Genomic DNA, 113351 nt, shown 5'->3' on the forward strand with positions numbered 1-113351 from the left:
TCGGACCGGTGGAGGCCGCCGCCGGGGCGGGTGACGCGGGGCGGACGGGCCTATTCCGGGGGACCTTCACCATCGAGGGGGCCACGGGCGATTCAGCCGCTCCAGCCGCCTCCGGCGCGACAGCCGCTTCCGGCGCTTCCGGCGCTTCCGGCGCTTCCGGCGCTTCCGGCGTCGATCACGCGGGGCTCGAACTGCCGGGCTGGACGCGCGGGTTCGTCTGGGTGAACGGGTTCTGCCTGGGCCGGTACTGGGCGGTGGGCCCGCAGCGGATTCTGTACGTGCCGGGCCCGGTGCTCCGCGACGGCGCCAACGAGGTGTGGGTGCTGGAGCTGGAGGACGCGGGCGAGCCGTGTGTGGAGCTGGGTCCGGGGGCGCCCGCCGACGCGGGCGCCCCCGGGGTGGTTCAGCCGTGATCACCGGCCGGACGTGCGGTGATCCGGTGGCCGGCCCGGACCGAGGTCCGGGCGGAAGCCGAGGTCCGGGCTCGGACCGGGGTCAGAGCGAGCCGGCCGCGGAGGCGATGTCGCCCGCGAAGTGCGAGACCTCGGTGTAGACGCCCGGGTAGTTCGGGCGGGCACAACCCTGGCCCCAGCTGACGATGCCGACCTGGATCCACTCGTCGGCGTCGTCCTTGCGGAACATCGGGCCGCCGGAGTCGCCCTGGCAGCTGTCGACGCCGCCGGTGTCGAGGAGGCCGGCGCACAGCTCCTCACCGGGGACGAGGTCGCGGTAGGCGCTCTGGCAGTCGGCGTCGGAGACGAACGGGACGTCGGCCTTGAGCAGGTGGCGCTGCTGGCTGCCGCCCTCACGGTCGGCGCCCCAGCCGGCGACGGTGAAGGTGCCCTCGTCGTAGGTGCTGTCGGTGGCGATCTTCAGGGTGGGCTGGTCGATGGGCTGGGCGAGCTTGATCAGCGCCCAGTCCTTGCCGGTGCCGTTGTAGCCGGGGGCCTGGAGGACCTTGGTGGACTGGACCTCGACGGCGTCGGGGGACTGGAGGTCGGCGACGCCGCCGGTGACGGTGATCGAGGTGTCGTTGCCCGAACCGTCCACGCAGTGGGCGGCGGTGAGGACGATGTCCTGGGCGTAGAGCGCACCGCCGCAGCCCATGGAGAGCCGGACCATGAACGGGAACTCGCCCTGTGCGGCGCGTTCCCCGCCGACGATCGGCTGGGGGGCCGCGGAGGCGGGCTGGAGACTGACGGTCGCGAGGGCGACGGCGGCTATGGCGACGGAACACCTTTTCAGCGCGCTCAGAAGCTTCACGGAGGCCTACTTTCGTGGGGGGATTTCGTGTGGGGGGTTGCTGTGGGAGGTTGCCGTGCCGCGTTGCGGTACAGGAGTCCCCGTATGAAGCGCTGGGCGGTGGCTTCCGCACAGCGGTGCCGTGTGGGGTCCTGCGGAAGTGCAGGCGTACGGAAATACGGGTGTACGGAAGAGCGGGCGTACGGCAGTACGGAAGTGCTGGGGGGGGTCGCGCGGTCCGGCACGCGAGTCCCGGCCGGGTGACGACCGCCGGCGCCGAAGCCGACTAGTCATGTACCCGACAAGAACGATCCGATTATCGGTGCCGAGTGACCGCTGCCACAAGGTGTACTTTCCGGCCAAGATCGTCAGGGCGCATTCACGACCCCCTCCCCGGCCCGGCATACAGTGGAGGTCCGTCGACCGTCACGGATGGGGGGTTCCGACGTGGCGAACGGCCCTCCGGGCGCGCCCGTCGTCCATGGCTTTCCGCATCTGGACACGGTCCGCTCCGCCATCACCGCGCTCTACCGGAGGCTCTCCGCGGACGGCGTCCGCGCCTATGCCACCAGCCTCCCTCCCGTCGACGCCGCGTTCGCGGACCACGACGATCTGCATCTGGGGGCCCAGCGGGTGGCGCGCTCCCTGGTCCACCACCTCCATCTGCCCGAGGCCCGCATGATCGTCGGCTTCCGGGCGATGGAGCACGCGGCGAGCGTGGAACTGACCGCCGGCCCCGAGTACTTCATCGAGCTCAACGACCGCTTCCGCACCCACCGCAGGGACATCGGGGCGGCGCTCGCGCACGAGGTCACCCATGTGCTGCTGCACCGGCTCGGCCTGGAGTTCCCCGGCACCCGCGCCAACGAGATCCTGACCGACACGACGACGGCCTACCTCGGTGCGGGCTGGCTGCTGCTGGACGCGTTCCGGGAGGACGCCACGTCCCGCCAGAAGCTCGGCTATCTCACCCCCGAGGAGTTCGGATACGTCCTGGCCAAGCGGGCGTTCGCCTTCGGTGAGGACCCCTCTCCGTGGTTCACCAGCCCCCAGGCGTACACCGCGTACACCAAGGGGCGGGAGCGGGCACTGCACGACCTGCGCAGGCCCCCGCTGACCGCCGCGGGCTGGGCGGGCCGCCGCCGCTACGCCAAGGACCGGCGGTACGCCCAGGACCACCCCGGCACGAGCCCGGACCCGGACGTCCCGTACGCCTTCGAGACCGGCGACCGGGGACTGCGCGTCTCGTTCCCCTGCCCCACCTGCCACCAGCGCATCCGGGTCCCCGTCCGGGGCCGGTTCACCGCGCGCTGCGGACTGTGCCGGACCACCCTGGAATGCGACACCTGAGCACCGTTTCGGCCACCGTAGGATCGAAGCATGACGAACGAGCCGATCAGGGACGAACTACACCTGTTCGACGCGCTGTACGAGGACGAGAACGCGGTCGTACGGGCGCTGCGCTCGGGCGCGCCGGCCGAGTCGAGCGACGAGGAGGGCACGACGGCGCTCTATCTGGCGTCGGTGCAGGACCTCCTGGGGGCGGTGCGCCTGCTGCTCGCCGCCGGAGCCGACCCGAACCGGGCGAGCGGCCCGGAGGCGGGCGATCTGCCGCTGTGCGGGGCGGCGTGCGGCGGGCACACCGAGGTGGTGGAGGCGCTGCTGTCCGCCGGGGCCCGGCCGGACCTGCGCGAGGAGTTCGGTTTCACCGCGCTGCGGTGGGCGGTCGGTCTGGGGCAGGCCCCGACGGTGGAGGCGCTCCTCGCCCATGGCGCGGACCCGCTGCTGCCGGGCCCCCAGGGCGAGGCGATGCTGGTACTGGCGGCGCAGCGCGGATCCTTGCGGACGGTACGGGCGCTGCTCGCGCACGGCGCGGGGGCGGCGGGGCAGGAGTCCGTGGTCACCCTCGCGCTGGCCGAGGCGCGGCGCGTCGCCGCCCTCGATCCGGAACGGGAGTTGCGGCGGCGGCTGGAGGAGTCGTACGGCTCCGGCATCGAGACGGTGACGCGCCACGACCGCAGGGACGGCGAGGAGACGATGGCCGTGGAGCTGCTCCGGGACGGGGTGCCGTCGGCGGGCACGGACCAGCACATGGGCCACGGGGAGATCGCGGTCCTGCTGGGCGGACCGTCGTAGCGGCTACCGGGCTGCCCGCCGGCCGCGCTCCCAGACCTCACGGGTGAGCACGTACTCGACCTCGCCGCGCTCGGAGCCTTCGATGGCCTCCGGCCAGTCCTCGGTGTAGGCCCGCAGGAAGGTCAGCCCGGTCTTCTCCATCACGCGCCGGGATCCCGTGTTCACCGCCATGGTGTTGGCGGTGACCCGCTGGATCCCGAGGTCGGTGAACCCCTTGTCGACCAGGGCCCGCGCGCCCTCGGTGGCGTAACCGCGGCCCCAGGCGGCCCGGTTCAGCCGGTAGCCGAGCTCGGCGACGGCGGGGTCGTGGTCGTCCAGCGGCCGGAGTTCGAACCAGCCCAGAAAGGCCCCGGCGTCCTTCTCCCGCGCGGCCCAGAAGCCGCGGGTTCCGGTGCACGGGTGGTCGTGGAGGAGCCTCGGCAGGGTCCGGTCCCGGATGTCCTCGGGGCTCGTCGGCCGGCCGCCGTTGATGTACCGCATGACGGCGGGGTCGTTGTCGAGGGCGAGCAGGTCGGGGGCGTCGGCGTGCGTGACCGGGCACAGGACGAGCCGGTCGGTCTCCAGGAAGGTGCGCATACGGTGATCCTCACAGCCTCCGGCCGGGTCGCGCCACCCGATTCGCGCGGGCGTCAGCGGTCCGCTCCCGAACCCTGGTTGCGGGCCTGGATCAGGAACGTCAGCCCTTCCGGGCTGCGCAGCCGCACGACGCGGCGACGGCCCTCCCCGGCGAGGGTGACGAGATCCGGACCGTGGGCGCGGGCCCGGCGGATCACGGCGTCCGGATCGTCCACGGCGAGGGCCAGTTCCCACTGCGGCGCGGAGCCGGCGGCGGGGCCCGCGCCTGTGCCGGCCGGAGCGGGGCCGGCTTCCAGGAAGGCGGCCCGGCCCAGGGGCGCCCCCGTCGTCCTGGCATAGAACTCCCGGGCCCGCTCGGGGTCTTCGCAGGCCAGGACCGCGTGGTGGGGTGTGCCCTCCGCGGTGGCCGACACCGGCCAACCGGCGAATCCCCGCGGCCGCCAGAGGGAGAGGACGGCGCCCACCGGGTCGATCAGCGTGGCGATCCGGCCCTGGTCCCCCGCGTCGAACGGTGCGACGACGACCCGCGCCCCGTTCGCCACCGCCAGATCCGTACGGTGGTCCACGTCGTCGACCGCGAGGTAGGAGGCGATGTGGGGCGGCGTGCCGGGCGGGTAGACCGGCTGGGCCAGGTCGCTCACCCCGCCGATCCGGTCGGCCCCTGCGGAGATCTTGACGGCCCGCCGCCAGTCCTCCTCGTCCACGGCGAAGTCCCAACCCAGCACCGAGGAGAAGAAGGCGGCGGTGCCGGACGGGTCGCGGGTCTTGAGGTCCATCCAGCAGAACTCGTTCATCGGGCCGTGCCGCGTCATCGTGCGCTCCTCAGGTGCCCTTCGCTGGATACTGAATACCGGGCGCCCGCACGGGTGCGCAAGCGGGTTTCCCGCGACGTTACGGGATCGGCGGGGCGCGGTGCCGGGGCACGGGCGCCCCGGCGTGATCGGCCAGGCGCCCCCGGGGCCAGGCCTCGCCCGGTTTGCGGCAGGTCGACGACACTCCCTAGGACGCCCCGTAGACCTGCCCCGGCTCCTGCGCGTCCGCCAGCAGCCGGCGCACCGTTTCGCCCACGTCGGCCGGGGACCTGCGCGCGCCCCGGTCGTCGGTGGGGCCGGGGCGCCAGCCCTCCATGACGGTGATGCGGCCCGCCTCGGCCTCGAAGACACGGCCCGTCACCCCGTCGCTCGCGGCGGAGCCGAGCCAGACGACGAGGGGCGAGACGTTCGCGGGGGCCATGGCGTCGAACTCCCCCTCCCCCGGGGCCGCCATCGCCGCGGCGAAGGTCCGCTCGGTCATCCGGGTCCGGGCGGCCGGGGCGAGGGCGTTGACGTGGACCCCGTACCGGCCCAGCTCGGCGGCCGCGACCAGGGTCAGGGCGACGATTCCGGCCTTGGCCGCCGCGTAGTTGCCCTGGCCGACACTGCCGAGGAGTCCGGCGCCGGAGCTGGTGTTGATCACCCGGGCGACCGGCGCCCGGCCCGCCTTCGCCTCGGTCCGCCAGTGGGCGGCGGCGTGCTTCAGGGGCAGGAAATGGCCTCTGAGGTGGACCCGCATCACCGCGTCCCAGTCGTCCTCGTCGAGGTTGACGAGCATCCGGTCGCGCAGGAAGCCCGCGTTGTTGACCAGGGTGTCGAGGCGGCCGAAGGCATCCACGGCGGTGGCGACCAGGGAGGCCGCACCTCCGGCCGTGGCGATGTCGCCGCCGTGGACGACGGCTTCGCCGCCCGCCGCCACGATCTCGTCGACGACCTCCCGGGCCGGGCCGGCGGAACCCCCGCCCCCGTCGGGCCCGACGCCGAGGTCGTTGACGACGACCCGCGCCCCTTCGGCGGCGAAGGCCAGGGCGTGGGCCCGGCCGAGCCCCCGTCCGGCGCCCGTGACGGCGACGACCCGGTCCGCGCAGAGTCCGGCACGGCGTTCGGTGGGTGCGGTCATCTCATCTCCCCGTGATGGACGGCTGGTTGACGGCTGACGGCTGACGGCCGGTTGGCGGCCGGGGGCGCGACTGCTACCGTCCACCTAACAAATGTTTGGTGGAAAGGTAGCTGATCCTCCGATGAGTGTCTCCACCGCCCGCCCCTCGGACGGCGTCCGCGTCGTCACCGTGGACCGTCCCCCCGTCAACGCGCTCCCCGTGCAGGGCTGGTACGACCTGGCGGACGCCGTCCGGACGGCGGGCCGCGACCCCGAGGTCCGCTGCGTCGTCCTGGCCGCCGCCGGGCGCGGCTTCAACGCGGGCGTCGACATCAAGGAGTTGCGGCGCGATTCGGGGCACGAGGCCCTGATCGGCGCCAACCGGGGCTGCGCCGAGGCGTTCGCCGCGGTGTACACGTGCGAGGTCCCGGTCGTCGCGGCGGTGCGGGGCTTCTGCCTGGGCGGCGGGGTCGGACTCGTCGGGAACGCCGACGCGATCGTCGCGAGCGAGGACGCGGTCTTCGGCCTGCCGGAGCTGGACCGGGGCGCGCTCGGCGCCGCGACCCACCTGGCCCGACTGGTCCCGCAGCACCTGATGCGCACGCTGTACTACACCTCCCGCACGGTCACCGCGGCGGAACTGCGTGCCCACGGATCGGTCTGGCGAGTGGTCCCGCGCCTCGAACTGATGAACGCCGCGCTGGAGTTGGCGGATGAGATCGCCGCAAAGGACGGCCATCTGCTGCGCCTCGCGAAGGCCGCCCTGAACGGCATCGACCCCGTCGACGTCCAGCGCAGCTACCGCTTCGAGCAGGGGTTCACCTTCGAGGCGAACCTCGCCGGGACCGCCGCCCGGGTCCGCGACACCTTCGGCGAGGAGGCCTGAACCATGAGCACTCCCCCTCATGCGCGCGACAAGACGATGACGCCCGAGGAGGTCGTCGACCGGCTGAGCAGCGGCATGACGATCGGGATAGGCGGCTGGGGGTCGCGCCGCAAGCCGATGGCCCTGGTCAGGGCGGTGCTCAGGTCACCCGTCACCGATCTCACGGTGATCTCCTACGGCGGCCCTGACGTGGGGCTGCTGGCCGCGGCGGGCCGGATCGCCCGCCTGGTCACGGCGTTCGTGACGCTCGACTCCATCCCGCTGGAGCCGCACTACCGAACGGCCCGGCAACGCGGGGCGTTCGCGTTGACGGAGATCGACGAGGCGATGTTCATGTGGGGACTGCACGCGGCGGCGAACCGGCTGCCCTTCCTGCCGGTCCGCGCGGGCATCGGTTCGGATGTGATGCGGGTCAACCCCGAGCTGTGCACGGTGACGTCACCGTACGAGGACGGCGAGGAGTTCGTGGCGATGCCGGCGCTGCGGATGGACGCGGCGCTGGTCCACCTCAACCGGGCGGACCGGCTCGGCAACGGCCAGTACCTGGGCCCCGACCCGTACTTCGACGACCTGTTCTGCGCGGCGGCCGACGCGGCGTACGTCTCCTGCGAACGCATCGTGGAGACCCGGGAGCTGACCGAGGACTCCTCCGCCCCGCAGACCCTCCTCGTCCAACGGCACTCCGTCACCGGTGTCGTGGAGACGCCGGGCGGAGCGCACTTCACCTCCTGCGTACCCGAGCACCCGCGCGACGAGCCGTTTCAGAAGGCGTACGCGGCCGCGGCGGCGGACCCGGCCGCCTGGGCGGCGTTCGCGGCCCGCTTCCTGCCGTCGGACGGCGACGAGAAGGGCTACCGGCAGGCCGTCCGCACCTGGCACGAGGAGCAGAAGTGAACGCGTCGGCGACCGGAGGCATCACCCGTGCCGAGTACTGCGTGATCGCGTGCGCGGAGGCCTGGCGCGGCGACGGTGAGATCCTGGCCAGCCCGATGGGCGCGGTGCCGTCGGCCGGGGCGCGGCTGGCCCGGCTGACCTTCGCCCCCGACCTGCTGCTCACGGACGGCGAGGCGACGCTCGTCGGCCCTGACGGTGAGGCGGAGGGCTGGCTGCCCTACCGCAGGCACCTTGCCCTGGTGACCGGCGGGCGGCGGCACGTGATGATGGGCGCGAGCCAGATCGACCGCTTCGGCAACCAGAACATCTCCTGCATCGGCGACTGGGAACAGCCCTCCCGCCAGCTGCTCGGGGTCCGTGGCGCACCCGTCAACACGCTGAACAACCGCGTGAGTTACTGGGTCCCCCGGCACTCCCCACGGGTCTTCGTCGAACGCGTCGACATGATCTGCGGGGTCGGCCACGACAGCGCGCGGGCGGCGGGCCCGTCGGCCACCCGCTACCACCGCATCCCCCGGGTCGTCAGCGATCTCGGGGTCTTCGACTTCACGACGCCCGACCGCTCGATGCGGCTCGCCTCGGTCCACCCCGGCGTCACGGTGGACCAGGTCCGCGAGGCGACGGGCTTCGCGCTCACGGTCCCCGCCGACGTCCCGTACACCCGCGCCCCCTCCCCCGCCGAACTCGCCCTGATCCGTGAGGTCGTCGATCCGGCCCGCGCCCGGGACCGCGAGGTGCGGTCCTGATGCGCACCGCCCTGACCGACCTCGTCGGTGTCCGGCACCCGATCGTGCAGACCGGGATGGGCTGGGTGGCGGGCCCCCGCCTGGTCACCTCGACCGCACGGGCCGGGGCGCTCGGCATCCTCGCGTCGGCGACCATGACGCCGGATCAACTGCGTTCCGCCGTACGGGAGGTGAAGTCACGGACGGACGCGCCGTTCGGGGTGAATCTGCGGGCGGACGCGGGGGACGCCCGGGAGCGGGTCCGGATCATCGTCGAGGAGGGCGTACGGGTGGCGTCGTTCGCGCTCGCCCCGTCGAGGGAGCTGATCGCGGAGTTGAAGGACGCGGGCGTGGTCGTCGTCCCGTCGGTGGGGGCCCGGCGGCACGCGGAGAAGGTCGCGGCGTGGGGCGCGGACGCGGTGATCGTGCAGGGCGGCGAGGGCGGCGGCCACACCGGCGAGGTCGCCACCACGGTGCTGCTGCCGCAGGTCGTGGACGCGGTGGACATCCCGGTGGTCGCGGCGGGCGGCTTCCACGACGGCCGTGGCCTGGTGGCGGCGCTGGCGTACGGGGCGTCGGGCGTCGCGATGGGCACCCGGTTCCTGCTGACCTCGGACTCGACGGTCCCGGACGCGGTGAAGGCCCGCTATCTGGCGGCGACCGCGCAGGACATCACCCTGACGAGGGCGGTGGACGGCCTCCCGCACCGGATGCTCCGTACGGAGATGGTGGCGGAGTTGGAGGGTGCGGGCCCGCTGCGTTCCCTGTACCGGGCGCTGCGCCGGGCGTCCGGCTTCCGCCGGATCTCCGGCCTGAGCTGGCCGGGCATGGTCCGCGACGGCCTGGCGATGCGGCACGGCAAGGAGCTGAGCTGGAGCCAGGTGCTGCTGGCGGCGAACACCCCGATGCTGCTGAGGGCGTCGATGGTCGACGGCCGCACGGACCTCGGCATCATGGCCTCGGGCCAGGTCGCGGCCCTGATCGAGGACCTGCCGAGCGTGGCGGAGCTGGTGGGCCGGATCATGGTCGAGGCGGAGACGGCTCGCGCGACCCTGGGCACCGAATTCGGCCCGGCCGGCGCGTGAGGCAGGCCCTGGCCCACATCGGCGCGCGGCAGGGCTCTCCGCCGACGCCAACGGCCGGGCGGGCGTTTCCAGCCCGTCCGCGACACCCAGCCCGTCCGGGGCTTGAGGACAGCCCCGGCCCCCGTCGGCCCGAGGCCGGGCTCCGGCCGACACCAACAGCCCGTCCGGTGCTTGACGGCCCTGTCCAGCCCGTCCGGCGCTTGAGGACAAAGCCCCGCGCCCGGGGCTTTCGGGGCTCTGCCCCGGACCCCGGTCCTCAATCGCCGGACGGCTTGAGGTGACCCGGCCCTCAGCCGCCGGACGGCTTGAGATGACCCGTCCTCCGCCACCGGACGGCTCGGGGCGGCCCCGGTCCTCGATCACCGGACGGCTCGGGGTGGGCCCTACGCGGCCCGACGTCCCCGCGCAGGCGCGCCGGAGCGCCCGGCGCCACGGGACTCGCCGCCCGATCGCGCCCCGCCGCCGGAACGCGCAGCCCCGCCACCGGAACGCGCCGCGCCGCCACCCGTGCCACCGAGCCCGGCACCCGTACCGGCCCCTCGCCGCCCACGTCCCCGGCTCCCGGAGCGCACCGCTCCCCCGCCGGAGCCGGTTCCGGTGCCGGAACCGCCCGACCGGGTCCGCTGCTTCGGCGCAGTCGGCTGCGGTACCTCGATCACGATCGCGACGCCCGAGGGCTCGCGGGCCCCCGTGATCCGGCTCAGTTCCGCGTCGCTGGAGGTGACCCGCGTGGTGCGCGGCGCGATGCCGGCGTCCTGCATCAGCCGGGTCATCTCGCGCTTCTCCTCGGGCAGCACCAGCGTGACGACGCTGCCGGACTCACCGGCGCGCGCCGTGCGCCCGCCGCGGTGGAGGTAGTCCTTGTGGTCGGTCGGCGGGTCCACGTTGACGACCAGGTCGAGGTCGTCGACGTGGATCCCGCGGGCCGCGACGTTCGTCGCGACGAGCGCGGTGACCTGCCCGTTCTTGAACTGGTCGAGGGTCCGGTTGCGCTGCGGCTGCGAACGTCCGCCGTGCAGGGCGGCAGCCCGTACACCGCTGGCGAGCAGTCGCTTGGCGAAGCGGTCGGCGGCGCGCTTGGTGTCGACGAACATGATCACCCGGCCCTCGCGGGCGGCGATCTTCGTGGCGACGGCCTTCTTGTCGGTCTCGTCCAGGACGTGGAGCACGTGGTGCTCCATCGTGGTGACCGCACCGGCGGACGGGTCGACCGAGTGCACGACCGGGTCCGTGAGGAACATCTTCACGAGCCGGTCGATGTTCTTGTCGAGGGTCGCGGAGAACAGCATCCGCTGCCCGTCCGTCTCGACCTGCTTGAGCAGGGCGACGACCTGCGGCATGAAGCCCATGTCGGCCATCTGGTCGGCCTCGTCGAGGACGGTGATGGAGACCTCGTCCAGTCGGCAGTCGCCGCGCTCGATGAGGTCCTTGAGCCGGCCCGGGGTGGCGACGAGCACTTCGGCGCCGCGCCGCAGGGTGGCGGACTGCTTGGTGATCGACATGCCGCCGACGACCGTGGCCATCCGCAGGTTCACGGCGGTCGCGTACGGGGTCAGCGCGTCGGTGACCTGCTGCGCCAGCTCGCGCGTCGGCACGAGGACCATGGCGAGCGGAGCGCGCGGCTCGCTGCGGCGTCCGGCGGTGCGGGCCAGCAGCGCCAGGCCGAAGGCGAGCGTCTTGCCGGAGCCGGTGCGCCCGCGGCCGAGGATGTCGCGGCCGGCCAACGAGTTCGGCAGGGTCGCGCCCTGGATCGGGAACGGCTCGGTAACGCCCTGCGCGGTGAGGGTCTTCAGCAGCCCGGCGGGCATGTCCAGGTCGGCGAAGGCGTCCACGGACGGCAGTGCGGGCGTCACCATCTCCGGCAGGGCGAACTCGCCCTGCGGCGGGGTGGCGCGGCGGCGGGCCGGGGGCTTGGAGCCGCCCTGGGCCTTGGAGCGGGGTGCGCCGCCCCGGCCGTTCGCGGGAGCCTGGGCGCCGGCGCCCTGGCCGCGGCCCCGGCCACGGGCCGGTCGCGAGCGGGGGGTGCGGTCCTGGCGTTCGGAGCTGGTCATACGGAATTGCCCTCCTGGGGGATTCCTGGGCAACTGCCGAGTGGGTTTACTGCGATGTGCCGGCCCGACCGTCTGTGATGCGCCCCCAGGATGTGCGCACGAAACGGGTTTTCTCTCGGACAGCACAAACCGGGGCCCGCACCTTCACGGTGCGGGCCCCGGTCAGCGAGGTACGCGTCCGGCAATTAGGCCGGGACGATGTTCTCCGCCTGCGGGCCCTTCTGGCCCTGCGTGACGTCGAAGGAGACCTTCTGGCCCTCCTGGAGCTCACGGAAGCCCTGGGTGGCGATGTTGGAGTAGTGGGCGAAGACGTCGGCGCCGCCGCCGTCCTGCTCGATGAAGCCGAAGCCCTTTTCCGAGTTGAACCACTTCACGGTTCCAGTAGCCATGTCATTCTCCTAAAAGAGGTGCAGTGCCGAGAACCCGCACTTTACGGATTCCAAGTCGCCGCATTGAGCCCCACCCGGAGAAAGCCGGAAAACAATAAAGCGCCTGAGGAAGCATTCCCGTCAGGCGCACATAAAGTTCATGGGTACCAAAACTGCAACGGGAAACACCCTAGCACGTCCTCTCCTCCGGCGGCGGAGCGCGCCGCGCCGCCGGAGGGAAAACTTGGCTGACCAGAAGGTGTACGGGCGGGGCCACCGGGGTCCGCCGGCGGGGCGGGGCCGGGTTCTCAGAGTCGCTCGACGATGGTGACGTTGGCCTGTCCGCCGCCCTCGCACATGGTCTGGAGCCCGTAGCGGCCGCCGGTGCGTTCCAGTTCGTGGAGCAGGGTCGTCATCAGCCGGGCCCCGGTCGCGCCGAGCGGGTGGCCCAGCGCGATGGCTCCGCCGTTGACGTTGACCCGCTCGGGGTCGGCGCCGGTCTCTTTCAGCCAGGCGAGGACGACCGGGGCGAACGCCTCGTTGATCTCGACGAGGTCGATGGCGTCGAGGGCGAGGCCGGTCTTCTTCAGCGCGTACGCGGTGGCCGGGATCGGGGCCGAGAGCATCCGGATCGGGTCCTCGCCCCGTACGGACAGGTGGTGGACCCGGGCCCGCGGGGTGAGCCCGTGTGCGGCGACGGCCCGTTCCGAGGCGATGAGCAGGGCCGCGGCCCCGTCGGAAACTTGGGAGGAGCAGGCCGCGGTGATGGTGCCGCCCTCCACGACGGGTCGCAGACCGGCCATTTTCTCCAGGGTGGTGTCGCGGCGCGGCCCCTCGTCCGCGGTGACGTCCCCGTACGCGACGGTCTCGCGGGCGAAGCGGCCCTCGTCGATGGCGCGGAGTGATCGGTGGTGGGAGGTGAGGGCGAACTCCTCCATGTCCCGGCGGCTGACGCCCCACTTCTCGGCGATCAGCTGGGCGCCGTGGAACTGGTTGACGGGGGCGTCGCCGTAGCGGGCGCGCCAGCCCTCGCTGCCGGCGTACGGGCCCTGGGTGAGGCCGAGGGGTTCGGCGGCCTGCCGGGAGGCGAAGGCGATCGGGATCTGGGTCATGTTCTGGGTGCCGCCCGCGACGACGAGGTCCTGGGTGCCGGAGAGGACGCCCTGGGCCGCGAAGTGGAGGGCCTGCTGGGAGGAGCCGCACTGCCGGTCGATCGTGACGCCGGGGACCTCCTCGGGGAGTCCGGCGGCGAGCCAGGACGTACGGGCGATGTCACCGGCCTGGGGTCCGACGGTGTCGAGGCAGCCGAAGACGACGTCCTCGACGGCCGCCGGGTCGACTCCGGAGCGGGCGATCAGCTCTTTCAGCACGTGCGCGCCGAGGTCGGCGGGGTGGGCGGCCCCGAGGCCGCCCCCGCGCCGCCCGACGGGGGTGCGTACCGCTTCGACGATGTAGGCCTCGGCCATGGCTGCTGCTCCTCGGTGCGCTGGGGATGGACCGGTTGCCGGTTACGTACGCAGGGCGATTCCGTCGAGCACCATCGAGAGGTACTGACGGGCGATCTCCTCGGGGCTGTGGTGTCCGCCGGGCCGGTACCAGGAGGCCGCGACCCAGACGGTGTCGCGGACGAAGCGGTAGGTGAGGCGGATGTCGAGGTCGTCGCGGAAGGCGCCTTCGGCGACGCCGCGTTCCAGGGTGCCGAGCCAGGCCTTCTCGAACTTGGTCTGCGAGTCGACGAGGTAGGCGAAGCGCGGCTGGGTGGCGAGGTGCTTGGACTCCTTCTGGTAGATCGCGACGGCGGGGCGGTGCCGGTCGATCTCCCGGAAGGACTCGGTGACCAGGGCCTCGATGGTCTCGCGGGGGCCGAGGCCGGCCTCCAGGACCGTGTCGTAGCCCTGCCAGAGCTCGTCGAGGAAGGTGGAGAGGATCTCGTCGATCATCGATTCCTTGGAATCGAAGTGGTAGTAGAGGCTGCCCGCGAGCATCCCGGCCTCGTCCGCGATCCGGCGGACGGTGGTGGCGTTGTATCCCTGGGCGGCGAAGACCTCGGCGGCGGTGGCGAGCAGTTCACGGCGTCGCTCCGGCGTGGGGGTCACCTGGGGCTTCTTCTTGGTAGGCACCCGGCCATTGTCCGCCCGCGGCCCGTGTGTTCACGCATGCTGGCTGCTGACGGGGACGACCTCGCCGGTCATGTACGAGGAGTAGCCGCTGGCGAGGAAGACGATCACGTTGGCGACCTCCCAGGGTTCGGCGTACCGGCCCAAGGCCTCCTTCGCGGTGAGTTCGGCGAGGAGTTCGGGGGAGGTGACCTTGGCGAGATGCGGGTGCATGGCGAGGCTGGGGGCGACGGCGTTGACGCGTACGCCGTAGTCGGCGGCCTCGACGGCGGCGCAGCGGGTGAGGGCCATGACGCCGGCCTTGGCGGCGGCGTAGTGGGCCTGGCCGCGCTGGGCACGCCAGCCGACGACGGAGGCGTTGTTGACGAGGACTCCCCCGGCGCCGGCGGCCTTGAGGGAGCGCAGGGCGGCGCGGGTGCAGCGGAAGGTGCCGTTCAGGGTGACGTCGAGGATCTTCGTCCACTGGTCGTCGGTCATCTCCGTGAGTTCGGCGGTGCCGCCGAGGCCCGCGTTGTTGACGACGATGTCCAGGCCGCCGTGGGTGCGTTCGGCGTGTGCGAAGAGGGCCCCGACCTGGTCCTCTTCGGTGACGTCGCAGGTCAGGTGGGTGACGCGGTCGGGTCCGAACGTGGCGGCGAGGGCGTGCGCGCTCTCCTTCAGCCGGCGGGCGTGGGCGTCGCCGATGACGATGCGGGCGCCCTCCTCCAGGAAGCGGCGGGCGGTCGCGCCGCCGATACCCGCTCCGGCGGCGGCGGTGATCACGGCGGTGCGGCCGGCCAGCAGTCCGTGTCCCGGCAGGTACGACGGTGTGTCCATGGCCCGGTCCCCCGACTTCTCGACGGTCTGTGGGTCGTACGTTAACCTACCAAACACTTGTTAGGGAACGGGACGCCTCGGCGACGGCGCCGACCGGTCGGAAGGCGGGCACCTCATGGATCTGGCGCAGACGGCACGGACAGCAGCCCTGCGGGCCGAGGCCCGGGCCTGGCTCCGGAACCACGTACCGGCCCGGCCGCTGCCCTCCCTGGAGACCGAGGAGGGGTTCGCGGCGCACCGGGAGTGGGAGGCGCTGCTGGGCGCCGGCCAGTGGTCGGCGGTCTCCTGGCCCAAGGAGTACGGGGGCCGGGGCGCGGATCTCTTCGGGTGGCTGGCGTTCGAGGAGGAGTACTGGGCGGCGGGCGCGCCGGGCCGGGTCTCGCAGAACGGGATCAGCCTCCTCGCCCCGACCCTCCTCGCCCACGGCACGGCGGAGCAGCGGGCCCGCGTGCTGCCCCCGATGGCGAGCGGCGAGGTCATCTGGGCGCAGGCCTGGTCGGAGCCGGAGGCCGGGTCGGACCTGGCGGCGCTGCGGTCGCGGGCGGTGCGCACGGACGGCGGCTGGCTCCTGTCGGGGCAGAAGACCTGGTCCTCACGGGCGGCGTTCGCGGACCGGGCCTTCGGTGTCTTCCGTACGGACCCCGGGGCGTCGAAGCCGCATCACGGGCTCACGTATCTGATGTTCGGGCTCGCCGAGCCGGGGGTCACCGTGCGCCCGATCGGGCGGCTGGACGGGAAGCCCGCGTTCGCCGAGATCTTCCTCGACGAGGTCTTCGTACCGGACGCGGACGTCATCGGGGAGCCGGGGCAGGGCTGGCGCATCGCCATGTCGGCCACCGGCGACGAGCGCGGCCTCACCCTCCGCTCCCCCGGCCGCTTCCTGGCCGCCGCCGACCGGTTGCGGGCCTTGTGGCGGGAGGCGGGCGACCCGGCGGACACGGCGCTGCGGGACCGGGTGGCGGACGCGGTGATCGGGGCGCGGGCGTATCAGCTGTTCACCGCCGCCTCGGCGGCCCGGTTCGCGGCGGGGGCCTCGCTGGGGCCCGAGTCCAGCCTGAACAAGGTGTTCTGGTCGCGTTACGACATCGCGCTGCACGAGACGGCGCTCGATCTGCTGGGCCCGGACGCGGAGCTGGCGGACACGGCATGGGCGGAGGGGTACCTCTTCGCGCTCGCGGGCCCCGTGTACGCCGGGACCAACGAGATCCAGCGGGACATCATCGCCGAGCGGCTGCTCGGCCTGCCGAAGGGACGGCGCTGATGCGTTTCCTCCTCCACGACGAGCAGCGGGAGTTCGCCCGGTCGCTGGACGCGATGCTGACGGCGGCCGGCACACCGTCGGTCCTGCGGGCGTGGGCCGCCGGGGTCCACACGCCGGGGCGGGCCCTGTGGGGGCGGCTCGCGGACGCGGGGGTGTTCGCGCTCGCGGTCCCTCAGGCGTACGGGGGTCTCGGGCCGCTCCCCGTGGAGCTGGCCGTCGCCTGCGTCGAACTGGGGCGGCACGCGGTGCCCGGACCGGTGGCGGAGACCCTGGCGGCCGGGGTGCTGCTGAGCGGAGCGGGCGGACCGGCGGCCGAGGAGTGGCTGCCCCGGATCGCCTCCGGCGGGGCGGTCGTCTCGCTGCGGCTGGCGGGGCACGGGCCGTACGCCCTGGACGCGGACGCGGCGGACGCGGTGTTCACGGTGGACGGCGACGAACTGCGGCTCGCGCCGGGGCCCGGGGAGCCGTCGGCGTCGGCGGACCCGGCGCGGCGGCTGTTCCGGCCGGAGGCGGGCGGCACGGTGGCGGCGGCCGGTCCCGGGGTGCGCGAGGCCGCGCGGGCGGCGGGCGACCTGGCGGCGTTCGCCACGGCGGCCCTGGCGCTGGGCTGCGGGGAGGAGCTGCTGCGGGCGACCGTGGCGTACGTGAAGCGGCGCACCCAGTTCGGGGTGCCCGTCGGGTCCTTCCAGGCGGTCAAGCACCGGCTCGCGGACACCCTGCTCGGCCTGGAGTTCGCGCGCCCACTGCTGTACGGGGCGGCGGTGGAGCTGGCCGGCGGGTCGGCCGGGGCGGGGGCGGCGGTCGCGGCGGCGAAGGCGGCGGCGGGCGAGGCGGGGTACGCGGCGGCCCGCACCGCGCTCCAGTCGCACGGCGCGGTCGGCTACACCGAGGAGCTGGACCTCGCGTGGTGGCTGCGCCGGGCCCGGCCGCTGCGGGACGCGTGGGGGACGCCGTCCGCCTGCCGGGCCCGGGTGCTGGCGGGCTGAGCGCCGACGCGCGGACCCGGTTCAGGACACGTCGGTCGGCGGGGTGTCGTCGCCGGTGCGGCGCACGGTGCGCAGCGGCTGCCCGGGACGCCAGGACCGGATGACCATCGCCTCGCCGTCGAGCCCGATGCGGACCACCTCGGTCAGCTCCGCCCGGAAGAGGTGGAAGGGCTCCGGCGGGGTCGCCTCCTCGATGAAGCGGGCGATCATCTGCGGGTCGGTGACCTCCACGGCCCGTCCGCTGACACGGACGTCCCCGTCCTTCAGCTCGGCGTCGGGCCCGGGGTTGGCCTGGAGCGCGAAGCGCGGGTCGCGTCGCAGGTCCAGGGCCTTGCGGGAGTTCGGCATCATGCCGAGCAGCAGCTCACCGAAGCGGAAGTCGGCTTCCAGACCGGTTACCCGGGGAGAGCCGTCCTTCCGCAGGGTGGCCAGGACGTGGTGCTTGTAGAGCCGGAAGCGGCGCTGCACGGTGTCGGCGAACTCGGGCTCGGCGGCGGCGAAGCCGTCCCAGGAGACAGGCGCGTGCGAGGGGGATGAAGACGTCGTGGATGCCATGGATGCCATGGAACACCGGATACCCGACATCTCCTGTCGGTGTTTGCGCGCGACAGGCGGGCGACTTCCGCCGCGCCGAACGCCGTCACCGCCGTCACCGCCTCAGGCGTGGTTCTCCGGAGCCGGCCGGGTGAGCCTCAGCATGACCTCGTCGTACTCCTCGTCGACGCGACGACTCTCCTCCACGAAGCCCATCCGGGCGTAGAAGCTCCGGGCCCCTCTGTTCTTCTCGTACACCTCAAGGGTCAACGCCCCGTGCAGCGCCGCCGCGTGTTCGACCAGGCGCCGACCCACCCCGGTGCCCTGTGCCTCCGGGGCCACGAAGAGACCGCCGATCTCGGTGTCCAGGAGGCCCAGGAGAGCTACCACACGGCCGTCCGTCTCGGCGACCCAGTTCTCGGCGTGGACGAGGTAGACCTCGCGCATCTTGCGGGCGCGCTCGCCCTCGCCCTCGCCGGGGATGAAGGGATGCGCCAGGCTGCCGGCCCGGGACCAGACGTCCACCGCCGCGTTCTCGTCGGAGGCGGCGTAGCGACGGATCACCGTGCGTTCGGGTGCGTTTCGGGGCATGCGCGCGACCGTATCGCGAGGCGGGGAGATCGGCAGCCGAGTTTCCCGGCCGCCGAGAGCGGGGAGCCGGGGAACCGGTCGGTCACGCGGCCGAGAAGGTGATCAGCACCGCCTGGCCCATCGTCCGCAGGACCCCGGGCGACGCCCCGGTCGCCAGTACCGCGTCGTAGCGGTCCAGCCTGACGCCCGCGCCCTCCAGCTCCGCGCCGTCGTCCAGGGAGACGGCCAGCACCGCGCCGCCCTCCGGTGGCAGCAGGCGGACCGTGCCGCAGACGACGGCGGTCTCCGCCCGCGTACGGGCCCTGCGGTACATGACGTTGAGATTGACGACGGGGCCGCCCAGCAGGAAACCCTCGGTGGGCAGGTCGCCGGGGAAGCCGTGCGGCCACAGCGGCTCGTCGACGATGTGGTGCTCGCCGCCGACGACGAGGTCCATGCCCGCGCCCTCGACCACGGTCAGCACGCGCTCCACGCCCGGAAAAGCGGAGAACGGCCCGTCGGCGGTGACGTCCGCCAGGCTCACCCGCCAGTCGAAGCCGTCCGTCCCGGCGCCCTCGGGGCCGGTGGCGATCTCGCGGACCGTCCCGCCGCCGTTCTTCCACGGGACGGGCTCGCGGTCGGCGGCGCGCAGGATCCGTACCGTCATCGGACGATCCCCCGCTCCCGGGCGGCGGCCAGCCAGAGCGGGAACTCGGCGACGATCCGTTCGTACAGCTCGGGGTCCGGGACCTTCCGGGGGTCCTCGCCGGCGTGGAAGTATCCGGCGTTGTCGACCATCCGCCTGGCGGGGACGGCCAGCTCGTCGAGCTTGCGCAGGAAGTCGAACTGACTGCTGCGGGTGTTGCCGAAGCCGACGAACTGCCAGAACAGGGGCAACTTCGCCGCCTTGCAGAGGTAGCGCTCGGCGGCGAGCTTGTTGATCGGCCCGCCGTCCGTCTGGAAGACGACCAGGGCGGGCGCCGTGGAGCCGCTGTCGAGGTAGTGGTCGATGACCGCGTCCATCGCCAGGTGGTAGCTGGTCCTGCCCATGTGCCCGAGCCCCGCCCGGATCTCGTCGATCCGGCCGCGGTGGTTGTCGAGGGCGATGTCGGTGACCGCGTCGACGTCGGTGGAGAAGAAGACGACGGGCACCGTGCCGTCGTCGTCGAGGTTGGCCGACAGCCCCAGCACCCGGTCGGCCAGCGCCTGGACACTGCCGTCGTTGTAGTACGGCTTCATCGAGCCGGAGTGGTCGAGGACGAGGTAGACGGCCGCGCGGTGACCGCCGAGGCCGTGCTTCTCCAGCGAGGTCCGGGCGCTCGTGTAGTGGCCGACCAGGGCCGGAGCCGTCTCCCGCACCTTGGTGAGGCTGATGGCCGGGCCGGTGCCCACGGCCGTGATCGCGCCGTTCATGACGGGCCCCCGTTCTGTGCTCCGCGGACCTCGAGCGTAGGCCACGACCGGCCCCGGTCTTAACGCCGGTCACTCCGGTTCGCTATCTTGATCGCCGCCGCCCCCACCGGCCCCGTTGCACATCCCCAGTGAAGGAGCCGGCCATGGAGGCCGCCGCCACCGTGTGTTACCGCCATCCGTCCTACGAGACGTATGTCCGATGCACCCGTTGCGACCGCTACATCTGCCCGGACTGCATGCGGGAGGCAGCCGTAGGGCACCACTGCGTGGAGTGCGTGAGGGAGGGGCAGCGCTCGGTGCGCCAGGCCCGCACGGTCTTCGGCGGCGCGGTGTCCCGGGCGACGGCGCCGATCGTGACGTACGTCCTGATGGCGCTCAACGTCCTCGTCTACGTCGGCGAGGTGGTCAGGCCGGAGATCGTGGACCGGTTCGCGGTGCTCGGGGCGGCGCTCACCGGGCCGGACGGCGAGCAGTACTACTACCGGGGTGACACGTACGCCGGGTACGAGCTGACGGGCATCGCGGACGGGGAGTGGTACCGGCTGGTGACCGGGGCCTTCCTGCACCTTCCGCCGGACGCCTCGTTCGGGGTGATGCACCTGGTGTTCAACATGTTCGCGCTGTGGAACATCGGCCGGGCGGTGGAGGGCCAGCTCGGGCGGGCCCGCTATCTGGCGCTGTATCTGCTGTCGGCGGTGGGCGGTTCGGTCCTGGTGTACCTGCTGGCCCCGGACACCTCGACGGTCGGCGCCTCGGGCGCGGTCTTCGGGCTGGCGGCCGCGTACTGGGTCATCCACCGGCGGCTCGGCCGTGACATGGCGGCGGTCAACCGTTTCATGGCCGGATTCCTGCTCTGGATGCTGATCTCGGCCGCGTTCACGTCGTGGCAGGGGCACCTGGGCGGTCTGCTGACCGGGGCGCTGGTGACGTACGCTCTCGCCTTCGCGCCGGCGAAGCTGCGGGTGTGGCCGGTCCAGCTCGCGGGCGGGCTGGTGCTGGCGGGCCTGTTCGCGGTGGCGGTGGTGCTGAAGACCTCGGCTCTGACGGGCGGCTGAGGCCGGGCGGCGCTGAGGCCGGGTCCCGTAACGGGAACCCGGCCCCGGACGCGCCACGGCGCCCGCTGGAGTCCGGTCGGGGACAGGCAGGCGCCGCGTTCAGTTCCGTACGCCGTTGTACGGGACGTCTTGTGGGGGCTCCCCCGGGCCGCGTGGCCCAGAGGGAACCCGGGTGGTGCTCAGACCAGCAGCGAGCGGTCCGTCGGGCGGATCGGCGCCGGCAGGGCGCTGGTCCCGGTCAGGAAGCGGTCCACTCCGCGGGCGGCGGAGCGGCCCTCGGCGATCGCCCAGACGATCAGCGACTGGCCGCGTCCCGCGTCACCGGCGACGAAGACGCCGTCGACGTTGGTCGCGTAGTGCTCGTCGCGGGCGACGTTGCCGCGCTGGTCGAGCTCCAGGCCGAACTGCTGGACCAGACCGTTGGACTGGTCGGTTCCGGTGAAGCCCATGGCGAGGGTGACGAGCTGCGCGGGGATGCGCCGCTCCGTGCCGGGCTTCTGCTCCAGCTTACCGTCCTTGAACTCGACCTCCACCAGGTGGAGAGCCGCCACGTTGCCGTCCTCGTCGCCCTCGAAGTGGGTGGTGGAGACGGAGTAGACCCGCTCGCCGCCCTCCTCGTGCGCGGAGGTGACCTTGTACAGCATCGGGAAGGTCGGCCACGGCTGGTTGGCGTTCCGGTCCTCGCCCGGCTTCGGCATGATCTCCAGCTGGGTGACGGAGGCCGCGCCCTGGCGGTGGGCGGTGCCGACGCAGTCGGCTCCGGTGTCGCCGCCGCCGATGACGACGACGTGCTTGCCGCCGGCGTGGATCGGGGCGACGGTCAGGTCGCCCTCCTGCACCTTGTTGGCGAGCGGCAGGTACTCCATCGCGAAGTGGATGCCGCCCAGCTCACGGCCGGGGACGGGCAGGTCGCGGGAGACGGTGGCGCCGGCCGCGATGACGACCGCGTCGTAGCGGCGGCGGAGCTTCGCGGCGTCGATGTCCTTGCCGATCTCCACCTCCGTGCGGAACTTGGTGCCTTCCAGGCGCATCTGCTCGATGCGGCGGTTGATGTGCGACTTCTCCATCTTGAACTCGGGGATGCCGTAGCGGAGGAGGCCCCCGATGCGGTCCGCGCGCTCGTAGACGGCGACGGTGTGGCCGGCCCGGGTCAGCTGCTGGGCGGCGGCGAGTCCCGCCGGGCCCGAGCCGATGACCGCGACGGTCTTGCCGGAGAGCCGCTCGGGGGGCTGCGGGGTGACGTCGCCGCTGTCCCACGCCTTGTCGATGATGGAGACTTCGACGTTCTTGATGGTGACGGCGGGCTGGTTGATGCCGAGCACGCACGCCGACTCGCAGGGGGCCGGGCACAGCCGCCCGGTGAACTCCGGGAAGTTGTTCGTGGCGTGCAGCCGCTCGGAGGCCGCGGTCCAGTCCTCGCGGTAGGCGTAGTCGTTCCACTCGGGGATGAGGTTTCCGAGGGGACAGCCGTTGTGGCAGAACGGGATGCCGCAGTCCATGCAGCGGCCGGCCTGCTTGCTGATGATCGGGAGCAGGGAGCCCGGAACGTAGACCTCGTTCCAGTCCTTGACGCGCTCGGCCACGGGGCGGGTCTGGGCGACCTCGCGTCCGGTGGTCAGGAAGCCCTTGGGGTCAGCCATGGGTCGCCGCCTCCATCATCTTCTCGGTGGTCTCCTGCTCGGAGAGACCGGCGAGCTCAGCGGCGTCCTTGGCGGCGAGCACTGCCTTGTACGTGGACGGGATGATCTTGCTGAAGCGGGTCACGGCGGTGTCCCACTCGGTGAGGAGCTTCTCGGCGACGGTGGAGCCGGTCTCCTCGCGGTGGCGGCGCACGACGTCGTGCAGCCACTGCCGGTCGGTGTCGTCCAGCTCCTCGACCGCGCCGAGGTTGCCGACGTTGACGTTGTCGCGGTTCAGGTCGATGACGTACGCGACGCCGCCCGACATGCCGGCGGCGAAGTTGCGGCCGGTCTCGCCGAGGACGACGGCCTGGCCGCCGGTCATGTACTCGCAGCCGTGGTCGCCGACGCCCTCGGAGACGACGAGCGCGCCGGAGTTGCGGACGCAGAAGCGTTCGCCGGTGCGGCCGCGCAGGAAGACCTCGCCACCGGTCGCGCCGTAGCCGATGGTGTTGCCGGCGATGGTGGAGTACTCGGCGAGGTGGTCGGCGCCCCGGTCGGGACGGACGATCACCCGGCCGCCGGAGAGGCCCTTGCCGACGTAGTCGTTGGCGTCGCCCTCCAGGCGCAGGGTCACCCCGCTCGGCAGGAACGCGCCGAAGGACTGGCCGGCCGAACCGGTGAAGGTGAGGTCGATGGTGTTCTCGGGCAGGCCCTGACCACCGAACTTCTTGGTCACCTCGTGGCCGAGCATGGTGCCGACGGTCCGGTTGATGTTGCGGATCGCGACCTGGGCGCGGACCGGCTGGGCGGCCTCGGGGGTCTCGGCCCCGAGCGCGTCGGCGGCCAGCTTGATCAGCTGGTTGTCGAGCGCCTTCGTCAGACCGTGGTCCTGCTCGACGACGTGGTGGCGGACCGCGCCCTCGGGCAGGTCGGGGACGTGGAAGAGCGGGGCGAGGTCGAGACCCTGCGCCTTCCAGTGGGTGATCGCCCGGTCGGTGTCGAGGAGCTCGGCGTGGCCGACGGCCTCCTCGATGGTGCGGAAGCCCAGCTCGGCGAGGATCTCGCGGACCTCTTCGGCGATGAACTCGAAGAAGTTGACGATGTACTCGGCCTTGCCGGAGAACCGGTCCCGCAGCACCGGGTTCTGGGTGGCGATGCCGACCGGGCAGGTGTCCAGGTGGCAGACGCGCATCATGACGCAGCCGGAGACGACGAGCGGCGCGGTCGCGAAACCGAACTCCTCGGCGCCGAGCAGTGCGGCGATGACGACGTCGCGGCCGGTCTTGAGCTGGCCGTCGGTCTGCACGACGATGCGGTCGCGCAGGCCGTTGAGGAGCAGGGTCTGCTGGGTCTCGGCGAGGCCGAGCTCCCAGGGGCCGCCCGCGTGCTTGAGCGAGGTGAGCGGGGAGGCGCCCGTTCCGCCGTCGTGGCCGGAGATGAGGACGACGTCCGCGTGGGCCTTGGAGACACCGGCGGCGACCGTGCCGACGCCGACCTCGGAGACCAGCTTCACGTGGATACGGGCCACGGGGTTGGCGTTCTTCAGGTCGTGGATCAGCTGGGCGAGGTCTTCGATGGAGTAGATGTCGTGGTGCGGCGGCGGCGAGATGAGGCCGACGCCGGGCGTCGAGTGCCGCGTCTTGGCGACCCACGGGTAGACCTTGTGGCCGGGCAGCTGGCCGCCCTCGCCGGGCTTGGCGCCCTGGGCCATCTTGATCTGGATGTCGTCGGCGTTGACCAGGTACTCGCTGGTCACACCGAAGCGGCCGGAGGCGACCTGCTTGATGGAGGAGCGGCGCGCCGGGTCGTACAGGCGGTCCGGGTCCTCACCGCCCTCACCGGTGTTGGACTTGCCGCCGAGCTGGTTCATCGCGATGGCGAGCGTCTCGTGCGCCTCGCGGGAGATGGAGCCGTACGACATGGCGCCGGTGGAGAAGCGCTTGACGATCTCGGAGGCGGGCTCGACCTCGTCGAGGGAGATCGGCTCGCGGCCGGAGTCGAAGCCGAAGAGGCCGCGAAGCGTCATGAGGCGCTCGGACTGCTCGTTCACCCGCTCCGTGTACTGCTTGAAGATGTCGTAGCGCCTGTTGCGGGTGGCGTGCTGGAGGCGGAAGACCGTCTCCGGGTCGAACAGGTGCGGTTCGCCCTCGCGGCGCCACTGGTACTCCCCGCCGATCTCCAGCGCGCGGTGCGAGGCCGCGATGCCGGAGGCGGGGTACGCCTTGGTGTGCCGGGCGGCGACCTCCTTGGCGACGACGTCCAGGCCGGCGCCGCCGATCTTGGTGGCGGTGCCGTTGAAGTACGTCGCGACGAAGGCCTCGTCGAGGCCGACGGCCTCGAAGACCTGGGCGCCGCGGTAGGAGGCGACGGTGGAGATGCCCATCTTGGACATGACCTTCAGGACGCCCTTGCCGAGCGCGTAGATCAGGTTCCGGATGGCCTGCTCGGCCTCGATGTTCTCGATGAAGGTGCCGGCGCGGACCAGGTCCTCGACGGACTCCATGGCGAGGTACGGGTTGACCGCGGCGGCGCCGTAGCCGATGAGCAGCGCGACGTGGTGGACCTCGCGGACGTCCCCGGCCTCGACCAGCAGGCCCACCTGGGTGCGCTGCTTGGTGCGGATGAGGTGGTGGTGGACGGCGGAGGTGAGCAGCAGCGAGGGGATCGGGGCGTGCTCGGCGTCGGAGTGCCGGTCGGAGAGGACGATCAGGCGGGCGCCGTCCTCTATGGCGGCGTCGACCTCGGTGCAGATCTGTTCGATCCGCGCGGCCAGCGCGTCGCCGCCGCCGCCGACCCGGTAGAGGCCGGAGAGGGTGGCGGCCGTCATGCCCGGCATGTCGCCGTCGGCGTTGATGTGTATCAGCTTGGCGAGCTCGTCGTTGTCGATCACCGGGAAGGGCAGCGTGACGCTGCGGCACGCGGCGGCGGTCGGCTCCAGGATGTTGCCCTGGGGGCCGAGCGAGGAGCGCAGCGAGGTGACGAGTTCCTCGCGGATGGCGTCCAGCGGCGGGTTGGTGACCTGGGCGAACAGCTGGGTGAAGTAGTCGAAGAGCAGCCGGGGGCGTTCGGAGAGCGCGGCGATCGGCGAGTCGGTGCCCATGGAGCCGAGCGGTTCGCCGGCGGTGCGGGCCATCGGCGCGAGGATGACGCGGAGCTCTTCCTCGGTGTAGCCGAAGGTCTGCTGTCGGCGGGTGACCGAGGCGTGGGTGTGCACGATGTGCTCGCGCTCGGGCAGGTCGCTCAGCTCGATCTCGCCGGTCTCCAGCCACTCCTGGTAGGGCTGCTCGGCGGCGAGGGACGCCTTGATCTCGTCGTCCTCGATGATGCGGTGCTCGGCGGTGTCGACGAGGAACATCCTGCCGGGCTGGAGGCGGCCCTTGCGGACGACCTTCGCGGGGTCGATGTCCAGGACGCCGACCTCGGAGGAGAGCACGACGAGGCCGTCGTCGGTGACCCAGTAGCGGCCGGGGCGCAGACCGTTGCGGTCGAGGACCGCGCCGACCTGGACGCCGTCGGTGAAGGTCACGCAGGCCGGGCCGTCCCAGGGCTCCATCATCGTGGCGTGGTACTGGTAGAACGCGCGCCGGGCCGGGTCCATCGAGTCGTGGTTCTCCCACGCCTCGGGGACCATCATCAGCACCGAGTGCGGCAGCGAGCGGCCGCCGAGGTGGAGCAGTTCCAGGACCTCGTCGAAGGAGGCGGAGTCGGAGGCGTCCGGGGTGCAGACGGGGAAGATCCGGTCGAGCTGCGCCTGGCCGAAGAGCTCGGAGGCGAGCTGGGACTCGCGGGCCTTCATCCAGTTGCGGTTGCCCTTGACCGTGTTGATCTCGCCGTTGTGCGCGACGAAGCGGTACGGGTGGGCCAGCGGCCAGCTGGGGAAGGTGTTGGTGGAGAAGCGGGAGTGGACCAGCGCGACCGCGGAGGCGAAGCGGCGGTCGGAGAGGTCCGGGAAGAACGGCTCCAGCTGCCCGGTGGTGAGCATGCCCTTGTAGACGATGGTGCGGGCGGAGAGCGAGGGGAAGTACACCCCGGCCTCACGCTCGGCCCGCTTGCGCAGGACGAAGGCCTTGCGGTCCAGGACGATGCCGGTGGACTCGCCGTCGGCGACGAAGACCTGGCGGAAGGTGGGCATGGTGGCGCGGGCGCCGTTGCCGAGAAGTGCGGGGGCGACCGGGACGTCGCGCCAGCCGAGGACCGTCAGGCCCTCCTGCGCGGCGATGTGCTCGATCGTCCGGACGGCCTCGGCGGAGTCGTCCGCGGGGAGGAAGGCGATGCCCACGGCGTACGAGCCGGCCTCGGGGAGTTCGAAGGAGGTCTCGGCGCGGAGGAAGGCGTCCGGGACCTGGCAGAGGACGCCGGCGCCGTCGCCGGAGTCGGGCTCGGAGCCGGTGGCGCCGCGGTGTTCGAGGTTGCGCAGTACGGTCAGCGCCTGCTCGACCAGCTCATGGCTGGCCACACCGGTCAGAGTGGCCACGAACCCGACACCACAGGCGTCGTGTTCGTTACGGGGGTCGTACATCCCCTGCTGGGCGGGGCGACCGTCCATGGGCGACCAGGCGTCGATACGCATCGGCTCTCCCGTCGTCGTCGTGGCATTTGCGGTGCCGAGGGACGACGTTGGCCCTCTGCGAAATTTCGTGCAGGTTACATGATGGGGCGCTTCTCAAGAAGCGGAAGGCGTGTTCCAACATGCGGACACCATGGTGACCGGAAGCGACTGGGTGACCAGAGGTGACCAGGTTGACCAGGGGGTGGGTCGCGGTCGGAACGATCGGCGCCCGGGGACCCGCAGAGAGCAGGCGTCGTTGCCTGCGGTGCCTACGGCTCATGCCCGGTGGCGGAGAGAACGAAACCACCGAGGTAATGGCTACTTATGTGCAGCCCTGCATAGAGCCTCATTTTACGACCGCCGGGCCCGTCCCGCCCAGTGGGCGGCGCCAAGACGTACGTCACACGGGTTGCCGCGGCGTTGCGCCGTTCGGGCGGCCCGGTCACGACGCCCGCCCACAGCCCCGCATCGCCCGCGTCAGCCGACGGCGACGCCGAACAGGGTGCCGAGTCCGTACGTCATCGCCGCCGCCGCACCACCCAGGGCGAGCTGGCGCAGCCCGCTGAACCACCAGCTGCGGGCGGTCACCCGGGCCACCACCGCACCGCAGGCGAACAGGCCGATCAGCGCGAGGAGCACCGCGGGCCACAGGGCGCTCGCGCCGAGGAGGTAGGGCAGGACGGGCAGCAGGGCGCCGAGCGCGAACGCGCCGAACGACGAGACGGCGGCCACGAGCGGCGAGGGCAGGTCGCCGGGGTCGATGCCGAGCTCCTCGCGGGCGTGGATCTCCAGCGCCTGCTCCGGGTCGCGCGACAGCTGCCGGGCGACCTCGCGGGCCAGCGGGGCGTCCACGCCGCGGGACTCGTAGAGAGCGGCCAGCTCGGCCATCTCGTCCTGGGGATGCTTACGCAGTTCACGGCGCTCGACGTCGAGCTCGGCCTCGACCAGCTCGCGCTGCGAGGCGACGGAGGTGTACTCGCCCGCCGCCATGGAGAAGGCCCCGGCCGCGAGCCCCGCCAGACCGGTGATCACGATGGTCTGCTGGGAGACCGCGCCGCCCGCGACCCCGGTCATCAGGGCGAGGTTGGAGACCAGACCGTCCATCGCACCGAAGACGGCGGGGCGCAGCCAGCCGCCGTTCACATCCCGGTGGGTGTGGTTGTCCCGGTGCGCCTCGTGCAGGACGGCTTCGGTCTCGATGATGGCCACGGCGTGCTTCTCCCCTTCGCTCCGGCGGGCCGTCACCCCGCCGTTCCCCGCTGAATACAACTTTCGACAAAGTCCAAACTACGCCGTCCGGGCGACCTCCGCCAGCAAGCCAGGCCTGGCTAACCACCCCGCTGACCTGCGAAGAAAGGTCAGCCTTAGCTATCCGGGCCGTCATCCGCCTGGCCCCTTTCCCACCGTTTTCCGCCTCTCCTCGCCCGCCGCGTGGCACAGATGCGGACAGGGCCCGGAAACGGAATCGGATGCGGACTCGGATGCGGATGCGGATTCGGACTCGGGCCCGGATGAGGATTCCCACCGCCGGAACGAGCGAAGGGCGACGCGATGAACACGGCCGTCGGCAATGACCGGGCCAGGGGTGCGCTGCTGGGACTGGCGGTCGGGGACGCGCTCGGCGCCCCGGCGGAGAACCTGCGGCCCTCCGAGATCCGCCGCCGCTGGGGGCGGATCGAGGGCTTCGTGAGCGATGATCCGGCGGGCACCGACGACACTGAGTACGCGATCTTCTCCGGGCTGCTGCTGGCCCGGCACGGTTCGGCGCTCGACGTCTCCCATGTGGAGCGGGCCTGGCACCACTGGATCGCCGATCTGGACGAGGGCCCGTTCCGGGGGGCGGGGTTCAGCGAGCGCGGCACGCTGGAGAACCTGCGCCGAGGCCTGGCCGCGCCGATCTCGGCCCAGCACCGGCACGCCTGGAGCGACGGGCTCGCGATGCGGGCGGCCCCCTTCGGGGTCTTCGCGGCGGGCCGCCCCGCCGAGGCGGCCCGGCTGGTCGCGGTGGACGGCCGGGTCAGCCACGAGGGCGAGGGGATCTACGGGGGCCAGGCGGTCGCGGCCGGGGTGGCGGCGGCCATGGTCGGCTCGGGCCTCGCCTCGGTGATCGCGGCCGCGCTCTCGGTGGTCCCGATGGACTCCTGGACGGCCCGGTCGCTGCGCCGGGCGGTGGCGGCGGCCCAGCGGCCCTACCCCGACCGGCTCACGATGGAGCGGGCGGTGCGCTCGGCGGTGGTGATCGCCGGCTACCCGTGGACGGACCTGGCGCCGGAGGCGGTGGGCCTGGCGTTCGGGGCGTTCACGGCCGCGCGCGGGGACTTCCGGACGGCGGTGCTCACGGCCGTCAACATGGGCCGCGACGCGGACACGACGGCGGCGGTGGCGGGCGCCCTGGCCGGGGCGCTGAACGGGGAGAGCGCCATCCCGCCGGACTGGGCGGGCGCGATCGGCCCGGTCCGGGGCAGCTGCCTGCCCTCGATGCGCGGCTACCACGTGCTGGACATCGCGGACCTGCTGACCCCCGAGGACCCGGACGGGACCGGACCGGCGGGGTCCCCGCAGGGGAGGGGCGGCGGCGAGCCGTCGGCCGTACGGAGCCTGGCGTCGGTGGCGGCTCCCTTCGAGCCGGTACGGGACCTAGCGTCCGCGGCGACCCCCTCCGTACCGGTACGGGGCATGGCCCCCTCCGCACCCGTACGGAACTTGACGTCCGCGGCGACTCCCTCCGCACCCGTACGGGAGGACCGGCGATGACGACGTCGGGCGGGGCGACCGGAGGCGGACCGGCCGTGACCACACCACGCGGAGGCCCGGCGGGAGTCCCGGCGGAGACGGCGGCCCACGCGGCCGGGCCGACAGCCGCCCCCGGGGCCCCCGCCCCCTCCCGCCGCGCCCGGATCGAGGGGCTGCTGCTCGGGCTCGCGGCGGGCGACGCCGCCGGGTGGCCCGCCGCCCGGCACCGGGCGGCCCGGATGCCCGAGTGGACCCGGCGGCTCACCCGGGAGCTGGACACCTTCGCCGAGCAGAACGCCACCACCACCCTCCCGGTGCCCATCGCCCTCAACCAGCCGCCCGAGCCGCTGCGGCTCGGCCCGTCCGACGACGCCGAGTGGGCCGCGTTCGCCGCCCGTACGGTGCTGGCTGCGGCCGAGGACGCGGTGGGCCTGGCCCCCGGCCGCCGGACGCGGGACGCGGTCGACCGGGCCTGGAACGCGCTGGCCGCCACCGTCGCCGCCGCCAGCGCCCGGGCCCCCGAGGTCGAGGCCGCCGTGCTCCCGCTGCGGGCCCGGATCTCGGTGCGGGCCGGGCTCGGCAACCTGGCGGCCGGGCTGCGGCCCCCCGCCACCGGGCACGACAACCCGCACTACTTCGACGACGCCGCCTGCGTCCGGGCCGCCGTCCTCGCCGTGGTCCACCCGGGCGACCCCGAAGAGGCGGCGGCGCTCGCCGAGTTCGACGCCCGCTACACGCAGGACGGCGACGGGGTGCACGGGGCACGGGCCGTGGCCGCCGCCATCGCCGTGGCACTGGCCGGGGCGGACGTCGACACCGTGGTGGACGCGGCCCTCGCCCAGCTCCCCGAGGGCACCGAGATCGCCCGCAACGCCGCGCACGCCGTCCGCCTGGCCCGGGAGTTCGCGGACGAGCCCGCCGGGGCGTTCGCCCTGGTCCCGGTGGTGGAACACCAGATCGTGGACCACGTCTACAGCTACGGGATCGCGGCGGCGGAGACCGTGCCGGTCGCCCTGGCCCTCACCACGGCGGCCCGGGGCGAGATCGCCCAGGCGGTCCCGGCCGCGGCCTGCCTGTCCCGGGTCGCGGACTCCGCGCCCGCCCTGGCCGGGGCGCTGACCGGGGCGATCGGCTCGATCACCGCCGTGCCGGCGGGCTGGCGCGAGGCGTGCCGGACGCTGGCGGGCTGTGCGCTGCCCCGACTCGCGGGCACGGACCTGATCGAACTCGCCGGGCTGCTGGCAGCCACGGAACCGGCCACCCCGGGTGGACAATTCCGGCATGACACCCACAACGGCCACGGAAGCCGCCCTCTCGGCCCCGCGCCCCTCCTCCCTCACCACGCCCGGACTCGATGAACGCATCCGCCGGGCGCTCGTCGGGGCCGCCGTCGGCGACGCCCTCGGCGGCCCGGTCGAGGGCTGGACCCCCGACCAGATCGCCGAGCGCCACGGCGGCCGGGTGACCGGGATCGTCGGCCCCTGGTACGGCGAGGACTGGCGCACCGCGCGCCCCATCGCCCCGTACCACAAGGGCGACGGGCACGTCACCGACGACACCCTGATGGCCCACGCCCTGATCCGGGTCTACGGCCGGGTCCGCGACCACCTCGACGCGTACGCCGTCGCGGACCACCTCGTCCCGGACCTGCTGTCGCCCCGCTGGATCCCGGAGCTGGAGGCACAGGCCCTCCCCCTCCAGCGGATCTTCCTGGCGGAGAAGTGGATCGTGGCCCGGCTGCACTACGGGCACGTGGACCCGCGCGAGGCCGGCGCGGGCAACATCGTCAACTGCGGGGCGGCGATGTACATGGCCCCGGTCGGGCTGGTCAACGCCGGTCACCCGGAGGCGGCGTACGCCGAGGCGCTGGAGGTCGCGGCCCCCCACCAGTCCTCCTACGGCCGGGAGGCCGCCGGGGTCTTCGCCGCCGCCGTCGCCGCCGCCTGCCGCCCGGGCGCCACACCGGGCACCGTGGTCGACGCGGCCCTCTCCACGGCCAGGGACGGCACCCGGTCCGCGATCGAGGCGGTCGCCGAAGTGGCCGTGCGCCACGAGGACTTCGAGGCCGCGCTCGCCCCGCTGCGGGCGGCCGTGGAGCCCTTCGACACCGTCGGCCCCGACTACCGGAACCCCTCGCTCGGCGCACGCCGCCCCTCCCGGCTGCACGCCATCGAGGAGCTGCCCATCGCGCTCGGGATGCTGCTGGTCGGGGGCGGTGACTACCGGAGTACGGTGCTCGGTTCGGTGAACTACGGGCGGGACTGCGACTCCATCGCGACGATGAGCGGGGCGATCGTGGGCGCGCTGGGCGGCGAGGTCCCCGCCGACTGGGCCGCCACGGTCGCGGCGGCGAGCCGACTGGATCTGGACGCCCCGGCGGGAGTGCTGGCCCAGGTGGCCCGGGAGGTCTTCGCCCGGGACCTGGAGCGCCGCCGGGCCCATGAGCAGGCCTTCGGCGTGCTGGCCGGCGAGCGGTGAACGTCCGCCTCACCTGGGTGCAGCCCGAGGACCTGGTCGGCCACGAGCTGCGGCAGGCCGCACAGGACGGCCGGGACGCCCGGGAGATCGAGGAGCGGTGGTACGCCGCCGGGGGCGCCCCCGCCCCGGCCCGGGCAGGCGCGTCCGAGCCGCCCGCACCGCCCCGTCTGCGTGCGCTGGCCGAACGGCTTCTCGACGAACTCGCCCTGCTGGATTCGCCGTTGGCGGCCGACGAGCCGACCGGGCTGGACGAGATCGTGGCCGCCTGCCCGCACTGGCCGGGCCCGGTGGACACCGCGCCCGCCGTCGGCCGGGCCCGGCTGCACGCGGCGTGGCTCGGCCGGGCGGCGGGCTGCCTGCTCGGCAAACCGGTCGAGAAGCTGCCGCTGGACGGCATCCGCGCCCTGGGCCGCGCCACCGGTAACTGGCCCCCGACCAGCTGGTTCACCGCACACGGCGTACCGGCCGAGCTGCTGGCCGCCCACCCCTGGAACCGCCGCTCGGCCCCCACGTCCCTGGCCGAGAACATCGACGGCATGCCGGAGGACGACGACCTCAACTACCCGCTGCTCACCCTGCGGTTGCTCCAGCGGCACGGCCGCTCCTTCACCACCGCCGACCTGGCCCGGCTCTGGCTGGACGAACTCCCGGCGGGCCGTACGTTCACCGCCGAACGGATCGCGTACGGCAACCTCCTGGCGGGTGTCGAGCCCCCGGATACCGCCCGCCGCCGCAACCCGTTCCGGGAGTGGATCGGCGCGCAGATCCGGGCCGACGTGCACGGCTGGACCCACCCCGGCGACCCGGCCGGAGCCGCCGCCCAGGCCCACCGCGACGCGGTCCTCACCCACACCGGCAACGGGGTCTACGGCGCGATGTTCACAGCGGCGGCCCTCGCCGTCGCGGCCGGCGGCGAGAGCGATGTGCACGGCTGTCTGGCCGCCGGGCTGCGGGTGGTGCCGCCGCACTCGCGGTACGCCCGCGCGATCCGGCTCGGCATCGAAACGGCCCGTACGGAAGGGGACTTCGACGCCGCCGTGGACCGGCTGCACGCCCTCTACGGGGACACCCACCACTGGGTGCACGTGCTGCCCAACGCCGCACTGCTGGCCGCCGCGCTCACCCACGCCGACGGTGACTTCACCCGGTCGATCGGTCTCGCGGTCTCCGGCGGCTGGGACACCGACTCCAACGGGGCGACCGCCGGATCGCTGGCCGGACTCCTCGCGGGTGGGCATGACGCCCTGCCCGAGCGCTGGACGGCTCCGCTGAAAAACCGGCTCGCCACCTCCGTACGCGGCTTCGACCGGACCGGGTTCGACACTCTTGCCGCACTGACCCACCAGGAGGCTCTGCGCCCATGACCCGCATCGCGGTGCTCGGCAGCACCAACATGGACCTCGTCGCGTACACGCCCCGCGCCCCCGGGCGCGGCGAGACCGTCACCGGCCGGGAGTTCCGGACGGTCCCCGGCGGCAAGGGCGCCAACCAGGCTGTCGCCGCCGCCCGCGCGGGCGGGGAGGTGACGATGATCGGCGCGGTCGGCGACGACGCCTACGGCACCCTGCTGCGCGACGGCCTCGAACACGCGGGGGTGGACACCGACCTCCTGCACACCGCCGAGGGCCCCAGCGGCACCGCGCACATCGTGGTGGACGACACCGGGGCCAACGCGATCGTGGTGGTCCCCGGCGCGAACGGCGTCGTCACCGCGCTGGGGCCCGGGGAGATCGCCGCGATCGCCGCGGCCGATCTGCTGCTGATGCAGCTCGAACTGCCCCTGTCCGCCGTCGTCGAGGGAGCCCGCGCGGCCCGGGCCCAGGGCGTGCGGACCATCCTCACCCCCTCCCCCGCGCAGCCCCTGCCCGATGAACTCCTCGACCACATCGACCTGTTGGTGCCCAACGAGCACGAGGCCACCGAGCTGTCCGGGCAGGTTGAACCGCACGCCGCCGCCCAGATCCTGCTCCGCCGGGTGCCCGAGGTCATCGTCACGCTCGGCGCGAAGGGCTGCCTGTACGCGGCCCGGGGCGGCGAGCCGGTGCTCTTCCCAGCACCTTCGGTGACCACCGTCGACACGACCGGGGCCGGGGACACCTTCGTCGGGACGCTGGCCGTGGCGCTCGGCGAGGGGCGCCCGGTGGCCGAGGCCGTGGCGTTCGCCTCATCGGCCGCCGCGCTCTGCGTCCAGAAACCCGGCGCGTCCACGTCCATGCCCTACCGCAGCGAGATCGAGGCCTCATGAGCGCCACCGCAGCAGGACCCCTGACCGGGCTCAAGGTCATCGACCTGGCCACCCTCTTCGCCGGGCCGCTCGCGGCCACCATGCTCGGGGACTTCGGCGCCGATGTGATCAAGGTCGAGCACCCCCGTAAGCCGGACCCCTCGCGCGGGCACGGGCCCGCCAAGGACGGGATCGGCCTGTGGTGGAAGCTGCTCGGCCGCAACAAGCGCAACCTGACCCTCGACCTGTCCGCGCCCGGCGGCCGGGACGTACTGCTGGAGCTGGCCGCCGGGACGGATGTGATCATCGAGAACTTCCGGCCCGGGACCCTGGAGCGCTGGGGCCTGGGCCCCGCGGAGCTGCACGCCGTCAACCCGCGTCTGGTGCTGGCCAGGGTCACCGGCTTCGGCCAGTTCGGGCCGTACGCCCACCGCCCCGGCTTCGGCACGCTCGCCGAGGCGATGAGCGGCTTCGCGGCGATCACCGGGGAGCCGGACGGCCCGCCGACGCTGCCGCCGTTCGGGCTCGCGGACTCCATCGCGGCCCTGGCCACGGCGTACGCGGTGATGGCCGCGCTCGCCGGGCGGGAGAAGACCGGCGAGGGGCAGGTGGTGGACCTGGCGATCATCGAGCCGATCCTCACCGTGCTGGGCCCGCAGCCGCTCTGGTACGACCAGCTCGGCTACGTCCAGCCGCGCACCGGCAACCGCTCTCGCAACAACGCCCCGCGCAACACCTACCGCACCGCCGACGGCCACTGGGTCGCGGTCTCCACCTCCGCCCAGTCCGTCGCCGAGCGGGTGATGCGCCTCGTCGGCCGCCCGGAGCTGATCGACGAGCCGTGGTTCGGCGCGGGCACCACCCGGGCCGAACACACCGAGGAGCTGGACGCGGCGGTCGGGCACTGGATCTCCCGCCACAGCCGCGAGGAGGTCCTCGACCGCTTCGAGAAGGCGGACGCGGCCGTCGCGCCGATCCACGACGTACGGGAGGTGCTGGAGGACCCGCAGTACCGGGCGCTGGACACCCTCACCGAGGTCGACGACCCGGAGCTGGGGCCGCTGCGGATGCAGAACGTCCTGTTCCGGCTCTCGAAGTCCCCCGGCGGTATCCGGTGGGCCGGCCGCCCGCACGGCGCGGACACCGAGGAGATCCTGGCCGGGCTCGGCCTCTCGGAGACCCGGATCGCGGCGCTGCGGGACCAGGGGGCGCTGTGACCGGCCGGCCGATTCCGGCGCCGCCGCTGCCGGAGGGCCCGCCGCCGCCCCTCGGCCCGCCGCCGCCCCTCGGCCGGCCGCCGCTGACCTGGCTGTACGTGCCCGGGGACCGGCCGGAGGTGGTGGCCAAGGCGCTGGGCAGCGGGGCGGACGTGGTGATCGTCGATCTGGAGGACGCCGTCGCCCCGCACCGTAAGGAGTACGCGCGCTCCGCGACCGCCGAACTCCTCGGCGACCAGGTCACGGCGGCCCCGGACGCGGTGCCGGTCCATGTCCGGGTGCACGGCGAGGACGACATCCGGGCGCTGGCGGGGCTGCCGGGGCTGGCCGCGTTCCGGCTGCCGAAGATCACCCACGCGGTCTCGGTGTCCCATGTGGCGGCCGTGGCCCCGGGCGTGCCGCTGTATCCGCTGCTGGAGTCGGCGCTCGCGGTCGAGCACGCGTACTCGATCGCCTCGGCCCACCACGCCGTGCGCGGCATCGCCCTGGGCGAGGCGGACCTGCGGGCGGATCTGGGCGTACGGGAGGACGCCGGGCTCGACTGGCCGCGCAGCCGCGTCGTGGTGGCGGCCCGGGCGGCGGCTCTTCCGCCGCCCGCCCAGTCGGTGTTCCCGGACGTCCGGGACCTGGACGGGCTGTGGACGTCGTGCGGGCGGGGGCGGGCGCTCGGGCTGCTGGGCCGGGCGGCGATCCACCCGCGGCAGCTGCCGGTGATCGAGCGGGCGTTCCGGCCGACCGCCGAGGAGATCGAGGCGGCCGAGGAGATCGTCGCGGCCTCGGCGGTGGAGGCGGGGGCGCTGGCCCTGCCGGACGGGAGGTTCGTGGACGCGGCGGTGGTGGCGTCCGCCCGCAGAACGATCGCGCTCGCCGGGCGGGCCTGAGAGTGCGGGCCCGCCCGGCGAGCGGGAGGTGTGCGGGAGTGCGCCCATGACCAGGATCTAGGCGCGCGGCCGGTCAGCTCTTCTCGGCTGCTCCGGCCGCGCCGGCCGCTTCGGAGTTCTCGGCGGTGGCGTCCTTGCCGGGCCCCTCCTTCGTGAGCGGGTCCTTCTTCGCCCCGGCGTCCGGCTCGTCGGCGTCCGCCTTCGCGGAGCCGTTCTCGTCGGGGCCGTTCTCGTCGTCGGAGTCGTCCTTCGCCGTGGGGGCGGCGTCCCGGTCGGGCTCGACGATCTCCTCGCGGCCCGGACGGATCTTCGCGGAGATCACGATGTAGACGACGGCGAGGACGAAGACGATGATCGCGGTCCACACGTTCAGGCGGAGGCCGAGGATGTGGTGGGCCTCGTCGACCCGCATGTACTCGATCCAGCCGCGTCCCGCGCAGTAGGCGGCGACGTACAGCGCGAACGCCCGTCCGTGGCCGAGCCGGAAGCGGCGGTCGGCCCAGATGACCAGGAGCGCGACACCGATGCACCACAGCGACTCGTACAGGAAGGTCGGGTGGTACGTCCCGGCGACCCGGTTCGGGCCCTCGCTGATCTCCAGCGCCCAGGGGAGATCGGTGGGCTTGCCGTACAGCTCCTGGTTGAACCAGTTGCCCCAGCGGCCGATGGCCTGGGCGATGGCGAGGCCCGGAGCCAGTGCGTCGGCCCAGGCGGGCAACGGGATGCCCCGGCGGCGGCAGGCGATCCAGGCCCCGACCGCGCCGAAGGCGATGGCGCCCCAGATGCCGAGGCCGCCCTCCCAGATCTTGAAGGCGTCGACCCAGTCCTCACCGTCGCTGAAGTACAGCTGGTAGTCGGTGATGACGTGGTAGATCCGGCCGCCGACGAGGCCGAACGGCACCGCCCAGACGGCGACGTCGGCCACGGTGCCGGCTTTGCCGCCCCGGGCCACCCAGCGCTTGTTGCCGAACCAGACGGCGACGAAGACACCGATGATGATGCAGAACGCGTAGCCGCGGAGCGGGATCGGGCCGAGCTCGATCACGCCGGTCGACGGACTGGGGATGAAGGCAAGATTCATGGCGAGGTCGACGCTACCCTGCCGGGCGGTGGGTACGGCAAGCCACCCGGCAACGTCTGGGTAACGAGGACCGCCTCACGGGCGGGCGGGGGACGCGGTCAGGAAGCGGGGGCCGACGACGGGTCGGCCGGGCCGGAGGACCCGTCGGCCGGCTCGGCCGGGGTGGCGGTGCCCGGCTTCTTGCCCTTGTTGGCCGCGGCGACCCACTTCTTCAGATTCTCCGGGGAGATCTGCTCTCCGCCCTTGCTCGGGAAGACGGACTCGCCGTTGAGCAGCACCGTCGGCGTGCCCTGGAAACCGCCCTCGCGGAACGCCGTGTCGGACTTCTGCACCCAGCTGTCGTGCTCGCCGTCCTCCACACAGCTGCGGAAGCCCGGCGTGTCGAGCCCCTCGACCTCGCCGGCCAGCTCGATCAGCCGGCTGTTCTTGCCGAAGGCGTCGTCCGGCTCCGGGGGCTGGTTGGCGAAGAGCACGTCGTGGTAGGGCGCGAACTTGCCGGCGTCCTGGGCGCAGGCGGCGGCGTTGGCGGCGCGCAGCGACCCCTTGCCGCCGAGATTGCCGTCGATGATCGTGGCCAGGTGGTACTCCACCTTGAGCCGGCCGTCGTCCGCCAGCTCCTTGATGGTGTCCCGGAAGGCGGTCTCGAACTGGGCGCAGACGGGGCAGCGGAAGTCCTCCCAGATCGTGAGGGTGGACGGGGCGTCCGCCGCGCCGACCGGCAGGGTCAGGGCGGCCTCGCCGGTCGCGCCCGAAGGGGCGATGGCGGGGCCGGAGGCGGTGTCGCCGCCGTCGTCCTTGCCCGCGTTGGCCGCGATCAGGCCGACCACGGCGGCCAGGGCGAGCACCCCGACCACCGCCGAGGCGACGATCAGCGTCCGGCGGTGCTTCTCGCGCCCCTTCTCCCGCTCGCGCTGCTGGGCCAGGCGCTCACGCGCACTTCTGTTTCCCTCAGGGATCTTGTCGCTCACACCCGGGGAACGAACCGGGGAGGCACCTCCGCGCCTCCCCGGTCCACAATCCACCCATTCGGGTGATTCAAGGGCTCAGCGCTTTCGAACGCCCTCGGCCAGTTCGCCCGCCAGGGAGCGGACGGCGGCGAGACCGGCGGCCTCGTCGGGGGCGTCCAGCATGGCCTTGACGAAGGCCGAGCCGACGATGACGCCGTCCGCGAACCCGGCGACCTCGGCGGCCTGCGCCGCGTCGGAGACGCCGAGGCCGACGCAGACCGGGAGATCGGTGGTGGCGCGGGTGCGTCCCACCAGGTCCTGGGCCTGGGCGCCGACGGAGGCGCGGGTGCCGGTGACGCCCATCAGGGACGCGGCGTAGACGAAGCCGCTCCCGGCCGCCGTGATGGTGGCGAGGCGGGCGTCCTGGCTGCTGGGGGCGACGACGAACACGGTCGCGAGGCCGTGCTTGTCGGCGTGCTCGCGCCAGAGCGCGGACTCCTGGACCGGCAGGTCGGGCAGGATGCACCCGGCGCCGCCGGCCTCGGCCAGCTCGGCGGTGAAGCGCTCGACGCCGTAGCGGTCGATGGGGTTCCAGTACGTCATGACCAGGATCGGGACGCCGGTGGCCTCGTGCGCCTCGCGGACCGTGCGCATCACGTCGGCGATCCGGACGCCGCCGCGCAGGGCGATGTCGTCGGCGGTCTGGATGACCGGCCCGTCCAGGACCGGGTCGCTGTGCGGGAGCCCGATCTCGACGATGTCCGCGCCGCCCGCGATGACGGCCTTGACCGCCTCGATGCCGCCGTCGACGGTCGGGAAGCCCGCCGGGAGGTAGGCGATGAGCGCCGCCCGGTCCGCGGCCCTGGTGGCGGCCAGGGTGGTGTTCAACAGCTCGATGTTGCCGCTCACTTGGCGTCCCCCTCGATCTCGGCGCGGTCGCTGTCGGCGTCCGCCTCGACGGCGGCGTCCGTGTCGTAGAGCCCGAAGTAGCGGGCGGCGGTGTCCATGTCCTTATCGCCGCGGCCGGACAGGTTGATGAGGATCAGCCCGTCCTTGCCGAGCTCCTTGCCGAGGTCCAGGGCGCCGGCGAGGGCGTGGGCGCTCTCGATGGCCGGGATGATCCCCTCCGTGCGGGACAGCAGCCGCAGGGCCTGCATGGCCGCGTCGTCGGTGACGGCGCGGTACTCACCGCGCCCGACGTCCTTGAGGTAGGCGTGCTCCGGGCCGATGCCGGGGTAGTCCAGGCCCGCCGAGATGGAGTACGGCTCGGTGATCTGACCCTCGTCGTCCTGGAGGACGTAGGAGCGCGAACCGTGCAGGATGCCGGGCTCCCCCGCGGTGAGGGTCGCCGCGTGCTCGCCGGTCTCCACCCCGTGCCCGGCGGGCTCGCAGCCCACCAGGCGGACGTCGGCGTCGGGGATGAAGGCGTGGAAGAGGCCGATGGCGTTGGAGCCGCCGCCGACGCAGGCGACCGCCGCGTCGGGGAGACGGCCGGCGCGCTCCAGGATCTGGCGGCGGGCCTCGACGCCGATGACGCGGTGGAAGTCGCGGACCATCGCGGGGAAGGGGTGCGGGCCCGCGACCGTGCCGAAGAGGTAGTGCGTGCGGTCCACGTTGGCGACCCAGTCACGGAACGCCTCGTTGATGGCGTCCTTCAGCGTCCGCGAGCCGGACTTCACGGCGACGACCTCGGCGCCGAGCATCCGCATCCGGGCCACGTTCAGCGCTTGGCGCTCGGTGTCGATCTCCCCCATGTAGATGGTGCATTCGAGACCGAAGAGGGCGCAGGCGGTCGCGGTGGCGACGCCGTGCTGGCCGGCTCCGGTCTCGGCGATGACACGGGTCTTGCCCATGCGCTTGGTGAGGAGGGCCTGACCCAGCACGTTGTTGATCTTGTGCGAGCCGGTGTGGTTCAGGTCCTCGCGCTTGAGGAAGATCCGGGCGCCGCCGGCGTGCTGGGCGAAGCGCGGGACCTCGGTCAGCGCGCTGGGCCTGCCCGTGTAGTCGACCATGAGCTCGTTGAGCTCGGCGGCGAAGGCGGGGTCGGCCTTGGCCTTGTCGTACTCGACGGCGACCTCGTCCACGGCGGCGACGAGCGCCTCCGGGATGAACTTGCCGCCGTACGCGCCGAAATAGCCCTCGGCGCTGGGGATCAGACCCTCGGGGTCCGGAATGAAGAAGTCGGACGACATGCGACGTGCTCCTTGGCATGGCAACGGATGGGTGCACCGGATGCGCGGAGGGACGAGCACCACCGCGACCGGCATGCGGTCACGGCGGAGCGGTCGTACGTACGAGGAGGGGTGCTGCGGTACGTCGGCCGGGGTTCGCCTACTGCGCGGACCCCGGGCGCCATCGCATGCCGTTCACCTGGCCGGGCTCGTCGCCGATGACGTACCGGACGCGCCGGCCGTGCACGCGGCGGGCGGGGGCGCGGCAGCCCCGCGGCCTGCATCCGCGCGCCAGCGGGGCGTGCGGGTCCCGGGCCGGGGCCCCGGCCGGGGCGAGGCCCGGCCGGGTGCGGGGCACGGGACGGTCGGTCATGGTCGTCGGTCTCCCCGTCAGCCGCGGCCGTGGCGGAGCGCCGGGTGGGCGCCCGCGGCGACGAGGTCGGCGACGGCGGCGCGCGGGTCGCGGCCGGTGACCAGGGACTCGCCGACCAGGACGGCGTCGGCGCCCGCGTTGGCGTACGCGATCAGGTCGTGCGGGCCCCGGACGCCGGACTCGGCGACCTTGACGATGTGGTCGGGGATCTCGGGGGCGACGCGCTCGAAGGTGGAGCGGTCGACCTTGAGGTCCTTCAGGTTGCGCGCGTTGACGCCGATGATCCTGGCTCCGGCGTCCACGGCGCGCTCCGCCTCCTCCTCGTCGTGCGCCTCGACGAGCGGGGTGAGCCCGATCGACTCGGCGCGCTCGATGAGGGAGACCAGGGCCTCCTGGTCGAGGGCGGCGACGATCAGCAGGGCCAGGTCGGCGCCGTAGGCGCGGGCCTCCCACAGCTGGTACGAGGTGACGATGAAGTCCTTGCGCAGGATCGGGGTGTCGACCTTGGCGCGGACGGCCTCCAGGTCGGCGAGCGAGCCGCCGAAGCGGCGCTCCTCCGTGAGGACCGAGATGACGGACGCGCCGCCCGCCTCGTAGTCCGCGGCGAGCGCGGCCGGGTCGGCGATGGCGGCGAGGGCCCCTTTGGAGGGGGACGAGCGCTTGACCTCGCAGATGACGGTCACGCCCTCGCCGCGCAGGGCGGCGACTCCGTCCTTGGCCTGGGGAGCGCGGGCCGCGCGCTCCTTCAGCTCGTCGAGGCTGACGCGCGCCTGCCGCTCCGCGAGGTCGGCGCGAACGCCGTCGATGATCTCGTCGAGCACACTCACGCGAGCGGCCCCCTTCCGAACGGTTGACGGTGGACTGGATCAGCCCTGTCGATGGTATCCGCAGGATGCCCCGGGGCTCGCATCCGGCCACGTCGCATCCCACTTCCTGGTCATTCGGGGGGGGCGACCCGGCCGTTCAAGGGGCCAGGGCCGAACCGAACGGCAGATTCCGGACCACGGTGAAGAGCAGCAGGACGGTGCCCACACCCCACCACCAGACGGGTGCCAGACCGATGCGCAGGGGCTGCCCGCGCCAGGCCCGGAGCAGCCAGACGGCCCAGACCGCGGCGAAGAGGAAGTAGCCGACGGTGGCGATCGCGTTGGCTTCGAGCGCCGCGCCGAGGTCTCCGTGGATGAAGGCGTGGGCGCTGCGCAGCCCGCCGCAGCCGGGGCAGAGGACGCCGGTCAGCTTGAGCAGCGGGCAGGCCGGGTAGTGACCGGACTCGTTCGGGTCGACGGTGCCGACGTACGCGAAGGCGCCTGCGACGGCGGCGAGGATGCCGAGGGGGGTGGCCAGGCGGCGCACCTTCTGGCCCGTCGGGCGGCCCGACCAGCCCGTCCGGCGTTTGAGGACGGGACCGTGGCCTTGGGGGCCGGGCGCCTGCGAGGGCCCTTCGCCCGAGGGGCCAGTGAGCTCCGGGCCCACCCCGGCGAGGGTTCCGTCCTCAAACGCCGGACGGGCTGAAGTGGGCATGGCCATGTCGGGGGTCGGGCAGACGGTCAGCGGCATGGGTCCGTGGCCCGGCGGGGGCTCCGTTTCCGGGTCCGGGGGCTGGGCTGCGGCGGAGGTAGGCGAGGCGTCCACCCGCTGATTGTCCCCCCGCCTACGCGAAAAGGCGCAGCCCCGGGTGAGAGCTGCGCCTGTCGGCGTGTCGGTCGCCGGGACGGGCCGGCGTCCGGGTCAGTGGGAGATCTGCGCCCGCCCGGCGCGTTCCCTGGCCTCGATCAGCTCGGCCGACTCCTTCGGCATGCCGAGGCCGGCCACCTTCATGGCGAGGCCCACGAGACCGCCGGCGAAGATGATGGCGATACCGGCCCAGAAGCCGAGCGGGTTGGCCGCGACCATGAAGACGCCTGCGACGCAGAAGCCGATGAAGGCGATGATGACACCGGTCCAGGCGGCCGGGGTGTGTCCGTGGCTCGTGCCCGCCATGAGTTGCTCCTCGTTGGTGTTGCGCCGTGGGTGGCGCTGTACGTGTGGCCGCCGCCCGGGGACGGCTCGGGTTCATTGTCCCGTACGGGACCGTGAGAGGTGAGCGTGGGGGTCAGGCCTCGCGCGTCGGGTCCTCGCCGCGGTCCAGGGCCTTCCACAGGTCCTCGGGCCGGTCCGGGTCCGGGGCGGTGCGGGGCGCCTTGCCGGGGCGAGGGGTGCCGTCGCGCTCGTACTTTCCGGACATGGCGGGCCAGCGGCTGCCGTAGCGCAGGGCGAGGAGCCCGGCCAGCAGGATCAGCAGACCGCCGGCGGCGGTGACGTAGGGCCAGGCGGTGTGACCGAGCGCGTGGATGGTGGCCGCCGCGTCGCCGGTGGTTCTGGCGGCCTCCTCGTCGAGGGCCGTGCTGTCCGAGCCGCCGGCCCAGGCGCTGACGGTCGCGCCGAGGCCGCTGAGGGCGAGGAGGGCGGCGACGGTCCGGCGGCCGACGCCGCGTACGGCGAAGACGGCGACGAGGGCGGCGAGGCCGACGACGGCCAGGGCGGCCGGGACGCCGGTGACGTCCTGGCCGTCGACGGTCAGCGCGATGGCGCCGCCGCCGGTGGCCGCCTCGCCCTCGGCCCAGGTCTGCCCGGAGGCGAGGAGGACGACGGTCGCGCCGGCCGCGCCGAGGAGCAGACCGGCCGCGAGACTGCGCCGGCTCCCCGCGGAGTCGGGCGCGGAGTCGGCGGTTCGGGCACGGGGCTGGGGTACGGGGACAGCGCTCACGCCCTCCACTATCCCCTACCGCCCCGACGCCCGTGGAGCCGGTCGGCCGTCAGCGGTTCAGCGGTCGTGGAGCCGGTTGGCCGTATGGACGGCGCGGAGCACGGCCGCGGCCTTGTTGCGGCACTCGGTGTCCTCGGCGACCGGGTCGGAGTCGGCGACGACCCCGGCTCCGGCCTGGACGTACGCGGTGCCGTCGCGGAGCAGGGCGGTCCGGATGGCGATGGCGGTGTCGGAGTCCCCGGCGAAGTCGAGGTAGCCGACGCAGCCCCCGTACAGTCCGCGGCGGCTCGGTTCCAGCTCCTCGATGATCTGCATGGCGCGGGGCTTGGGGGCGCCGGAGAGGGTGCCCGCGGGGAAGCAGGCGGTGAGCACGTCGAAGGCGGTGCGGTCCTCGGTGACGCGGCCGGTGACGGTGGAGACGATGTGCATCACGTGGGAGTAACGCTCGATCGACATGAAGTCGACGACCTCGACGCTGCCGGGTTCGCAGACCCGCCCGAGGTCGTTGCGGCCGAGGTCGACGAGCATCAGGTGCTCGGCGCGCTCCTTGGGGTCGGCGAGCAGTTCGTCGGCGAGCGCCTGGTCCTCCTGCGGGGTGGCACCCCGGTGCCGGGTCCCGGCGATCGGGTGGACCATGGCCCGGCCGTCCTCGACCTTGACGAGCGCCTCGGGGCTGGAGCCGACGACGTCGAACCCGTCGAAGCGGAAGAGGTACATGTACGGGGACGGGTTGGTGGCCCGCAGCACCCGGTAGACGTCCAGGGCGCTCGCCGTGCACGGGGTCTCGAAGCGCTGGGAGGGGACGACCTGGAAGGCCTCGCCCGCCCTGATGCGCTCCTTGATGTCCACGACGGCGTCCTGGTAGGCCTCGCCGCCCCACAGCGCGGTGTACGGCGGCAGCTCGGACGGGGGCAGAACGGCGGGGGCGTTCTCGACCGGGCGGCGCAGGTCCCGCTCCATCGCGTCGAGGCGGGCGACGGCGTCCGCGTGCGCCTCGTCGACGCCGGTGTCGAGGTCGTTGTGGTTGATCGCGTTGGCGATCAGCAGGACGGTGCCGTTCTGGTGGTCGAGGACGGCGAGGTCCGAGGTGAGGAGCATGGTCAGCTCGGGCAGCTCCAGGTCGTCGCCGCCGTGCTCGCCGATCCTCTCCAGACGGCGTACGACGTCGTAACCGAGGTAGCCGACCATGCCGCCGGTGAAGGGCGGAAGGCCCGCGTCGCTCACCAGGTCGCGGGGGGTGTGGAGGGTCTCGACGGTGGCGCGCAGGGCGTCCAGCGGGTCGCCGGCGGCCGGGACGCCGACGGGCGGGGCGCCGAGCCAGTGGGCCTCGCCGTCGCGGGCGGTGAGGGTGGCGTCGCTGCGGACGCCGATGAAGGAGTAGCGCGACCAGGTCCGGCCGTTCTCGGCGGACTCCAGGAGGAAGGTGCCGGTGCGTTCGGCGGCGAGCTTGCGGTACAGGCCGACCGGGGTGTCGCCGTCCGCGAGGAGGCGGCGGCTGACGGGGACGACGCGCCGGTCGACGGCCAGCTTGCGGAAGGTGTCGAGATCCATGGCCGGACCTTAGCTGTCGAGGAGGGGCAGGGCGTCGGCGTCGAAGCAGGTGCGGTCACCCGTGTGGCAGGCGGCGCCCGTCTGGTCGACCTTGACGAGGACGGTGTCGGCGTCGCAGTCCAGGGCGACGGACTTCACCTGCTGGACGTGACCGGAGGTGTCGCCCTTGACCCAGTACTCCTGACGGCTGCGCGACCAGTAGGTGCAGCGGCCCGTGGTGAGGGTGCGGTGCAGCGCCTCGTCGTCCATCCAGCCGAGCATCAGCACCTCGCCGGTGTCGTACTGCTGGGCGATGGCCGGGACCAGGCCGTCGGCGCCGCGCTTGAGGCGGGCGGCGATGGCCGGGTCGAGACTGCTGGCGGGCGGCGTGGCGCCGGGCGTGCTCGTCATGGGCCCATTGTGCCGTGGCCGCGAGGGCTGTCCGGGCGGACGTCCACTGGGCGGACCAGGGGTGACGGTCGTACGCTGGCGGGCATGTCGACCCATGCGAAGCGTGAACGTCTTCTGCTCGCCGATCTGTTGGAAGCGGCGGGCCCCGAGGCCCTCACCCTGTGCGACGGCTGGAAGACCCGCGATCTGGCCGCCCATGTGGTGGTCCGCGAACGTCGCGCGGACGCGGCGGGCGGGTTGCTGGTGAGCGCGCTGAAGGCCCGGTTGGAGCGGGTGCAGGCGGAGTTCGCGGCGAAACCGTACGAGGAACTGATCCAGCTGATCCGCACCGGCCCGCCCCGGTTCTCCCCGATGTCCCTCAAGCAGATCGACGAGGCGGCGAACACCGTGGAGTTCTTCGTCCACACGGAGGATGTGCGCCGGGCCCAGCCCGACTGGTCGCGCCGCGAGCTGGACCCGGTCTTCTCCGATGTGCTGTGGTCCCGGACCGAGAAGACGGCCCGCCTGCTGGGCCGCAGGTCCCCGGTGGGGCTGGTGCTGCGCCGCCCGGACGGCCAGACCGCGGTGGCCCACAAGGGGACCCCGGTGGTGACGGTGACCGGGGAGCCCGCCGAGCTGCTGCTGTACGCGTTCGGGCGGCAGGACGCGGCGGACGTCGAGGTGGAGGGCGATCAGGCGGCGGTGGAGCGGCTGAGGGTGGCCGAGCTGGGGATGTAGGCCCTGGGCGCCGGAGGTGCGGGGTCAGCGGGCGGTTCCGACTCAGCGGGGCAGTTCGGCGCGGCGGAGTGCGGTGAAGGCGAGGCCCGCCGCGCCACCGGTCGCGCACACGGCAGCGCTGACGGCGTAGACCGGCCCGGTGCCCCAGAGGGCGATGGCGGCCCCCGTGACGGGGTAGCTCAGCGGGATGAGCGCGTAGGTGAAGAACGTCGATACGGAGGTGACCCGGCCCAGGTACGCCGGATCGGCGGTGGTCTGGACGAGGGCTCCGCACAGCGCGCCCGCCAGTCCTCCGACGAGGCCGACGAACGCGGCAGCCGCGGCGGCGAGGGCCACCGAGGGGGCCTGGGCCAGGGCGGCGATGCCCGTCGCGCCGACGAGGGCGGTCAGGCACATCACCAGCCCGGCGCGCGGCACGCGGCCCCGGACGGCGAGGAGGAGGGCGGACCCGGCCGCGCCGGAGGCGAATCCGGCGACGATCCAGCCCATGCCGGCCGCACCCCAGCCACGCTGCTCGGAGAGCAGGATCATCCCGAGGTTGAGCGGCCCGACGAAGCCGAGCTCGCTGAGGGCGATGACGAGCATGAGCGGGCCGAGCACGGGGTGGCGGCGGATGTACCGGAGCCCGTCGGCGAGGTCCTGCCAGGCGTTCGGTGCCCTCCCGGTCCCCGCCGACGCCTCCTGCGCCTCGACCGCCGGCGCGGGAAGCGGTGTGATCCGCAGGCTCAGGAGCAGCGGCAGGGACACCGCGAACAGCACTCCGGCGGCGGCGAGGGCGAGCGCGGGACCGCCCGCGGCCACGGCGGCCCCGCCCAGCGGCGCGCCGACGATGGAGGCACCGCGTGCGGCGAGTCCGCGCAGGCCCTGGATCCGGGCGAGCTGTCCCGGAGGGCTGATCCGGGGCGGCAGGGCTCCTACGGCGGGCAGGAACAGGGCGTCGACCGCGCCGAAGAGCAGGGCGACGGCCACCAGGACGCCCACCGTGGGCGCGGTGAGCACCAGGGTCGCGGCGAGCCCGAGGACGAGCAGCGCACGGGCGGCGTCGCTGCCGATGACGACGCGGCGGGGCCCGAGCCGGTCGGCGAGCACTCCCCCGCCGAGCATCAGGAGGGCCCGGGGCAGGGAGCCGGCGGCGAGGACGAGACCGGTGCCGGAGGCGCTGCCGGTGCGGGCCGCGGCCCAGGCGAGGGCCATGAAGTAGATGCTGTCGCCGGTCATCGACGCCGTGTACGCGCCGAGCCAGCGCTGGACGTTGGGGTCGCGGTGGGCGGGGCGTTCGGGGGCTTCCACGGCGGTGACGGTCATGTCGTTCGTCCTTCCGGGCGCAGTGACGGGCTCAGGGGCGGAAGGGGAATCCGTACGTGTGCAGGGCGACGCTCTCGCGGCCCTCCGTGTCGCCCGCTTCCTCGCGGGCGCGGCCCGTTTCCTCGTAGCGGTCGATCAGCGCGCCCATCTCCCGGCCGAGGGCGGCCAGTTCCGCCGCGGTGAGGCGCAGGAGGTTCTCCGCGCTCCAGGAGGCGCCGCGCCAGTCCGCGTCCCAGGTGTGCCGTGCGTCCTGGTGGGCCCGGTAGAGCTCGACGTGCTGGTCGAAGGACATCCGGCCGGCGGCGGCGTAGACGGCCGCCTTGTCGGGTGCGTCGTCGAAATCCGTGTCGCTGAAGGTCAGCCCTCGGGAGGACGGCTGCCACCAGCGCTCCCGGCCGTCGGTGCCCTGGCCCTCGGCCGGTTCGATCAGTCCGTGGTCGGCGAGCTTGCGCAGGTGGTAGCTGACGAGGGAGACCGCCTCGTCGACCTGGTCGGCGAGGTGGGAGGCGGTGGCGCTGCGCTTGATGTGCAGGGCTCGGTAGAGCTTCAGGCGCAGGGGGTGGCCGATCGCCTTGAGGGTGTCGAGGTCGGAGACGCGGCGTCGTTCTTCACTGGGCATGGCACGACCGTAGACGCACAGGAAAAGTTGCGCAACGATAATTGCGCAATATTTGTTGCAAAGTTTTCCAGGTGTCAGCTCTTCCGGTGGCCAGCTCTTCAGGTGCTGGCTGCCGGCTCTTCAGGTGCCGAGCAACCGCCGCGCCCTCAGGTGCCGAGCAGCCGCCGCGCCGCCAGCGCGAGCGAGACCTCGACCGCGTCCCGGGGGCGGGTCAGGCAGCGGCCGGTGAGCTGTTCGAAGCGGCGGAGGCGGTTGAGGACGGTGTTGCGGTGGCAGTAGAGCCGCGCGCCCGCCCGCTGCGCCGAGCCGTCCGCGTCCAGCCAGGCGGTGAGGGTCTCCACGATGACGTCGCGGTCGGCGGGATCCAGCCGGTCCAGCGGGCCCAGCACCCGGTCGGCGAGCGCCCCGGCGAGCGCCGGTGAGGACACGACCAGGGCGTCCGGGAGGTGCTCGTCGAGCAGGACGGTGCCCCCGGACGCCGGGCAGGCGCGCAGCGCGGTCTCCGCCAGCCGCCGGGCGTCGCCGAGCGCGGCCAGACCCTCGACCGCGGAGCCGATCCCGGCCCGGACGCCGGCCGGTACGTCCAGCGCGGCGGCCAGTGCTCCCAGCTCGCCGGGCGGGCCCGCCAGCGGCAGGATCGCGAACTCGGCTCCCGGGCCCGGATGCCAGAGCGCCGGGGTGTCCGGGGTGACGGGCAGCGTCAACGGCGGACGGGCGGCGGGCCCGGGGCCGCGCGGGGCGGCGGCCACCGCGAGCACGGCGTAGCGGCCCTGCTCCGGCAGGCCCAGCATGGCGGCCGCCTCGGCGAGGTCCGCGATCCGGGCGGTCCCGTCCAGCAGGGCGGCGACCATGAGCCGCTGCCGGTTCTCGCGCCGCCAGGACAGCCGCCGCTCGGCCTGCCGGTAGGCGTCCGCGACGATCCCGCAGTGCTCGTCGACGAAGTTCCACACGTCGGCGGCGACATGGACGAGCAGCCGCACGTCGTCGGGGTCGCGCCGGGCGGTCTCGTCCACGAGGTCCTGCCAGACCATCGCGCCGCCCATCCGGAAGGCGTGCAGGACGGCGTCGAGCGGCACGCCCTGCTCGGCGCGGATCTCACCGATCCAGCGGGAGGTGCGGTGGGCGGACTCGCGGAACTCCCGGGGCTGGATCAGGGAACCGACGTTGTGCCGCAGCGAGTGGTGGACCTCCTGCCAGACCTCGGCCCGGCCGGAGTCGATGGCCGCCCGGTAGCCGGGCTCCTGGGCGTACAGGGCCTCGACGAGCCGGTCGGTGAGGGCCGGCAGCGAGGCGACGAGGACCCGGGCGGCCCGGTGCAGCACCTCGACGGCCTCGCGGTCGGCAAGGGACCGGAAGCGGTGCGGCAACGGCGTTGCCGGGGACGGGCCGTGCGGCGCCCCGATCCGCGAACGTACGACCTGTGGCATGGCGGCCTCCACCGGGAATCGACCGGCCGCGCGAGCGGCGGGCCCGGCACCCGGCCCGGGCGGGGCGCGAGCGCGGCGACACGATCCTGACGCCCGCAGAATGACATACCGCCCAGTCGGTACCTAGGGGTCTGCGCGGAACTCGTCATCACGGTCTCGCAACCGACCCCGTCCAGGACGCGCCCACTCGGCGACCGGGCCGAGTTCCTCCCCGACCGCCCCCGACCCTTCTGACGATTCCAGGTCCTCCCCCGCGGGTACGCCCCTCACCCGCAGTGCGGAGACGGTCCGCCGCAGCGGAGGAAGCGCGGCTGCCGTGCTCAGGACCAGCATGGACGTCATGACGCCACCGGCCCCGTCCCTCCCCGCCCCCGCGCCCGTCTGGGCCCGCCGCGCTGCCCACGCGATCGCCCTGTGCGCCGTCCCGTCCGGCCTGTGGCGCATCGCCATGGCTTCCGGTGTCCCCGTGGGCTACAGCGACCAGGTACTGCGCGACGTGTTCGACATTCCGGGCTGGGGCGTCGCGTACGTCGTCGGCCTCTCCGTCCTCGCCGAGCTGGCCGCCCTGTTTCCGCTGCTGCTGATCAGCGACCGGTGGCGACCGCTCCGCCCCAGGGTCCTCGCCCGGCTGGCCTGGACCGCCTCGGGCGCCCTGGCTCTGGTGGCGTCGTGGCAGGTCGTGGTCGCCGTGACCGTCGAGAGCCAGACGTACCTGTCGAGCGGTACGGCACGGACGGTCTGGGGCTCGGCCTTCGCTCCGCTGTTCGCCATCCCGGCCCTGATGACCGCGGTGACCTGGTCGTACGCCAAGCGGCACCGGACGGGGCGACAGGCACGGCCGCTGCCTCGCCGTTGACAACGGCCACACCCCGGCCGGCCGCGCGAACGACCTTCGGGGTCAGTACACCGGGCCCAGCAGCCGGGCCAGTTCGGTGCGGGAACGAACGCCGAGGGCGGCGAAGACGTTGCGGAGGTGGTGGTCGACCGTGCGGGGGCTGAGCGACAGCCGCAGCGCCACTTCCCTGTTGGTGGCCCCTTCGGCGACGCAGCGGGCGATGCGCAGTTGCTGGGGGGTGAGCGCCGCCGGCGGTCCGCCCGCCGCGTCGCGTGGGGCCCCGACCGGCTCCCCCGCCGCCCGCAGCTCCCCGGCCGCCCGGTCGGCCCAGACGCGGGCCGAGCAGCACTGGAAGGCGACCAGGGCGTCGCGCAGCGGGCCGCGGGCCGCGCGGGTGCGTCGACGGCGGCGCAGCCACTGCCCGTACAGCAGGAGGGTGCGGGCCCGCTCGAAGTCGCCGTCGGCACGGCCGTGGTGGTCCAGGGCCTCGGCGTAGCGGGCGTCCGCCTCGTCGAGGGAGGCCAGCAGGGCCCGGCAGCGGGCCAGCTGGGCGGGCGCCCCCGGGTCGGCCGTCCGGGCGGCCCAGGACGCGAACGCGTCGACGGCGGCCTGGAGTTCGCGGGACTCCTCGGGCTGTCGGCCGCCCAGCACGGCGGCCTCGACCCAGCAGGGCACGGCGAGCATCCGGGCGGCGAAGTGGCCTCGGCCGGGGCCGGTCCCGACGAGGGGGGCCAGCCGGGCGGCCGCCTCGGCGGGCCGTCCGGCGGCCAGGTCCGCGCGGGCCCGCGCCCAGGTGGCGAGAGTGACGGCCTGGACCAGCCCGTGCGGCCCCGCCCCGGTCAGCGCGGCGTCGGCGTGCGCGGCGCACGCCTCGGCGGGCCCCGCCACGGAGGCGGCGAGGGCGAGCACGGCGTGCAGGTGGGCGGAGCTGTTGGGCTGCCCCGTACGGCGGGCGGCGTGCAGCCCCTCCAGGGCGTGGGCCCGAGCACCGGAGTGACGTCCGGCCCGCAGTTCGGCGTACGCGAGGTGTTCGAGGGCCTGGGGCAGCAGCGCGTCGGGGCCCCTGGTCCGTACGGCGGCGAGCGCGCGGGCGCCCGCGCGGCAGGCGGCGGCGATGTCCCCGAGGACCAGGGCCGCGACCCCGGCCCGGAGCAGCGCGGCCGGGGCGACCGGGTCCCCGGCGGGGTCGAGGCAGCGGCGGAGCAGGGCGTGGCCCTCGGCGGTGCGGCCCGCGAGCACGGCGCACATGCCGGCCCGGTAGTGCTCCAGGCCCGCTGTCGGCGGGGTGCGGGCGAGGCGGTTCATGGCAGCGAGGTAGCCGAGCGCGTCCCCCGCCGCCCAGGCGGCCTCGGCCGCGCCGAGGAGGGCGTCGAGGGCCCGGCGGGGATCGTGCGGTCCGAGCAGCGCGGCCGCGGCGAGCAGCGTTTCGTGGGCGTCGGCCGCGGGCCCGGAGCGCAGGGCCAGCATGCCGTGGACGTACGGGGCGAGGCCCCGCGCGGGCTCGGGGGCCGGCCCCGCCGCGGCGGGCGCCCGGGGCCCGGTCCTGGCCAGCAGGGCCCGGGCCAGGGCCGGGTCGCCCGCGAGCCCCGCCTGTTCGGCCGCCGCGGCGAGGCGGGCCGCCCGCAGCGCCGGTTCGGTGGAGAGGAGGGCGGCGCGGGCCAGGGCGGCGGAACGTTCGGCGTGCGGGAAGGGGGCACCGGCGGCCGCTTCGAGCCGGGCGGCCAGCTCGGCGTCCGGCCCGGACGCGGCACAGGCCCGCTGGACGAGGGCGGCCAGCGGGACGGGTGGGGGTGCGGCGGCCGGGGCGTCCGGAGGAGACGGGGAGGACGAGGTGGGGGCGCCCGGGGAGGACCGGTCCCCGGCCTCCGTCAGCAGGGTGGCGAGCAGTTCGTGGGCGGCGCGGCGGTGGGACCGAGGGGCGTGGTGGAGTACGGCGCGGGCCACGAGGCGGTGGGCGAAGTGGACTCGGCTGCCCGCCCGTTGGAGGAGGCAGTCGGTGGCGGCGGCGCCGGACAGGGCCCGGTCCAGAAAGTCCTGGGGCAGCCCGCAGCGGGTGCCCGCGCGCAGCAGGAGCAGGGCGTCCGCCCCGGCGTCCTCCGGCTCGTGCTCCTGGGCCGCGGCGGCGAGCAGGAGCAGGGTGCGGGTCCGGGCCGGGAGGCCGTCGAGCCGTTCGGCGTGGGCGGCGAGCACCGCTTCGCCGCCGGGCAGGGGGAAGGGCAGCGGGGTGCGGCCGGAGAGCTGGCCGGGGGTGAGGCGTCCGGTGAGCCCGGCGAGCAGGCGTGGGTTTCCGGCCGCCTCACGGAGCAGCTCGGCCCGCACGACCGGGTCGATCCCCTCCGCACCGGGGGCCGCGCCGAGAGCCGACCCGGAAGCCGTACCCGAGGCCGCCGGGGTCATTCCGGGCGCCGCACAGGGAGCGGGCCCGGGGGCCGCTCCGGGGGTCGCACCAGGAGCCGCCACGAGGGCCGTACCAGGGTCCGCTCCGAGGGCCGTACCGCCGGTCAGCCGGTCCAGGAGCGCCGAGGCCGCGCCCTCGTCCAGGGGCGCGAGGTGGAGCGTGGGCAGCCCGGCGAAGCCGGTGCCGTCGGCGGCCGAGAGCAGGACGGCGGTCCGGCTGCCCGGACCCAGCCCGCGGGCCGCGACGGTGAGCGCGGACCTGGACGCCGGGTCCCAGGCGTGCGCGTCGTCGGCGCAGACCAGCAGGGGGTGTCCGGTGCCCGGTTCCCGCAGTCGGCGGGCGAGCGCCTCGGGGGTGATGACCGGGTACGGGGCGGCGGGCGCCAGGCCGGCGGCGAGGGCCGGACCGAGCGGGGCGACCGGCCCGCCGCCCGGCACGGACCGTCCGGTGGAGGCGGCCGTGGCGTACAGCACGGGGCCCCGGCCCCGGTGTGCGTCGGCGGCGGCGCGCAGCAGCGCCGTACGGCCGAGACCGGGCGGCGCGGCCAGCACGAGCGCACCTCCCTCACCCCGCCACAACAGCTCCAACAGGCTTCGCAGAGCGGCGAGTTCATCGTCCCGGCCGTACAGCCGGAGCGGACTGGGCGCGGTCGTCGATGGGGTCACACCGGCACCGTACGGTCGCGTCGGCGACGGTGGAAGCGCCGCGTCCGGGTACCCGGCGGGGACGGCCCGGTGCGGTGCGCGCTCCCAGCCGGAGCCCTGCCGCGCTGTGCCGGAGCACAGCGCGGCAGGGTTGGAGGACGCCGGGATCACGCGGTGTGCGGGCAGTTGCCCCGGTACTCCGCGATGGTCAGGCTCGGCCGCGGGAGCGGGCAGAGGAACTGCTCGTAGCGGGTGTCGTCGTCGATGAATCGCTTCAGCCAGGAAACGCTGTATTTCGCGATCGTCGTGTTGGAGGTGTTCGGCGTGAAGTGCGAGGCGCCGCGCAGCTCCAGGTACGCCTTGTCCAGGGAGCCGGGCAGCGACTCGTAGAACGGCTCGGAGTGCGTGGCGACAGGGGCGACCGAGTCACCGTCCGCACCCACCACGAGGGTCGGCGTACGCAGTTCGGGCCAGGTCTTGTCGGTGTTCCAGCCGGTCAGCGGGATCGCCGCCTTCAGCGAGGTGCGACTTTTGGCCGCCTCCAGGCTGCCGCCGCCCCCCATCGAGTGGCCCATCACCCCGAGCCGGGAGCCGTCGACGCGGGCCCGCACCGAGCTGCGCTGGGTCAGGTAGTCCAGAGCGGCGAGGAGTTGGCGGCCCCGGCTGTCGGGCTGGTCGAGCGTGGTGTTGGTGTCGATGGTGAAGACCACGAAGCCCTGGGACGCCAGGCGCGGTCCGAGCCAGGCGATGGAGGACTCGTAGGCGGTGAAGCCGGGCGAGATGACGACCGCGCCGAACGTGCCGTCGGCGGTGGAGGTCGGGTAATAGATGGTGCCGCCGCCGAACCCGCTCACGGCGAGCGAGGAGACGGAGGTCTGCGAGGTGGCGTAGGAGCCGCGGCTCGCCTCGATGGAGGCGTTGGTGGGGGCCGGGCCGCGCTCGTAGGGGTTGTCGGCGGCCTGGGCGCCCGGGACCAGGGCCGTCATCAGGAGACCGGCGGTGGCCGCGGCGGCGGTCAGCAGACCCGCGAGGGTACGGGGGCGGCTCGGGCGCGGGGGGAGCTGGTGCGAGGGGAGGAGGTGCTGCTGCACGAGGGGGATCCTCTCGGTGGTGGCGGAACCACACCACGCGAGGCCCGTGAAGCCCGTCGTCCGGAGGCTCGGGGTGCGCCGCGTGGCCGCCGACGTCGTCCGTCGGCGTGCGCCACTCTCACGCCCCGTCCCGTGCACACGCATCGGCGGTATCACCGGCCTCGGGATGCGCCGGTGACACCGCCGTTTCTCGTCACGTGCTCAGCGGACCGGGTGGCCCGCCTCCCGCAGGGCGCCCTTGACCTCGGAGATCCGCAGGTCACCGAAGTGGAAGACGGACGCGGCGAGCACCGCGTCGGCCCCCGCCTCGATCGCCGGGGCGAAGTCGGCGAGCCGGCCCGCGCCGCCGGAGGCGATGACGGGGACGGTGACGTGCTTCCGCACCGCCTCGATCATCGCGACGTCGTAGCCGTCCTTCGTGCCGTCGGCGTCCATCGAGTTGAGGAGGATCTCGCCCGCGCCCAGCTCGGCGGCCCGGTGGGCCCACTCGACGGCGTCGATGCCGGTGCCCTTGCGGCCGCCGTGCGTGGTGACCTCGAACGTGCCCTCCGGGGTGCGGCGGGCGTCGACGGAGAGCACCAGGACCTGGCGTCCGAACCGTTCGGCGATCTCGCGGACGAGGTCGGGGCGGGCGATGGCGGCGGTGTTGACGCCGACCTTGTCGGCCCCGGCGCGCAGCAGCTTGTCGACGTCGTCCGGCGTACGGACGCCGCCGCCGACGGTGAGCGGGATGAAGACCTGCTCGGCGGTGCGGCGGACCACGTCGTACGTCGTCTCGCGGTCACCGCTGGAGGCGGTGATGTCGAGGAAGGTCAGCTCGTCGGCGCCCTCGGCGTCGTACAGCTTGGCCATCTCGACGGGGTCGCCCGCGTCGCGCAGGTTCTGGAAGTTGACGCCCTTGACGACCCGGCCGTCGTCGACGTCCAGGCAGGGGATGACCCGTACGGCGAGGCTCACTTGGCGCCTCCCCGGTAGGCCTCGACCTCGACCTCGACGACCAGGCTCGGGTCCACGAAACCGGAAACGATGATCATGGAGGCGGCGGGGCGCACGGCGTCGAACAGCTCCTTGTGGGCGCGGCCGATGTCCTCCACGTCCCGGGCGTGCGTGAGGTACATCCGGGTGCGGACGACGTCCTCGCGGGTGAGGCCCACCTGTTCCAGCGCCGCGAACGCGACGTCGAAGGAGGTGATGGCCTGCTCGTACGGGGAGCCTGCGGCGATCTGGCCGTTGACCACGGAGGTGCAGCCGGCGACCAGGACGAGCCCGTTGGGGAGCTCGACGGCGCGCGAGTAGCCGAACCTCTCCTCCCAGGGCGCGCCGGTGGAGATCCGGCGTACGGAGGAAGCTTCGGTGGACTCAGGAGACTCGGTCATGCGGCGACCGCCTTGAGGGCCTCTTCCAGCGTGAACGCCTTCGCGTACAGCGCCTTGCCGACGATCGCACCCTCGACGCCTTCGGGGACGAGGAGGGAGATCGCGCGGAGGTCGTCGAGCGAGGAGACCCCGCCGGAGGCGACGACCGGGCGGTCGGTGGCGGCGCAGACGTCCCGCAGCAGGCCCAGGTTGGGCCCCTCCAGGGTGCCGTCCTTGGCGATGTCGGTGACGACGTAGCGGGCGCAGCCCTCGGCGTCGAGGCGGGCGAGGGTCTCGTAGAGGTCGCCGCCGTCGCGGGTCCAGCCCCGGCCGCGCAGGGTGGTGCCGCGGACGTCGAGGCCGACGGCGATCTTGTCGCCGTGCTCGGCGATGACCTTGGCGACCCACTCCGGGGTCTCCAGGGCGGCGGTGCCGAGGTTGACCCGGCGGCAGCCGGTGGCGAGGGCGGCGGCGAGCGAGGCGTCGTCGCGGATGCCGCCGGACAGCTCGACCTTGATGTCCATGGCCCCGGCGACCTCGGCGATCAGGGCGCGGTTGTCGCCGGTGCCGAAGGCGGCGTCCAGGTCGACGAGGTGCAGCCACTCGGCGCCGGCGCGCTGCCAGGCGAGGGCGGCCTCCAGCGGGGAGCCGTAGGAGGTCTCGGAGCCGGACTCGCCGTGCACGAGGCGGACGGCCTGGCCGTCGCGGACGTCGACGGCGGGGAGCAGTTCAAGCTTCGGCATTACAGCGTCTCGATCCAGTTGGTCAGCAGCTGGGCGCCGGCGTCGCCGGACTTCTCGGGGTGGAACTGGGTGGCCCACAGCGCACCGTTCTCCACGGCGGCCACGAACCGTTCGCCGTGCGTGGCCCAGGTGACCTTGGGGGCACGGATCTTGGCGTTGGTCACTTCGAGGGACCAGTCGTGCGCCGCGTAGGAGTGCACGAAGTAGTACCGCGCTTCGGCGTCCAGGCCCGCGAAGAGCCGGGAGTCCTCGGGGGCCTCGACGGTGTTCCATCCCATGTGCGGGACGACGTCGGCCTTCAGGGGGCCGACCGTGCCGGGCCATTCGTCCAGGCCCTCGGTCTCCACGCCGTGCTCGATGCCGCGCTCGAAGAGGATCTGCATCCCGACGCAGATGCCCATGACGGGGCGGCCGCCGGAGAGCCTGCGGCCGACGATCCAGTCGCCGCGGGCCCTCTTCAGCCCGTCCATACAGGCGGAGAACGCGCCGACGCCGGGGACGAGGAGCCCGTCCGCGTTCATCGCGCGGTCGTAGTCCCGGGTGATCTCGACGTCCGCGCCGACATGGGCGAGGGCGCGCTCGGCGGAACGGACGTTGCCGAAGCCGTAGTCGAAGACGACGACCTTCTTCTTACCGGAGGACTTACCGGTCGATGCGGCAGTCGATGTACCAGTCGGTGTGTCAGTCACAGCGTGCCTCTCAGTCCCACAGTCCCTGGATCCGCAGGATGCCCGCCACCAGGCACATCACGGAGCCGATCGACAGCAGCACGATGACGCCCTTGGGCATCCCCTGCTTCGCGAAGGAGTAGACGCCGCCGGCCAGGAAGAGGCCGACGACGATCAGGATGGTGTTGAGGCCGGTCACAGGGCGCCCTTCGTGGAGGGCAGGATGCCGGCGGCGCGCGGGTCGTGCTCGCTGGCGTACCGCAGGGCGCGGGCGAGCGCCTTGAACTGGCACTCGACGATGTGGTGGGCGTTGCGCCCGTACGGCACGTGGACGTGCAGGGCGATCTGCGCCTGGGCGACGAAGGACTCCAGGATGTGCCGGGTCATCGTCGTGTCGTACGCGCCGATCATCGGCGCCATCTTCTCGGGCTCGGTGTGCACGAGGTAGGGGCGGCCGGAGAGATCGACGGTGACCTGGGCGAGCGACTCGTCCAGCGGGACGGTGCAGTTGCCGAAGCGGTAGATGCCGACCTTGTCGCCGAGGGCCTGCTTGAAGGCGGCGCCGAGTGCGAGGGCGGTGTCCTCGATGGTGTGGTGGCTGTCGATGTGCAGGTCGCCCTCGGTCTTGACCGTGAGGTCGAAGAGGCCGTGGCGGCCGAGCTGGTCGAGCATGTGGTCGTAGAAGCCGACCCCGGTGGCGACATCGACCTTGCCGGTGCCGTCGAGGTTGATCTCGACGAGCACGGACGTTTCCTTCGTGGTGCGTTCCACGCGGCCTACGCGGGGGCTCATGCGTCGTGCTCCTTCTTCAGTTCGCGTACCGCATCGAGGAACGCGTCGTTCTCTGCCGGGGTTCCCGCGGTGACCCGCAGCCATCCCGGTACGCCGTTGTCCCGGACCAGGACGCCCCGGTCGAGGATCTGCTGCCAGACGGCGTGGCTGTCGCCGAAGCGGCCGAACTGGACGAAGTTGGCGTCCGAGTCGGTGACCTCGTAGCCGGTGGCGCGCAGCTCGGCCACCAGCCGGTCGCGCTCGCTCTTGAGCTGCGCGACGTATCCCAGCAGCGTATCGGTGTGCTCCAGGGCGGCGAGCGCGGTGGCCTGGGTGACGGAGGAGAGGTGGTACGGCAGCCGTACCAGCTGGACCGCGTCGACCACGGCCGGGTCGGCGGCGAGGTAGCCCAGGCGGAGCCCGGCCGCGCCGAACGCCTTGGACATGGTCCGGGAGAGGACCAGGTTGCGGCGGCCCTCGATCAGCGGGAGCAGCGAGGGGTGGTGGCTGAACTCCCCGTAGGCCTCGTCGACGACGACCATCGAGGGGCCGGCGGCCTGGGCTGCGTCGTACAGCGCGAGGACGGTCTCCGCGTCGACCGCGGTGCCGGTGGGGTTGTTGGGCGAGGTGATGAAGACGACCTCGGGCCGGTGCTCGGCGATGGCGGCGCGGGCGGCGTCCACGTCGACGGTGAAGTCCTCGTTGCGCGGCCCGGAGATCCAGCCGGTGCCGGTGCCCCGGGAGATCAGGGCGTGCATGGAGTACGAGGGTTCGAAGCCGATCGCGGTGCGGCCGGGCCCGCCGAAGGTCTGGAGCAGCTGCTGGAGGACCTCGTTGGAGCCGTTGGCGGCCCATACGTTGGCCCTGCTCACCGGGTGTCCCGCCGTGCGGGACAGGTAGCGGGCCAGCTCGGTGCGGAGCTCGACGGCGTCCCGGTCGGGGTAGCGGTTGAGGCCGCGGGCGGCCTCGCGGACCCGCTCGGCGATCCGGTCGACCAGGGCTTCGGGGAGCGGGTATGGGTTCTCGTTGGTGTTGAGGCGTACGGGGACGTCGAGCTGCGGTGCTCCGTACGGGGACTGGCCGCGCAGTTCGTCGCGGATGGGGAGCTCGTCCCAGGGGTTGCGGGGCGCGGGGTCGTTCGTCACTGCTGCGGAACCTTCCAGCCACTGCGTTCGTCGAGTTCGCCTTCGGCGAAACGTGCCTTGAGGGCGGCGCCGTGGGCGGGGAGGTCCTCCGCCTCGGCGAGGGTCACGACGTGGTGGGTGACCTCGGCGAGCGCGTCGCGGCTGTAGTCGACGATGTGGATGCCGCGCAGGAAGGACTGCACGGACAGGCCCGAGGAGTGGCAGGCGCAGCCGCCGGTGGGCAGGACGTGGTTGGAGCCGGCGCAGTAGTCGCCGAGCGAGACCGGCGACCAGGGGCCGACGAAGATCGCTCCGGCGTTGCGGACCCGGTCGGCGACGGCGGCGGCGTCGGCGGTCTGGATCTCCAGGTGCTCGGCGCCGTACGCGTCGACGACCTTGAGGCCGTCCTCGATGGAGGAGACCAGGACGATGGCGGACTGGCGGCCGGCGAGGGCGGGCTCGACGCGGTCCTTGATGTGCTTGGTGGCGGCGACCTGGGGGGCCAGCTCGGCCTCGGTGGCGGCGGCCAGCTCCTCGGAGTCGGTGACCAGGACGGCGGCGGCCATCGGGTCGTGCTCGGCCTGGCTGATCAGGTCGGCGGCCACGTGCGCCGGGTCGGCGGTGGCGTCGGCGAGGATGGCGATCTCGGTGGGCCCGGCCTCGGCGTCGATGCCGATGCGGCCCTTGAGGAGGCGCTTGGCGGCGGCGACGTAGATGTTGCCGGGGCCGGTGACCAGGTTGACCGGGAGGCAGTCCTCGGTGCCGTACGCGAACATCGCGACGGCCTGGGAGCCGCCGGCGGCGTACACCTCGTCGACGCCGAGCAGGGCGCAGGCGGCGAGGATCGTGGGGTGCGGCAGCCCGCCGAAGTCCTTCTGCGGCGGGGAGGCGACGGCGACGCCCTCGACGCCCGCTTCCTGGGCCGGGACGACGTTCATCACGACGGAGGAGGGGTAGACCGAGCGGCCGCCGGGGACGTAGAGCCCGACGCGCTCGACGGGCACCCACTTCTCGGTGACGGCGCCGCCGGGGACGACCTGGGTGGTGTGCGTGGTGCGGCGCTGCTCGCGGTGGACGAGGCGGGCGCGGCGGATCGACTCCTCCAGGGCTGCCCGGACGGCCGGATCCAGCTCCGCCAGGGCGCGGGAGATGGCGTCGGCGGGCACCCGGACCGACGCGATCCGGACACCGTCCAGTTTCTCCCCCCAGTCGATCACTGCCGCGGAGCCACGATGGCGCACGTCCTCGCAGATGGGCCGCACCGTCTCCAGGGCGGCTTCCACGTCGAACTCGGCACGGGGCAGCAGGTCGCGCAGGGCGGCGCCCTCGGGGAGGGCGTCACCGCGCAGATCGATTCGAGAGATCACACGGCAATTCTCTCAGACCGCGCGGAGCGGCCGGTCGCCCGTATCACTGGCTGATACCGGTCGCCCGTATCACTGGCCGATACGCGTCTCGGCCATGTCCGGCTGTCACTGCTGACCGCTAGCTTTCACGGCGTCACACGGAGGGAAGAACAGCACCACAGCATGTGTGCACGGAGGGAGCGGCCGTGACCGAGCCGCACGAAGGCGATATCCCGGACGGCCTCAGCGCAGCGGAGCTGGGCATGTGGCAGTCCTTCCGCAACGGGACCACCTACGACTTACGCAGCTACGACCCGGCCCACAACGACCCGTTCGCCCCGCAGGTCTGGGGGCCCGAGCGGAGCGTCGGCGCGCGCACGGTGGCGCGGCTGCTGCTGAGCGGCCCGGCGGCCCGGCCCGGCCGGGTGGCGGCGCTGAAGCTCCGGGGGGTGCGGATCACCGGAAAGCTGGACCTGGCGGGCGGCCGGGTGGCTCCGTACGTGGAGCTGACCGGCTGCCGCTTCGAGCAGGAGGTGTCGCTCCCCGAGTGCCACTTCACGACCCTGCGGCTGGTGGGGTGCGCGCTGCCCCGGCTGGAGGCCGCGCGGCTGCGCACGGAGGGAGATCTGCATCTGCCGCGCTGCCGGGTCGACCGGGGCATCCGTCTGACCGACGCCCAGATCGGCACGGATCTGCTGATCAACCAGCTCAGCGTGGGCCCGGACCGGCACGGCCGGGCCGTCGTCGGGGACGGCATGGCGGTCGCCCAGGACCTCCAGGCCGAGATGATCGAGACGCTCGGCGAGCTGAGTCTGCGCGGGGCGAAGGTGGGTGGTTCGCTGAGCCTGCGCGGCAGCCGGCTGCGCGCCGCGGAGGACCGTCGCGCGCTGAACGCCCCGCAGCTGACGGTGGAGCGCACGCTCTACATGACCGAGGCGTGGGTGAGCGTCGACACGGGGAACCAGGGCACCACTCCCCCGTACGGCGTGGTCTACGCCCCGACGCCGGCGCGCGGCACCCGCTCGCAGATCTTCGAGTGCCGGGGCGGGGTGCGGCTGGACGACGGGCGGTTCGGAGACGCGGTGGACCTGCACAAGGCCCGGTTCACCATGACCCGGCAGGAGGAGCTGTCGTTGCGCCGGATCGTGACGCCGGAGCTCCGGTTCAACGCGGAGCGCCCGGAGGAGGGCCGGGTCGTGCTGAACGGCGCGAAGGTGGTGACCCTGATCGATCTGTCGACGAGCTGGCCGGGCCCGGGCGGTCTGGCGATGGGCGGTTTCGTCTACGAGAACCTCGTCCCCTACGGCCACTTCCCGCTCTCCCGGCGGCTGGAGTGGGTGCAGGCGGCGACGCCGGAGTACGTCCCCGAGCCGTACGAGCGGCTGGCCACGGTGATGCGCAGTTGCGGCGAGGACGCGGACGCGCGCGAGGTGTTGCTGGCCAAGCAGCGCCGCCGCCGCGAGACGCTGCCGCCCGCCGCGAAGGCGTGGGGCTACCTCCAGGACTGGACGGTGGCGTACGGCTACCGGCCGGGGCGGGCCGCGGTGTGGATGGCGGTGCTGTGGGCGGCGGGCACGGCGGCGTTCGCGCAGCACGCTCCGCCCTCCATCAAGGGCGAGGAGCATCCGCAGTGGAACCCCGCCCTGTACGCGCTGGATCTGCTGATCCCGGTGATCAACCTCGGGCAGGACGGCTACTGGCGGATGGAGGACGCCTGGCAGTGGGCCGCGGCCGGTCTGGTGCTGGTGGGGTGGGTTCTGGCCACCACCGTCGCGGCGGGGGCGTCCCGGATGCTGCGCAGGGGCTGACCCCGGAAGGCTCTTCACGCGGTCGTGGGCGGTCGGGGCCAGGGACCGGGCCGCCCGCGCCCCGTGACCGAAGGGCGGGGCGAGCGTCACGGGAGGGGTGCGATCAAGCCAGCGGCGGACATTTCCTTTGCCCTTTCTTGACCCGGCCCGCTACAACCCATCCACTCGGCACAGAAGCTTCACAGCACGCCCCTGGCGCGGCCCTCACCAGCGCTTTTCAATGGTCTGCACCATGGCCTTCCTTCGCGCTCTGCTCAGTACCGCGCGCATGATCCGGCACAGCCCTCCGCTGTCCGCCGGACTGTCCGCGGATGAAGCGGTGCTGCTCGACGCCCCGGACGAGCGGCTCTCTCCCGCGCTGGTCGCCGCTGCCCTGGGCGACCACCAACCCGCCGCCGAGCTCCTCGCCACCACCCGTGACGCCGCCGACTGGGAGAACCGGGACCGCTACCTCGGCAGGCTCGTCGCCTTCGCCCGCGGCCGGGACGGCTGGCTCGTCGACTGGCTGACCGCCGCCCCGCGCGACCCGGACGCGCTGCTGGTCAAGGCGGAGCTGTCGGTCCGCCGGGCCTGGGAGTCGCCCGCCCGCGCGGAACGGCTCCGCGAGGTCGGCCCGCTGATCACCGCCGCCGCCGACGCGGACCCGCGCGACCCCGTGCCGTGGCGGCTCGCCCTGGACCACGCGCGCGGCACCCACGCCACGCACACCGCCTTCGAAGCGCTGTGGGAGCAGGCCGTACGGCGCTCCGCGCACCACTACGGCTGCCACGTGGCGGCCCTGCGCTACCTCTCCGCCGCCTGGTACGGCTCGCACCGCGAATGCTTCGACTTCGCCGAGCGGGCCGCCGAGGACGCGCTGCCCGACTCCCTGGTGCAGGCCCTCCCCGCCCGGGCGGCCTTCGCGCTGCTCCTGGACACCCAGGCGACGGGCCGCACCACCTCCGTACTGGAGGAGCGGATCGACGCGGCGGCCGACCTGGCGATCAGGCTCTCCGCCGCCTACCGGCCCGGCGATCCGTGGCCGGCCGAGGTCCGCAACCTCCTCGCGTACGTCCTGCTCGCCCGGGGGCGTTGGGCGGAGGCGCTGCACCAGTTCGACCTGATCGGCCCCCACGCGACGTCGTTCCCGTGGTCGTCGGTGTCCGAGGACGCGCTAGGCCGGTTCCTGGACGCGCGGGACGGCGCACGGCTCCAGGCGGCCTCCCTGACCCCGTTGCGCGACCGGGCCGACCACGGCCGCCCCCGGGGCCATTACGCTTGAGCGTTGTGACCACCGCCCGCCTTCCCCTTTTCCCGCTCAACGCGGTGCTGTTCCCCGGCCTGGTGCTGCCGCTCAACGTCTTCGAAGAGCGATATCGCGCCATGATGCGGGAACTGCTGAAGAGCGACGAGGACGAGCCTCGCCGCTTCGTCGTGGTCGCGATCCGCGACGGCCGCGAGACCGCACCGACGGCCACCGGCATGCCGGACACCGTCGCGGCCGCCCCTCCCCCCGAGCGCGCCCCGGCGGAGGGCTTCGGCCCCGACCCGATCCAGACCTTCCACCGGGTGGGCTGCGTCGCCGACGCGGCGACGATCCGCGAGCGCGCCGACGGCAGTTTCGAGATCCTGGCCACCGGCACCACCCGGGTCCGGCTGCTCTCCGTCGAGGCGAGCGGCCCGTATCTGACCGCCGAGGTCGAGGAGCTGGCCGAGGAAACGCCGGGCGAGGACGAGGGGGACGAGGCGGGAGCGCTCGCCGAGGGTGTCCTGCGGGCCTTCCGCGCCTACCAGAAGCGACTGGCCGGGGCGAGCGAGCGGTCCCTGGCGACCGGCGCCGACCTCCCCGACGACCCGTCCGTGATCTCCTATCTGGTCGCGGCGGCGACGGTCCTGGACGTCCCCACCAAGCAGCGTCTGCTCCAGGCCCCGGACACCGCGACCCGGCTGCGCGAGGAGCTGACGCTGCTGCGCAAGGAGACCGCGGTCATCCGGTACCTGCCCTCGCTGCCCGCGACCGACCTGACCAGGGCCCCCACCCACCCCAACTGACGAGGACAGGCCCCGGTGGCGAAGAAACCCAAGAAGCGGCAGTCGGGCGGCACCCCGGCCACGGTCGCCCTGACCGCGGCGGGCACCTCCTTCACGGTCCACGCCTACGACCACGACCCGGCCTCCCCCTCCTACGGGGAGGAGGCCGCCGAGGCGCTGGGCGTCTCCCCCGACCGGGTCTTCAAGACCCTGGTGGCGGACGTGGACGGTGCTCTGACGGTCGCGGTGGTCCCGGTGGGCGGCTCCCTGGACCTCAAGGCCCTGGCCTCCGCGGTCGGCGGCAAACGCGCCGCGATGGCGGACCCGGCCGCCGCGGAGCGCACCACGGGCTACGTACGCGGCGGCATCTCCCCCCTGGGCCAGCGCAAGCGCCTGCGCACGGTGCTGGACGCGTCGGCGCGCGCCCACCCCACGATCTGCGTGTCGGCGGGCCGCCGCGGCCTGGAGGTCGAACTGGCGGCGACGGATCTGGCGGAGCTGACGGGGGCGGTGTTCGCGGAGATCGCGCGGGGTACCTGAGCACGGGCTCCGCCCCCGTGCCGGCCCCTCCGGCGATTGAGGAGCGGGCTCCGGGGCGGAGCCCCGGTTTCGGGAAGGGGCGGGGTGGGAACAGCCCGCCGCAGGCGGCTCTAGGCCGCCCCACCGCCACCGGCGGGCGACGACGGGGGCCCGGATCCCGGCCCCGCCAGGGGCCCCTGCACGGGCCCGTCGTAGTACGACCCGTACCCCAGCCACTCCGGCCCCGCATCCCGCGGCCCGAACGCCGCCGTGAGCAGCAGATGGATCCCCATCGCCGCGAACGGCCATGCCAGCACCGCCACCCCCACCGAGTGCAGCTCCAGCGGCGCGTCGAACGTCACGCCCCGGCCGGCCTCCCGGGCCCGCGCCACCACGTCGGACGACGGTCCCAGCCAGATGCCGACCCGCCACGCCACCAGCGAGGCGAGCAGCGCGCCCAGCGCCAGCCCCACGACCACGAGGACGCCCCCGCGACGCAACCGCCAGAAGACGGCGGCGGCCGAGAGCGCGCCGAAGCCGAGAGCCAGCAGGACGAACGTTCCGTCAGCCCCGATCGCCTCCTCGCCCTCGCTGTTCTTGAGGAAGACGGCCGTGTCGTCGGAGATCAGCGGCACCCGCGGCGCGAGCCACAGCCACAGCAGCCCGAGCGCGATGCCCGCAAGCGTGACCAGAACGAGGACGACGGCGGCCTGACGGAGCTCCGTGGCCGTATCCGGGTGGTCCGGACCGCCCACCGAGGGTGCTGGGTGGGAGCCCGAGGGCGGGGCCTGCCACGGGTCATGGGGGCCGGGCTGGTGAGGCGGCGTCAGAGGTGCGGTCACCGTGCCATCGTGCCAGGCCACCCGGTGAGGCGCCTCACCGGATGCCGCACCCGGGCCTACCGGACGGCGGCCCGCCGGTACGCCCACGTCGCCACGGCCAGCGAGAGAACCCCCACCGCCGCACAGATCGCCAGGAAGAAGGCGATGAGCCCCCAGTCCGGGCGGGCGTCGAAGGACCGGGCCAGCGCCTCGACCCCGTAAGTCGAGGGCAGCAGGTCACGGGCCCACCCCACCGGCTCCGGCAGCCGGTCGGCGGGCAGCACCCCGAGCAGCAGGGCGGCGGACATCCCCAGCTGGCCCAGCAGGGTCGCCAGCTCCGGCCGCGGGGCGAGCAGCCCGAGGGCGGCGCCGAGACCGGCCAGGGCAGCGCCGGAGAGCGGGACGACGGCCGCCAGGACCCAGAGATGGGTCATCGGCAGCTGGAACAGCACGCTGCCGGTGATCGCCGTGAAGACCGTGCCGGGCACGGTGAACGAGGCATAGGCGCCGGCCGCGCCGAGCACCACCGCGGCGGGCGGCACCGGCAGGGTGGCGTAGTGGTCGAGCCCGCCGCCCGCCCGCAGCTGCCCGAAGTACTGGGCGAGCAGGTTGAGCGCGACGAACGCGACGACCAGGACGCTGGATCCCGCGACCACCGCGCGGGCCTCCGCACCGCCGTCGACGACGCCCCGCATCAGGACCATGATCCCGACGGACTGGAAGGTCGCCACGAAGAGCAGCGGGATCCGGGCGACGCGCGCCCGGGAGAGCTGGGCGCGGTAGACGGCGGCCAGCGACGGCAGCAGCCGGGCGCGCGGCGCGAGGGGCGCGGCGACGGTACGGGCGGGGCCCGTACCGGTGGCGCCGGGCGAGGGCCGGACGCCGGACGGTGCGGTCCTGGCCGGAATGATGCTTGTCACCTGCGGCTGCCCCCCTGAGAAACGTCCCACACGTCCCACACGTACAACACGTCCAGACTGCCGCATACAGGCATCGCGCTCACCCCGTTCACACTGCCCACGCCTCTCACCCCGTTCACGCCTTGACCAGCCCCTTGGTCGCATTGGCCGCGTCTCCCCCGAGCGCGAGATAGACATCTTCCAGGCTGGGCGTGGCCAGGGTGAAATCGTCGAGCGCGGCGAAGGCCGCGCCGCCCGTCACCGCGGCGACCGCTGCCCGTGCCTCGTCCGGCCCGAGCCGCAGCACCCAGCGCCGCCCGGACTCCTGGGCGGACGGCCGCAGGGCCGCCACCTCGGGGACGTCCAGCGGGGCCCGTTCACGCCACACCAGCTCGACGCGCACCTCCCCGGCGACCTGCTCCTTGAGCCCGGCGGGGGTGTCGCAGGCGATGACCCGGCCGCGTTCGAGGACGGCGACCCGGTCGAGGACGGTCTCGGCCTCGATCACGTTGTGGGTGACCAGCAGGACGGTGGCCCCGCGCTCCGCACGACGGCGGTCGACGGCGGCCCAGACGGCGCGGCGGGCGACCGGGTCCATTCCGGTGGTCGGTTCGTCGAGGACGAGGACGGGCCGGTCGCCGACCAGGGTGGCGGCGAAGCAGGCGAGCCGCCGCTGACCGCCGGAGAGTTTCTTCAGGGGCCGTCCGGCGATCGCGGTGAGGCCCAGCTCCTCCAGGACCGCGTCGCGCTCGGCGCGCGCCTCCCGAACGGCGAGACCGCGCAGCCGTCCGGTGGTCTCGGCGGCGAGCGAGACGGTCAGTTCGTCGAGGGCGGTGGACTCCTGCCCGAGGTAGCCGATCAGCCGGGAGGCCCGCTCGGGGTGGCGCACGAGGTCGTGGCCCAGCACCTCGACGCTGCCGGAGTCGGGCCGCATCAGCCCGGTGAGCTGGCGGACCAGGGTGGACTTGCCGGCGCCGTTGGGGCCGAGCAGTCCGAAGATCTCGCCGCGCTCGACGTCCAGACTGATGCTGTCGGTGGCGCGGATCTCGGGCGTCGCGGGGGTTCCCCGGCGGCCTCGGACGGCGGAATAGGTCTTGACCAGATCGCGCACCGCGCACACGGTGCCGGTGTCCCTCTGCGCCTGTGCAGTGCCCGTACTCACGAGGTATGAGGGTACGGGGTCACAGACCCCGGTCCACGTCCGGGGCCACCCCGCGTCGCCGGGCGGCACGGGACGGTGCGGGACGGCTACTCCCCCGCCGGTACGTGCTCGGCGGCGGCCCGCACGTCGATCTCCCGCCAGAAGCCGGCCCGGATCGCGTAGCGGTCGTGCTCGTCGATCTGGTCGTCCTTGTGGGCGAGGAGCCCGAAGCGGGCCGCGTAACGCAGCAGTTCGCCGTCGATCCGGTGCGGGATGCGCGGGTACATGGTGGAGAGTTTCTGCAGGTGGACGGTTTCCGGCAGGCGCTCCATCCAGCGGCGGGCGAAGACCTGGCCCACCTCGAAGGGGTCGCCGCCGACGGTGGTGATGTCCTCCTCCCGGTCCGCCCAGCGCTGTTCGGCGCTGGTGACCTGGGCGAGGGTCGGCAGGGAGGCGGTCTCCGCCGGCTCGCCGAGTGGCCCGCCGCGCTCCACCCAGCCCTTGTCGGAGGACCAGCGCAGCGTGGCGTTCGCGGGCTGGGGCGGGTGCTGGCGGTCCGGGTGGGTGGCGTGGGCGCGCAGCGCGGCCAGGTCCTTGGGGGTGGGGACGGTCTTGTGTCCGGGGGCGGACGAGGTGTCGGACGACGAAGCGGCGGCGTTCTCGGCGGGGGCGGCGGCGCCGCTCCGGGCCGCGGCGGCCTGGGCCTCGGAGGCGCGTTCGGCGGAGGCGGCGAGGGCCGCCTCCGGCAGCGGTGCGGAGAGGATCGCGGCGATCTCGGGGCGCGGGACGGGCGGCGGGGCGCAGCTGCCGCCGAGGTCCTTGGCGCGTACGGCCTTGGTGATCCAGACCCGGTCCAGGACCCGCCGTTCGTCGGCCTCGGCGACGAGGTCCTCGGACTGGTTGTAGTCGCCGTCGGCTGCCTGCACGGCCCAGAGGTGGACGGCGACGCCGTGTTCCTTGGCGGACATCAGGCCGGGCAGCAGATCGCCGTCACCGGTCACCAGGACAATGTCGGAGCAGGCCCGGTTCCTGGCCAGTTCGGTCAGCTCGGCGTGCATCGCGGCGTCGACGCCCTTCTGCGCCCAGCGTCCGTCGCTGCGGGTCAGGGCGCCGAGCCGGACGGTCACACGGGGCATCACGCGGAGCCGGCGGTGCTCGGGCTGGGGCACCCGGTCGGGGGCGCCGTCGAACCAGTAGATGCGCAGCAGGGGCTGTTGGGTGTCGGCCTCGGCGCGCTCGCGCAGCCCCTGGATGAGGGCCGCGTGGTCGACGGTGATGCGGGAACGGGCGGGCTCTCCGGCCAGCAGACTCGCGGCTGCGCCCAGCAAGTAGCCGGCGTCCACCAGGACGACGCAACGGTCCACGCGTTCCACCCTCTTCCGAATTCGGGAACGGTTCAGCGGCCCGCTCCTCGATGACCGGGTCCGCTTACCCAGGGTTTCCTTCGAGTCTGCCCGACCGCGCAAGGGTTCACGGCCGGAACTGGATCATCGGCGTGGCGGATCCGGAAAGGAAGAGGGGAGGGAAGGTGAGAAGGGAAGAAGGACGCGTCGCGCGAGGCCGCGGAGACGCGGAAAGCGCGAGGCCGCGGAGACGCGGAAAGCGCGAGGCCGCGGAGACGCGGAAAGCGCGAGGCCGCGGAGACGCGGAAGGACCGGGCGAAGGCGGCGGAACCGGACCCCACCGCGGAAACCACTACGCACGGTAATGATCCAACATGCGTCGTTTGCGGCGTCATGTGAATCTGACAACGGTCCTGGCCCCCCAGGATTCCCCACAGGAGGCATTCACCATGGCCAAGAACAAGAACCGCAAGCAGGGCAGCCAGCAGGACCGCGCGTCCGCGTCGGAGCGCAGCGCGGAGCAGGCCAAGTCGACGGCGTACGAGTCGCAGAACCAGCCGCAGGCGCAGGCCCAGGGCAGCCCGTCCGACGTGGCGCGCAAGCACCAGCGGCGCTTCGGCCACAACTGACCCGTCGGCCGCTCGCGGTAGAGACTGGTACCGAGGACAGCGAGAGGGGCGTCCCGCACGTGCGGGACGCCCCTCCTGCCGTTCGTGTCGCCGGTGGCGCCCGCTCAGCCGGCCAGGCAGGCCGGGCCGAGCAGCACCTTCAGGTCGCCGAAGAGCGCCGAGTCGGCCTTGACCCGGTGCCGGTCGAGCCGGAGCACCGTGGTCTTGCGGGGGCCCTGGAGCTTGATGCGCACCTCGGTGTCGCCCCGGTGGTGGCTGAGCACCTCGCCGAGCCGGGTGACCATGGGCGGGGTGATCTTCACGGTGGGGATGGTGAGGACGACGGGCGCGTTGGTCCCGGCGTTGGAGATGTCGGGGACCTGCATCTCCATGGCGACCAGCCGGGGCACGTCCTCGCGCTTGTCGAGGCGTCCCTTGACGAAGACGACGGTGTCCTCGACGAGCTGGGTGGAGACCAGCTGGTAGGTGGCGGGGAAGAACATGCACTCGATGGAGCCCGCCAGGTCCTCCACGGTGGCGATGGCCCAGGCGTTGCCCTGTTTGGTCATCTTGCGCTGGAGGCCGGAGATGATGCCGCCGACGGTGACGATAGCGCCGTCTCCGTAGTCCCCGCCCATGAGCTGGGAGATCGAGGAGTCGGCCTTGTCGGACAGCACGTGCTCCAGGCCGAACAGCGGGTGGTCGGAGACGTACAGGCCGAGCATCTCCCGCTCCTGGGCGAGCAGGTAGGCCTTCTCCCACTCGATGTCGGAGAACTCCACGTCGAGCCCGAACCCCGGCTCGCCGCTCTCCTCCTCCCCGCCCCCGAAGAGGTCGAACTGTCCCTCGGCCTCCTTGCGCTTGACCTGCACCACGTTGTCGATCATCGGCTCGTGGTGGGCGACGAGGCCCTTGCGGGTGTGACCCATCTCGTCGAACGCGCCGGCCTTGATGAGCGATTCCACGGTGCGCTTGTTGCAGACGACCGCCTCGACCTTGTCGAGGAAGTCGGGGAAACTGCTGTACTTCCCCTTCGCCTTGCGGGACCGGATGATCGAGTCGACGACGTTCTGTCCGACGTTGCGGATGGCGGTCAGGCCGAAGAGGATCACGTCGTCGCCCTGGGCGGCGAAGTTGGACAGCGACTCGTTGACGTTGGGCGGGAGCACCTTGATGCCCATGCGGCGGCACTCGTTGAGGTAGACCGCGGACTTGTCCTTGTCGTCCTTGACCGAGGTCAGCAGGGCGGCCATGTACTCGGCGGGGTAGTTCGCCTTGAGGTAGCCGGTCCAGTAGGTGACCAGTCCGTACGCTGAGGAGTGCGCCTTGTTGAAGGCGTACCCGGCGAACGGGACCAGCACGTCCCACAGCGCCTTGATCGCGGCGTCGGAGAAGCCGTTCTTCTTGGCGCCCGCCTCGAAGAGGACGAAGTTCTTCGCCAGTTCCTCGGGCTTCTTCTTGCCCATCACGCGGCGCAGGATGTCGGCCTCGCCCAGTGAGTACCCGGCGACGATCTGGGCGGCCTTCTGGACCTGCTCCTGGTAGACGATCAGGCCGTACGTGAGGCCGAGGACCTCCTTGAGGGGCTCCTCCAGCTCCGGGTGGATCGGGGTGATCTCCTGGCGGCCGTTCTTGCGCTCCGCGTAGTTCGTGTGCGAGTTCATGCCCATCGGGCCCGGCCGGTAGAGGGCCGAGACGGCGGAGATGTCCTCGAAGTTGTCGGGCTGCATCTGGCGCAGCAGGGAGCGCATCGGCCCGCCGTCGAACTGGAAGACGCCGAGCGTGTCGCCGCGGCAGAGCAGTTCGTACGTCTTGGGGTCGTCCAGCGGGAGGGAGAGCATCTCCAGGTCGACGCCCTTGTTGGACTTCACCATCTTGATGGCGTCGTCCATGATCGTCAGGTTGCGCAGGCCGAGGAAGTCCATCTTCAGCAGGCCGAGCGACTCGCACTGCGGGTAGTCCCACTGCGTGATGGTGACGCCGTCGGTGTGTCGCGTCCAGAGCGGCGCGTGGTCGACGATCGGCTCGCTGGACATGATGACGCCGGCGGCGTGCACGCCCATCTGCCGGACCAGGCCCTCGACGCCCTTGGCGGTGTCGATGACCTTCTTGACGTCCGGTTCGCTCTCGTACATCCCCCGGATCTCGCCCGCCTCGCTGTAGCGCGGGTGCTTGGGGTCGGTGATGCCGTTGAGGTCGATGCCCTTGCCGAGGACGTCGGCGGGCATGGCCTTGGTGAGCCGGTCGCCCATCGCGTACGGGTAGCCGAGGACGCGGGCGGAGTCCTTGATGGCGTTCTTGGCCTTGATCTTGCCGTAGGTGCCGATCATGGCGACCTTGTCGGCGCCGTACTTCTCGGTGACGTACCGGATCACCTCGACGCGCCGGCGCTCGTCGAAGTCGATGTCGACGTCGGGCATGGAGACGCGCTCGGGGTTGAGGAACCGCTCGAAGATCAGCCCGTGCTCGATCGGGTCGAGGTCGGTGATGCCCATCGCGTACGAGACGATCGATCCGGCGGCGGAACCACGGCCGGGGCCCACCGCGATGCCGTTGTTCTTGGCCCACATGATGAAGTCGGCGACGACCAGGAAGTACCCCGGGAACCCCATCTGGATGATGATGTCCATCTCGTACTCGACCTGCTTCTGCCGGTCGTCGGGGACGCCGTTCGGGAAGCGGCGGGCCATGCCGACCCGGACCTCCTCCTGGAACCAGGTGATCTCCGTGAAGCCGTCCGGGATCTCGAACTTCGGCATGAGGTTCTTCGCCTCGAACATGCCGGTGGTGTCGATCTGCTGGGCGACCAGAAGCGTGTTGGCGCAGCCCTGCTGCCAGGCGTCGGAGGAGTCGACGGCGTACATCTCGTCCGTCGTCTTGAGGTAGTAGCCCGTGCCGTCGAAGCGGAAGCGGTCGGGGTCCGAGAGGTTCTTGCCGGTCTGGATGCAGAGCAGGGCGTCGTGGGCGGTGGCCTCGTGGGCGTACGTGTAGTGGGAGTCGTTCGTCACGAGCGGCGGGATGTCGAGCTTCTTGCCGATCTCCAGCAGCCCGTCGCGGACCCGGCGCTCGATCTCGATGCCGTGGTCCATCAGCTCCAGGAAGTACTTGTCCGCCCCGAAGATGTCCTTGTAGTCGGAGGCCGCCTGGACCGCCTCGTCGAACTGGCCGAGCCGCAGCCGGGTCTGCACCTCGCCCGAGGGGCAGCCGGTGGAGGCGATGAGGCCCTCCGACCACTGGGAGATGGTCTCCTTGTCCATCCGGGGCCACTTCTGGAGCCAGCCCTCGGCGTACGCGTCGGAGGAGAGCCGGAAGAGGTTGTGCAGTCCGGTCTTGTTGGACGCCCAGATCGTCTTGTGGGTGTAACCACCGGATCCGGACACATCGTCGCGCTTCTGGTGCGGCTGTCCCCACTGCACCTTGCGCTTGTGTTTGCGCGACTCCGGGGCGACGTACGCCTCGATGCCGATGATCGGCGTGACGCCCGCCTTCGTCGCCGAGTGGAAGAAGTCGTAGGCCCCGTGGAGGTTGCCGTGGTCGGTCATCGCGATGTGCGACATGCCCATCTCGTTGCAGGCCTCGAACATGTCCTTGAGCCGCGCCGCACCGTCCAGCAGCGAGTACTGGGTGTGCACGTGCAGGTGCGTGAAGGGCGGCTTGGTCACGGCGTCGGGCCTCCGGGAAGTCGGGCGATGACGGACGGGGGGACAGCGTGGAAGTCTACGACGTGACGGAGTCGAACGACGGGCACTCCCGGCTTCCGCCGAGCGTTGGAGAGGGCGGGACACCTGTCCGTTTTGTCATGCACTCAGTCAGGACCCGATCGGGCGGACCCGCGGTCCGGCCGGACACGCCAGCGACAGCAGGAGGCAGCAAGAAATGTCGGAAACGCAGACCGGCGCAGCGCGGCGCGGGGAGCAGATTCTCGCCGTTTTCGACACCGCCTTCGGGGAGCTGCTGGCCGCCGATCCGGCCGCTTTCCGGGTCAAGTTCCGCAAGATGGCGGGCTCGGCCTTCGCCTTCTACCGGGGCACGGCCTGCCTGTTCTACGGCGACCTGGAGCGGGAGCGGCACGGCGGCCCGTTCCTGGACGAGCGCACCGGCCGGGTGTGGATCCACGGCGATCTCCACGCGGAGAACTTCGGCACCTACATGGACGCCAACGGCCGCCTCGTCTTCAACGTCAACGACTTCGACGAGGCGTACGTGGGCCCCTTCACCTGGGACCTGAAGCGCTTCGCCGCCTCCGTGGCGCTGATCGGTTACGCGAAGGCGCTGGCCGACGAGCAGATCAGCGAGCTGGTGACGATCTTCGCCATCGCCTACCGCGAGCGGATCCACGCGCTGGCGACGGGCGCGAAGAACGACGAGGTGCCGCCGTTCACACTGGACACCGCGGACGGCCCGCTGCTGGGCGCGCTCCGCGCCGCCCGGTCGCGCACGCGTTTCTCGCTGCTGGACTCGATGACGGTGATCCGGGACTTCGAGCGCCGGTTCGCGGACGGCGGCGGGTCGATCGACCTGGACGCAGCGACGCGCTACAAGGTGCTGGCCGCGTTCGACGGCTATCTGGAGACGCTCCCCGAGTCGAGCCTGACGCGTCCCGACTCCTACCGGGTCAAGGACGTGGTGGGCCGCCGGGGCATCGGCATAGGGTCCGCCGGGCTGCCTTCGTACAACATCCTCCTGGAGGGCAACAGCGACGCCCTGGAGAACGACGTGGTGATCTACCTCAAGCAGGCGCAGACCCCGGCGGTCTCCCGGCACATCACGGACGCCGCCGTGCGGGAGTACTTCCAGCACGAGGGGCACCGCACGGTGATCTCGCAGCGCGCGCTCCAGGCACACGCGGACCCGTGGCTGGGCTGGACCGAGCTGGACGGCTCGGGCCAGCTGGTCGCCGAGGTCTCGCCGTACGCGGTCGACCTGGACTGGTCCGACATCGACGAGGCGGACGAGATCGCGGCGGTCGTCGCGGATCTGGGCCGGGCGACGGCCACGATGCACGCGGCCGCGGACGACGAGAGCGGGCACTCGCTGGTGCCGTTCTCCACCGAGCGGGCGATCGACGCGGCCATCGCCGGCGAGGAGGAGAGCTTCGCGCCGATGCTGGTCGACTTCGCCCACAGCTACGGGGCGAGAGCCCGCGCGGACCACCAGATCTTCGTGGACCTCTTCCGCAACGGCCGGATCCCGGGCCTGTAGGGCGCCGGAGCCCCGGGAAACCACCCGGGGCTCTCAGCCTCCTTTAAGGTCCGCTTATCTCGGCGCATGACACACTTTCCGGCGATGGACATCTCAGGGACGCAGCTCAGGGTCGCGCGTGCGGCGGTCTTCACCGCGCTCGTCGTCACCCTGTCCACGGCGTCCCATGTGCTGCTCTCCGGGGTCCCGCTGCCGCTGGCCGCGGTGGGGCTGCTCGCCGCCGCGGTCTTCACGGTGGCGTACGCGCTGGCCGGCCGGGAGCGCGGCTTCGGGGCGATCGCGGGCCTGCTGGTCCCGCTGGAGCTGGCCGCCGACACACTCTTCACCACGGGCCAGCACCTCTGTTACGGGGCCGCGGGCGGCCCGGTCGCGGGCACGCTGCGCGCGGTGGGCTTCGACGTCCTGTGCGGCGGTGGCGAGGTCGGCGCGGGCGGGGCCCGGATCGCGGGCGTCGGCGCGGTGGGCACCCCGCTGGCCGGTGTGGCCGGTGCGGGCGACCGTGCGGCGGCGCTGCTGGCACAGCCGGGACCGGCCGTGCCCTGGCTGCTGCTCGTCGCCCATGTGGCGGTCGGCCTGCTCGCCGCGGCCTGGCTGCGGCGTGGCGAGGCGGCTCTGGCCGGGCTGGTGCGCGCGGCGGCCCTCCTGGCCTTCCGGCCGCTGCTGGTCGCGGTCGCGGTGGTGCGCGCGGGCGCCCGGGCCGCGACCCGCCGCTCCCGGCCCGCCGGGCGTCCGCACCCGCCGCTGACCGCCCGCTTCCTCGTGCACTGTGTGGGACGCAGAGGCCCGCCGCCGGCGACGTACGCCGCTGCCTGAGGGCACGGCCACGCGACGACGGCAGCACCCGCCCACTCCTCACATACGTACTCACGGAGAACGATCATGAGCAAGCGCAACACCCAGGCGAACAAGGCAGCGGCCCGCGAGCGGCTGCGCGCCGAACGCGAGGCCCAGGCCAAGAAGGACAGGACCCGCAAGCAGCTCGTCGTGGCGGTCTCGGTCGTCGCCGCCCTCGCCGTGGTCGGCGGCATCAGCTACGGCGTGACGCAGCTGAACAAGCCGGACGCCTGGGAGGCGGCCGCCGACGCGAAGAACGTCACCGCGCCGAAGAACACCTCGGGCGAGGACGGCACCACCGTGGTGATCGGCGAGGCGGGCGCGAAGAAGACCCTGGAGCTGTACGAGGACTCGCGCTGCCCGGTCTGCGCCACGTTCGAGCAGGGCGTCGGCGAGACCGTCTCGAAGGACGTCGAGGCCGGCAAGTACAAGGTCAAGTTCGTCGGCGCGACCTTCATCGACAACACCGACAACGGCGAGGGCTCCAAGAACGCCCTGAGCGCGCTCGGCGCGGCGCTGGACGTGAGCCCCGAGGCGTTCATGGAGTACAAGGCCGCGCTGTACTCGGCGAAGTTCCACCCCGAGGAGAGCGACGACAAGTTCGCCAAGGACAGCTATCTCGTCGAGGTCGCGGACTCGGTCGACGCGCTGAAGGGGAACAAGGACTTCCAGAAGGACGTCGAGGACGGCACGTACGACGCCTGGGCCATGAAGATGTCCAAGTCGTTCGACAAGAGCGGTGTGCAGGGCACGCCGACGGTGAAGATGGACGGCAAGAAGATCACGGCCGAGGGCAGCGAGAACGCCCCGATGACGGCCGACGAGTTCACGAAGGCCATCGACAAGGCACTCAAGGCGTAACGGCCTTCGCCTTCCGCGACACCCGGCGCACCGGGCGGGCCGACCGCCCGGACGCGCCGGGTGTCGCGCGTTCTACAGGGTGGCGAGGAAGCCGAGCGCGACCTTCCAGGTCTGCTCGGCGGCCGCCTGGTCGTAGTCGTGCAGATCGGGATCGGTGAACAGGTGCCCGGCCCCGGGGTAACGGTAGACCTCGACGTCCGCGCCGGTGCGCTGCATCTGGAGGTACCAGCTGTTCAGCCAGTCGTGGGACTCGAAGGGGTCCGGGTCCGCGACGTGCAGCTGCACGGGGAGCTCGTCCACCGAGGCGTTCTCGGCGAGGTCCGAGGTGCCGTGGAACAGCAGCAGCCCGCGGGCCTTCGCGTCGCCGAGCGCCAGGGTCTGCGCGGTCGCCGCCCCGAGGGAGAAGCCGGCGTAGACGAGCCCCTGGTCGGAGTAGGGGGCGGCGGCCAGCACGGCGCGCTTCAGCAGCTCCTCCTTGCCGATCTCGTCCTTGTAGGCCATGCCCTCTTCCACCGTGTCAAAGGTGTGCCCCTCGAACAGATCGGGCACGCGCACCTCGTGGCCGGCGTCCCTGAGGCGCGCCGCCGCGGCGTGCACGGCGGGCCTGAGCCCGTACGTCGAGTGGAAAAGCATGATGTTCATGGGGCCCATGGTGCCATTTGTGCCCTGGGGCCCGCCCTACAGCTTGGAGGACGAGGGAATGGAGAGCGTGCTGCGCCCGCTGATCGTCATCGGCGGTTCCGTGGTGATCACCCTGCTGGTCGGCTGGCTGGTCGACCGGCTGCTGCGGCGGGCCGACAGCCGTCACCACGAGACCCCGCTGTGGGGGCTGCTGCGGCGCTGCCGGCCTCCGCTCCAGGTGGTGATCATCACGGCGCTGCTGCGCGGCAGCTACCGCCAGATGGGGATCTCCTGGGTGTGGGAGCACCGGGCCGGGATCGGCCAGGTGCTGACCCTGGTGCTGATCGGCGCGTCCGCCTGGCTGGTGGTGCGGGTCGCGGCGACGGTCGTGGAGGCCAGCTACGCCCGGTACGCGACGGCCGGCCGCGACCCGGCCCGGGTCCGCCGGGTCCGTACGCAGGTCACGCTGATCCAGCGGGTGGTCATCGCGGTGGTGACGGTGGTCGCCATCGCGGCGATGCTGCTGACGTTCCCGCCGATGCGGGCGGTCGGCACGTCGATGCTCGCCTCGGCCGGTCTGCTCGGCATCGTCGCGGGTGTCGCCGCCCAGTCGACGCTCGGCAATCTCTTCGCCGGATTCCAGATCGCGTTCGGTGACATGGTGCGGCTCGGCGACACCGTGGTGGTGGACGGCGAGTGGGGCACGATCGACGAGATCACCCTGACGTTCCTCGCGGTACGGACCTGGGACGAGCGGCGGATCACGATGCCGGTCTCGTACTTCACGAGCCAGCCGTTCGAGAACTGGTCGCGCGGCGGGGTGCAGATGACGGGCACGGTCTTCTTCCACCTCGACCACTCCGCTCCGGTCGCCGCGATGCGGGAGAAGCTGCGGGACCTCCTGGGGGACATCGCCGCCTGGGACGGCCGGGACTGGTCGCTGGCCGTCACCGACACGACGCCGTCCACGATCCAGGTGCGGGCGGTGGTCACGGCGAAGGACGCGGACGACATCTGGACGGTGCGCTGCGCGGTGCGTGAGCAGCTGATCGGCTGGCTGCGCGACCACCACCCGTACGCGCTGCCGCGGATCGCCACCTCGCCCGCCGTAGTGCCGCCGGGCGACCAGTGGGCGGAGCTGACGGGTGCGGGGGGCCGGGTGGGCCGCGACAAGGCGGCGCCCACCGACGGGGACGACTCCAGGGCCCCGCGCACGGGCCGCGGCTGAGGCTGCCCCGCGACGGCTCCTCAGCGCAGCGAGCGGAAGTCCAGATACCGCAGCACCCGGTCCACGACCTCCGGGTCGGAGCCGGGCTCGCTGCGCGCGGAGAGCACCTCGTGGCGGGCGGCCGACATCATCTCGCGCTGGACACGGCTGATCGCCTTGAAGCGTTCCGCGCGCTGGGCGTAGGCCTCGCGCCGTTCCTCGTCGACCATGTCCGGGCTGATCCGGGCTCCGATGTCGTACGCGGCGCGCTGGAGCCGCTCGATGACCTCCTCGGGGAAATCCTCGACCTCCTGGATCTCCTTGAGGCGGTACTTGGCGGCCTTGGCGGCCCGGACGGCGAGGTCCCGCTCCAGTGCCTCCTCGGCGTCGGTGTCGGCCCGGACTCGCAGCCTCCGCACCAGCCAGGGCAGGGTGAGCCCCTGGAAGACCAGGGTGGCCATGATCACGGCGAACGCGATGAAGATGATCTCGTCACGGCCGGGGAAGGGCTGTCCGTCGTCGGTCTCCAGCGGGATCGCCAGCGCCAGGGCGACCGAGGCCACCCCGCGCATCCCGGCCCACCACATCACGACGGTCTCCCGCCAACTGGTGGGGATCTCCTCGCTGACGTCACGACGGGTGTGGAGCCGCTTGGCCAGCCAGGTCGCCGGGAGCAGGTACAGCAGCCGTACGCCGACGACGACCGCGACGATCGCGAGCCCCCGGCCGACCATCTCCGGGGCGTGCCCGTCGGCGGTGCCGAACACGCTGTGCAGCTCCAGACCGATCAGCCCGAAGGCCACGCCGGTCACCAGGGTGTCGACGATGTCCCAGAACGTACGTCCGGTGAGCCGGCCCAGCACGTCGTCGGCGTCGGCGGTGTGCTCGGCGAGGAACAGCGCGACGGTCAGGACGGCCAGGACACCGGAGCCCATGAGCTCCTCGGCGAGGACGTAGGCGACGAACGGCACCAGCAGGGTCAGCCCGACCTGGAGGGTGGCGTCGCCCAGCACGTTCATCAGCTTGATGGTGAGCCAGCCGAGCGCGAGGCCGACGACGACCGCGACGACGGCGGAGAGGACCAGCAGCCCGAAGGCCTCGGGGAGCGAGAAGGTGCCGCTGACGGCGGCGGCGATGGCCACGTGGTAGAGCACGATGGCGGTCACGTCGTTGAAGAGCCCCTCGCCCTCCAGGATCGACACCAGGCGGCGCGGCAGTCCCACGGAGCCCGCCACGGCCGTCGCCGCGACCGGGTCGGGCGGGGCGACGAGCGCGCCGAGGACGACGGCGGCGGCGATGGGCAGCCCCGGCACGATCGAGTGGGCGACCGCGGCGACGGCGGCGGTGGTGACGAAGACGAGGGCGACGGCCAGCAGGAAGATCGGGCGCCTGTTGGCGGCGAACTGCCGCCAGGAGGTGCGCTGCACGGAGGCGTAGAGCAGCGGCGGAAGCAGCGCGGGGAGAATGATCTCCGGTGGGATGTCGACGTTCGGCACGAACGGCATGAAGGCCATCGCGACGCCGATGAGGGTCATCAGCACCGGCGCGGGCAGCCCCAGCCGGTCGCCGAGCGGCACCGTGACCACGGCTCCGAGCAGCAGCAGGAGCAGCAGGGACATCTGTTCCACGAGGTGCCTTCCGGAGCGTGCGGGTCCGGCACACCACCAGCTGCCGAACAGGGCTCCCACACTGCCACGCGGCGTACGCGATTCGGGCGGTACTCCCCGCTACCGGGACTCAGGCCGGGCGGATCTCCCGCCGCATGGCCCGGTGGGGCATGCCCGCGTCGGGGAACTCGGGGCCGTACGCCACATATCCGAGCCGCTCGTAGAAGCCGAGGGCGTGCGTCTGGGCGTGCAGGTCGACGGCGGCCAGGCCCAGCGCCCGCGACTCGTCCTCGATGGCCCGTACGAGGGCGGCGCCGACCCCGAGGCCACGGGCCTCCCGGCTCACGGCGAGTCGGCCCAGCGAGCCGACGGCGGGGTCGCCGCCGGTCTTCCCGGCCGCGTCGGCGCCGTGCAGCAGCCGGCCCGTGCCGAGCGCGGTGCCGTCCGCCGCGACCGCCAGGACATGTACCGCGGTCGCGTCGTGGGCGTCGTACTCCAGCTCTTCGGGCACGTTCTGCTCGCCGACGGAGACCTCTTTGCGCACCTGGAAGCAGGCGTGGAGGTCACTCTCCTCGACGGCCCTGCGGGTGTAGTACGAGGAGGGGGCGGAGCTCACTGGCTCTCCGCGGAGATGGTGTCGAGGGCGTGCTGGAGGTCGGCCGGGTAGGTGCTGGAGAACTCCACCCAGCCGCCGTCGCTCGGGTGCTCGAAGCCCAGGCGCACGGCGTGCAGCCACTGACGGGTCAGCCCGAGGCGCTTGGCCAGGGTCGGGTCCGCGCCGTAGGTCAGGTCGCCGACGCAGGGGTGGCGGTGGGCGGACATGTGGACCCGGATCTGGTGGGTGCGGCCGGTCTCCAGCTTGATGTCGAGGAGGCTGGCGGCGCGGTAGGCCTCGATCAGGTCGTAGTGGGTCACCGACGGCTTGCCCTCGGCGGTGACCGCCCACTTGTAGTCGTGGTTGGGGTGACGCCCGATGGGGGCGTCGATGGTGCCGCTCATCGGGTCCGGGTGGCCCTGGACGAGCGCGTGGTACTTCTTGTCGACGACCCGGTCGCGGAACTGGGCCTTGAGCAGGGTGTAGGCGCGCTCGGACTTGGCGACGACCATCAGGCCGGAGGTGCCGACGTCGAGGCGGTGGACGATGCCCTGGCGCTCGGCGGCTCCGGACGTCGAGATCCGGTAGCCGGCGGCGGCGAGGCCGCCGATGACGGTGGTGCCGGTCCAGCCGGGGCTGGGGTGGGCGGCGACGCCGACCGGCTTCATGATGACGACGATGTCGTCGTCGTCGTGGACGATCTCCATGCCTTCGACGGGCTCGGCGACGACCTGGACGGGAGGGGCCGTCTGTGGCATCTCCACTTCCAGCCAGGCGCCCCCGTGGACCCGCTCGGACTTCCCGGCCACCGAACCGTCCACCTGGACCTTCCCGGCTGCGGCCAGCTCGGCGGCCTTGGTGCGGGAGAAACCGAACATCCGGGAGATGGCGGCGTCGACGCGCTCGCCTTCCAGGCCGTCCGGTACGGGCAGGGTGCGGATCTCGGGGTGCGTACTCACCTGTCGAGTATGCCTTGCGCCCGCAGGTCCCCGCGCCGGGCGGTCAGTCCTTGTGCACGGTGCCGTCGGGGTCCAGGCCCTTGAAGGAGAGGATCACGATGAGGATGCCGCCGCAGACGATGGCGGAGTCGGCGAGGTTGAAGACGGCGAAGTTCTTGGGGGCGATGAAGTCCACCACCGCGCCCTCGAACGCGCCGGGCGCCCGGAAGAGCCGGTCGGTGAGGTTGCCGAGCGCACCGCCCAGGAGGAGGCCCAGGGCGATGGCCCACGGCAGGCTGTAGAGCTTGCGGGCCAGCCGGATGATCACCACGATCACTCCGGAGGCGATGATGGTGAAGATCACCGTGAACGCCTCGCCGATCCCGAACGCGGCGCCCGCGTTCCGGATCGCCCGGAACTGGAGCCAGTCGCCGATGATGTCGATCGGCGGCTGGTGCTCCAGCTTCGCGACCACGATCATCTTGGTAACCAGATCCAGCAGATAGGCCACGACGGCCACGCTCAGGAGAACGAGGACCTTCCGCTTGCCGCGGCCCGCGTTCACGGCCGCGTCGGCGGCCGTGCTGCCGCCTTCGTCCGTGCCCTCGGCCTCGGGATCGTCCGGCGTACCGATGATGCGCTCCGCCTCTGCCACGTGAGTCCCTCAACCTAGGTGCCTGCCTGAGGATGAGGGTACGACACACCTGTGCGGATCAGCCGCGCCGCTCCTGCTTCTGCTTGTCCTCGACGCACAGGGTGGCCCGGGGGAAGGCCTGCATCCGCGCCTTGCCGATCGGTTTGCCGCAGACCTCGCAGAGCCCGTACGTCCCCGCCTCCAGCCGGGCGAGCGCCCGCTCGGTCTGCTCCAGCGTCTCCTGGGCGTGGGCGGCCAGCGACAGCTCGTGCTCGCGGGTGATGTTCTTGGTGCCGGTGTCGGCCTCGTCGTCGCCCGCGCCGTCGCCGGAGTCGCGCATCAGCCCGGCGAGCGCCGCGCCGGAGGCCTCCAGCTCGCTGCGGAGCCGCAGCGTCTCACTCGTCAGCAGGGTGCGCGCCTCGGTGACCTCCTCCGGCGTCCAGGGGTCCTCCCCGGGCCGGACGGCCAGCTCGTCGGGGGCTGCGGCGCGGGCCGGCGGCACGGGGGCCGTGGCCTGTGCGCCTGCTGCGTGACGACTCGCGCTCTTCTTGGCTACCACCGTGTGGGCTCCCGTCTCCTCGGCGGCCCGGGCCGCCTCCGTAACCTTCTCCGAGGCCTTCTCCGAGGCCTTCTCCGAGGCCTTCTTGGCCGCGCTCTTCCTGGCAGTGCTCTTCTTGGCGGCGGTCTTCCTCGCCGTCGCCTGCTCGGCGGACGCCTTCTTTCCGACGGCCTTCTTCGCCGTCGTCTTCTTGGCGGCCTTCTTCGCCGTCCTCCCCGCGGGCGCGGGCGCCTGCTCGGCCGGCGACTCGTGGCTGCCGTCGTGCTCGGCCGCGGTCTCTTCCGCCGTCTTCTTCGCCACCATGGCCGCGGCCCCTTCACATATTGTGATCTTGCTCGCGAATCGTGCTGGGACGATAAATCGACTCCAGCCCCGCGGCAACGGGGCACGCCGCCTTCTCGCCCCTCCCCGTGCCCGGTCGCGGCGCGCCTGCCTCCGTTGTTCCCGGCTCCCCGTCCGGTAATCCGGCCCTCGGGCCCCGCCGGGAAGTCCTTGTACCCCGTCCCGCCACTCGGGTCACGCCCTCGCGCCATGGATAACCGGTCGGCCGTCGCCCGTACGGGCCCGTACACTGGGCCCAGCGAGAGGCTTGGATGGGACGAGTAGCGTCGTACGCAGCCAGAAGCGACCCGGGGACGGTGGGAGCCCGGGGGCGAGCGCGCCGTGAAGATCACCCCGGAGCCGCCGGAAGAACGCTTTGACCGATGGGCCCCGCCCACCGGCGCAAGGTCACTAGACCCGGCATCGCGACCCCAATGAGGGGGCCAAGGGCCTTGCGCCCGGGGCCAAGGAGGGTGGTACCGCGGGAGCCGAGACGCTCTCGTCCCTCCGACGGAAGTGGAAGACGTCCGCCGGAGGAAGCCGCACATGACATCGCCGCAGTACCGCCAGGTACCCGCCCAGGTCGACCTGCCCGCGCTCGAACACGCCGTGCTCGACTTCTGGCGCGAGAGCAAGGTCTTCGCCAAGAGCCTCGACCAGTCCGAGGGCCGCCCCGAGTGGGTCTTCTACGAGGGCCCGCCCACCGCCAACGGCATGCCGGGCGCCCACCACATCGAGGCCCGCGTCTTCAAGGACGTCTTCCCCCGCTTCCGCACCATGCAGGGCTACCACGTCGGCCGCAAGGCCGGCTGGGACTGCCACGGCCTGCCGGTCGAGCTCGCGGTGGAGAAGGAACTGGGCTTCAACGGCAAGAAGGACATCGAGGCGTTCGGCATCGCCGAGTTCAACGCCAAGTGCCGTGAGTCGGTGACCCGGCACACCGACGCGTTCGCCGAGCTCACGACCCGCATGGGCTACTGGGTCGACCTGGACGACGCGTACCGCACGATGGACCCGGAGTACGTGGACTCCGTGTGGTGGTCGCTCAAGGAGATCTTCAACAAGGACCTGCTGGTCCAGGACCACCGCGTCGCCCCCTGGTGCCCTCGCTGCGGCACCGGCCTGTCCGACCACGAACTGGCCCAGGGTTACGAGACGGTCGTCGACCCCTCGGTCTTCGTCCGCTTCCCTCTCACCTCCGGCCCGCTGGCCGGCGAGGCGGCCCTCCTGGTCTGGACGACCACCCCCTGGACCCTGGTCTCCAACACGGCGGTCGCCGCCCACCCGGAGGTCCGCTACGTCGTGGCGACCGACGGCGAGGAGAAGCTCGTCGTCGCCGAACCGCTCCTGGAGAAGGCCCTCGGCGAGGGCTGGGAGGTGACGGGCCAGTCGTTCACCGGCGCGGAGATGGAGCGCTGGAGCTATGAGCGCCCCTTCACCCTGGTCGACTTCCCCGCGGAAGCCCACTACGTGGTGAACGCCGAGTACGTGACGACCGAGGACGGTACGGGTCTGGTCCACCAGTCCCCCGCGTTCGGCGCCGACGACCTCGTGGTCTGCCGTGCGTACGGCCTCCCGGTGGTCAACCCGGTCCGCCCCGACGGCACGTTCGAGGAGGATCTCCCCCTGGTCGGCGGTGTCTTCTTCAAGAAGGCCGACGAGGCGCTCACCGCGGACCTGGACACCCGCAGCAAACTCTTCCGCCACGTCCCCTACGAGCACAGCTACCCGCACTGCTGGCGCTGCCACACGGCGCTGCTCTACTACGCGCAGCCCTCCTGGTACATCAGGACGACGGCGATCAAGGACCGGCTCCTCCAGGAGAACGAGAAGACCAACTGGTTCCCGGACTCGGTCAAGAACGGCCGCTTCGGAGACTGGCTGAACAACAACGTCGACTGGGCGCTCTCCCGTAACCGCTACTGGGGCACGCCGCTGCCGATCTGGCGCTGCGAGGACAACCACCTCACCTGCGTGGGCTCACGCGCGGAACTGACGGAACTGACGGGCACCGACCAGTCAGCCCTCGACCCGCACCGCCCGTTCATCGACGAGATCACCTTCACCTGCACGCGGGAGAACTGCCGGCTGGAGGCGTACCGCGTCCCGGAGGTCATCGACGCCTGGTACGACTCGGGTTCCATGCCGTTCGCGCAGTGGGGCTACCCGTACAAGAACAAGGAAGTCTTCGAGAGCCGCTACCCGGCGCAGTTCATCTCGGAGGCCATCGACCAGACCCGCGGCTGGTTCTACACGCTGATGGCGGTCGGCACCCTGGTCTTCGACAAGTCGAGCTACGAGAACGTCGTCTGCCTGGGCCACATCCTCGCCGAGGACGGCCGCAAGATGTCCAAGCACCTGGGCAACATCCTCCAGCCGATCCCGCTGATGGACCAGCACGGGGCGGACGCCGTGCGGTGGTTCATGGCGGCGGGCGGTTCCCCGTGGGCGGCACGGCGCGTGGGCCACGGCACGATCCAGGAGGTCGTCCGCAAGACGCTCCTCACCTACTGGAACACGGTCGCCTTCCAGGCCCTGTACGCGCGCACATCGGGCTGGGCGCCCTCCGAGGCCGACCCGGCCCCGGCGGACCGCACGGTCCTGGACCGCTGGCTGCTGAGCGAACTCAACGCGCTGGTCGACCAGATGACCGCCGCGATGGACGGCTACGACACCCAGCGCGCCGGCAAGCTGCTCTCGGCGTTCGTGGACGACCTCTCCAACTGGTACGTACGCCGCTCGCGCCGCCGCTTCTGGCAGGGCGACAAGGCGGCGCTGCGCACCCTGCACGAGGTCGTCGAGACGGTGACCCGGCTGATGGCCCCGCTGACCCCGTTCATCACCGAGCGGGTCTGGCAGGACCTGGTCGCTCCGGTGACCCCGGACGCCCCGGAATCGGTCCACCTGTCGACCTGGCCGAAGGCCGACCTGTCGGCGATCGACCCGGCACTCTCCACGCAGATGGCGCTGGTGCGCCGCCTGGTGGAGCTGGGCCGGGCCACGCGCGCCGAGTCGGGCGTGAAGACCCGTCAGCCGCTGTCGCGTGCGCTGGTGGCGGCGACGGGCTTCCCGGCCCTCTCCCCCGAACTGCGCGCCCAGATCACGGAGGAGCTGAACGTCACGTCGCTGGCCTCGCTCTCGGAGGTGGGCGGCTCCCTGGTCGACACGACGGCGAAGGCCAACTTCCGCGCTCTGGGCAAGCGGTTCGGCAAGGGCGTCCAGGCGGTGGCCAAGGCGGTGGCGAACACGGACGCGGCCGCGCTGTCCCTGGCCCTGCGCGAGGGCACGGCATCGGTGGAGGTGGACGGCGAGCAGATCACCCTCTCCCCCGACGAGGTCATCATCACGGAGACCCCGCGCGAGGGCTGGTCGGTCGCCTCGGACTCGGGGGCGACGGTCGCCCTGGACCTGGAGATCACCCCGGAACTGCGCCGCGCGGGCCTGGCCCGTGACGCGATCCGCCTGATCCAGGAGGCCCGCAAGAACAGCGGCCTGGACGTCGCGGACCGCATCGCCGTCCGCTGGACCTCGACGTCCCCGGCAACGGTGGAGGCGCTCACCGAGCACACCCCCCTGATCTCCGAGGAAGTACTCGCCCCGGACTACGCGGAGGGCGAGGCGGACGAGAGTTACGGCGAGGTGTTCGAGGACGAGGGCCTGGCACTGACGTTCCGCCTGCGGAAGCGGTAGCGGTAGCCCGCAGGATCAGAAGGGCCCGGCCGACACAAGTCGACCGGGCCCTTCGCTGTCCCCCTCAGGGGCTCCGCCCCCCAATCCCAGCCCGCCCGGCGCTTGAGGGCAAAGGGCCGGGGCAGGGCCTGCCCTCCAGCCCCTCCGGCGTTTGAGGAGCAGGGTCCGGGGCGGAGCCCCGGTTTCGGGAAGGGGCGGGTAGGGGAACAGGCCTGCCGCAGGCGCCCCACCCTCACCCGGCAAGGGCGGCCGAGCTCACGCCAGAGGGCCGGGCCCCGGGGAAACCCCGGGGCCCGGCCCTCTGCCTGCCGACGGCTACGCGCTCAGCGAGCGCGAACCGCTCAGTTGTCGTCCTCGTCGATCAGGAACCCACGCATCGGCGAGGGCGCCTGCTGCATCGGCTGCGGCGCCTGCGGCCGCACCGGCGCCATCGGCTGCGTCATCGCGGGCGACATCTGCTGCTGGCCACCGTAGGACGGCGCACCGCCCATCGTGGACGGGCCGCCACCCATCTGCTGGCCGCCGTGGCCACCGTGGTTGGAGCCGCCCATGGAGTGACCCATCGCACCCGCACCGGCCGGGGCCAGCGAGGGGGACGGCGGCAGCGAAGCGGCTGCCGGAGTCCGCGGCGGGGCGAGCGAGTCGTCCGCCTGGGTCTCCAGCTGACGCAGCTGGCTCTCCAGGTAGGACTTCAGCCGCGTGCGGTACTCGCGCTCGAAGCCACGCAGGTCCTCGACCTTGCGCTCCAGCGTCGCGCGGGCCGACTCCAGCGAGCCCATCGCCACGCGGTGCTTCTCCTGCGCGTCCCGCTCCAGAGCGTCGGCCTTGGCGCGCGCGTCGCGCTCCAGGCCCTCGGCACGGCTGCGCGCCTCGCCGACGATCTTGTTGGCCTCGGAACGGGCCTCCGCGATCGCCTGGTCGGCGGTCTGCTGTGCGAGCGAGAGGACACGCGCGGCGCTGTCGCCACCGGGGCCCTGCCCCTGCTGCTGCATCTGCGGCGGCTGCATCTGCTGCATCTGCTGCTGCTGGGGGTGCTGCCCCATGGGGCCGCCCTGCATCGGGCCACCCATGGGACCGCCCTGCATCGGGCCGGGGCCGTGCGGACCCTGCGGACCGGGACCATGGCCACCCTGGGGGCCGTGGCCACTGGGACCTGCGGGCAGCTGCGGCGCGCCACCGGGCAGCTGGGGCGGACCCATCTGCGGGGGCTGCTGCTGCTGCGGCGGTCCTGATATGGCGGCGGGAACGGGCGCACCCGGGCGATCCTGCTGCTCCGGAGGCTTGCGCATACCCTGCTGCTGTTGCTGCTGTTGCTGTTGCTGGTTCTGCGCGGCGGCACGCGTCGCGGCGGCCAGCTTGGCGCGCAGGTCCTCGTTCTCACGGAGCAGACGGGTCAGCTCCGATTCGACCTCGTCGAGAAAGGCATCGACCTCGTCCTCGTCATAGCCTTCTCGGAGGCGGACGGTCGTGAACTGCTTGTTCCGCACGTCCTCGGGGGTCAACGGCATCTCTTCTTCACCTCTACGTAGTCGTCGGCAGTCGGCAAGACCGTATCGCTCACAACCTGACCACAACGCTGATCAGGATGTAGACGATGATCATCAGAACGAAGAAGGACAGGTCGAGTGCCACGCCCCCGAGACGCAGCGGCGGAATGAACCGCCGCAGAAGCTTGAGCGGTGGATCGGTGACAGTGTAGGTGGCCTCAAGTACGACCACCATCGCCTTGCCGGGTTGCCATGAACGTGCGAACTGGAAGACATAGTCCATGACCAGCCGGAAGATCAGCACGATGAGGAAACACATCAGCGCGATATAGACCACATCCAGTGCGACGCCCATGTCCCGCGGTTCCCTCTCCCCTGGTCTCTCGTCAGCTCCGGCCTCGTGGCCGGCACCGGCCTCTCGGCCGGGTTGTTCCCGGTGTCGTGTTCTCAGCTCTGGTTGAAGAATCCGCCCTCTGCGATGCGGGCCTTGTCCTCCGCCGTGACATCGACGTTAGCAGGCGACAACAGGAACACCTTCTGCGTCACGCGTTCAATGCTGCCATGGAGACCGAAGACGAGTCCCGCGGCAAAGTCGACAAGTCGCTTCGCGTCCGTGTCGTCCATCTCCGTGAGATTCATGATCACCGGAGTGCCCTCACGGAAGTGTTCCCCGATGGTACGGGCCTCGTTGTAGGTCCTGGGGTGCAGCGTGGTGATGCGGTACGGCTCCCGCTCGGACACGACCTTGGGCATGATCACCGGTGCGTTCTTCTCCATGTTCGGGCGTTCAGGTGTGATGGATGCCACGGGGGCGATCCGGGCGGGTCGCACGCTTTCCGCGGGGAGCTGAACCGGCTCGCGCGGGGCGGGCGGTTGCACTACTCGTACCGGTTCGTCCCTTTCGCGCTCGCGTTCGCGTTCCACCTGGTGTGGGGGCTGATGCCGCCGCCGGTCACGCTCAGGCTCCGGCTCAGGTTCGAATTCGTCATCGGGGTCGAACCCCGGACCGTCGTACCCATCGTCCTCCACGAGGCCGAGGTAGACCGCCATCTTGCGCATCGCGCCGGCCATGCTCCGAGTCCTCCGCTCTGTGGTGGATCGGCATTCGTCACCAAGTGCCCGCGATCCACTGTGGTCTGCCCGCTGTGAGCGGTAATGACCATATTTTCTGCTGTGGTCCGACTTGCTTCGCGACGTTACCCGAGCCGGGGTCGGACTCCGAGTACCGCCGTACCGACGCGTACATGTGTCGCTCCGGCCGCCACCGCGTCCTCAAGGTCCCCGCTCATACCTGCGGAGACCATGTTCGCAGTCGGATGACCTGCGCGCAGGCGGGATGAGATTTCCATCAGCCGGTCGAACGCGGCCCGTTGCCGACCGGCGTACTCCCCGGCCAGCGGCGCCACGGTCATCAGCCCGTCGAGACGGAGCCCGTCGGCCGCGTCGATCGCGGCCGCCAACTCCTCGATCCCGTCCGGCGCGACACCACCGCGCTCACCGCGCTCACCACTCTCCGCGTCCAGGGCGACCTGGATCAGGCAACCGAGTTCACGCTCCCCGCGCACCGCGGCGGCGGAGAGAGCGGTGACCAGCTTGGCGCGGTCCACCGACTGCACGACATCGGCATAACTGGCCACAGAACGAACCTTGTTCGTCTGCAATTGTCCGACAAAGTGCCATGTCAGCGAAAGATCCCGACAAGCCGCGGCTTTAGGGGCGGCGTCCTGGTCGCGATTCTCCGCGACATGGCGCACGCCGAGTTCACGCAGGATCCGCACATCGCTCGCGGGGTAGGTCTTGGTGACCACGATCAGGGTCACTTCCTCGCGCTTCCGACCGGCCGCGGCGCAGGAGGAGACGATCCTTTCCTCCACCCGTGCCAGATTCGCGGCGAGTTCAGCCTTACGATCCGTCATGCCCTATCAGTCCAACCAGACATATCCGGCGAGCCGCCCGGTGGTGCGGTCGCGGCGGTACGAGAAGTGGTCGCCCGACTCCAGGGTGCAGTGCGGCGAGGAGTGCCGGTCCGTCACACCGAGGGCGCTGAGCTGGGCGTGGACTCCGCCGGTGACGTCGACCGCCGGGGTTCCCCAACTGGTCTCGGACCAGGTGCCGGGGACGGCGTCGGCGACCTCGGCCCGCATCGCCTCCGGCACTTCGTAGCACCGTCCGCAGACGGCCGGCCCGGTGTGCGCGGTGATCCGGGAGGGGTGTGCGCCGAGCGCGGCCATGGCCTCGACCACCGCCGGAACGACTCCGGCGACCAGTCCCGGCCGCCCGGCGTGCGCCGCCCCGACGACCCCGGCGACCGGGTCGGCGAGAAGAACGGGAGTGCAGTCGGCGGTGAGGACCGCGAGCGCCAGTCCGCGCCGGGCGGTGACCACCGCGTCCACGGCCGGAATCTCCGCGTCCGCACCCCAGGGTCCGTCCACCACCGCGACGTCCCGGCCGTGCACCTGGTTCATCCAGACGACGTGGGCCGGGTCGAGGCCGAGGCGTCCGGCCGCACGCTCCCGGTTCGCGCCGACGGCGGCGGGGTCGTCGCCGACCGCGCCGCCGAGGTTGAGCTCACCGTACGGAGCGGCGCTCACTCCGCCCCACCGGTCGGTGAAGGCGAAGTGAGCGCTGCCCGTGACGGGTTCCGCCCGGTGCTGGGCTATCACTTCAAGAAGTCCGGAACGTCCAGCTCTTCGGCCTGGGTGTCCTGGTAGGGACGGGCCGGCGGGACGTGCGGCGGCGAGACCGGCCCGAGCGCGCTCTCACTCGAGGCCGACGCGGGGGTGGGCTCGGCCGGAGCCGGGCTCTCCTCGCGCGGAGGCACGGAACCGAGTCCGCCCGTCGGGCGCGCGGACTCGGCGGAGGATCTGGCCGGGGCGGCCGGCTCCTCGCGCTTGTTGCTGTTCGCGCCGAGGACGTTCTCCCGGCGGGCCGGCGGCTGCCCGCCGTCGAAGCCCGCCGCGATCACGGTGACCCGCACCTCGTCGCCCAGGGCGTCGTCGATGACGGCGCCGAAGATGATGTTGGCCTCGGGGTGCGCGGCCTCGCTCACCAGTTGGGCGGCCTCGTTGATCTCGAAGAGACCGAGGTCGCTGCCGCCGGAGATGGAGAGGAGGACACCGCGGGCGCCGTCGATGGAGGCTTCCAGGAGCGGCGAGGAGATCGCCATCTCCGCCGCCGCCACCGCGCGGTCGTCGCCGCGCGCCGAGCCGATGCCCATGAGCGCCGATCCGGCCTCCGACATGACCGACTTGACGTCGGCGAAGTCGAGGTTGATCAGACCCGGGGTGGTGATGAGGTCGGTGATGCCCTGGACACCCGAGAGCAGCACCTGGTCGGCCGACTTGAACGCGTCGAGCACGCTGACCTGGCGGTCCGAGATGGACAGCAGGCGGTCGTTGGGAATGACGATGAGGGTGTCGACCTCTTCGCGGAGTTCGGCGATGCCGTCCTCCGCCTGGTTCGCGCGTCGCCGGCCCTCGAAGGTGAACGGGCGGGTGACCACGCCGATCGTCAGGGCGCCGAGCGAGCGCGCGATGTTGGCGACGACGGGTGCGCCGCCGGTGCCGGTGCCGCCGCCTTCTCCGGCGGTGACGAAGACCATGTCGGCCCCCTTGAGGACCTCCTCGATCTCCTCGCGGTGGTCCTCTGCCGCCTTACGACCGACGGCCGGGTTCGCCCCGGCGCCGAGGCCCCGGGTGAGTTCGCGGCCGACGTCGAGCTTGACGTCGGCGTCGCTCATCAACAGGGCCTGTGCGTCCGTGTTGATCGCGATGAACTCGACGCCCTTGAGACCGACCTCGATCATTCGGTTGATGGCATTGACACCACCGCCGCCGACACCGATGACCTTGATGACTGCGAGGTAGTTCTGCGGTGCTGCCACGTCGAAGGCCTCTCGCCTCGAGTTACGTGTCGTCGCTCTGCGGTAGCTCCGCGGCGACGACTGATGTCGATGGGGACGGTCCGAACGCCGACCCAAACCCTAACGTTGAAGTTTAGGGTTACCAGTGTGTCTGCTTCCTGGACTCTTCCGAACAGGACACTAAGTCGACAAGCGGCGCACGTTCAACGAACACGCCGAACCTCCCGTTTTTCTTTTCACCCTATGTGATCACCTGTAGCGCTGACCAACCAGGGTGCTGGCCAGCACAAATACCCGTCAACTCGCCGATACCGCCGGGGCGGTAGGAGCGCTTACGTCGAACTGTTCCGCTTTGGGCGCCGCTTTCATGAGTGCGGTGAGGACGCTCGCCTTCACGGCCCCGTCTTCACCACTCCCCCAGGTCACCACACGATCCCGGGTGAGCAGCAAGGAGATCGCGTCGTACGAGGTGACCCGTACCGCCTCGGTGTCCTCGGCCACACCTGCGGGAAGGTCGCCGGCGACCCGGACCGCTTCCCGCAACAGACCGTCACCGCCGAAGCGGCGAAGACTCGCGGACGGTTCGGGAGTCAGCTCCAGCAGGGGCACGCCCTTCGGCGCCTTGTCCACGGTGGCGAAGCGCACACCCTCGGCATCCACTTCCACGAACGCGCCGCCCTTTTCGACCAGCAGGACCGGCTTCCGTTCGGTCACCTTAAGGCCGATGCCGTCCGGCCAGGACCGAACGACATCAACTGTGTCGATACGAGGCAACTTCTGGCGCAACCGGCGCTCCATGGCACCGGTGTCCACGGAGACCAACGGGGCGCCGATCGGTGTGGCGGCAACCGCTTCCACTTCTTCGCGGGTCAGTACCTCGACGCCACTCGTGCTGACCTTCTCGACGCGGAGCCAGGAAGAGCCGTAGAGCACCCAGATCACGAACGCGGCGAGCAGGGCGACCACGACGCCGATCAGGATCAGCAGGGTGCGGCGGCTGATCCGGGGCCCCTCGGGGCCGCTGCGCTGCGGACCGGCGGAGGTGTCCGCCCGCTCGGGTGCGCCGCGCTGGGCGGTCGTCGGTCCGGCCACGCTCGCTCCTTCGACGGACCCGGGGCGCCCGCCCCGGGTCCGCACCGCATCGCGCCGGGCGCCTAGCGGCGCGCGGCAATCGCTTCGTACACCATGCCGACGAGCAGGTCGTCGGCGTCGCGCCGGCCGAACTCGGCCGCGGCGCGGGACATTTCGTACAGCCGGTGAGGGTCCGACAGTACCGGCAGGACGTTGCCCTGCACCCACTCCGGGGTGAGCGCCGCGTCGTCCACCAGCAGGCCGCCGCCGGCGTTGACCACCGGCTGGGCGTTGAGCCGCTGTTCGCCGTTGCCGATGGGCAGCGGGACGTAGGCGGCGGGGAGCCCGACGGCGGAGAGTTCGGCGACGGTCATCGCGCCCGCGCGGCAGAGCATCATGTCGGCCGCGGCGTACGCGAGGTCCATCCGGTCCACGTACGGTACCGGGATGTAGGGCGGCATCCCGGGCATGTTGTCGATGCGCGGCAATTCGTTCTTCGGGCCGACCACATGAAGGATCTGGATCCCGGAGCGCTGGAGCAGCGGCGCGACCCGCTGGACCACCTCGTTGAGGTGGCGCGCGCCCTGCGAGCCGCCGGAGACCAGCAGCGTGGGCAGGTTGGGGTCGAGGCCGAAGGAGGCGCGGGCCTCCGGGCGGACCCTCGCGCGGTCCAGGGTGGCGATGGTGCGGCGCAGCGGGATGCCGATGTAGCGGGCGCCGCGCAGCTTGCTGTCGGGGGTGGAGACGGCGACCCCGTGGGCGTACCGCGAACCGATCTTGTTGGCCAGGCCCGGGCGGGCGTTGGCCTCGTGGACCACGATCGGCACACCGGCCCGCTTGGCGGCCAGGTAGCCGGGCAGCGCGACGTAGCCGCCGAAGCCGACCACGCAGTCCGCCTTGGTGCGCTCCAGGATCTGCTCGGCGGCCTTGATGGTGCCGCGCAGCCGGCCCGGGACGGTGATCAGTTCGGGTGTGGGCTTACGGGGCAGTGGCACGGCGGGAATGAGCGCCAGCTCGTACCCCCGCTCGGGCACGAGCCTGGTCTCCAGTCCGCGTTCCGTGCCGAGGGCAGTGATTCCCACGGTCGGGTCCTGCCTGCGCAGGGCGTCTGCGAGGGCAAGCGCGGGCTCGATGTGTCCGGCGGTCCCCCCGCCGGCGAGTACGACATGCACCGAAATTCACCGCTCTCCGGACGGACGCTTCTTGACGCGCCGTCTCATCGTCTTCCATCTCACCCCGGGCTTCCGCATGGCCAGGGCCGCCTTGGCGGCTGGGTCCTCCCGTGCGAAGGCGATCATCAGCCCGACCGCGAACATCGTCGGCAGCAGGGCCGACCCCCCGTAGGAGAACAGCGGGAGCGGCACCCCGGCGATCGGCAACAGGCCGAGCACCGCACCGATGTTGATCACGGCCTGGGCCGTGATCCACGTGGTCACGCCTCCCGCGGCAAACCTCACGAAGGGGTCCTCCGTGCGTCCGGCCACGCGGATACCCGCATAGCCTAGAGCCGCGAACAGGGCGAGCACGGACAGCGTCCCCGCCAGCCCCAGCTCCTCGCCGGTGATGGCGAAGATGAAGTCGGTGTGAGGTTCCGGGAGTTGACCCCATTTTTCCACACTCGCACCCAGTCCGGAACCGAACCATCCGCCGGACGCCAGAGCATAGATCCCGTGTGCGGCCTGCCAGCAACCACCCTCCGGATCGGGTTCGCTCACGCCCATGCAGGCAAGCCGGGACATCCGGTTGGGACTGGTCCTGATCAGCAGGAACGCGATGACGGCGGCGAAGCCGAGCACCCCGGCGAACAGCCGGGTGGGAGCGCCCGCCAGCCAGAGCAGTCCGAACAGGATCGCCGTGAGAATGATCGCGGTTCCCATGTCGCCACCGAGCATGATCAGCCCGAGCAGCATGAAGGCGACCGGCACGAGCGGTACGAGCATGTGCTTCCACTGCGTCAGCAACCGCTTGTCCTGCTTGCGGGCCAGCAGGTCCGCCCCCCACAGGATGAGGGCCAGCTTGCCGAACTCGCTGGGCTGGAGCTGGAACGGGCCGCCCAGGTAGAGCCAGTTCTGGTTGCCGTTGACCGACATCCCTATCCCCGGCACCTGGACCAGGACCATCAGGAAGACGGTGACCATCAGTATCGGGTAGGCCAGCGCCCGGTGCAGTTTCGCCGGCATCCGGGCGGCGATCAGCATCAGCGTGCCGCCGATGACGGCGGCGAGGAACTGCTTGCCGAAGAAGTAGGTCGAGGGCTTGCTGATGTCCAGCGCCTTGATCATCGAGGCGGAGTAGACCATCACCAGGCCCAGCACGGTGATCAGGAGGCTGGAGCCGAGGATCACGTAGTAGGCGGTCAGGGGCCGGTCCCAGGCCCGTCGTGCCCGCTCGTAGGTACGGCGGGGTCCGCCGCCGCGCCCGGTGCGCGGGAGGCGGGATCCCGAGCCGCCGGGTCCGGAGCCGCGTGACTTCGCGGGGCGCCGGGCTCCGGTGGCGAGGCGCCCGCGCAGGGCGAGCCCGTCGGGCATCGGTACGCCGGAGGGGGCGGGCGTCGCGGTGAGGGGGCGGGGGACCGAGGCCCGTGCGCGGTCCCGCCGTACGGCGAATCTCTCGTCGGCCGGCATTGTCGCTGTCCCCTCCACTGCTCGTGCCCGGGGCCCGTGAACCCCGGGCGCGGAGGCCCGGTCGGTCAGGCGCTCTCGTCGGCGCGTGCGCGGACCGCGTCCGCGAACGCCTCGCCCCGCTTGTTGTAGTTGGTGAACATGTCCATCGAGGCACAGGCCGGGGCCAGCAGTACCGTATCGCCCGGCCGGGCGAGCTCGGCCGCCCGCGCGACCGCTTCGGACATCGCCCCAGTGTCGGTCCGGTCGAGGTCGACCACCGGGACTTCGGGGGCGTGTCGCGTCAGGGCTTCGCGGATCAGCGCCCGGTCGGCGCCGATCAGCACGACCCCGCGCAGCCGCTTCGCCGCGCCGGTGACCAGCTCGTCGAAGGTGGCGCCCTTCGCCAGGCCGCCCGCGATCCAGACGATGGAGTCGTAGGCGGCGAGGGAGGCCTCGGTGGCATGGGTGTTGGTGGCCTTCGAGTCGTCCACGTAAGCGACTTCGCCGATGTCCGCGACGTGCTCGATGCGGTGGGCGTCCGGCCGGAAGGCGCGGAGTCCGTCGCGGACCGCGGCCGGTTCCACGCCGAAGGCGCGGGCGAGGGCGGCGGCGGCGAGCGCGTTGGCGATGTTGTGCGGGGCCGGCGGGTTGACGTCGGTGACCTCGGCCAGTTCCTGGGCCTGCTTCTGACGGTTGGCGACGAACGCCCGGTCGACGAGGATGCCGTCGACCACGCCGAGCTGCGAGGGGCCGGGGGCGCCGAGGGTGAAGCCGATGGCCCGGCAGCCCTCTTCGACGTCCGCCTCGCGCACCAGGTCCTCGGTGGCCGGGTCGGCCGCGTTGTAGACGCAGGCGACCGTGTTGCCCTCGTAGACGCGGCCCTTGTCCGCGGCGTAGGCCTCCATCGAACCGTGCCAGTCGAGGTGGTCCGGGGCCAGGTTGAGGACGGCGGCGGAGTGGGCCCGCAGCGAGGGCGCCCAGTGCAGCTGGTAGCTGGAGAGTTCGACGGCGAGGACGTCGTACTCGGTCTCCCCGAGCACCGCGTCCAGCAGGGATACGCCGATGTTGCCGACGGCCGCGGTGCGCAGACCCGCGGCCTGAAGGATCGAGGCCAGCATCCGTACGGTCGTGGTCTTGCCGTTGGTGCCGGTGACCGCGAGCCAGGGGGCGGCCTCGCGGCCGTTGGTCCCGCGCAGTCGCCAGGCCAGTTCGACGTCGCCCCAGACCGGGACGCCCGCCTCGGCGGCAGCCAGGAAGAGCGGCTTGTCCGGCTGCCAGCCGGGGGCGGTGACGACGAGTTCCGTGGACGGCGGCAGGGTCGCGCCGTCACCGAGGCGCACGGTGATGCCGAGCGCCTCCAGTTCCGCCGCCTGCGCGCGGGCGCGCTCGTCGTCGCCGTCGTTGACGACGGTGACGAGCGCGCCGCGCTCGTGCAGGGCGCGGGCCGCGGGGATCCCGCTGACGCCGAGCCCGGCGACGGTGACGTGCTTGCCCTGCCAGTCCACGGTGCTGCTCACTTCTTGGCTGCCCATCCCGCGTAGAAGAGGCCGAGGCCGACGATCACGCACATGCCCTGGATGATCCAGAAGCGGACCACGACAAGGACTTCGGACCACCCCTTGAGTTCGAAGTGGTGCTGGAGCGGTGCCATCCGGAAGACCCGCTTGCCGGTCATCTTGAACGAACCGACCTGGATGACCACGGACATGGTGATCATCACGAAGAGGCCGCCGAGGACGGCCATCAGGAGCTCGGTCCGGGAGAGGATCGCGAGGCCCGCGATCGCGCCGCCGAGGGCGAGCGATCCGGTGTCGCCCATGAAGATCTTGGCGGGGGAGGTGTTCCACCACAGGAAGCCGAAGCAGGCGCCCATCAGGGCGGCGGCGACGACGGCGAGGTCCAGCGGGTCGCGTACCTCGAAACAGGCGCTCGGGTTGGTCAGCTTGTCCGCGTTGGCGCAGGACTCCTGGAACTGCCAGAGGCCGATGAAGGTGTAGGCGCCGAAGACCATCACCGAGGCGCCGGTGGCCAGACCGTCGAGGCCGTCGGTGAGGTTCACGCCGTTGGACATGGCGAGGATCATGAACAGCGCCCAGACGCAGAACAGCACCGGGCCGATCGACCAGCCGAAGTCCTCCACGAAGGAGAGCCGGTCGGAGGCCGGAGTGCTGCCCGCGGAGTTGGGGAACTGGAGCGAGAGCACCGCGAAGGCGATGCCGACGATCAGCTGTCCCGCCATCTTCGCCTTGGCCCGCAGACCGAGCGAACGCTGCTTGACGATCTTGATGTAGTCGTCGAGGAACCCGACGAGCCCCATGCCGGTCATGAGGAACAGCACGAGGACGCCGGAGTAGCGGATGTCCTCTCCCGTGAGGACCTTCGCGAGGAGGTACGCGATGACCGTCGCCAGGATGAAGGCGATGCCGCCCATCGTGGGCGTGCCCTTCTTGCTGCCGTGCGTGCGCGGGCCGTCGTCCCGGATGAACTGCCCGTATCCCTTGCGGGCCAGCAGCTTGATCAGCAGCGGAGTACCGACCAGGGTCAGAAAGAGCCCGATGGCCCCCGCGAAGAGGATCTGCCTCATCGGCCGGCGACCTCGCCCTCGGTCGAGTTCTCCAGCAGTGCCAGGGCGACCTTCTCCAGGCCGACCGACCGGGACGCCTTCACCAGCACGACGTCTCCCGGGCGCAGTTCACTGCGCAACAGGTCGACGGCCGCCTGTGCGTCGGACACGTGCACCGACTCCTCACCCCACGAACCCTCGTTATATGCGCCCAGTTGCAGCCAGGAGGCTTCTCTCCCCCCGACAGCGACGAGCTTGCTGACGTTGAGCCGGACGGCGAGCCGTCCGACCGCGTCGTGCTCGGCGAGCGACGCGTCACCGAGCTCGGCCATCTGACCGAGCACCGCCCAGGTGCGCCCCCCGTCGGCCCCTCGGGCCTGGCCCATGGCAGCCAGCGCACGCAGTGCGGCTCTCATGGATTCGGGGTTCGCGTTGTAGGCGTCGTTGACGACCGTCACACCGTCCGGACGCTCGGTGACCTCCATGCGCCAGCGGGAGAGGGTGCCCGCCTCCGAGAGCGCCTCGGCGATCTCGGTCACGGACATGCCCAACTCATGGGCGACGGCGGCCGCGGCGAGCGCGTTCGACACGTGGTGCTCACCGTACAGGCGCATGGTCACGTCGCTGCACCCGGTGGGTGTGTGGAGCTCGAAGGCGGGCCGTCCGTCGGCGGTCATCCTGACCTTCTCGCCCCGTACGTCCGCTTCCGGGGCTTCTCCGAAGAGCAGGACGCGGGCGTTGGTGCGCGAGGCCATGGCGCGGACGAGCGGGTCGTCCGCGTTGAGCACGGCGCAGCCGTCCTCGGGCAGGACCTCGACCAGCTCGCCCTTGGCCTGGGCGATGGCCTCCCGGCTGCCGAACTCGCCGAGGTGCGCGGAACCGACGTTCAGGACGAGGCCGATGCGGGGCGGGGTGAGGTCGGCCAGGTAGTGGATGTGGCCGACGCCGCGGGCCCCCATCTCCAGGACCAGGTGCTCGGTCTCGGCGGTGGCGGTCAGCGCCGTGACCGGCAGGCCGATCTCGTTGTTGAGGGAGCCGGGCGTCCAGACGGTCGGGCCCTTGCGCTGGAGGAGCTGCGCGATCAGGTCCTTGGTGGACGTCTTGCCCGCGGAGCCGGTCAGTCCGACGACGGTGGTGCCGAGGCGTTCGACCACGGCACGTGCGAGGGCTCCGAGCGCGCCGACGACGTCGTCCACGACGATCGCCGGAACACCGACGGGGCGGGCCGCCAGTACGACCGCGGCACCCGCCTCGACGGCGCGCCGGGCGTAGTCGTGGCCGTCGACCCGTTCGCCGGCGAACGCGGCGAACAGGCTGCCCGGCGCGACCTCGCGGGAGTCGATGACGACGGGTCCGGTCACGGTGACTGCCGGATCCGGTATGTCGTACGACTGCCCGCCGACGATTTCGGCGATCTCGGCGAGGGAAAGGGTGATCACTTGGTCATCCCTGACTGTTGTTCTCGAGGTGAGGGGCGCGGTCCGCGGCGCCGGGGCGCGTCAGGGACCGCTCGATGGCTGCGTGCAGGACTTTGCGGTCGTCGAAGGCGCGTACCACCCCGTGGATGTCCTGGCCCTGTTCGTGCCCCTTGCCCGCGACGAGGACGGTGTCGCCCGCCTCCGCGCGGGCGACGGCGGCGGCGATGGCCGAGGCGCGGTCGGCGTCGACCAGCACGTCGCCGCGCTCGTGGACGGGCACTTCGGCGGCGCCGGAGAGCATCGCGGCGAGGATCGCGAGGGGGTCCTCGGAGCGGGGGTTGTCGGAGGTCAGCACGGCGGTGTCGGCGAGCCGGGCGGCTGCCGCGCCCATCGGGCCGCGCTTGGTGGTGTCGCGGTCGCCGCCGCAGCCGAGGACGATGTGCACCTTGCCCTCGGTGACCTTGCGCAGGGAGCGCAGTACGGACTCGACCGCGTCGGTCTTGTGCGCGTAGTCGACGACGGCGAGATAGGGCTGTCCGGCGTCCACCCGCTCCAGCCGGCCGGGGACCCCGGGGACGGCCGCGATACCGTCGGCGGCGGTCTGCGGGTCGACGCCCGCGACGGCCAGCGTGACGATGGCGGCGAGGGTGTTGGCGACGTTGAACGGGCCGGGCAGCGGGGCACGGGCGGTGATCCGCTCGCCCTGCGGACCGACGGCGGTGAAGGTGCTGTCCTGCGGCCCGACCTCGACGTCCTCGGCGTGCCAGTCGGCGTCCGGGTGGCCCTCGGCGGAGAAACTGGTGACCGGCACCCCGGACTCGGTGAGGAGCCTGCGGCCGTACTCGTCGTCGAAGTTCACGACGCCGCGGTGGCTGCGTTCGGGGGTGAACAGCTGGGCCTTGGCCTGGAAGTAGTCCTCCATGCCGGAGTGGAACTCCATGTGCTCCGGGCTGAGGTTGTTGAAGACGGCGACGTCGAAGACGCAGCCGTCGACCCGGCCGAGCACCAGGGCGTGACTGGAGACCTCCATCGCGACGGCCTCGACGCCGCGTTCGCGCATGACGGCGAACAGGGCCTGGAGGTCGGTGGCTTCGGGGGTGGTGCGCTCGGACTTGATGCGCTCGTCGCCGATCCGCATCTCGACGGTGCCGATCAGCCCGGTGGGGCGTCCGGCGGCGCGCAGTCCGCCCTCGACGAGGTACGCGGTGGTGGTCTTGCCGGAGGTGCCGGTGATGCCGAGCTGGAGGAGGCCGATGCCGGGCCGCCCGTAGATGTCGGCGGCCAGCTCGCCCATGACGGCGCGCGGGTTCTCGGTGACCAGCACCGGCAGGCCGGTGGCCGTGGCGCGCTCGGCGCCGGCGGGGTCGGTGAGGACGGCGGTGGCGCCGAGGCCGGCGGCCTGGGCCGCGAAGTCGGCGCCGTGGAAGCGGGCGCCGGGCAGGGCCGCGTACACGTCTCCGGGTCGCACGGCCCGCGAGTCGTGGGTGATGCCGGTGACCTCACCGGTCCCGGCCGTTCCGACGCCGAGCCGGTCTGCCAGCTCGCCGAGAGGGGTGGGCCGGAGCCGGTCCGGTCGGGGCGCTCCCGGGTAGGTCACAGGCGCGTCCTTCTGAGAGGTTTGGGACTGATCAGCGTGGGGCACGGCGGTGAGCGTACCGGGCCGGTGCGGCGTCTCGCCAAGCGAGGGACCCTGGTTCCGGCGGTTCTCGTTCCGGTTCCCTGGATCGGGGGTGATGGTTGTCACTGAGGTTTCCCTTGGAGGAGATGCTCGCGCATCCCCGTGTTCACTCGCCGGGCTTGAAGGACACCGGCAGCCGGGGCGGCTCGCTGCCGGACGGTGGGGTCTGGAGCGTCTTGAGCGCGAACTCCATGACCTGCTTGTAGATCGGGCCGCAGATCTGGCCGCCGAAGTAGCTGCCCTTGGTGGGATTCTGGATCGCGCAGTAGACGGTGACCTGTGGGTTGTCGGCGGGCGCGAAGCCCGCGAAGGAGGCGGTGTAGCCCCGGTAGACGCCGCGGACGGGGTCGACACGGTTGGCGGTGCCGGTCTTGCCCGCCACCCGGTAGCCGGGGATGGCGGCCTTGGTTCCGGTCCCTTCCCGGTCGTCGACGACGGACTCCAGCATCGTCGCCAGGGTCTTGGCGGTCTTCTCGCTGACCACCCGGTTCTCCTCGGGGGCCTCCGCGGCGGTGAAGCGCCCGTCGGAGCCCTTGGCGCCGCGGACGAGGGTGGGGGCGATCCGTACGCCGCCGTTGGCGATGGTGGAGTAGACCGAGGCGGCCTGGACGGCGTTGAGCGAGAGGCCCTGGCCGAAGGGGATCGTGTACTGCTGCGAGGTCGACCAGTCCTTGGGGTGGGCCAGCAGTCCCGGCGACTCCCCGGGGTAGCCGAGCCCGGTCCTGGAGCCGAGGCCGAACTTGCGCAGGTAGGAGTAGAGGACCTGGTTGGCCTCCGCCTGGGTCTTGCCGAGCTGACCGGTCGCCAGGATGGTGCCGATGTTGCTGGACTTGGCGAGGACCCCGTTGAGCGTGAGGTACCAGGTGGGGTGGTCCACGTCGTCCTTGAAGAGCCGGTCGCCGCGGTGCAGCCGGTTGGGGACGGTGACGTGGGTGCCGGGTGTGGCGGCCTTCTCCTCCAGTACGGCGGCCATGGACATGACCTTGCTGGTGGAGCCGGGCTCGTACACGTCCTGGAGGGCGGCGTTGCCGAGGGAGGCGGAGGTCGCCTGGGAGAGGTCGTTGGGGTCGTAGCCGGGGGCGTTGGCCATGGCCAGCAGCTCGCCGGTCCGCGTGTTCTGCACGATGACGTAGCCGCGGTCGGCCTTGGACTTCTCGACCTGGTCGCTGATGGCCTTCTGGGCGGCCCACTGGATGTCGCGGTCGATGGTCAGCTCGATGTCGGAGCCGGGCACGGCCGGAATCTCGCTGCTGCCCGCGGTGGGGACCCGGCGGCCGCCGGCCTGGGCGTAGCGGATCCTGCCGTCCTCGCCCGCGAGTTCCTTGTCGAGCTGCGATTCGAGGCCGCCGCCGCCCTTGCCGTCGGCGCTGACGAATCCCAGTATCCCGGCGGCGAGATCCCCGTTGGGGTAGACGCGCTTGGTGGTCGGCACCTGGAGGACGCCGGCCAGGACGTTGGCTCCCGGACCACCCTTCAGCTTGTCCTCGTACGCCTTCTCGGCGAAGACGGACTTGAGGTCCTTGATCTGCTTCCAGACCTGAGGGGTCTGCCGGTAGGCGAGGACGGTGTAGCGGGACTTCGGCGTCGAGAGCTTCTTGACGAGCTCGTCGACGTCCTTGCCGAGGATCGGGGCGAGCAGGGCCGCCGCCTGCTGGGGCGCGTCCGGGGCCTTGCTGTCCTCGGGCGTGAACATCTTCGGGTCGGCCGTGATGTTGTGCGCGTCCACGCTGGTGGCGAGCGCGACACCCTTGCGGTCGGTGATCTCGCCTCGCTCGGCGGCGACCGTGTACTCCAGGTAGCGGTTCTTCTCGGCCTTGGCCGCGTACGCGCTGGCGTCGACGGCCTGGACCTGGAGCAGGCGGGCCACGAAGGCCAGCATGACCAGCGTCAGCCCGAGGCTGACGAGCCGGAGCCGGGGGCGGGGACTGCCGAGGCGCAGGGAGCGCTGTGCGCCTGGGCGCGCGGTGGTGCGACCCGGGGCGGAACGGGGGCGGCGGGCCGGTGGGCGCGCGCCGGAGCGGCCGGATCCTGACCCCCCGTTACGGGGGCGGGCCGGGCCGGGTACGCGGCGGCGCGGCGGTTCCTTGGGCGGCACTGCGTCACCTGCCGGGGCTCGTCGGGGGCGGGGGGCTCTCCGCCGCGGGGGCGGTTGCGGGGTCGGGCTCGGTAGCGGGGACGGATCCGGAGGGCGAAGCGGAGCCGGAGGGTACTGCGGGGGCCCCGGCAGTGGCGGGGGTCCCGGCAGTGGCGGGGGTCCCGGCAGTGGCGGGGGCCCCGGCGGTGGCGGGGGTCCCGGCGGTGGCCGAGGCGGTGGGGCTCGGCGTGGGGCTGGGGCTCGGCGACGGCGGGGCGGTGGCCTCGGTGGGGTTGCCGCGGACCGTGCCGTCGGGGTTCAGGAAGGCGGGGCTGCCGCCGGGGACCATGCCCAGTTCCCGGGCCCGGCGTTCCAGCGCGCCGGGCTGGGAACGGCTGTCGACGTCGCGCTGGAGCGCCTGCTGCTCGTCGGTGAGCTCGGTGGTGTCCCGCTTCAGTTCGCTGAGCCTGAACGATCCTTCGTTGAGCGCGGAGTTCAGCAGGAGCAGGGTGATGAGCCCGCCGCCCAGGAGCAGGACGACCAGCAGCACGAAGGGGGTGCGGGCCGCGGTGCTGGGCCCGGTGGACGGCATCAGCCGGGCGAGCCGCGCGGCCCGCCCCTTCAGCGGTGCGGCCGGTTTGCTCACCGCACGGCTCCCCGGTCGCCCGGTGCCGGGCGACCGCTTCGCGTCGGGCGACGCCGGGTGTTCATCGCTCCTCCGCGCGGATGCGCTGGGCGCCGCGCAGCCGGGCGGGGGCGGCGCGCCGGTTCTCGGCGACCTCCTCCTCGGTGGGCAGCTCGGCGCCCCGGGTGAGCTGCTTCAGCCGGGGCTGGTAGCGCTCCGGGACGACGGGCAGTCCGGGGGGCGCGGTGTTGGCGGCGCCGGCCGCGAAGACCTGCTTGACCAGCCGGTCCTCCAGCGAGTGGTAGGACAGCACGGCGATGCGGCCACTGACGTCGAGGCACTGGACGGCGGCCGGAATGGCCCGCTCCAGGACGCTCAGCTCGCCGTTGACCTCGATGCGCAGGGCCTGGAAGGTCCGCTTCGCGGGGTTGCCGCCGGTGCGCTTGGCGGCCTGCGGCAGCGCGTCGCGGATCAGCTCGACGAGCCGGGCGCTGTTGCTGAACGGCTCCTTCTCGCGCTCGCGCACGACGGCGGAGACGATCCGCTTGGCCTGCTTCTCCTCGCCGTACGCGCGCAGGATCCGGACCAGTTCGCCGGGCGGATAGGTGTTGAGCACCTCGGCGGCCCCCATGCCGGTGCTCTGGTCCATCCGCATGTCGAGCGGGGCGTCCTGGGCGTACGCGAAACCGCGGTCGGCCTCGTCCAGTTGCATGGAGGAGACCCCCAGGTCGAACAGCACGCCCTGGACTTTGGGGATCCCGAGCCGCGCGAGGACCTCGGGGAGCTCGTCGTAGACCGCGTGGACGAGGGTGGCGCGGTCGCCGTAGGGGGCGAGCCGTTCACCGGAGAGGCGGAGCGCCTCCTTGTCGCGGTCCAGGGCGATCAGCCGGGCGGTGGGGAAGGAGGCGAGCAGCGCCTCGCTGTGACCGCCGAGGCCGAGGGTGCAGTCGACGACCACGGGGTGCGGGTGGGCCGGGTCCTGGAGAGCCGGGGCCAACAGGTCCAGACACCTCTGGAGCATCACGGGGACGTGTCGGGTCTGGCTCAAGGCGCCCTCTCAGGCTCTGTCCCGCGCGGCCGGCACGTACGTCCTGGTCCCCGCCCGCTCTGAAGGGGAGGTCCGCCGGCGCCGGGGAAGAGGCGTCGGCCGACCGAGAGCGGGAGAGGGCCGGGTCGCACGTACGCCGCACATCACGGGGGAAATACGGAATATGCAGGAGGTGCAGGAGGTGCGGTGCGATGGGGCGGTGGGTACGGCGGGTGGTCGGTGACTTCGCGTTACTTTAGTCCACCCTGCCATTCGATCGATTCACGATCAACGAACCGGGCAGCGAGTCGCGCCACCCGTCCGGATGCGACGAACCCACCCGAACGGGTGCATCCCCGCGAGTCTTGTGCGTTAGCTCACAACCAGCCGAGTTGACGTTTTTTGTCCGCTCTCACGGCACGCCCGGGCCGGGCGGGAAGGCTAACGTCATATCCATGTCGACTTCTGCTCACTCTCCCGCCGAGTCCGTGACGTCCACCGCTGCGGCGGTCCGCGAGGGGGGCCAGGTCACCGACCGGCTCGTCGCACTGAACGCCGGGTACGCCAAGGACTTCCGCGATCCGGGCATGGACGCGCGCCCCGTCCTCCAGGTGGCCGTGGTCGCCTGCATGGACGCCCGTCTCGACCTGCACGCGGCGCTCGGCCTGGAGCTCGGCGACTGCCACACCATCCGCAACGCGGGCGGCGTGGTCACCGACGATGTGATCCGCTCACTGACCATCAGCCAGCGGGCGCTCGGCACCCGCAGCGTGGTCCTCATCCACCACACCAACTGCGGCCTGGAGTCCCTCACCGAGGACTTCCGGCAGGAGCTGGAGCGCGAGGTGGGCCAGCGTCCGGTCTGGGCGGTCGAGGCCTACTCGGACGCGGACCAGGACGTGCGCCAGTCGATGCAGCGGGTGCGCACCTCGCCGTTCCTGCTCCACACGGACGACGTGCGCGGGTTCGTCTTCGACGTGACCACCGGTCTGCTGCGCGAGATCCACTCCGTTTCCTGAACGCACTCTCGCTCTCCGGCCCTCCGCCGCACCTCACGCACGCATCACCGCACCTTGTGGTGCCGAAATCGCGACAGACGCTGACATTTCACACCCACTTATCCACAGGCGAGTGACACGAAGCGGTAACGGCAACAAGAATGCGGGTGTGACATCCCCGGGTCTTCCGGAGGAGTGTCCGATTTTTCGGGGTGGGCCGCGCGGGTACGCGCGACGGCCCCTGCGCAAAAGGGCCGAGGAGGGCCGGGTGACGACCTATGACGATCGAGCGAGCCTCACGGATCTGACCACCACAGCAGAGCGGGTACGCAGGTCGGTGGAGGGTGTGATCGAGGGCAAGCCCGAGGTCGTACGGCTATCGCTGACGGTGCTCCTCGCCGAGGGCCACCTCCTCATCGAGGACGTCCCCGGTGTCGGCAAGACCATGCTGGCCAAGGCGCTGGCACGGTCCATCGACTGTTCGGTGCGGCGGATCCAGTTCACTCCGGACCTGCTGCCCTCGGACATCACCGGTGTGTCGATCTTCGACCAGCAGCGGCGGGAGTTCGAGTTCAAGCCGGGTGCGATCTTCGCCCAGATCGTGATCGGCGACGAGATCAACCGCGCCTCGCCGAAGACGCAGTCGGCGCTGCTGGAGTCGATGGAGGAGCGCCAGGTCACCATCGACGGGCACTCCTACGAGCTGCCCGACCCGTTCATGGTGGTGGCCACCCAGAACCCGGTCGAGATGGAGGGCACCTACCCGCTGCCCGAGGCCCAGCGCGACCGCTTCATGGCCCGGGTCTCCATCGGTTACCCCAGCCCGGAGGCCGAGCTCCAGATGCTCGACGTGCACGGGGGCGTCTCCCCGCTGGACGACCTCCAGCCGGTGGCCCACGCCCACGACATCGTGAAGCTGATCGACGCCGTCCGTACGGTGCATGTCGCCGACGCCGTGCGGCGCTACGCCGTGGAGCTCGTCGGGGCCACCCGGAGCCACCCCGATCTCAGGCTCGGCGCCTCCCCGCGGGCGACGCTGCACCTGCTGCGCGCCGCGAAGGCGTCCGCCGCGCTCAGCGGGCGCGACTACGCCCTGCCGGACGACGTGCAGGCGCTGGCCACACCGGTGCTCGCGCACCGGCTGCTGCCCACCGCCCAGGCCCAGCTGAACCGCCGCACGGCGGAGCAGGTGGTCCTGGAGATCATCCAGCGCACCCCCGTGCCGACCTCGGCCGGTGGTACCGCGCCGGCCGGGCCGGAGCCGGGCCGTCCGCTGTACCACCAGCAGCAGCCCGGGGCACGGCGGCTGTGATGGCGGCCGGCGAGCCCGGCGCCGTGGAGGACGGCGACAGGAAGGGCGGCCTGCGGGCGGCCCTGGGCGGACTGACCACCCGGGGACGCTCGTTCCTGGCCGCCGGTCTCGCCGCCGCCGTCTGCGCGTACGTCCTGGGCCAGGGCGATCTGCTGCGGGTCGGACTGCTGCTGGCCGTGTTGCCCCTGGTCTGCGTGACCGTGCTCTACCGCACCCGCTACCGGGTGACGGGCACCCGGCGGCTCTCACCGTCGCGCGTGCCCGCGGGCGCGGAGGCCCGGGTGCACCTGCGGATGGAGAACGTCTCCCGGCTGCCCACCGGTCTGCTGATGCTCCAGGACCGTGTTCCGTACGTCCTCGGACCGCGCCCCCGCTTCGTCCTGGACCGGGTGGAGGCGGGCGGCCGACGCGAGGTGTCCTACCGGGTCCGCTCCGACCTGCGGGGACGCTATCCGCTGGGCCCGTTGCAGCTGCGGCTCAGCGACCCGTTCGGGATGTGCGAGCTGACCCGCTCCTTCAGCGCGTACGACACCCTCGTCGTCATCCCGCGCACGGAGCCGCTGCCCGTACTGCGGCTGGCGGGCGAGGCCTCCGGATACGGCGACGGGCGGCAGCGGTCCCTCGCGCTGGCCGGTGAGGACGACATCATTCCGCGCGGCTACCGGCACGGCGACGATCTGCGCCGGGTCCACTGGCGCTCCACCGCCCGCCACGGCGAGCTGATGGTGCGCCGTGAGGAACAGCCGCAGCGGGCCAGGTGCACGGTCATGCTGGACACCCGGGGGGTCGGCTACCAGGGCGCCGGGCCCGACTCCGCCTTCGAATGGGCGGTCTCCGGGGCGGCCTCGGCGCTCGTGCACATGCTGGAGCGCGGCTTCGCCGTACGGCTGCTCACGGACGACGGGAACGCGGTGCCCGGCGAGGGGTCGGGCGGTTACGCGGGCTCGACCCAGGAGTCCGCGGACTCGGCGGGCCTGATGCTCGACACCCTCGCGGTGGTCGGCCATTCCGACGGCGGGGGCCTCTCGCGCGCCCATGACGTGCTGCGCGGCGGCAACGAGGGACTGCTCATCGCCTTCTTCGGCGATCTGGACGAGGAACAGGCCGCGGTCGCGGCCCGAATGCGGCAGCGGGCCGGGGCGGGGGTCGCCTTCGTCCTGGACAGCGCCGCCTGGGCCGGCGACGAGGACGGCACGGGGCGGTCCGAGGAGCGGCTGCGGCGGCTGCGCGAGGCGGGCTGGACCGCGGTGCCCGTGGAGCCGGGGGCCGAACTGCCCGCGTTGTGGCAGCTGGCGGGCGGGATGCGCACGGATTCACCGTCGGCCACGAGCGGCGGCGCGACAGGTTTCACGGGGAGATGGTCATGAGCGGGCGGGCCAGGCTGGCGCTGTGCGCCTATGCGGCGACAGTGCTGGCGGCGGGGGCGCTGATCCCGCTGGTGGAGGGGGTCGACTGGCTGGTGCAGGCGGCGGTGCTGCTCGGCGTCCAGAGCGGGGTGGGCGCCCTCGCGCGCCGGGTGCCGCTGGCGAGGACGCTGACCATCGGCGTCCAGACGCTGGTCACCCTGCTGCTGCTGACGCTGGTGTTCGTCCGGGACCACGCCCTGTTCGGGGTGGTGCCGGGGCCCGGGGCCCTCATGCGCCTCGGTGAGCTGCTGGTGGCGGGCGGGGAGGACGTCGGCACGTACGCCATCCCGGCCCCGATGACCGACGGCATCAAGCTGCTGGTGGTCGGCGGGGTGGTCCTGATCGGCCTTGCCGTGGACGCCCTGGCGGTGACCTTCCGCAGCGCGGCCCCCGCGGGACTGCCCCTCCTCGCCCTGTATTCGGTCGCGGCCGGTCTCTCCGACGGCGGAGCGAGCTGGCTGTGGTTCCTGCTGGCCGCCTCCGGCTATCTGCTGCTCCTGCTGGCGGAGGGCCGGGACCGGCTCTCCCAGTGGGGCCGCGTCTTCGGTGGCGCCTCACGGAATTCGGGCGGTCTGGCCGACGGGCTGGCCGGGGTGGGCGGTGGCTCCTCCCCCGTCCGGACCGGGCGGCGGATCGGCGTGTTCGCGCTCGGCATCGCCCTGGTGGTCCCCCTGGCCCTGCCCGCCCTGGACAGCGGCCTGCTGGGCGGCGACGGACCGGGGAACGGCAGGGGCAGCGGCGGCGGCACCATCTCCGCGGTGAACCCGCTGGTATCGCTGCAGAACAACCTCAACCAGCCGGACAACCGGGAGGTGATGACGTACCGCAGCAACATCGAGGACCCGCAGAGTCTCTACCTCCGGATCCTGGCCCTGGACGAGTTCAACGGCAGCGAGTGGCGCTCCTCCACCCGTCGGCTGACGGACGTTCCCGACCGCCTCCCGCAGCCCACCGGTCTCGGCAGGGACGTCTCCGTCACCGAGGTCCGGACGAACATCTCCGCGTCGCGCTCCTACCAGCAGACCTATCTGCCGCTCCCCTACCCGGCCAGCGAGGTCCGCGTCGGCGGTCGCTGGCGGTACGAACCCGAGGGCCGCACCCTGGTCGGCGACGACGGGCAGACCACGCGCGACGCGCGGTACGAGGTCGGCAGTCTGGTCGTCGAACCCACGGCGGACCAGCTCGCGGCTGCGGGCTCACCGCCCCAGGAGCTGGTCCGCGAATACACCCAGGTTCCCGGCTCCCTGCCGAAGGTGGTCGCCGAGACCGCCGAGCAGGTCACCGAAGGGGCGTCCAACGCCTACGAGCAGGCCGTGAAACTCCAGGACTGGTTCGCGTCCGACGGCGGCTTCACGTACGACACGACGGTCACCTCCGGGACGGGGTCGTCCGCCATCGCCCGGTTCCTCCGCGACAAGGAGGGCTTCTGCGTCCACTTCTCCTTCTCGATGGCCGCGATGGCGCGGACGCTGGGTATCCCGGCCCGGGTGGCGGTGGGCTTCACCCCGGGGACCGTGAAGGCGGACGGAGCGATGTCGGTCGGGCTGCGCGACGCGCACGCCTGGCCCGAGCTGTATTTCGAGGGGGTCGGGTGGACCCGGTTCGAGCCCACCCCGAGCCGGGGCAGCACGCCCTCGTGGACCCGTCCCGAGGTGCCCACGGACAGCGCCGGCGACGCCGCCGAGCCCTCCGCGGACACCTCCGAGGAGCCGTCCGCGGCGCCCTCCGCCGACGACAGCTGCCCGCCGCAGTTGCGTCAGGAAGGCGGGTGCGGTCCCTCGCAGGAGCCGGGAGCCGCGCTGCCGACCGACCGGGGCACTCCGCTCTGGAAGGTGCTGCTGGTGGTCCACGCGGCGGTCCTGCTGGTGGCGGCGTTGGCGTTGTCGCCGCTGCTGTGGCGGATACGGACGCGGAATCGCCGGCTGGGCTCCGGGGGCCGGACGCCCGCGGACGCCGCCGCGCGGACGCTGGCTGTCTGGCGGGAGCTCACCGATACCGCCTGGGACCACGGCATCGCGCCGGACGGGTCGCTGACGCCCCGGAAGGCGGCGGCCAGGATGGTGCGGCTGGGACGCCTCGACACCACCGCGGCCGAGGCGGTGCGCCGGATCGCGGGCTCGGTGGAACAGGTGCTGTACGCCGCCGAGCCGCGCCCCTCCTCGGGACTGGCCGAGGACGCGCAGTCTGTACGGGCGGGTCTGCGGGCATCGGCCGACCGCTCGACCCGGCTGCGGGCAACGCTCCTGCCCCGATCGTCCGTCCGGGTGGTGTGGGCCCTCGCGGAGCGCCGGTCGGCTCTGGCGGAGCGATGGGCGGGCCGCCCGGGAGCCGGTCGCTGGACGGCCCGACTGCGTCGCCTCACACGTCAGCACGGGTGAGGCGGTCGGGGGCGAAGCACCACAGAGCCTCCGGTCCCGACCCCTTTTAGGGTCGGGACCGGAGGCTCTGTGGTGACCGGCCACGGCACCACTGCCGACGGCGCGGTCGGACCCGGGGCACCGTGACAACGGCTCCCGTGGAACGGCTGAGGGGCGGTCGCGGAAAACGCGGCCACCCCTCACCCATCGGTGTCACGTGCCTCCGCCGGCCCTGCGGAGAAGAGCAGGGCCGAGGCGTCTACTGGCCCTGTTCGTCGCGGCGGCGCTGCCACCGCTGCTCGATGCGGTTCATCATCGACCGGCGTTGTCTCGGTCGGCGGCCTGCGCCGCTGTCCCCGCCGCCTGCGGCAGCCGACTGTTGCTCACCGGGCTTGGGCGCCTTGCGCCATCCGGTGACCGCGAGCACGGCACAGCCGAGCATGACGAGGAACCCCACCACGCTGATCCAGATCTGCTGGGCGACCATTCCGGCCATGAGGAGCGCGATACCCACCAGAAAGCCAGCGACCGCCTGGTAGACCCTTTTCCGGGTGTACGTACGCAGTCCGCTTCCCTCGAGCGCTGTCGCGAACTTGGGATCTTCGGCGTACAGCGCTCGCTCCATCTGCTCGAGCATGCGCTGCTCGTGCTCCGAGAGCGGCACGGGATCCTCCTCGTCGTCGGCCGCGGGGGCGACCGGTATGCGGCCCTTCCAGGATAGGCAGGGATTCGCCCCCGTGAAACCCGCCCTCTAGCGCTCAGCCAGTCCGGACCGCTATGTCGGCTCGGCTGTTGAGGCGTAGATTCCCCGACGACCGATCCGCCATGCCGGATGGTGTCACCCGATCATACGGGGCGTACGCCCGGTACGGGGGTCCTGAGTCCCACTCCGTCCGCGCTTGCGTTGCTGATCAGCGGCGCTTCTCGCCCAGAACGTGGAGCTGGGTGGCGACGGAGTGGAACGCGGGCTGCTCGGCGGCGGCCGCTTCGAGCTTGAGGAGCGCCTCCACGGCGCCGGGCTCGGTGTCCACCAGGACGCCCGGCACGAGGTCGGCGAAGACCCGGACCCCGTGCACCGCGGCGATCTCCAGACCGGCCGAGGAGACCAGGCCGGAGAGCTGCTCGGCGGTGAACCTACGGGGCACCGGGTCCCCCTCGCCCCAACGGCCCGCCGGGTCGGTGAGCGCCTGCCGGGCCTCCGTGAAGTGACCGGCGAGCGCGCGGGCCAGGACGGCTCCGCCCAGGCCGGCCGCCAGCAGGCTGAGCGCGCCGGAGGGCCGCAGCGCCTCGACCGCGTTGCGCACGCCCTCGGCGGGCTCGTCGACGTACTCCAGGACGCCGTGGCAGAGCACCGCGTCGAAGCCGTCGCGCTCCACGACGTCGAACAGCCCGAGGATGTCGCCCTGGACTCCCCGGACCCGGTCGGCGACCCCGGCCTCGGCCGCGCGGCGCTCCAGCGCGAAGAGCGCGTTGGGGCTGGGGTCGACGACGGTGACCCGGTGGCCGAGCCGGGCCGCGGGCACGGCGAAGTTGCCCGTGCCGCCGCCGGTGTCCAGAACATCCAGGGCGTCCCTGCCGGTCGCTGCGACCTGACGGTCCAGAGCGTCCTTGAGGACCTCCCAGACCACGGCGGTACGGAGGGAGGCGCGGGGGCGCGGCTGGTCCGACACGGCAGATGACTCCTCGGCAACGTGCCGCCGGGGACGGCGGAGCGTGAACAGTGCGGGTGATGAGGTGAGCGGTCACCACCCTATTGCCTCGCCTCGGGTCACCCGCCGCCCGGAGGCTCCGGGCGTGGTTGCGGAAGCACCGGCTGGAGGACCAGGAGCCGTTCCACCAGGCGCAGGAACATGGCCGCGTCGCGCAGCAGGTCGTCGGCGTCGCGCCCGTCGGCGGCGCCCGGCACGCCGGCCTCCGCACGGGCCCGGCGCAGGGCGCCCGCGGCGAAGAGGGCGCTCCATTCGGTCAGTTCCGGTGCTGTCTCCGGGAGGACCTCCCAGGCACTGCGGATGCGTTCACG

Annotated in this window: 103 protein-coding genes (2 of these 103 cut by a window edge); 33 read left to right on the plus strand and 70 right to left on the minus strand. The window is 72.5% G+C overall.

Annotated features, from left to right (window positions below):
• On the plus strand, positions 1 to 413 hold the 3' end of the coding sequence (locus ACH4RG_RS11935) for a beta-galactosidase family protein (RefSeq protein WP_398539457.1). The gene continues 1489 nt to the left of window position 1, outside the view; only the last 413 of its 1902 coding nucleotides appear in the window; its start codon lies beyond the left edge, outside the window; the stop codon is at positions 411 to 413.
• Between the two features lie 82 nt (positions 414 to 495).
• Here ACH4RG_RS11935 and ACH4RG_RS11940 read toward each other — a convergent pair whose 3' ends face one another.
• Positions 496 to 1263 (minus strand): S1 family peptidase, encoded by a 768-nt coding sequence (locus tag ACH4RG_RS11940; RefSeq protein WP_397916310.1) that lies wholly within the window; start codon positions 1261 to 1263, stop codon positions 496 to 498.
• A gap of 426 nt (positions 1264 to 1689) precedes the next feature.
• Between ACH4RG_RS11940 and ACH4RG_RS11945 the strand changes: the two genes are divergently transcribed.
• On the plus strand, positions 1690 to 2592 hold the full coding sequence (locus ACH4RG_RS11945; RefSeq protein WP_397916311.1) for a hypothetical protein: 903 nt from the start codon (positions 1690 to 1692) through the stop codon (positions 2590 to 2592).
• A gap of 30 nt (positions 2593 to 2622) precedes the next feature.
• The gene (locus ACH4RG_RS11950) at positions 2623 to 3378 is read left to right on the plus strand and encodes an ankyrin repeat domain-containing protein (RefSeq protein WP_397916312.1); all 756 of its coding nucleotides are present in this window, start codon (positions 2623 to 2625) and stop codon (positions 3376 to 3378) included.
• Positions 3379 to 3381: 3 nt separating this feature from the next.
• On the opposite strand, the gene ACH4RG_RS11955 is transcribed toward ACH4RG_RS11950, so the two are convergent.
• The 3 genes from ACH4RG_RS11955 to ACH4RG_RS11965 all read right to left on the minus strand — a co-directional run bounded on the left by ACH4RG_RS11955 (position 3382) and on the right by ACH4RG_RS11965 (position 5886).
• Positions 3382 to 3954 carry a GNAT family N-acetyltransferase gene (locus ACH4RG_RS11955; RefSeq protein ID WP_397916313.1) on the minus strand — a complete coding sequence of 191 codons (573 nt, stop codon included), beginning with the start codon at positions 3952 to 3954 and terminating at the stop codon, positions 3382 to 3384.
• 53 nt (positions 3955 to 4007) lie between these two features.
• Positions 4008 to 4766 carry a VOC family protein gene (locus ACH4RG_RS11960; protein ID WP_398160993.1) on the minus strand — a complete coding sequence of 253 codons (759 nt, stop codon included), beginning with the start codon at positions 4764 to 4766 and terminating at the stop codon, positions 4008 to 4010.
• A 187-nt stretch (positions 4767 to 4953) separates the two neighbouring features.
• Positions 4954 to 5886: an SDR family oxidoreductase gene (locus ACH4RG_RS11965; RefSeq protein ID WP_398539458.1), complete on the minus strand. Its 933-nt coding sequence runs from the start codon at positions 5884 to 5886 to the stop codon at positions 4954 to 4956.
• A 121-nt stretch (positions 5887 to 6007) separates the two neighbouring features.
• On the opposite strand from ACH4RG_RS11965, the gene ACH4RG_RS11970 reads away from it, so the two are divergent.
• Genes ACH4RG_RS11970 through ACH4RG_RS11985 form a run of 4 tightly spaced genes read left to right on the plus strand, consistent with a single transcriptional unit; the run spans position 6008 to position 9455 of the window.
• The gene (locus tag ACH4RG_RS11970; protein ID WP_397930053.1) at positions 6008 to 6751 is read left to right on the plus strand and encodes an enoyl-CoA hydratase family protein; all 744 of its coding nucleotides are present in this window, start codon (positions 6008 to 6010) and stop codon (positions 6749 to 6751) included.
• Positions 6752 to 6754: 3 nt separating this feature from the next.
• Positions 6755 to 7645, plus strand: coding sequence for a CoA transferase subunit A (locus tag ACH4RG_RS11975; protein ID WP_397930050.1), 891 nt, complete (start codon positions 6755 to 6757; stop codon positions 7643 to 7645).
• Positions 7642 to 8391 (plus strand): CoA-transferase subunit beta, encoded by a 750-nt coding sequence (locus ACH4RG_RS11980; RefSeq protein ID WP_397916321.1) that lies wholly within the window; start codon positions 7642 to 7644, stop codon positions 8389 to 8391. The genes ACH4RG_RS11975 and ACH4RG_RS11980 overlap by 4 nt, the downstream gene beginning before the upstream one ends.
• Complete coding sequence (locus ACH4RG_RS11985) at positions 8391 to 9455, plus strand: NAD(P)H-dependent flavin oxidoreductase (RefSeq protein ID WP_397930047.1); 1065 nt, start codon at positions 8391 to 8393, stop codon at positions 9453 to 9455. The genes ACH4RG_RS11980 and ACH4RG_RS11985 overlap by 1 nt, the downstream gene beginning before the upstream one ends.
• Positions 9456 to 9838: 383 nt before the next feature.
• Here the strand turns inward: ACH4RG_RS11985 and ACH4RG_RS11990 are convergent, their stop codons facing one another.
• The 5 genes from ACH4RG_RS11990 to ACH4RG_RS12010 form a co-directional block, all read right to left on the minus strand.
• A complete protein-coding gene (locus ACH4RG_RS11990; protein ID WP_397930044.1) occupies positions 9839 to 11506 on the minus strand; it encodes a DEAD/DEAH box helicase in 1668 nt (555 codons plus the stop codon).
• A 185-nt stretch (positions 11507 to 11691) separates the two neighbouring features.
• A complete protein-coding gene (locus ACH4RG_RS11995) occupies positions 11692 to 11895 on the minus strand; it encodes a cold-shock protein (protein ID WP_015607926.1) in 204 nt (67 codons plus the stop codon).
• 287 nt (positions 11896 to 12182) lie between these two features.
• Positions 12183 to 13340, minus strand: coding sequence for an acetyl-CoA C-acetyltransferase (locus tag ACH4RG_RS12000; protein WP_397930041.1), 1158 nt, complete (start codon positions 13338 to 13340; stop codon positions 12183 to 12185).
• Between the two features lie 42 nt (positions 13341 to 13382).
• Complete coding sequence (locus ACH4RG_RS12005) at positions 13383 to 13994, minus strand: TetR family transcriptional regulator (protein ID WP_026290454.1); 612 nt, start codon at positions 13992 to 13994, stop codon at positions 13383 to 13385.
• Positions 13995 to 14024: 30 nt separating this feature from the next.
• Positions 14025 to 14807: an SDR family oxidoreductase gene (locus ACH4RG_RS12010; protein WP_397930038.1), complete on the minus strand. Its 783-nt coding sequence runs from the start codon at positions 14805 to 14807 to the stop codon at positions 14025 to 14027.
• A 115-nt stretch (positions 14808 to 14922) separates the two neighbouring features.
• Between ACH4RG_RS12010 and ACH4RG_RS12015 the strand changes: the two genes are divergently transcribed.
• Positions 14923 to 16068, plus strand: coding sequence for an acyl-CoA dehydrogenase family protein (locus tag ACH4RG_RS12015; protein WP_397930035.1), 1146 nt, complete (start codon positions 14923 to 14925; stop codon positions 16066 to 16068).
• Positions 16068 to 17054, plus strand: a complete 987-nt coding sequence (locus tag ACH4RG_RS12020; protein WP_397916331.1) for an acyl-CoA dehydrogenase family protein — start codon at positions 16068 to 16070, stop codon at positions 17052 to 17054. Before ACH4RG_RS12015 ends, ACH4RG_RS12020 begins: the two co-directional genes overlap by 1 nt.
• A 21-nt stretch (positions 17055 to 17075) precedes the next feature.
• Here the strand turns inward: ACH4RG_RS12020 and ACH4RG_RS12025 are convergent, their stop codons facing one another.
• The 4 genes from ACH4RG_RS12025 to ACH4RG_RS12040 all read right to left on the minus strand — a co-directional run bounded on the left by ACH4RG_RS12025 (position 17076) and on the right by ACH4RG_RS12040 (position 19571).
• The gene (locus ACH4RG_RS12025) at positions 17076 to 17609 is read right to left on the minus strand and encodes a pyridoxamine 5'-phosphate oxidase family protein (RefSeq protein ID WP_397930032.1); all 534 of its coding nucleotides are present in this window, start codon (positions 17607 to 17609) and stop codon (positions 17076 to 17078) included.
• Positions 17610 to 17711: 102 nt separating this feature from the next.
• Entirely contained in the window at positions 17712 to 18179 is a 468-nt protein-coding gene (locus ACH4RG_RS12030) for a GNAT family N-acetyltransferase (protein ID WP_397916333.1), read from the minus strand.
• 82 nt (positions 18180 to 18261) lie between these two features.
• Positions 18262 to 18825 carry a HutD family protein gene (locus ACH4RG_RS12035; RefSeq protein WP_398539459.1) on the minus strand — a complete coding sequence of 188 codons (564 nt, stop codon included), beginning with the start codon at positions 18823 to 18825 and terminating at the stop codon, positions 18262 to 18264.
• The gene (locus tag ACH4RG_RS12040) at positions 18822 to 19571 is read right to left on the minus strand and encodes a vWA domain-containing protein (RefSeq protein ID WP_397916335.1); all 750 of its coding nucleotides are present in this window, start codon (positions 19569 to 19571) and stop codon (positions 18822 to 18824) included. Before ACH4RG_RS12040 ends, ACH4RG_RS12035 begins: the two co-directional genes overlap by 4 nt.
• Before the next feature lie 143 nt (positions 19572 to 19714).
• Between ACH4RG_RS12040 and ACH4RG_RS12045 the strand changes: the two genes are divergently transcribed.
• Positions 19715 to 20626, plus strand: coding sequence for a rhomboid family intramembrane serine protease (locus ACH4RG_RS12045; protein ID WP_397930029.1), 912 nt, complete (start codon positions 19715 to 19717; stop codon positions 20624 to 20626).
• 179 nt (positions 20627 to 20805) lie between these two features.
• Here ACH4RG_RS12045 and ACH4RG_RS12050 read toward each other — a convergent pair whose 3' ends face one another.
• The 3 genes from ACH4RG_RS12050 to ACH4RG_RS12060 form a co-directional block, all read right to left on the minus strand.
• Positions 20806 to 22266 (minus strand): glutamate synthase subunit beta, encoded by a 1461-nt coding sequence (locus tag ACH4RG_RS12050; RefSeq protein ID WP_228926670.1) that lies wholly within the window; start codon positions 22264 to 22266, stop codon positions 20806 to 20808.
• Positions 22259 to 26818: a glutamate synthase large subunit gene (gene gltB, locus ACH4RG_RS12055; RefSeq protein WP_397916337.1), complete on the minus strand. Its 4560-nt coding sequence runs from the start codon at positions 26816 to 26818 to the stop codon at positions 22259 to 22261. The genes ACH4RG_RS12050 and gltB overlap by 8 nt, the downstream gene beginning before the upstream one ends.
• Positions 26819 to 27274: 456 nt before the next feature.
• A complete protein-coding gene (locus ACH4RG_RS12060) occupies positions 27275 to 28006 on the minus strand; it encodes a VIT1/CCC1 transporter family protein (protein WP_329154241.1) in 732 nt (243 codons plus the stop codon).
• A 342-nt stretch (positions 28007 to 28348) separates the two neighbouring features.
• On the opposite strand from ACH4RG_RS12060, the gene ACH4RG_RS12065 reads away from it, so the two are divergent.
• Genes ACH4RG_RS12065 through ACH4RG_RS12095 form a run of 7 tightly spaced genes read left to right on the plus strand, consistent with a single transcriptional unit; the run spans position 28349 to position 36330 of the window.
• The gene (locus tag ACH4RG_RS12065; protein WP_397916338.1) at positions 28349 to 29551 is read left to right on the plus strand and encodes an ADP-ribosylglycohydrolase family protein; all 1203 of its coding nucleotides are present in this window, start codon (positions 28349 to 28351) and stop codon (positions 29549 to 29551) included.
• Positions 29548 to 30888, plus strand: a complete 1341-nt coding sequence (locus tag ACH4RG_RS12070; protein ID WP_398539460.1) for an ADP-ribosylglycohydrolase family protein — start codon at positions 29548 to 29550, stop codon at positions 30886 to 30888. Before ACH4RG_RS12065 ends, ACH4RG_RS12070 begins: the two co-directional genes overlap by 4 nt.
• Positions 30812 to 32008 carry an ADP-ribosylglycohydrolase family protein gene (locus ACH4RG_RS12075; protein WP_398539461.1) on the plus strand — a complete coding sequence of 399 codons (1197 nt, stop codon included), beginning with the start codon at positions 30812 to 30814 and terminating at the stop codon, positions 32006 to 32008. Before ACH4RG_RS12070 ends, ACH4RG_RS12075 begins: the two co-directional genes overlap by 77 nt.
• Complete coding sequence (locus tag ACH4RG_RS12080) at positions 32005 to 33372, plus strand: ADP-ribosylglycohydrolase family protein (RefSeq protein WP_398539462.1); 1368 nt, start codon at positions 32005 to 32007, stop codon at positions 33370 to 33372. The genes ACH4RG_RS12075 and ACH4RG_RS12080 overlap by 4 nt, the downstream gene beginning before the upstream one ends.
• Positions 33369 to 34253 (plus strand): ribokinase, encoded by an 885-nt coding sequence (gene rbsK, locus ACH4RG_RS12085; protein ID WP_398539463.1) that lies wholly within the window; start codon positions 33369 to 33371, stop codon positions 34251 to 34253. The genes ACH4RG_RS12080 and rbsK overlap by 4 nt, the downstream gene beginning before the upstream one ends.
• Positions 34250 to 35449, plus strand: a complete 1200-nt coding sequence (locus ACH4RG_RS12090) for a CaiB/BaiF CoA transferase family protein (protein ID WP_398539464.1) — start codon at positions 34250 to 34252, stop codon at positions 35447 to 35449. Before rbsK ends, ACH4RG_RS12090 begins: the two co-directional genes overlap by 4 nt.
• Positions 35446 to 36330 (plus strand): HpcH/HpaI aldolase/citrate lyase family protein, encoded by an 885-nt coding sequence (locus ACH4RG_RS12095; protein ID WP_397930016.1) that lies wholly within the window; start codon positions 35446 to 35448, stop codon positions 36328 to 36330. The genes ACH4RG_RS12090 and ACH4RG_RS12095 overlap by 4 nt, the downstream gene beginning before the upstream one ends.
• Positions 36331 to 36403: 73 nt before the next feature.
• Here the strand turns inward: ACH4RG_RS12095 and lgt are convergent, their stop codons facing one another.
• From lgt to hisI, 11 genes are all read right to left on the minus strand, one after another.
• Positions 36404 to 37411 carry a prolipoprotein diacylglyceryl transferase gene (gene lgt, locus ACH4RG_RS12100; RefSeq protein ID WP_397916345.1) on the minus strand — a complete coding sequence of 336 codons (1008 nt, stop codon included), beginning with the start codon at positions 37409 to 37411 and terminating at the stop codon, positions 36404 to 36406.
• A 98-nt stretch (positions 37412 to 37509) separates the two neighbouring features.
• Positions 37510 to 38379, minus strand: a complete 870-nt coding sequence (locus tag ACH4RG_RS12105; RefSeq protein WP_398539465.1) for a DsbA family protein — start codon at positions 38377 to 38379, stop codon at positions 37510 to 37512.
• 75 nt (positions 38380 to 38454) lie between these two features.
• Complete coding sequence (trpA, locus tag ACH4RG_RS12110; RefSeq protein WP_397795392.1) at positions 38455 to 39267, minus strand: tryptophan synthase subunit alpha; 813 nt, start codon at positions 39265 to 39267, stop codon at positions 38455 to 38457.
• Complete coding sequence (gene trpB, locus ACH4RG_RS12115; protein ID WP_397916347.1) at positions 39264 to 40550, minus strand: tryptophan synthase subunit beta; 1287 nt, start codon at positions 40548 to 40550, stop codon at positions 39264 to 39266. Before trpB ends, trpA begins: the two co-directional genes overlap by 4 nt.
• 139 nt (positions 40551 to 40689) lie before the next feature.
• Complete coding sequence (trpM, locus tag ACH4RG_RS12120; RefSeq protein WP_026237256.1) at positions 40690 to 40902, minus strand: tryptophan biosynthesis modulator TrpM; 213 nt, start codon at positions 40900 to 40902, stop codon at positions 40690 to 40692.
• A gap of 17 nt (positions 40903 to 40919) precedes the next feature.
• Positions 40920 to 41729, minus strand: a complete 810-nt coding sequence (gene trpC, locus ACH4RG_RS12125) for an indole-3-glycerol phosphate synthase TrpC (protein WP_359218652.1) — start codon at positions 41727 to 41729, stop codon at positions 40920 to 40922.
• Positions 41730 to 41865: 136 nt separating this feature from the next.
• The gene (locus tag ACH4RG_RS12130) at positions 41866 to 42429 is read right to left on the minus strand and encodes a DUF2752 domain-containing protein (RefSeq protein WP_397917205.1); all 564 of its coding nucleotides are present in this window, start codon (positions 42427 to 42429) and stop codon (positions 41866 to 41868) included.
• 201 nt (positions 42430 to 42630) lie between these two features.
• Positions 42631 to 42882 carry an HGxxPAAW family protein gene (locus ACH4RG_RS12135; protein WP_397916348.1) on the minus strand — a complete coding sequence of 84 codons (252 nt, stop codon included), beginning with the start codon at positions 42880 to 42882 and terminating at the stop codon, positions 42631 to 42633.
• Positions 42883 to 42994: 112 nt separating this feature from the next.
• Positions 42995 to 43657: a TIGR02234 family membrane protein gene (locus tag ACH4RG_RS12140; protein WP_397916349.1), complete on the minus strand. Its 663-nt coding sequence runs from the start codon at positions 43655 to 43657 to the stop codon at positions 42995 to 42997.
• 48 nt (positions 43658 to 43705) lie between these two features.
• Positions 43706 to 45199: an anthranilate synthase component I gene (locus ACH4RG_RS12145; RefSeq protein WP_397916350.1), complete on the minus strand. Its 1494-nt coding sequence runs from the start codon at positions 45197 to 45199 to the stop codon at positions 43706 to 43708.
• Positions 45200 to 45208: 9 nt separating this feature from the next.
• Positions 45209 to 45589 carry a phosphoribosyl-AMP cyclohydrolase gene (gene hisI / locus ACH4RG_RS12150; protein WP_397916351.1) on the minus strand — a complete coding sequence of 127 codons (381 nt, stop codon included), beginning with the start codon at positions 45587 to 45589 and terminating at the stop codon, positions 45209 to 45211.
• An 84-nt stretch (positions 45590 to 45673) separates the two neighbouring features.
• Between hisI and ACH4RG_RS12155 the strand changes: the two genes are divergently transcribed.
• Positions 45674 to 46306 (plus strand): TIGR03085 family metal-binding protein, encoded by a 633-nt coding sequence (locus ACH4RG_RS12155; protein ID WP_397916352.1) that lies wholly within the window; start codon positions 45674 to 45676, stop codon positions 46304 to 46306.
• A 42-nt stretch (positions 46307 to 46348) separates the two neighbouring features.
• Here ACH4RG_RS12155 and ACH4RG_RS12160 read toward each other — a convergent pair whose 3' ends face one another.
• From ACH4RG_RS12160 to ACH4RG_RS12170, 3 genes are all read right to left on the minus strand, one after another.
• Positions 46349 to 47611 carry an MFS transporter gene (locus ACH4RG_RS12160; protein ID WP_397930010.1) on the minus strand — a complete coding sequence of 421 codons (1263 nt, stop codon included), beginning with the start codon at positions 47609 to 47611 and terminating at the stop codon, positions 46349 to 46351.
• Between the two features lie 31 nt (positions 47612 to 47642).
• Positions 47643 to 48230, minus strand: coding sequence for an ArsR/SmtB family transcription factor (locus ACH4RG_RS12165; RefSeq protein WP_397916354.1), 588 nt, complete (start codon positions 48228 to 48230; stop codon positions 47643 to 47645).
• Positions 48231 to 48376: 146 nt separating this feature from the next.
• Entirely contained in the window at positions 48377 to 49657 is a 1281-nt protein-coding gene (locus ACH4RG_RS12170; RefSeq protein ID WP_397930008.1) for a PucR family transcriptional regulator, read from the minus strand.
• Between the two features lie 331 nt (positions 49658 to 49988).
• Between ACH4RG_RS12170 and ACH4RG_RS12175 the strand changes: the two genes are divergently transcribed.
• Positions 49989 to 50513 carry a hypothetical protein gene (locus ACH4RG_RS12175; protein WP_397917206.1) on the plus strand — a complete coding sequence of 175 codons (525 nt, stop codon included), beginning with the start codon at positions 49989 to 49991 and terminating at the stop codon, positions 50511 to 50513.
• A gap of 42 nt (positions 50514 to 50555) precedes the next feature.
• Here the strand turns inward: ACH4RG_RS12175 and ACH4RG_RS12180 are convergent, their stop codons facing one another.
• The 10 genes from ACH4RG_RS12180 to hisD form a co-directional block, all read right to left on the minus strand.
• Complete coding sequence (locus ACH4RG_RS12180) at positions 50556 to 53555, minus strand: LuxR C-terminal-related transcriptional regulator (protein ID WP_398539466.1); 3000 nt, start codon at positions 53553 to 53555, stop codon at positions 50556 to 50558.
• Positions 53556 to 53701: 146 nt separating this feature from the next.
• Positions 53702 to 54625, minus strand: coding sequence for an alpha/beta hydrolase (locus ACH4RG_RS12185; protein WP_397916357.1), 924 nt, complete (start codon positions 54623 to 54625; stop codon positions 53702 to 53704).
• Between the two features lie 201 nt (positions 54626 to 54826).
• Positions 54827 to 55582, minus strand: coding sequence for an imidazole glycerol phosphate synthase subunit HisF (gene hisF / locus ACH4RG_RS12190; RefSeq protein WP_397916358.1), 756 nt, complete (start codon positions 55580 to 55582; stop codon positions 54827 to 54829).
• Positions 55579 to 56001, minus strand: coding sequence for a RidA family protein (locus ACH4RG_RS12195; protein WP_398539467.1), 423 nt, complete (start codon positions 55999 to 56001; stop codon positions 55579 to 55581). The genes hisF and ACH4RG_RS12195 overlap by 4 nt, the downstream gene beginning before the upstream one ends.
• Complete coding sequence (gene priA / locus ACH4RG_RS12200; RefSeq protein ID WP_018957513.1) at positions 55998 to 56723, minus strand: bifunctional 1-(5-phosphoribosyl)-5-((5-phosphoribosylamino)methylideneamino)imidazole-4-carboxamide isomerase/phosphoribosylanthranilate isomerase PriA; 726 nt, start codon at positions 56721 to 56723, stop codon at positions 55998 to 56000. Before priA ends, ACH4RG_RS12195 begins: the two co-directional genes overlap by 4 nt.
• Positions 56723 to 57412, minus strand: a complete 690-nt coding sequence (hisH, locus tag ACH4RG_RS12205; protein ID WP_397930001.1) for an imidazole glycerol phosphate synthase subunit HisH — start codon at positions 57410 to 57412, stop codon at positions 56723 to 56725. The genes priA and hisH overlap by 1 nt, the downstream gene beginning before the upstream one ends.
• Before the next feature lie 10 nt (positions 57413 to 57422).
• A complete protein-coding gene (locus ACH4RG_RS12210; RefSeq protein ID WP_003969742.1) occupies positions 57423 to 57590 on the minus strand; it encodes a hypothetical protein in 168 nt (55 codons plus the stop codon).
• Complete coding sequence (gene hisB, locus ACH4RG_RS12215) at positions 57587 to 58183, minus strand: imidazoleglycerol-phosphate dehydratase HisB (RefSeq protein ID WP_030583332.1); 597 nt, start codon at positions 58181 to 58183, stop codon at positions 57587 to 57589. Before hisB ends, ACH4RG_RS12210 begins: the two co-directional genes overlap by 4 nt.
• On the minus strand, positions 58180 to 59307 hold the full coding sequence (locus ACH4RG_RS12220) for a histidinol-phosphate transaminase (protein WP_397929999.1): 1128 nt from the start codon (positions 59305 to 59307) through the stop codon (positions 58180 to 58182). Before ACH4RG_RS12220 ends, hisB begins: the two co-directional genes overlap by 4 nt.
• Positions 59304 to 60653, minus strand: a complete 1350-nt coding sequence (hisD, locus tag ACH4RG_RS12225) for a histidinol dehydrogenase (protein WP_397916363.1) — start codon at positions 60651 to 60653, stop codon at positions 59304 to 59306. Before hisD ends, ACH4RG_RS12220 begins: the two co-directional genes overlap by 4 nt.
• A gap of 185 nt (positions 60654 to 60838) precedes the next feature.
• On the opposite strand from hisD, the gene ACH4RG_RS12230 reads away from it, so the two are divergent.
• The 4 genes from ACH4RG_RS12230 to ybaK all read left to right on the plus strand — a co-directional run bounded on the left by ACH4RG_RS12230 (position 60839) and on the right by ybaK (position 64990).
• Positions 60839 to 62440 carry an oxidoreductase gene (locus ACH4RG_RS12230; protein WP_397916364.1) on the plus strand — a complete coding sequence of 534 codons (1602 nt, stop codon included), beginning with the start codon at positions 60839 to 60841 and terminating at the stop codon, positions 62438 to 62440.
• 220 nt (positions 62441 to 62660) lie between these two features.
• Entirely contained in the window at positions 62661 to 63701 is a 1041-nt protein-coding gene (locus tag ACH4RG_RS12235) for a hypothetical protein (protein ID WP_397916365.1), read from the plus strand.
• 5 nt (positions 63702 to 63706) lie between these two features.
• Positions 63707 to 64471, plus strand: coding sequence for an LON peptidase substrate-binding domain-containing protein (locus ACH4RG_RS12240; protein WP_397916366.1), 765 nt, complete (start codon positions 63707 to 63709; stop codon positions 64469 to 64471).
• Positions 64472 to 64486: 15 nt separating this feature from the next.
• Positions 64487 to 64990: a Cys-tRNA(Pro) deacylase gene (ybaK, locus tag ACH4RG_RS12245; protein ID WP_397929991.1), complete on the plus strand. Its 504-nt coding sequence runs from the start codon at positions 64487 to 64489 to the stop codon at positions 64988 to 64990.
• A 110-nt stretch (positions 64991 to 65100) separates the two neighbouring features.
• Here ybaK and ACH4RG_RS12250 read toward each other — a convergent pair whose 3' ends face one another.
• From ACH4RG_RS12250 to ACH4RG_RS12265, 4 genes are all read right to left on the minus strand, one after another.
• A complete protein-coding gene (locus tag ACH4RG_RS12250) occupies positions 65101 to 65832 on the minus strand; it encodes an ABC transporter permease (protein WP_398539468.1) in 732 nt (243 codons plus the stop codon).
• Positions 65833 to 65867: 35 nt separating this feature from the next.
• Complete coding sequence (locus ACH4RG_RS12255) at positions 65868 to 66710, minus strand: ABC transporter permease (RefSeq protein ID WP_398160963.1); 843 nt, start codon at positions 66708 to 66710, stop codon at positions 65868 to 65870.
• A gap of 115 nt (positions 66711 to 66825) precedes the next feature.
• Entirely contained in the window at positions 66826 to 67809 is a 984-nt protein-coding gene (locus tag ACH4RG_RS12260; RefSeq protein WP_397917207.1) for an ABC transporter ATP-binding protein, read from the minus strand.
• Between the two features lie 128 nt (positions 67810 to 67937).
• Positions 67938 to 69203: an NYN domain-containing protein gene (locus tag ACH4RG_RS12265; protein ID WP_397916370.1), complete on the minus strand. Its 1266-nt coding sequence runs from the start codon at positions 69201 to 69203 to the stop codon at positions 67938 to 67940.
• Positions 69204 to 69622: 419 nt separating this feature from the next.
• Between ACH4RG_RS12265 and ACH4RG_RS12270 the strand changes: the two genes are divergently transcribed.
• A complete protein-coding gene (locus tag ACH4RG_RS12270) occupies positions 69623 to 69802 on the plus strand; it encodes a hypothetical protein (RefSeq protein ID WP_397916371.1) in 180 nt (59 codons plus the stop codon).
• 104 nt (positions 69803 to 69906) lie between these two features.
• Here ACH4RG_RS12270 and dnaE read toward each other — a convergent pair whose 3' ends face one another.
• Positions 69907 to 73443, minus strand: coding sequence for a DNA polymerase III subunit alpha (gene dnaE / locus ACH4RG_RS12275; protein ID WP_069757080.1), 3537 nt, complete (start codon positions 73441 to 73443; stop codon positions 69907 to 69909).
• A gap of 214 nt (positions 73444 to 73657) precedes the next feature.
• Between dnaE and ACH4RG_RS12280 the strand changes: the two genes are divergently transcribed.
• The 3 genes from ACH4RG_RS12280 to ACH4RG_RS12290 all read left to right on the plus strand — a co-directional run bounded on the left by ACH4RG_RS12280 (position 73658) and on the right by ACH4RG_RS12290 (position 76678).
• A complete protein-coding gene (locus ACH4RG_RS12280) occupies positions 73658 to 74983 on the plus strand; it encodes a DUF2252 domain-containing protein (protein WP_398539469.1) in 1326 nt (441 codons plus the stop codon).
• A gap of 84 nt (positions 74984 to 75067) precedes the next feature.
• A complete protein-coding gene (locus ACH4RG_RS12285) occupies positions 75068 to 75796 on the plus strand; it encodes a hypothetical protein (RefSeq protein ID WP_397916373.1) in 729 nt (242 codons plus the stop codon).
• A 66-nt stretch (positions 75797 to 75862) separates the two neighbouring features.
• The gene (locus ACH4RG_RS12290; protein WP_398539470.1) at positions 75863 to 76678 is read left to right on the plus strand and encodes a DsbA family protein; all 816 of its coding nucleotides are present in this window, start codon (positions 75863 to 75865) and stop codon (positions 76676 to 76678) included.
• 72 nt (positions 76679 to 76750) lie between these two features.
• Here ACH4RG_RS12290 and ACH4RG_RS12295 read toward each other — a convergent pair whose 3' ends face one another.
• Complete coding sequence (locus ACH4RG_RS12295; RefSeq protein ID WP_397916375.1) at positions 76751 to 77329, minus strand: dienelactone hydrolase family protein; 579 nt, start codon at positions 77327 to 77329, stop codon at positions 76751 to 76753.
• 49 nt (positions 77330 to 77378) lie between these two features.
• Between ACH4RG_RS12295 and ACH4RG_RS12300 the strand changes: the two genes are divergently transcribed.
• Positions 77379 to 78527, plus strand: a complete 1149-nt coding sequence (locus ACH4RG_RS12300; protein WP_397917208.1) for a mechanosensitive ion channel family protein — start codon at positions 77379 to 77381, stop codon at positions 78525 to 78527.
• 20 nt (positions 78528 to 78547) lie between these two features.
• Here the strand turns inward: ACH4RG_RS12300 and ACH4RG_RS12305 are convergent, their stop codons facing one another.
• From ACH4RG_RS12305 to ACH4RG_RS12325, 5 genes are all read right to left on the minus strand, one after another.
• Positions 78548 to 80134, minus strand: coding sequence for a Na+/H+ antiporter (locus ACH4RG_RS12305; RefSeq protein ID WP_397930522.1), 1587 nt, complete (start codon positions 80132 to 80134; stop codon positions 78548 to 78550).
• A gap of 109 nt (positions 80135 to 80243) precedes the next feature.
• On the minus strand, positions 80244 to 80729 hold the full coding sequence (locus ACH4RG_RS12310) for a GNAT family N-acetyltransferase (RefSeq protein WP_398539471.1): 486 nt from the start codon (positions 80727 to 80729) through the stop codon (positions 80244 to 80246).
• Positions 80726 to 81667: an RluA family pseudouridine synthase gene (locus tag ACH4RG_RS12315; protein WP_397916378.1), complete on the minus strand. Its 942-nt coding sequence runs from the start codon at positions 81665 to 81667 to the stop codon at positions 80726 to 80728. The genes ACH4RG_RS12310 and ACH4RG_RS12315 overlap by 4 nt, the downstream gene beginning before the upstream one ends.
• Positions 81668 to 81710: 43 nt before the next feature.
• Positions 81711 to 82301: a signal peptidase II gene (lspA, locus tag ACH4RG_RS12320; RefSeq protein ID WP_397916379.1), complete on the minus strand. Its 591-nt coding sequence runs from the start codon at positions 82299 to 82301 to the stop codon at positions 81711 to 81713.
• A 58-nt stretch (positions 82302 to 82359) separates the two neighbouring features.
• Complete coding sequence (locus ACH4RG_RS12325; protein WP_397930513.1) at positions 82360 to 83142, minus strand: TraR/DksA C4-type zinc finger protein; 783 nt, start codon at positions 83140 to 83142, stop codon at positions 82360 to 82362.
• A 564-nt stretch (positions 83143 to 83706) separates the two neighbouring features.
• Between ACH4RG_RS12325 and ileS the strand changes: the two genes are divergently transcribed.
• On the plus strand, positions 83707 to 86850 hold the full coding sequence (ileS, locus tag ACH4RG_RS12330) for an isoleucine--tRNA ligase (protein WP_398539472.1): 3144 nt from the start codon (positions 83707 to 83709) through the stop codon (positions 86848 to 86850).
• 341 nt (positions 86851 to 87191) lie between these two features.
• Here the strand turns inward: ileS and ACH4RG_RS12335 are convergent, their stop codons facing one another.
• The 16 genes from ACH4RG_RS12335 to rsmH form a co-directional block, all read right to left on the minus strand.
• On the minus strand, positions 87192 to 88358 hold the full coding sequence (locus tag ACH4RG_RS12335; protein WP_397916382.1) for a DivIVA domain-containing protein: 1167 nt from the start codon (positions 88356 to 88358) through the stop codon (positions 87192 to 87194).
• Between the two features lie 49 nt (positions 88359 to 88407).
• The gene (locus ACH4RG_RS12340) at positions 88408 to 88692 is read right to left on the minus strand and encodes a YggT family protein (RefSeq protein ID WP_006123846.1); all 285 of its coding nucleotides are present in this window, start codon (positions 88690 to 88692) and stop codon (positions 88408 to 88410) included.
• A 92-nt stretch (positions 88693 to 88784) separates the two neighbouring features.
• Positions 88785 to 89408, minus strand: a complete 624-nt coding sequence (locus ACH4RG_RS12345) for a cell division protein SepF (protein WP_397930510.1) — start codon at positions 89406 to 89408, stop codon at positions 88785 to 88787.
• Between the two features lie 125 nt (positions 89409 to 89533).
• Entirely contained in the window at positions 89534 to 90253 is a 720-nt protein-coding gene (locus ACH4RG_RS12350) for a YggS family pyridoxal phosphate-dependent enzyme (RefSeq protein WP_397916384.1), read from the minus strand.
• A gap of 6 nt (positions 90254 to 90259) precedes the next feature.
• Positions 90260 to 91000, minus strand: a complete 741-nt coding sequence (gene pgeF / locus ACH4RG_RS12355; protein ID WP_397930504.1) for a peptidoglycan editing factor PgeF — start codon at positions 90998 to 91000, stop codon at positions 90260 to 90262.
• Positions 90997 to 92220 (minus strand): cell division protein FtsZ, encoded by a 1224-nt coding sequence (ftsZ, locus tag ACH4RG_RS12360; protein WP_397916386.1) that lies wholly within the window; start codon positions 92218 to 92220, stop codon positions 90997 to 90999. Before ftsZ ends, pgeF begins: the two co-directional genes overlap by 4 nt.
• Before the next feature lie 276 nt (positions 92221 to 92496).
• Positions 92497 to 93291: a cell division protein FtsQ/DivIB gene (locus ACH4RG_RS12365; protein WP_398539473.1), complete on the minus strand. Its 795-nt coding sequence runs from the start codon at positions 93289 to 93291 to the stop codon at positions 92497 to 92499.
• 62 nt (positions 93292 to 93353) lie between these two features.
• On the minus strand, positions 93354 to 94442 hold the full coding sequence (gene murG, locus ACH4RG_RS12370; RefSeq protein WP_007451369.1) for an undecaprenyldiphospho-muramoylpentapeptide beta-N-acetylglucosaminyltransferase: 1089 nt from the start codon (positions 94440 to 94442) through the stop codon (positions 93354 to 93356).
• Between the two features lie 6 nt (positions 94443 to 94448).
• Complete coding sequence (ftsW, locus tag ACH4RG_RS12375) at positions 94449 to 95894, minus strand: putative lipid II flippase FtsW (protein ID WP_397916388.1); 1446 nt, start codon at positions 95892 to 95894, stop codon at positions 94449 to 94451.
• Between the two features lie 65 nt (positions 95895 to 95959).
• Complete coding sequence (gene murD, locus ACH4RG_RS12380; RefSeq protein WP_397916389.1) at positions 95960 to 97405, minus strand: UDP-N-acetylmuramoyl-L-alanine--D-glutamate ligase; 1446 nt, start codon at positions 97403 to 97405, stop codon at positions 95960 to 95962.
• The gene (mraY, locus tag ACH4RG_RS12385) at positions 97387 to 98457 is read right to left on the minus strand and encodes a phospho-N-acetylmuramoyl-pentapeptide-transferase (protein WP_274029596.1); all 1071 of its coding nucleotides are present in this window, start codon (positions 98455 to 98457) and stop codon (positions 97387 to 97389) included. Before mraY ends, murD begins: the two co-directional genes overlap by 19 nt.
• A complete protein-coding gene (murF, locus tag ACH4RG_RS12390) occupies positions 98454 to 99875 on the minus strand; it encodes a UDP-N-acetylmuramoyl-tripeptide--D-alanyl-D-alanine ligase (protein WP_397916390.1) in 1422 nt (473 codons plus the stop codon). The genes mraY and murF overlap by 4 nt, the downstream gene beginning before the upstream one ends.
• Positions 99876 to 99879: 4 nt before the next feature.
• Positions 99880 to 101598, minus strand: coding sequence for a UDP-N-acetylmuramoyl-L-alanyl-D-glutamate--2,6-diaminopimelate ligase (locus ACH4RG_RS12395; RefSeq protein ID WP_397916391.1), 1719 nt, complete (start codon positions 101596 to 101598; stop codon positions 99880 to 99882).
• A gap of 40 nt (positions 101599 to 101638) precedes the next feature.
• A complete protein-coding gene (locus ACH4RG_RS12400; RefSeq protein ID WP_397916392.1) occupies positions 101639 to 103627 on the minus strand; it encodes a peptidoglycan D,D-transpeptidase FtsI family protein in 1989 nt (662 codons plus the stop codon).
• Between the two features lie 4 nt (positions 103628 to 103631).
• Positions 103632 to 104252: a septum formation initiator family protein gene (locus tag ACH4RG_RS12405; RefSeq protein ID WP_398539474.1), complete on the minus strand. Its 621-nt coding sequence runs from the start codon at positions 104250 to 104252 to the stop codon at positions 103632 to 103634.
• A 61-nt stretch (positions 104253 to 104313) separates the two neighbouring features.
• Positions 104314 to 105279 carry a 16S rRNA (cytosine(1402)-N(4))-methyltransferase RsmH gene (gene rsmH, locus ACH4RG_RS12410; protein WP_398539475.1) on the minus strand — a complete coding sequence of 322 codons (966 nt, stop codon included), beginning with the start codon at positions 105277 to 105279 and terminating at the stop codon, positions 104314 to 104316.
• A gap of 434 nt (positions 105280 to 105713) precedes the next feature.
• Here rsmH and ACH4RG_RS12415 point away from each other — a divergent pair, with 434 nt between their 5' ends.
• The 4 genes from ACH4RG_RS12415 (at position 105714) to ACH4RG_RS12430 (ending at position 111352) form a co-directional block, all read left to right on the plus strand.
• Complete coding sequence (locus ACH4RG_RS12415; RefSeq protein ID WP_251145170.1) at positions 105714 to 106277, plus strand: carbonic anhydrase; 564 nt, start codon at positions 105714 to 105716, stop codon at positions 106275 to 106277.
• Between the two features lie 247 nt (positions 106278 to 106524).
• On the plus strand, positions 106525 to 107568 hold the full coding sequence (locus tag ACH4RG_RS12420) for an AAA family ATPase (protein ID WP_397916395.1): 1044 nt from the start codon (positions 106525 to 106527) through the stop codon (positions 107566 to 107568).
• Positions 107568 to 108935: a DUF58 domain-containing protein gene (locus ACH4RG_RS12425; protein ID WP_397916396.1), complete on the plus strand. Its 1368-nt coding sequence runs from the start codon at positions 107568 to 107570 to the stop codon at positions 108933 to 108935. The genes ACH4RG_RS12420 and ACH4RG_RS12425 overlap by 1 nt, the downstream gene beginning before the upstream one ends.
• Complete coding sequence (locus ACH4RG_RS12430; RefSeq protein ID WP_397916397.1) at positions 108932 to 111352, plus strand: DUF3488 and DUF4129 domain-containing transglutaminase family protein; 2421 nt, start codon at positions 108932 to 108934, stop codon at positions 111350 to 111352. The genes ACH4RG_RS12425 and ACH4RG_RS12430 overlap by 4 nt, the downstream gene beginning before the upstream one ends.
• Before the next feature lie 238 nt (positions 111353 to 111590).
• Here ACH4RG_RS12430 and ACH4RG_RS12435 read toward each other — a convergent pair whose 3' ends face one another.
• The 3 genes from ACH4RG_RS12435 to ACH4RG_RS12445 form a co-directional block, all read right to left on the minus strand.
• The gene (locus tag ACH4RG_RS12435) at positions 111591 to 111995 is read right to left on the minus strand and encodes a DUF3040 domain-containing protein (RefSeq protein ID WP_397916398.1); all 405 of its coding nucleotides are present in this window, start codon (positions 111993 to 111995) and stop codon (positions 111591 to 111593) included.
• 247 nt (positions 111996 to 112242) lie between these two features.
• Positions 112243 to 113001, minus strand: coding sequence for a methyltransferase (locus ACH4RG_RS12440; protein ID WP_397930493.1), 759 nt, complete (start codon positions 112999 to 113001; stop codon positions 112243 to 112245).
• Positions 113002 to 113099: 98 nt separating this feature from the next.
• Positions 113100 to 113351: the end of an SAV_6107 family HEPN domain-containing protein gene (locus ACH4RG_RS12445; RefSeq protein WP_397916400.1), read on the minus strand. The gene runs 276 nt beyond the window's last position; only the last 252 of its 528 coding nucleotides appear in the window; the start codon falls outside the window, past its right edge; it ends in the stop codon at positions 113100 to 113102.

Origin of the sequence: Streptomyces sp. NPDC021019 (assembly GCF_044333295.1) — a bacterium.
Lineage (GTDB): Bacteria > Actinomycetota > Actinomycetes > Streptomycetales > Streptomycetaceae > Streptomyces.

What these genes read in the sequence shown, in the direction of transcription:
- ACH4RG_RS11950 (WP_397916312.1), top strand. Translation starts at nt 2,623, where the DNA reads ATGACGAACGAGCCGATCAGGGACGAACTACACCTGTTCGACGCGCTG.
- ACH4RG_RS11955 (WP_397916313.1), bottom strand. Translation starts at nt 3,954, where the DNA reads ATGCGCACCTTCCTGGAGACCGACCGGCTCGTCCTGTGCCCGGTCACG.
- ACH4RG_RS11960 (WP_398160993.1), bottom strand. Translation starts at nt 4,766, where the DNA reads ATGACGCGGCACGGCCCGATGAACGAGTTCTGCTGGATGGACCTCAAG.
- ACH4RG_RS11965 (WP_398539458.1), bottom strand. Translation starts at nt 5,886, where the DNA reads ATGACCGCACCCACCGAACGCCGTGCCGGACTCTGCGCGGACCGGGTC.
- ACH4RG_RS11970 (WP_397930053.1), top strand. Translation starts at nt 6,008, where the DNA reads ATGAGTGTCTCCACCGCCCGCCCCTCGGACGGCGTCCGCGTCGTCACC.
- ACH4RG_RS11975 (WP_397930050.1), top strand. Translation starts at nt 6,755, where the DNA reads ATGAGCACTCCCCCTCATGCGCGCGACAAGACGATGACGCCCGAGGAG.
- ACH4RG_RS11985 (WP_397930047.1), top strand. Translation starts at nt 8,391, where the DNA reads ATGCGCACCGCCCTGACCGACCTCGTCGGTGTCCGGCACCCGATCGTG.
- ACH4RG_RS11990 (WP_397930044.1), bottom strand. Translation starts at nt 11,506, where the DNA reads ATGACCAGCTCCGAACGCCAGGACCGCACCCCCCGCTCGCGACCGGCC.
- ACH4RG_RS11995 (WP_015607926.1), bottom strand. Translation starts at nt 11,895, where the DNA reads ATGGCTACTGGAACCGTGAAGTGGTTCAACTCGGAAAAGGGCTTCGGC.
- ACH4RG_RS12000 (WP_397930041.1), bottom strand. Translation starts at nt 13,340, where the DNA reads ATGGCCGAGGCCTACATCGTCGAAGCGGTACGCACCCCCGTCGGGCGG.
- ACH4RG_RS12010 (WP_397930038.1), bottom strand. Translation starts at nt 14,807, where the DNA reads ATGGACACACCGTCGTACCTGCCGGGACACGGACTGCTGGCCGGCCGC.
- ACH4RG_RS12015 (WP_397930035.1), top strand. Translation starts at nt 14,923, where the DNA reads ATGGATCTGGCGCAGACGGCACGGACAGCAGCCCTGCGGGCCGAGGCC.
- ACH4RG_RS12020 (WP_397916331.1), top strand. Translation starts at nt 16,068, where the DNA reads ATGCGTTTCCTCCTCCACGACGAGCAGCGGGAGTTCGCCCGGTCGCTG.
- ACH4RG_RS12025 (WP_397930032.1), bottom strand. Translation starts at nt 17,609, where the DNA reads ATGGCATCCACGACGTCTTCATCCCCCTCGCACGCGCCTGTCTCCTGG.
- ACH4RG_RS12030 (WP_397916333.1), bottom strand. Translation starts at nt 18,179, where the DNA reads ATGCCCCGAAACGCACCCGAACGCACGGTGATCCGTCGCTACGCCGCC.
- ACH4RG_RS12035 (WP_398539459.1), bottom strand. Translation starts at nt 18,825, where the DNA reads ATGACGGTACGGATCCTGCGCGCCGCCGACCGCGAGCCCGTCCCGTGG.
- ACH4RG_RS12040 (WP_397916335.1), bottom strand. Translation starts at nt 19,571, where the DNA reads ATGAACGGCGCGATCACGGCCGTGGGCACCGGCCCGGCCATCAGCCTC.
- ACH4RG_RS12045 (WP_397930029.1), top strand. Translation starts at nt 19,715, where the DNA reads ATGGAGGCCGCCGCCACCGTGTGTTACCGCCATCCGTCCTACGAGACG.
- ACH4RG_RS12050 (WP_228926670.1), bottom strand. Translation starts at nt 22,266, where the DNA reads ATGGCTGACCCCAAGGGCTTCCTGACCACCGGACGCGAGGTCGCCCAG.
- gltB (WP_397916337.1), bottom strand. Translation starts at nt 26,818, where the DNA reads ATGCGTATCGACGCCTGGTCGCCCATGGACGGTCGCCCCGCCCAGCAG.
- ACH4RG_RS12065 (WP_397916338.1), top strand. Translation starts at nt 28,349, where the DNA reads ATGAACACGGCCGTCGGCAATGACCGGGCCAGGGGTGCGCTGCTGGGA.
- ACH4RG_RS12070 (WP_398539460.1), top strand. Translation starts at nt 29,548, where the DNA reads ATGACGACGTCGGGCGGGGCGACCGGAGGCGGACCGGCCGTGACCACA.
- ACH4RG_RS12075 (WP_398539461.1), top strand. Translation starts at nt 30,812, where the DNA reads ATGACACCCACAACGGCCACGGAAGCCGCCCTCTCGGCCCCGCGCCCC.
- rbsK (WP_398539463.1), top strand. Translation starts at nt 33,369, where the DNA reads ATGACCCGCATCGCGGTGCTCGGCAGCACCAACATGGACCTCGTCGCG.
- ACH4RG_RS12090 (WP_398539464.1), top strand. Translation starts at nt 34,250, where the DNA reads ATGAGCGCCACCGCAGCAGGACCCCTGACCGGGCTCAAGGTCATCGAC.
- lgt (WP_397916345.1), bottom strand. Translation starts at nt 37,411, where the DNA reads ATGAATCTTGCCTTCATCCCCAGTCCGTCGACCGGCGTGATCGAGCTC.
- trpB (WP_397916347.1), bottom strand. Translation starts at nt 40,550, where the DNA reads ATGTCGTCCGACTTCTTCATTCCGGACCCCGAGGGTCTGATCCCCAGC.
- trpM (WP_026237256.1), bottom strand. Translation starts at nt 40,902, where the DNA reads ATGACCGACCGTCCCGTGCCCCGCACCCGGCCGGGCCTCGCCCCGGCC.
- ACH4RG_RS12130 (WP_397917205.1), bottom strand. Translation starts at nt 42,429, where the DNA reads ATGGCCATGCCCACTTCAGCCCGTCCGGCGTTTGAGGACGGAACCCTC.
- ACH4RG_RS12135 (WP_397916348.1), bottom strand. Translation starts at nt 42,882, where the DNA reads ATGGCGGGCACGAGCCACGGACACACCCCGGCCGCCTGGACCGGTGTC.
- ACH4RG_RS12145 (WP_397916350.1), bottom strand. Translation starts at nt 45,199, where the DNA reads ATGGATCTCGACACCTTCCGCAAGCTGGCCGTCGACCGGCGCGTCGTC.
- hisI (WP_397916351.1), bottom strand. Translation starts at nt 45,589, where the DNA reads ATGACGAGCACGCCCGGCGCCACGCCGCCCGCCAGCAGTCTCGACCCG.
- ACH4RG_RS12155 (WP_397916352.1), top strand. Translation starts at nt 45,674, where the DNA reads ATGTCGACCCATGCGAAGCGTGAACGTCTTCTGCTCGCCGATCTGTTG.
- ACH4RG_RS12160 (WP_397930010.1), bottom strand. Translation starts at nt 47,611, where the DNA reads ATGACCGTCACCGCCGTGGAAGCCCCCGAACGCCCCGCCCACCGCGAC.
- ACH4RG_RS12165 (WP_397916354.1), bottom strand. Translation starts at nt 48,230, where the DNA reads ATGCCCAGTGAAGAACGACGCCGCGTCTCCGACCTCGACACCCTCAAG.
- ACH4RG_RS12170 (WP_397930008.1), bottom strand. Translation starts at nt 49,657, where the DNA reads ATGCCACAGGTCGTACGTTCGCGGATCGGGGCGCCGCACGGCCCGTCC.
- ACH4RG_RS12175 (WP_397917206.1), top strand. Translation starts at nt 49,989, where the DNA reads ATGGACGTCATGACGCCACCGGCCCCGTCCCTCCCCGCCCCCGCGCCC.
- ACH4RG_RS12195 (WP_398539467.1), bottom strand. Translation starts at nt 56,001, where the DNA reads ATGACCGAGTCTCCTGAGTCCACCGAAGCTTCCTCCGTACGCCGGATC.
- priA (WP_018957513.1), bottom strand. Translation starts at nt 56,723, where the DNA reads ATGCCGAAGCTTGAACTGCTCCCCGCCGTCGACGTCCGCGACGGCCAG.
- hisB (WP_030583332.1), bottom strand. Translation starts at nt 58,183, where the DNA reads ATGAGCCCCCGCGTAGGCCGCGTGGAACGCACCACGAAGGAAACGTCC.
- ACH4RG_RS12235 (WP_397916365.1), top strand. Translation starts at nt 62,661, where the DNA reads ATGGTCTGCACCATGGCCTTCCTTCGCGCTCTGCTCAGTACCGCGCGC.
- ACH4RG_RS12270 (WP_397916371.1), top strand. Translation starts at nt 69,623, where the DNA reads ATGGCCAAGAACAAGAACCGCAAGCAGGGCAGCCAGCAGGACCGCGCG.
- ACH4RG_RS12280 (WP_398539469.1), top strand. Translation starts at nt 73,658, where the DNA reads ATGTCGGAAACGCAGACCGGCGCAGCGCGGCGCGGGGAGCAGATTCTC.
- ACH4RG_RS12285 (WP_397916373.1), top strand. Translation starts at nt 75,068, where the DNA reads ATGGACATCTCAGGGACGCAGCTCAGGGTCGCGCGTGCGGCGGTCTTC.
- ACH4RG_RS12290 (WP_398539470.1), top strand. Translation starts at nt 75,863, where the DNA reads ATGAGCAAGCGCAACACCCAGGCGAACAAGGCAGCGGCCCGCGAGCGG.
- ACH4RG_RS12295 (WP_397916375.1), bottom strand. Translation starts at nt 77,329, where the DNA reads ATGGGCCCCATGAACATCATGCTTTTCCACTCGACGTACGGGCTCAGG.
- ACH4RG_RS12300 (WP_397917208.1), top strand. Translation starts at nt 77,379, where the DNA reads ATGGAGAGCGTGCTGCGCCCGCTGATCGTCATCGGCGGTTCCGTGGTG.
- ACH4RG_RS12325 (WP_397930513.1), bottom strand. Translation starts at nt 83,142, where the DNA reads ATGGTGGCGAAGAAGACGGCGGAAGAGACCGCGGCCGAGCACGACGGC.
- ileS (WP_398539472.1), top strand. Translation starts at nt 83,707, where the DNA reads ATGACATCGCCGCAGTACCGCCAGGTACCCGCCCAGGTCGACCTGCCC.
- ACH4RG_RS12335 (WP_397916382.1), bottom strand. Translation starts at nt 88,358, where the DNA reads ATGCCGTTGACCCCCGAGGACGTGCGGAACAAGCAGTTCACGACCGTC.
- ACH4RG_RS12340 (WP_006123846.1), bottom strand. Translation starts at nt 88,692, where the DNA reads ATGGGCGTCGCACTGGATGTGGTCTATATCGCGCTGATGTGTTTCCTC.
- ACH4RG_RS12345 (WP_397930510.1), bottom strand. Translation starts at nt 89,408, where the DNA reads ATGGCCGGCGCGATGCGCAAGATGGCGGTCTACCTCGGCCTCGTGGAG.
- ACH4RG_RS12350 (WP_397916384.1), bottom strand. Translation starts at nt 90,253, where the DNA reads ATGACGGATCGTAAGGCTGAACTCGCCGCGAATCTGGCACGGGTGGAG.
- ftsW (WP_397916388.1), bottom strand. Translation starts at nt 95,894, where the DNA reads ATGCCGGCCGACGAGAGATTCGCCGTACGGCGGGACCGCGCACGGGCC.
- murD (WP_397916389.1), bottom strand. Translation starts at nt 97,405, where the DNA reads ATGGGCAGCCAAGAAGTGAGCAGCACCGTGGACTGGCAGGGCAAGCAC.
- mraY (WP_274029596.1), bottom strand. Translation starts at nt 98,457, where the DNA reads ATGAGGCAGATCCTCTTCGCGGGGGCCATCGGGCTCTTTCTGACCCTG.
- ACH4RG_RS12415 (WP_251145170.1), top strand. Translation starts at nt 105,714, where the DNA reads ATGTCGACTTCTGCTCACTCTCCCGCCGAGTCCGTGACGTCCACCGCT.
- ACH4RG_RS12425 (WP_397916396.1), top strand. Translation starts at nt 107,568, where the DNA reads ATGGCGGCCGGCGAGCCCGGCGCCGTGGAGGACGGCGACAGGAAGGGC.
- ACH4RG_RS12430 (WP_397916397.1), top strand. Translation starts at nt 108,932, where the DNA reads ATGAGCGGGCGGGCCAGGCTGGCGCTGTGCGCCTATGCGGCGACAGTG.